Source organism: Cryobacterium sp. PH31-AA6 (assembly GCF_030063195.1).
Taxonomy (GTDB): Bacteria; Actinomycetota; Actinomycetes; order Actinomycetales; family Microbacteriaceae; genus Cryobacterium.
Window position 1 is genome coordinate 1 of sequence record NZ_JASISS010000006.1, and the last position, 113,404, is coordinate 113,404.

A 113,404-nucleotide genomic window follows, 5' to 3' on the forward strand; every position below is an offset into this window, starting at 1 on the left:
GCCGGTTCAGTCACCGGCCGCGGCGCCTCCGTCGTTAGAAGTCCCAGTCGGCGTCTTCCGTGTTCACGGCCTTGCCGATGACATAGGAGGAACCGGACCCGGAGAAGAAGTCGTGGTTCTCGTCCGCGTTCGGGGAGAGCGCCGACAGGATCGCCGGGTTCACGTCGGTGACGGCCTTGGGGAACATCGCCTCGTAGCCGAGGTTCATCAGCGCCTTGTTGGCGTTGTAGTGCAGGAACTTCTTGACGTCCTCGGTGAGGCCGACCTCGTCGTAGAGGTCCTGGGTGTACTGCACCTCGTTCTCGTACAGCTCGTAGACGAGGTTGAAGGTGTAGTCCTTCATCTCGTCGCGGCGTTCCTGGGTGGCCGCCTCGAGCCCCTTCTGGTACTTGTAGCCGATGTAGTAGCCGTGCACGGCTTCATCGCGGATGATCAGGCGGATGAGGTCGGCCGTGTTGGTGAGCTTGGCGCGGCTTGACCAGTACATCGGCAGGTAGAAGCCCGAGTAGAAGAGGAACGACTCGAGCAGGGTCGACGCGACCTTGCGCTTGAGCGGGTCGTCGCCCTGGTAGTAGTCCATGACGATGGAGGCCTTCTTCTGAAGGTTCACGTTCTCGGTCGACCAGCGGAACGCCTCGTCGATCTCCTTCGTGGAGCACAGCGTTGAGAAGATCGAGGAGTAGCTCTTCGCGTGCACGGACTCCATGAACGCGATGTTCGTGTAGACGGCCTCTTCGTGCGGGGTGATCGCATCCGGAATCAGCGAGACGGCGCCCACGGTGCCCTGGATCGTGTCGAGCAGGGTCAGCCCGGTGAACACGCGCATGGTGAGCTGCTGCTCGACCGGGGTGAGCGTGTTCCAGGACTGCACGTCGTTGGAGAGCGGGATCTTCTCCGGCAGCCAGAAGTTGTTGACGAGCCGGTTCCACACCTCGACGTCTTTTTCGTCTTCGATCTTGTTCCAGTTGATCGCGTCAACGTGGGAGACGAGCTTGAGCTTGTCAATCATGAGTTTTCTTTCCTGTCGGTAGTGCGTTCAAGTTCCGTGCCGCGTCTTCAACGCAGTACTTACAGTCAGCTTTTTCAACGTTCAGATTGGAGTGATAGCGGACGTGGGCATTTCGCGCGTTCCCCGGTCGAGGAATCCCTTCTTGTGCTGCAGACCGCTTCGCGAGCGACTCCGCGCTGGCCTTCCTGCCGAAGTTCGGATTCAATGACCCTCGACGCTGCTCCGATAGTACGGCCTTGGCTTCGGCAGACATCCTGTGGCCAAAGCTCGGGTGCTCCTCCCCAAATCTACCGAAGTTGGGATTTTCTCGACCCGAGTTCCTGCCCTTCCGCATTGCCGACCAGAGCGCCTTCTGCTCGTCGGAGTGATTCTGGCCGAAGATAGGATTGTCGGCTCCGAAGCGGGGTGGAACCGATCGACCGGTAGACCGCAGCCGTGCCGCTTCCCGCTGAACCGCAGACCACTCGATCCGCGTCGGCCCCAATCCTCCGCCCGAGAGGTTCAAGAGGCGGTCGCCCCGTGCCCGTAGTCTCCCAATCCAGTCGATTTCTGCCGCTCCCAGTTGCTCCAGCGTTGAGGTGATGACCTGAAGCGATTCGACATAGACCAAGTCTCTGGGGGCCTTACGCAACCAGTCGTAGAACGGATTGCGAACCCCCAATTCAGCGTTTTTGAAGTGCTGGCTCGTTCGCCGACGGATGCTGGTGGTCGTGAGCCCGACGTATCGGTACTCGGGGGACGATTCAAGGCGAACGCCATAAATGACGCCGATGATGTTTCCCGGAACCGACGACTTCGCCACGCCCACGACCACCCTCCCTCACGCGTTCAGAAAATCACTGTGATCTCACTCAAAGCGCGCAGGACACACAGCCCTCAACCTCGGTCCCTTCGAGGGCCATCTGGCGCAGACGGATGTAGTAAATGGTTTTGATGCCCTTGCGCCAGGCGTAGATCTGCGCCTTGTTGATGTCGCGTGTGGTCGCGGTGTCCTTGAAGAACAACGTCAACGACAAGCCCTGGTCCACGTGCTGGGTTGCAGCGGCGTAGGTGTCGATGACCTTCTCGGCGCCGATTTCGTACGCATCCTGGTAGTAGTCCAGGTTGTCGTTCGTCAGGAACGGGGCCGGGTAGTAGACGCGGCCGAGCTTGCCTTCCTTGCGGATCTCGATCTTCGACGCGATCGGGTGGATCGACGAGGTCGAGTTGTTGATGTACGAGATCGACCCGGTCGGCGGCACGGCCTGCAGGTTCTGGTTGTAGATCCCGTGCTCCATGACGGATGCCTTGAGCGCGGCCCAATCGGCCTGCGTCGGGACATCCACCTTCGAGGTCTCGAACAATTCGACGACGCGTGCGGTTGCCGGCGCCCAGACCTGGTCGGTGTACTTGTCGAAGAAGGCGCCGGACGCGTAGGTCGAGTCCGCGAACCCGTCGAACGCGTGACCGCGCTCGATGGCGAGCTTGTTCGAGGCGCGCAGGGCGTGGAACAGCACCGTGTAGAAGTAGATGTTGGTGAAGTCGATGCCCTCTTCGCTGCCGTAGTACACCCGCTCGCGGGCGAGGTAGCCGTGCAGGTTCATCTGGCCCAGGCCGATGGCGTGCGACTTGTCGTTGCCGTCTTCGATCGAGCGCACCGAGGTGATGTGGCTCTGCTCCGACACCGAGTTGAGGCCGCGGATGGCGGTCTCCACGGTCTTGCCGAAGTCGGGCGAGTCCATCGACAGGGCGATGTTCATCGACCCGAGGTTGCAGGAGATGTCCTTGCCGATCGAGTCGTAGGACAGGTCCTCGTTGTAGGTGGTCGGCGTGTTGACCTGGAGGATCTCCGAGCACAGGTTGGACATGTTGATCCGGCCCTTGATCGGGTTCGCCGCGTTGACGGTGTCCTCGAACATGATGTAGGGGTAGCCGGACTCGAACTGGATCTCGGCGAGCGTCTGGAAGAAGTCGCGCGCCTTCATCTTCGACTTCTTGATCCGCGGGTCGTCGACCATCTCGTGGTACTTCTCGCTGACGGAGATGTCCGCGAAAGGCACGCCGTAGACGCGCTCGACGTCGTAGGGCGAGAACAGGTACATGTCCTCGTCCTTCTTGGCCAGCTCGAAGGTGATGTCGGGCACGACGACGCCGAGGGACAGCGTCTTGATCCGGATCTTCTCGTCGGCGTTCTCACGCTTGGTGTCGAGGAAACGCATGATGTCGGGGTGGTGGGCGTGCAGGTAGACCGCGCCGGCACCCTGGCGGGCGCCGAGCTGGTTCGCGTAGCTGAAGGAGTCTTCGAGCAGCTTCATCACGGGGATGATGCCGCTGGACTGGTTCTCGATCTGCTTGATCGGCGCACCGGACTCCCGGATGTTGCTGAGTAGCAGGGCGACGCCGCCGCCGCGCTTGGAGAGCTGCAGCGACGAGTTGATGCCGCGGGAGATCGACTCCATGTTGTCTTCGATGCGGAGCAGGAAGCAGGAGACGAGCTCGCCGCGCTGCGCCTTGCCCGAGTTGAGGAAGGTGGGGGTGGCCGGCTGGAAACGGCCGGCGATGATCTCCTCGACGAGGGAGACCGCGAGCTGCTCGTCGCCCTGGGCGAGGCCGAGGGCGGACATCACAACGCGGTCCTCGAAACGCTCGAGGTAACGCTTGCCGTCGAACGTCTTCAATGTGTAGGAGGTGTAGTACTTGAACGCGCCGAGGAAGGTCTGGAAGCGGAACTTCTTCGAGTAGGCCAGGTCGTTGAGGCTGGTGATGAACTCGAACGAGTACTGGTCGAGCACGGCCTGCTCGTAGTACTCCTTCTCGACCAGGTAGTCGAGGCGCTCACGAAGGCTGTGGAAGAACACCGTGTTCTGGTTGACGTGCTGCAGGAAGAATTCCCGCGCCGCCTCCCGGTCCTTGTCGAACTGGATCTCCCCGTCCGGGCCGTACAGGTTGAGCATGGCGTTGAGCGAGTGATAGTCCATCACCTGGCCGGGGGCCGGGTGCGTCATCGTCTTCACAGCTGTTGCTTCCAAAATTCTTCCAATCCGTCGTGAACGATGCGTACATCATCCGGAGTTCCGAGTACTTCAAATCGATACATGTGGGGCACCTGGCACTTCGCGGCGATGATGTCGCCGGCGATGCAGAAGGCCGTGCCGAAGTTCGTGTTGCCCGCGCCGATGACCCCGCGGATGAGCGACCGGTTGTGCTCGTCGTTCAGGAACCTGATCACCTGTTTGGGCACCGCGCCCTTGGACTCGCCCCCACCGTAGGTGGGCACCACCAGAACGTAGGGTTCCTCGACGCGCAGGGGTTCGTCACGAGCGTAGAGCGGGATGCGGGCAGCCGGCCGACCGAGCTTCTCGACGAAGCGGTGCGTGTTGCCCGAGGTGCTGGAAAAATAGACGATATCGGTCATTGAACACCCCCTTCGTGTGTGAAAAACCCGTAGTGCCAAGTCATGGTGCGCCGACGTCGAGCGGTGGCTCAGGCGTCGGAGCGCGCGCCGGAAGCCGTGGCCCCGGCCCGGCCGTTACGCGAGGCGCTGCGCGAGTTCGTTGATCTTGTCGGGGCGGAAGCCCGACCAATGGTCCTCGTCGGTGATGACGACGGGAGCCTGCAGGTAACCCAGGGCCTTGACGGCCTCGAGGGCGTTCTCGTCGACCGAGAGGTCAAGGATTTCATATTCGATGCCCTTGTTGTCCAGGGCGCGATAGGTCGCCGTGCACTGCACGCAGGAGGGCTTGGTGTAGACCGTGATTGCCATGGGAGGGCCTTTCTCGTCGTTCAGGAATCAGTATTCAAACTCAGTATTCAAACTCAGTGCTCAAAATCGGTTTTCATGTGAAATCTGAAGTTCAAGGCGTGCTGTGTTGAACTTTTATACTACATGTAGTGATCGGAAATCGGAATGGCCACTACATACAGTAATTACAATTATGTAGTTATCCACCGACATTCCACCGGTTCTGCACAGCCCAACGGATGCGACAACGCCGTTTCCGCGCGGCATCCGTCTGAGTTATCCACAGGCCGGCGCTCGCCCGAAGTTGCCCCTGTGGAAACTGCCGCGGCGTGTCGCGACCCGCGCGCGCCACCTCCTCGCGGCGCGCGCTCGGCTCGCGGCGCGCGGTCGGCTCGCGGCGCGCGCTAGGGAAGCCGGCGCACGTTCCACGGCGGGCCGGGTTCTCAAACACGTGCCGCGACATCCCGCGCCTACGCCGACGCCGGAGCGGCCCGGACGCCCCAGCGGCCCGGACGCGCGCGCACGCACCGCACCGCGCCGCTCACGCCCGCGGCACGCCGCGGTCGCGCAGGAATCGGTCGAAGAGAACGGGCGAGAACGCCGTGTCCCAGTCCCAACGGTCGAAGCTGTCGGAGTGCCGGCGCAGCGCATCCTCGCGACGCTTCTCCCGCCAGACGACCTCGCCCGGATCCCGCCCGGCCAGCACCCGGCCGCGGGTGTACTTCTGCATTCCATCGAACTCGCCGATCTTGCGCACCCGACGCCAGTAGTAGTCCACCCAGTAGTCGCTCCCCTCGATGTTCCGAAAGGGAACCTGGAGCTCGGGCACCTCGAATCCGAGTTGGAAGATTCGCACCCGGCTCATTGACTCCCCGCCGTTGGCCGACAGCGCGTTCGCGAACTCGATGGCGCGGTCCGCCTGCCGGGCGCCGAACCGCGGGTTCACCGCTGCGAGTTCGGCAAACAGGTCCGCTTTCGTCAGGGCGGCCGGCAGCAGGATGCCGCGTCGTGCCGCAGCCGCCACCCGTTCCTGATCGACCCGGAGCGCATCGTCGATCATCACGACCCCGACCAGGAAGCTCGTGGCCGCGGCAACGTCGATGAGGGTTCGGGCGAGTGACGTCACCAGGACACCCGCAATGACCTGCAGCTCCGGGTCAGGACCCCCGCGATGGCTGGTCTGGTGCTGCGCCGAGCTGCCGCCGGAGGCGTCAAGGTCGAGCGTGTGAACGGTGCGCGGCCAGTGTCCGATGGTCGGCAGTCCGTGCATCGAGGCCGCGGACAGGTGCGACACCACTATCGGCCGCGCGGCCACGGCAGCGGTCGCCCGCACATAGAGGCGGTATCGCTCGTCGGGGTCGGCGGAACGCCACGTTTCGCCCTGCACGTAGAGGCCCCTGCGCGGGCGCACCAGCGAACCGTCGCGGACCAAGGCCTCGACCGCGTGCGAATTCAGGCCGCTCTCGCGGAGCGCTGCAGCCGGGATGAGCCCGCCGTGTCGCGCGCTGACGGTGTCCAGGAGATCGGCTCTGGTACTACTTCGGAGATCGGTCATCCCTCACCGTGGCGGCGCGGGCTCACGCCAGGGCCTGCGCCGGCACATCCGTGCATAACCCCGCCGGATGCCGCCCTGTGGACAAACGCGCGCGCACTCCCCCGTGAGCAGGGTGCCGCGACCGCCACGGCACCCCGAGCCCAGCAACCCACTCTCGCGGCGCACCTTTGGGAAGCGGGCGCACGTTCTACGCCGCGCCCGCTTCTCGGGCACGAGCCGCGAGCCAACGCGGCGGGGTGGGCGGGCACGGAGAAAGGGCCGGCCCCGAGGGGACCGGCCCTTTCTTCAGTGCGCTGTGAGGCTGGCTGCTACTTGGTCAGCGGCGACAGCTTCGGGTCGTTCGCGTATGCCTCGGCTGCGTTGTCCTTGGTCACGATGACCGGGGGGAGCAGGAAGGCCGGGACGATCTTCTTGCCGTTGTCGTACGACTTGGTGTCGTTGACCTCGGGGGTCTCGCCCTTCTGGAGAACCTTGGCCATGTCGATGGCCTGGGCCACGAGAACACGGGTGTCCTTGTTGATCGTGGAGTACTGCTCACCGGCCATGATCGACTTGACCGACTCCGCCTCGGAGTCCTGACCCGTCACGACGGGGATCGCCTTGCCGGCGGCCTTCACCGAGGTGATGATCGCGCGAGCGAGGGTGTCGTTCGGAGAAAGCACGCCGTCGAGGGTCTTGTCGCCGTAGGTGCTGGTCAGGAGCGAGTCCATCCGGCTCTGGGCGTTCTCGGCCTTCCAGCCGGCGGTTGCCGTCTGCTTGATGTCCGTCTGGCCCGAACCGACGACGAGGGTTCCGTCGTCGATCTTCGGCTGCAGCACGCTCATCGCGCCGTTGAAGAAGACCGGGGCGTTCGCGTCGTCCGACGAGCCGGAGAACAGCTCGATGTTGTACGGGCCGGCCGGCTTCTTCGCCGCGAGGCCGTCCAGGAGCGCCTGGCCCTGGAGTTCACCCACCTTGAAGTTGTCATAGGCGACGTAGTAGTCGACGTCCTCGGTGTTCAGGATGAGACGGTCGTACGCGATGACGATCGCACCGGCGTCATGGGCCGCCTTGACCTGGGTGCCGAGCTGGCCACCGTCGGCCGCGCCGATGATGATGACCTTGGCGCCCTTGGTGACCATGGCCGAGATCTGGTCCTGCTGGTCCTTGACCGTGGTCGAGGCGCCGGCATACTGCACGTCGCCCTTGAACCCGGCCTCCTTGAGGCCGTCTTCGAACAGCCCACCGGCGAGGACCCAGTTCTCGGAGGTCTTCGACGGGAGTGCGACGCCGATCAGCGAATCAGCGGCGAAGCCGGCAGCAGCGCTGGATCCACCACTCGTCGTGTCGGTGCGGGTCGAGCAACCCGACAGCGCCATCAAGGCGACCGCGGCAATCGCAGTGGTCGTAAGGAGTTTTCGCATTTTCAATCACTTTCTGTGGGAGAGGTGGTGCAGGGAGGGGTAAAACGACGCCCTATGGGCGGGTCAGGAGGGGTTGTCCGGCGGCCGCACGGATGCCGGCGTGCCGGAGGTGGGAACTACGGCCGGCGGCTCGGACGGAAATTCGTCCGTCTTGTTCTTGCGGGTGAGGAACCCGATCAGCGACGGCCGACCCTGGCTCTTGTTCCAGACGTCGACACCGACCGCGATCAGGAGCACGAGGCCCTTGATGATCTGCACCCGGTCGGCTCCAACGCCGAGCAACTGCAGGCCGTTGTTGAGCACGGCCATGACCAGGCCACCGATGATGGAGCCGGTCACGGTGCCGATGCCGCCCGAGACCGCCGCGCCGCCGATGAACACGGCCGCGATCGCGTCGAGTTCCCAGCTCAGACCGTCCTGGGGTCCGGATGCCACCGACCGAGCAACGAAGATCATGCCGGCCAGCGAGGCCAGGATCGACATGTTCATCATGACGAGGAAGTTGACCCGGCGGGACTTGACGCCCGACAGTTCGGCGGCGAGCTTGTTGCCGCCGACCGCGTAGACGTGCCGGCCGAAGATGGTGTTGCGGGTAATAAAGGAGTAGAAGAGCACGAGGACGCCGAGGATGATCCCCGACACCGGGAAACTCGTGCCCACCCGGCCGCCGGCGAACAGCACCGTGGCGTAAATGATTACCGCAACGAGGAGAGTGACCTTGATCACGCTGACCCAGAGCGGTGCCGGCTCGGAACCCATGATCTTCTGCACCCGGCGGGCGCGCACTTCAACCAGCACGACGGCCCCGGCAATGATGAGTCCCAGCACCAGTGTGAGGTTGTTGTAGCCCGTGTACGGGCCCACCTCAGGCAGGTAGCCGGAGCCGATCGTCGTGAAGCCGTCGGGGACCGGAACCGTGTTCGCGTTGCCGATGACCTGATTGCCACCGCGCCAGATGAGCATGCCGGCGAGCGTCACGATGAAGGCCGGCACCCCGATGTAGGCGACCCAGAAGCCCTGCCAGGCACCGATCAGACTTCCGACGGCGAGGCCGAGGAGGATGGCCAGCGGCCAGGGCAGGTTCCATTCCTGCATGGCCGTGGCCACGACGATCCCGGCGAACGCCGCGACCGACCCGACCGACAGGTCGATGTGGCCGGCGATGATCACCATCACCATCCCGATGGCCAGGATCAGAATGTAGGAGTACTGGCTGACGAGGTTGATCAGGTTCCCGGAGGAAAGGGTCAGGCCGTCGGTCAGGAACTGGAACAGCAGGATGATGGCGATCAGGCTGAACAGGATGCCGAACTGACGCAAATTGGAGCTGCCTGCCCCGAAGATCTTCTTGAGGTCCCTGAAACCGCCCCGGGGACTGGTGTCTGCGCTCATATGCTCTAAACCTTCTTCCTTGCGGAGGTCATACTTTTCATCAGGGTTTCAGGGTCGGCCGCGTCGGCCTGGATGCAGTCGGTGATCGCGCCTTCGAAGACCGTGTAGATCCGGTCGGCCAGGCCGAGCAGTTCCGGGAGCTCCGAGGAGATCAGGATGACGCCCTTGCCCTGCGCCGCGAGCTCCTGGATGATCCCGTAGATCTCGTACTTTGCGCCGACGTCGATGCCGCGGGTGGGTTCGTCGAGAATCAACAGGTCTGGGTCGGTGAACATCCACTTCGCCAGGACGACCTTCTGCTGGTTTCCGCCGGAGAGCTTGCTGACACCGGCGTCAACGCTCGGCGTCTTGATCCGGAGGCTGGTGCGATAGCTCTCCGCGATCCCGAACTCCTTCGAGTCGTTGACGACGGGACCGGCCGAGATCTTGGACAGTTTCGCCGACACGATCGACCGCTTGATGTCGTCGAGCAGGTTGAGCCCGAGCGCCTTGCGGTCCTCGCTGACGTAGGCGAGGCCGTGGTCGATCGCCTCGGCCACATTGCGCAGCTCGATCTCCTTGCCGTCCTTGAACACCTTCCCCGAGAGGAAGTTGCCGTACGACCGGCCGAAGATACTCATGGCCAATTCGGTACGGCCCGCCCCCATCAGACCGGCGATGCCGACGATCTCGCCCTTGCGCACGTTGATGCTGGAATTCTTGACCACCATGCGCTCGGCCACCTGCGGGTGCTGCACGTTCCAGTTGCGCACCTCGAAGAAGACCTCGCCGATGTGCGGGGTGCGGTCGGGGAAGCGGCTTTCCAGGCTTCGGCCGACCATTCCGCGGATGATCCGGTCCTCATCGACTCCGTCAGCGACCACATCGAGGGTCTCGATCGCCAGCCCGTCCCGAATGATCGTGATCGAGTCGGCAACCTGCTCGATCTCGTTGAGCTTGTGGGAGATCATGATCGAGCTGATGCCCTTACCCTTGAGGCCCCGGATGAGGTCCAGCAGGTGCTGGGAATCGGCTTCGTTCAGTGCCGCGGTCGGCTCGTCGAGGATCAGGACCTTGACCGACTTGTTGAGCGCCTTGGCGATCTCCACAAGCTGCTGCTTGCCGACGCCGATGTTCTTGATCTGCGTGTCCGGGTCGTCGCGGAGTCCGACCCGCGCGAGCAGGTCGAGCGCGGTCTTCTTGGCCGTGATCCAGTCGATCGCACCCCACTTCGTGGGCTCGTTGCCGAGGAAGATGTTCTCGGTGATCGACAGCTCGGGGATGAGTGCGAGTTCCTGGTGGATGATCGCGATCCCGGCGGCCTCGCTCGAGCGAATGTCCTTGAAGTGCATCACCTGGCCCTGGTAGACGATGTCACCGGAGTAGGTGCCGTAGGGGTAGACGCCGGAGAGGACCTTCATCAGGGTGGACTTGCCTGCCCCGTTCTCGCCGCAGATCGCGTGGATCTCGCCGGCCCTGACGGTGAGCGATACGTTCGACAGCGCCTTGACGCCGGGGAACTCCTTGGTGATGGAGCGCATCTCCAGGATGATCGGATCAGTCGACAACGTGGGCCTCCCCACTGCGGCCGGAGTCAGCCGTCGCGTGGCCAGCGAAGGTGACGAACGAGCGGAGTGCCGTCGGCGAAAACCTGCAGGCGGCACCGTGCCGGTGTACTAGTATTCTCACAGCTTGACCTCGATGTCATGTGATGGGATCTTCACCACGGTCCACTCATTGTGACCGATCACATTGCTCATACTTGTGCGAGAACCGAGCACTGTCAAGCGACATTTGGTCACGCTTAGGTAACGCCGGGTGGTGGCACAGGACGAACCACGCGCCGTTGATAAAGAGGGATGTTACTCCCCGGCAGCACGCGCGGCTAGCTAATACCCAACGCGTCGCTCGGTCAAGCCCATCCAGTTCGTTGCCCCGCCCCCTCACCGGCAGTGCCTGGGCCGCGCCGCCTCCGAGGTGCGGGCGTCTGTGCGGGCGCCGGGAGCGGGACGCCCCGCCGGATTCGTCGCCAGCGCGCCGACACTTGGGTCGCCGGGGGAGCCGGCGCGGTCGGGCTAGAAACTCGGCGGGGCCGTGGAATCGCGCACGATCAGCCGGGGAAGGACCGGTTCCTGGTCCGCAATGGGTTCGTTGCCGGGGAGGTTGCTGAGCAACAGCGCGACGCAGCGGCGACCGAGCTCCTCGAAGTCCTGGCGCACCGTTGTGAGGGGCGGCCAGAAGTGCGCCGCCTCAGGGATGTCGTCGAAGCCGACAATGCTGATGTCCCTCGGGATGCCCAGACCGGCATCCCGGGCCGCGTGCATGAGGCCGAGCGCCATCTGGTCATTCGACGAGAAGATCGCGGTGAAATCGGGACGGCTGAAGAGTTCCCTGCCCGCGCGGTAGCCGAAGTCCGCGGTCCAGTCGCCGAGGATCGGAGCTGTGGTGGGGACATCCATCGCCCACATCTCGTCGAGGAAGCCGCGCATCCGCGCCTCCGCCTCGATCCAGTCCTGCGGGCCGGCCAGATGGTAGATCCGCCGGTGGCCGAGGTCGATCAGGTGCCGGGTGGCCAGTCGGGCGCCCGCGATCTGGTCGACCGACAGGGCGTGGTCGTCGAGGTGACCGGTCGACTGCAGCGACACGAAGGGCACAGTGATCGACAGTTGCTCGAGCACGTCGAATACCCGCACCTGCGGGGCGATGACGACGATTCCCTCCACCGCCTGGAGCATCAGGTGCATGAGCGCAGCTTCGATCGATTCTTCGTCGACCGTAGTCAGATTCGCCGTGTTGACGTAGTAGCCGGCCTCCCGGGCCGCGTCCTGGATCGCCGCGATGCTACTGGCCGGTCCATACTCCGTGCTCTGTGCGGAGAGGATCCCGATCGTGCGGGACCGTCCGCGGGAAAGCGCCCGCGCGGCCCGGTTCGGCCGGTACTGCAAGTCGTCCATGACCTGGAGCACGCGGGCCTTGGTCGACTCACGAATGCTGGGGTGGTTGTTCAGAACGCGCGACACGGTCTGGTGGGAGACCCCGGCCAGGCGGGCCACATCCCGGATGCTGGGCGCCCGCACCTTGGGCAGATTCTCTGTCACGTAACGACCTTGTTCACATGTGCACGGTCACAAGTGTGATCGCACATCCATTATGCACACCTCGCGGTCGGTCCGAAAGATGGGTGTGACTGTCACATCCCGGCGTGTGACTGTCACATCCCAGCGTGTGACTGTCACATTTTTTCGGGGGACTGTCACATTCGGGCGAATGCCCGCACCGGGAACGTTCCGAAGCCGGCGATCCTCGGCGGCACGGCCGTGAACCGGGCGTCGCTCTCCGGGAGTGCCTCGAGGGCGGTGAGCTGCGGCGTGCAGCAGGACGGTGATCCCGGTGAGGTCGCGCCCGCGCTCATCGAATGCTTCGACGGGTATGCCGCGAGATGACGCATCCGTCGAGTGTTATACCTGTGTCGGGAGGTCCACCCGGGTGTTCGGGGAGAGGCCGGCCAGGGCCGGTAGCTCCGGAGAAAACCAGCCACTGCTAGCGGGCGGGCAGGGCCTGCTCCACGTCGTCGATCAGGTCGGTGACGTCTTCGATGCCCACCGAGAGCCGGATGATGTTGTCCGGCACCTCGAGTTCGGTGCCGCGCACCGAGGCGTGGGTCATCTCGGACGGGTAGTTCACGAGGGACTCCACCCCGCCGAGCGACTCGGCGAGCTGGAACAGGTGGGTCGACTCGGCAAACGCGCGTGCCGCCGCCGCTCCCCCGCTGAAGGCAAGGGAGAGCATCCCGCCGAAGCCGCGCATCTGCTTCTTCGCCAGGTCGTGGCCCGGGTGGCCGGGCAGGCCGGGGTAGTAGACGGTGTCGATGGCCGGGTGGCCCTGGAGGTGTTCGGCGATGGCCTGCGCGTTGCTGCAGTGGCGGTCCATCCGCACCGAGAGGGTCTTGATGCCGCGCACGGTCAGCCAGGCGTCGAGTGGGGCCGAGACCGGGCCGGCCGCGAATTGCAGGAACTTCGCCTTCTCGGCGAGCTCGTCGTCATTGATGATCAGGGCGCCGCCGAGCACGTCGGAGTGCCCGCCGAGGTACTTGGTGGTGGAGTGCACGACCACGTCGGCGCCGAAGGCCAGCGGATGCTGCAGCGCGGGCGAGGCGAACGTGTTGTCGACGATCACGGTGACGCCGAAGCGGTGGCCGAGTTCGGCGAGTGCGGAGATGTCGCTGATCTTCATCAGTGGGTTGCTCGGCGTTTCCACCCAGAGGATCTTCGTGGTGCCGGGGATGATGGCCCTCTCCACCGCGGCCAGGTCGGACATTTCCACGGTGGAATTCAGCACGCCCCAGGCTCCGTGCACCCTGTTGATCAGCCGGTGGGTGCCGCCGTAGACATCGTTGCCGAGCACAATGTGGTCGCCGGGCTGCAGCAGGGCGCGGAGGATGGTGTCCTCGGCGGCGAGGCCGCTGGCGAACGACAGCCCATGCTTGCCACCCTCGAGCGCGGCCAGCAGGGTCTCCAGCACGGTGCGGGTGGGGTTGCCGCCGCGGCTGTATTCGTAGCCGCCGCGGAGGTTACCGATGCTCTCCTGCACATAGGTGGAGGTCTGGTAGATCGGCGGAATCACGGCGCCGGTCGTCGGGTCGAATTCCTGCCCGGCGTGGATGGCGATGGTGTCGAAGTTCTGTGTGCGAGCCATGGAAGGGTCCTTACTGTCTAGGCGCTCAGGTAGGTGAGCAGATCGTGGCGGGTGATGACGCCCAACGGTTTGCCGCCGTCGGTGACGAGGAGCGCATCATGGCCGGTGAACGCCGCACGTGCGGCAGCGACGGGTTCGTTGACCCCGATCAGCGGCAGTGATTCGGCGACGAACTCTCCCACCCGATCGCCCAGCTGCGCCTCGCCGGCGAAGACCAGCTCCATCAGCCGGCGTTCGTCGATCGCGCCGACAACCTCCCCCATTACGACCGGCGGCTTGGCGGTGAGCACGAGCACCTGCGAGACGCCGGCCTCGGTCATCACGCCGATAGCGTCGCGCACCGTGGCGCTCGGGTGCACGTAAACGAAGGGCGGGAGCGAGCCGGTCTTCGAGGCGAGCAGGTCGTCGACCGTGTGACCGGCCGGCGCGTTGGTGAAACCGTAGCTGCCCATCCACCCGTCGTTGAAGATCTTGCCGAGGTAGCCGCGTCCCCCATCGGGCAGCAGCACGACGACGACATCGTCCTCGGTCAGGGACCGGGCCGCGCGCAGGGCCGCGACGACGGCCATGCCGCTCGAGCCGCCGACCAGGATCCCTTCCTCCAGGGCGAGCCGGCGGGTCATGGCGAAGGAATCGGCGTCCGAGACGGCGATCACCTCGTGCACCACGTCCGGGTCGTACGCTGCCGGCCAGAAGTCCTCGCCGACGCCCTCGACCAGGTAGGGTCGGCCGGTGCCGCCAGAGTAGACCGAGCCCTCCGGGTCCGCGCCGATGATGCGCACGGTCTCGCCGGATACCTCGCGCAGGTAGCGCCCCGTGCCGGTTATGGTGCCGCCGGTTCCCACACCGGCCACGAAATGGGTGACCGTGCCGTCGGTGTCTCGCCAGATTTCCGGGCCGGTGGTCTCGTAGTGGCTCAGCGGCCCGTTCGGGTTGGCGTACTGGTTCGGCTTGAATGCGCCGGGGATCTCGCTGGCAAGCCGGTCGGAGACGCTGTAATAGGAGTCGGGGTGCTCGGGGGCGACGGATGTCGGGGTCACCACGATCTCGGCGCCGTACGCGGTGAGCACGTTGCGCTTGTCCTCGCCGACCTTGTCCGGAAGCACGAACACGCACTTGTAGCCGCGCTGCTGGGCGACGAGCGCGAGGCCGACGCCGGTGTTGCCGGAGGTGGGCTCGACGATGGTGCCGCCGGGCAGGAGCAGACCCTCGCGTTCGGCGGCGTCGATGATCCTCACGGCGATGCGGTCCTTCGAGGAGCCGCCCGGGTTGAGGTATTCGAGCTTGACCAGCACGGTGGCGGCCACGCCCTCCGTGACCTTGTGGAGCTTGACCAGCGGGGTGTCGCCGATGAGGTCGAGAATGGTGTCAGCAATTTTCATGGGGAAGTCCTTCGTCGTCGTGTCGCGTCGTCATCCGCTCGTCGCGCGGCCGGCGGCTGCACGCGTCGGCCATGCGCAAATCGAGGGAACCGCGAGGTCGTGTGGGATTGCCGGGGTTGACTAGCGACAGCCACACCGCGGACACGACATCAGAACGAGCACATTTCCCACTCTAGCGAAGCGCGCCCGGCGTCACCAGACTGGGCATTGGCCAGGCGGGGCCGGGGTCTGGCGGGACTCGGCCCTGGTTCAGGCCGGCTGCGTAGACTCACGACCATGATGGAATCCGCCCATGCCCGTTGACGATCACTCGCCGACCGGCGCCGGCGCGCAGATCGGCGACTCTGCGACGGATGCCCCGGAATCGCCGCGCGAGCAGAATCGCCGGATCTGGAACCGCCGTTTCGGCCTCGCCCTCGGCGTGGTCGGGGCCGTCGCCGTGAGCGCGCTCCTGGTCTCGTCGGTGCTTCCGCCCTCGAGTGCGCCGGGCGAATCGGCCGGCCGCACCGGAGCGGGCTCGGCAACCTCGACTGCGACGCCGCCGACCGGGTCGGGCACACCGTCGGCCGGGACCGTGTCCCCGATCGACGGGCTGGAGACGTTCGCGAACGAGCCGAAACACGTGACAACCTCGGTGGCCTACCCGCAGACCCCGCCCGCCGGTGGACCGCACAGCCCCGTCTGGCTGAACTGCGGCGTCTACGACCGGGCCGTGCCCGATGAGAACGCGGTGCACTCGCTCGAGCACGGCGCGGTGTGGGCGACCTATGATCCGGCGCTCCCCCCAGCCGAGGTCGCGGCCCTCGTGGCCGCGTTGCCCGGCGACCAGGTGCTCGTCTCGCCCTACCCCGGCCTGGGCTCACCGATCGTGCTGACCGCGTGGAATGTGCAGCTCCGGCTCGCGTCCGCGGATGACCCGCGCATCCCCGCCTTCGCCGCCGCCTACCTGAACGGGCCGACCGCTCCCGAGCCCGGCGAATCCTGCTCGGGCGCCCTCGAGGCCCCCGGCAAGGTCGGCTGACGTCTCGCGGCCCTCGTTGCGGAAGCGGGCGCGCGGAGGAGCGTGGGCCCGCTTCTCAAACGCGGGCCACGAGCATAAACCGGGCTACTCGACGGGCTACGCGACGAGCTACTCGACGGGCTACTCGGCCGGATGCTCGGTGGAACGCAGCCCCGACGGCGACGGTTCGGTGATCTGCTCGGCGTAGAGGTGCGCGTAGACCCCGTTCGCGGCGAGCAGGCCGGCGTGGGTGCCCTTCTCTACGACGCGGCCCCCGTCGACGACGAAGATCACGTCGGCGGAGACGATGGTCGAGAGCCGGTGCGCGATGGCGATGGTGGTGCGCCCCCGGGATGCCGTGTCGAGCGCGGTCTGCACAATGCGCTCGGAGATCGAGTCGAGGGCGCTCGTCGCCTCATCGAGGATGAGCACCTCTGGGTCTTTCAACAGCACTCTGGCGATGGCGATCCGCTGCTTCTCGCCGCCGGAGAGCCGGTAGCCACGCTCCCCCACGACCGTGGCGTAGCCATCGGGGAAGGAGGCGATGGTGTCATGGATGCTCGCGGAACGCGCCGCGACCTCGAGTTCGGCGTCGGTCGCATCCGGTTTCGCGTAGCGCAGGTTCTCGGCGATCGTGGCGTGGAAGAGGTAGGTCTCCTGGCTGACGATACCGATCTGCGAGACGAGGGATTCCTGGCGCAGATCGCGCACATCAACGCCGGAGAAGAGCACGCGTCCGGCCGAGACCTCGTAGAAGCGCGGGATCAGGTAGGACACCGTGGTCTTGCCTGCCCCGGACGGTCCGACGAAGGCCGCGAACTGGCCCGGTTCGATCCTGAACGAGACGGCGTCGAGGGTCGGTCGCGAGTCGGCCCCGGCGTCCGGGTACGCGAACGTGACGGCGTCGAACTCGACCCGTCCGGTCTCCTCGCCGGCGGCCGGTACGTCGCCGGCGGCCGGAGCGTCGCTGATGGCCGGCGTGAGGTCGAGGTACTGGAAGATGCGGGCGAACAGGGCGCTGGAGGTCTGCAGGTCGAGCGCCACCCGCATCAGCCCGAGCAGCGGGAACAGCAGCCGGGACTGCACTGTGGTGAAGGCCACGATCGTACCCGGCGTGATGTCGGTCATGCCGTTTCCCATCAGCAGGCCGGCGACCAGGTAGACGATCGCGGGGATGCTGGAGAGAAAGATGCTCACCATGGCGAAGAACCACTGGCCGCTCATCTGCTGGCTGACCTGCAGTCGCACCTGGTTGTCGTTCTCGTCCGAGTAGCGGCGGATCTCCGCCGGCTGCCTGGTGAAGCTCTTGGAGAGCAGAATGCCGGACACGCTCAGGGTCTCCTGGGTGATGGCGGTCATGTCGGAGAGCGACTCCTGCGTCTTCGACGCGATCCGGGCGCGCACCTGGCCGACCCGGCGTTGGGCGATGACGAGGATGGGCATCAGGATCACGGCGACGATCGCGAGCTGCCAGTTCAGCAGGAGCATGGCCACGAGGGCGGCGATGACGGTGACCACGTTGCCGAGCAGGCTGGAGATGGTGTTGGTGAGCACGCTCGCCACACCGCCGACATCGTTCTGCAGTCGGGATTGGATGATGCCGGTCTTCGTCTTGGTGAAGAAGCTGAGTTCCATCGACTGGAGGTGGGTGAACAGGCGCACCCGAAGGGCGCCCATCACCGAGTTGCCGACCGTGGCGGTGAGCCAGGTCTGCCACACGCCGAGCAGCTGGGAGCCCAGGTAGATCCCGATCATCAGGCCGACGAGCGTGGCGAGGCGTGGCAGGTTCGGGTTGCCGCCCGGAGGAAACAGTCCCTCGTCGAACGCGCGTTGCACCAGCAGCGGCGGTACCACCGAGAGTGCCGCGCTGATGAAGACGAGTACCACGGTGATCGACAGGTCGCGGCGGTGGGGCGCGAAGAGGGACCCGATCCGGCGCAGCAGGTTCGGGATGCGCGGGGCCTGGGCGTTCTCTGCCCGTTGGGCCACGGCATCCCCGCCGCTGACCCGGCCCCGGGGTCGTCCGTACTGACCGGCCTGGCGCGGGCTGCTGCCGCCGTGCATTCCACTCATGGATTCACTCTAAGCTCCCTAGGCGGCTTAGTGATCCGGGCTCCGGGTTCGGTGCTGGCTCTTGCTGCGGGAACGGCGACAGTCACCGGCCGATACGACGATTCCCGCCCCGCTCCGCCGCGGCCGGCGAGGCGGGGCGGTGGAGCGGGACGGGAATCGGTCGTGGGCCTGGCCGGGCCTGTTACCCCTTGGTCGAGCCGGCCAGCAGGCCGCGCACGAAGTAGCGCTGGAGGCTGAAGAACACGATCAGCGGAACCAGGATCGAGATGAAGGCTCCTGCGGTGAGCAGGTGCCAGTCCTGACCGCGGCTTCCGGTGATCTCGGCCAGCAGTTTCGTCATCGGCGCGACCGCGCCGTCGGCGAAGATCAACGCCACCAGCAGGTCGTTCCAGACCCAGAGGAACTGGAAGATGGCGAAGGAGGCGATGGCCGGCATTGTCAGCGGAAGCACGATCCGGAAGAACACCTGGCCGTGGCCCGCGCCGTCAACCCGTGCGGCCTCGATCACGTCGGCCGGGATCTCCGAGACGAAGTTGTGCAGCAGGTAGATCGCCAGCGGCAGGGCGAACATGGTGTGCGCGATCCAGACCTGCGAGTAGCCGCCGGAGCTGCTGATCGCCGTGACCACCGGGAAACCGAAGATCTCGCCCTTGGAAAAGAATCGGAGCAGCGGCACGAGGGCCATCTGGATGGGCACGATCTGCAGCGCGAACACCGCGATGAACAGCACGTTCTTGCCCCGGAAGTCGATCCAGGCGAAGGCGTAGGCGGCGAGGCTGGCCACGATGAGGGGGATGAGCGTCGCAGGAAGGGTGATCGCGATGGAGTTGAAGAACGCTCCGGCCAGGTTCAGCTGGCTGTTGCCGGCCGCGAGCACGTCGGTGTAGTTGTCGAGAGTGACTCCCCAATTCGAGAAGATCGTCCACCAGCCGGTGGTCCGCACCTGCTGAGCGGGCCGGAACGACGAGACGAACAGGCCGAAGGTGGGAATCGTCCACAGCACCGCGATCACGAGGGCCGCAGCGGTGGCGCCCCTGCTGGTCAGGCGCTTCTTGGTGCGCCGCGCCGCGGCGAACTCCGCCTTTCGGCCGCCTTTACGCAGCTGCTTTTCGGTCGCCGGGTCGACGGGGAGCTCAACTGGAAGGATCGCGCTCATCGGATTCCCCTCTGCTTCTGGATCTGGCGGGCGTTGTAGACGACGATCGGCAACACGAGAAGGAACAGCACGACGGCGAAGGCCGCCGAGCGGCCCAGCTCAAAGTTCTTGAACTGGGTGTACATCTCGTTCGCGATCACGCTCGTGCTGTTGGCGCCGGCGGTCATGGTTCGCACGATGTCGAAGACCTTGAGCGAGGCGATGGAGATCGTCGTCAGAACGACGATGAGGGAACTGCGGATGCCGGGGACGGTGACGTTCGTGAACTTCTGCCAAGCGTTGGTGCCGTCCAGTTCCGCGGCCTCCAGCTGCTCGGCGGGTACGCCTTTGATGGCCGCGGACAGCACGACCATCGCGAAACCGGTCTGCACCCAGATCAGAACGACGATCAGGAAGATCGTGTTCCACGGCTCGTTGGCGATGAAGTCGACCGGCTGACCACCGAACCACACCACGACCTGGTTGAGCAGGCCGATCTGATTCTGGTCGGCCGGGCGGGCGGTGTAGACGAAACGCCAGATGATCGACGCACCGACGAAGGAGATCGCCATGGGCATGAACACCATGATCTTGAAGTACTTCTCGCCGCGGCTCTTGTCGATGAAGACCGCGTAAGCGAGCCCGGCGATGGTGGACACGAGCGGAGCGATCAGCACCCAGACGATGGTGTTGAGCACCGTGCGGATGGCCTCCGGCTGGGTGAACAGCCAGATGAAGTTGTCCAGACCGATGAAGGCGGTTCCGCGTGAGTTCATGAACGACTGCACCGTGGTCTGGATGCTCGGGATGACCAGGCCGATCGCGAGCAGCAGGATCGCCGGCGAGAGGAATCCGAACAGCTGGAAGAGGTAGCCGGCTCCGGCGCGGGAACGGTAGTCGACGATGAAGAACACCCCGCCGAGGACTGCAGCGGCGGCGGCGGCCCACCAGTAGGATCCGGCGGCCAGGAGAACGAGCAACGGAGCGGCCACGCAGACCACGAGTCGGATGACGGTGTAGATCGTGCCCGACCGCGGAGCGATCTCGACGAAGAACAGGATCGCCCCGACCAGGGCGACGAAGGCAAGAACGATGATGGGGATTTGTGCGAGGGCCGGCAATTGCCCCAGCCAGGCAAAGAACGCTGACATCTGAAACCTCTCGAGTACGACTATGGGCTCACGGTGATCGCTGGTTTGGCGGGGAAAATTTACCGCCACGCTACACCCACATGAGAGTGGGCCGCCCGGTTTTTTAGGACGAGCGGCCCACACTGATGGGTGCTGCTATTACACGTGCCGTGCTGGTCGGGGCCGAAGCCCCGGTCGTGCTACTTGGACGGCCAGCCGCCTTCGATGCTGGTCAGCACCTCGTCGGTCGGAGTGCCGTTGATCCAGTTGACCATTCCCTTCCAGAACGTTCCGGCTCCCACCGAACCCGGCATGAGGTCGGAGGCGTCGAAACGGAAGGTGGTCTTCGGGTCCTGCAGGATCTTGATGGCCTGCTGAAGGATCGGGCTCTTCGCGTTGGCGGGGTCGAGACCCTTGTTGGCGCTGATCACTCCACCGAGGCTGACCCGGCTGTTCGCCCAGTCCGCGCTGGAGAGGTAGGCCTGGACCTTCTGGGTGTCGGCGTCGTCGGAGAACGCACCGACGATTTCGCCACCACCGGTGACGGCCTGTCCGCCTGCTTCGGCGGCCGGGGTGATGAAGGCCCAGACGTCGCCGTCAGGACCGACCTTTCCGCCGGCATCCGTGATGAAGCCGTCGAAGAAGGACGCCTGGTGCGTCAGCGCGCAGGTGCCGTTGGCGATCGGAGTGGCAACGTCGCCGAAGGCGGTCGTGCCGATCGAGCGCACGTCGCCGAAGGTGGCGTTGACGTAGGCCGGGTTCAGCAGGATTTCGCCGAGGGAGTCGAACGCGGTCTTGATCGCGGGGTCGGTGAACGGGATCTCGTTCTTGACCCACTTGTCGTAGGTCTCCGGTCCGGCTTCGCGCAGAACGAGGTCTTCGACCCAGTCGGTGCCCGGCCAGCCGGTGGCGTCGCCGGAGCCGAAGCCGGCGCACCACGGTGCAGTGCCGGACTTCTCCTGGATGGTCTTGGTCACGGCGAGCAGTTCGTCCCAGGTCTTGGGAACTTCGACGCCCCACTCCTTGAACTTGGCCGGCGAGTACCAGATGAAGCCCTTGACGCTGGCCATCAGCGGTGCGCCATAGAACGTGTCGCCGACAGTGCCGTAAGCCTTCCAGTCCTTGGACCAGTTCTTGTCGACGTTGTCCTCTACGGCCTTCGGAGCCGGCTTGAGGAAGTCACGGCTGGCGAGGTCCGCGAGCAGGCCCGGCTGCGGGAAGATGGCGAGGTCGGGAGCGTTGCCACCCTGGGCGCGGATCGCGATCTGCGCTTCGAACTCCTTCGACGATTCGTACTGAATGTCGATGTTGTTCTTCTTCTCCCAGTCGGCCCAGGACTGCTCGAGCAGCTTGGCCTCGGTGTCCGCGATCGTGCCGTACAGGGTGACGACGCCATCGCCCGCGGCGCCGGCATCGGCTGTCGTGCTTCCGGGGCCACCGGAACAACCGGCCAGGGTCAAACCGGCGATCGTCGCTATCGCGACGGATGCTGTGAAACGGCGGTGCGAGAGCCGCATTAGTCCTCCTCATTGAGATGTGGCGGTGTTCGAGTGGGCTTTTCCCAGGGACACCGAAGTGCTGCAGGTGCTGGAATCGACCGTATAGGGAACCGGTTCCACACCACAAGTTACGGCACGATCCCCCTGATCCGCAAGACCGATGTGGTCACGAATTGAAAAAGATCTTCTGAGAGCGCTCTCAAGGGGCGGTGGGCGCGTTCGGGGCGACGCGCGGCGCAGATATTCATGGAACCGGTTCCAGAGTGGGGAGAATGCGGCTAGTCTGTCGTCAGCACAACCAACGACGGAGGCCGGAATGAGCGCGATCGCGGATGTCGCCCGCCTCGCCGGCGTGGCGAAGGCCACGGCGTCCCGGGCGCTCAGCGGCCGGGGCTACGTGTCGGAGGAGACCAGACTCAAGGTCGTCGCCGCGGCCAGGGCGATCGGTTACGTCGCCTCCCCCAACGCCGCCAGCCTGGTCACGGGCCGCACCAAGAGCGTCGGCGTCATCATTCCCTTCATCAGTCGCTGGTTCTTCTCCGAGGTGCTCGAGAGCATGGAGGAGACTCTTCTCGCCCAGGGCTACGACATGACCCTCTACAATCTGCCGGCCGCCTCGCCCGAGCGGGACAGCGTCTTCGAGTATTTCCTCGCCCGCAAAAGGTTCGACGGGGTGATCTCGGTCGGCGTCGCCCTCAGCGCGGGAGAGGTCGACCACCTGCACCGCCTCGGCCGCCCGCTGGTCGGCATCGGCGGTCCGATTCGGGGAGTGCCGACGATCGCGATCGACGACGTCGCCTCCGCCCGACTTGCCACGGAGCACCTGCTCAGCCTCGGGCACCGCGACATCCTGCACATCGGCGGCAACCAGGCAGATGAAATGGACTTCAAGGTGCACAGTCAGCGATTGACCGGGTTCTATGCGGCCATGGAGGAGGCCGGCTGCCGGCCCGAGGGTGCATTCCGCCCGTGCGAGTTCACCATGCCGGGCGGGTATCGGGTCGGCCTGTCCGTCTTCGGCGACCCTCGCAGCCGACCGACCGCGGTCTTCGCCGCGAGCGACGAGATCGCGATGGGCCTGATCGTCGCCGCCAGGGAGCTGGGAATCCAGGTGCCCGCGGACCTGTCCGTGATCGGCATCGACGGGCATCCGTATGCCGAGATGTTCCGCCTGACCACGCTGGAGCAGCACCCAAGGTTGCAGGGACAGCTCGCCGTGACGACGCTCCTCACCGAGCTCGAGTCCCCCACACCCCGGAACGATTCCGACCATCTGACGGTGCTGCCGACCAACCTTGTCTTCCGCTCGAGCACGAGCAGACCGCGGAGCCACGCCGGCGCCTGACCGGTCGCGGGTCAGCTCGGGCCCCGCTCAGCTGTCGCCGGCGCCGATCGCCTCCGCTTCCTCGAGTGGGTCTACCTGCCCGTTGGCGCGGGCCAGGTGCCGATGCCCGGCCAGGAGAATGGCGACTGCGACGAGCACGGCTGCCGCCGCTGCGACGAACGGGCTGGCCGGCCCGACCGAAGCCGCTAACAGCGTCGCGGCGGGCGGCGCGATGGCTCCGCCGAGAAAACGCACCCCGGAGTACGCCGAACTCGCCACGGAACGTGGCAGGTCGGTCGCCTCCATCACGCATTCCGTGAGCACGGTGTTGAGCACGCCGAGCAGCAGGCCGCCGATGACGACGCAGGCGACCAGGCCGACCGCGGATCCGATCGACCCGGCAGCGGCCAGGAGGTCCAGCGTGAGCAGCGGGAGCACGAACCAGAGTACCCGGGTGCGCGGCATCCGACGGGTCAGGATCGGTGCGACCCAGACCGAGGTGATTGCGAGCGAGAGCCCCCAGCCGAAAAAGACGAGCCCGAGGGTCACGGCGCTGCCCAGGCCCAGCGGCACGAGGGCGAACGGGGTGTAGGCCAGGAGTACGAAGAAGCCGATGTTGTAGAAGAAGGCGGCGGCGGCCAGCACGCCGAGCCCGGGGCGGGCGAGCGCCCGGAACGGGGCCGAGACGCGGATCGGCGCCGGCCTGGTCGGCTCGGACTTCAACATCACGACGATGGCCACGAAGCCGACCGCCATCAGCGTGGCGCTGCCGAAGAACGGACCGCGCCAGCTCAGGCTGCCGAGGAGGCCGCCGATCAGCGGGCCGATGGCGATGCCCAGGCCGAGCGCCGCCTCATAGAGGATGATCGCCGAGGACGTGCCGCCCGAGGCTGCGCCGACGATCGTGGCCAGGGCGGTGGAGATGAAGAGCGCGTTGCCGAGACCCCAGCCGGCCCTGAAGCCGATGATCGACTCCACGTCCTGCGACAGGCCGGCCGCCAGGGCGAAGGCGATGATCAGTGCGAGGCCGATCAGCAGGGTTCGCTTGGCGCCGATCCGGCTGGACAGCCAGCTCGTGAAGAACATGGCGATGCCCGTGATCACGAGGTAGCTGGTGAACAGCATCTCGGTCTCGGTCGGCGAGGCCGCGAGGTCGCGCGCGATGGCCGGCAGGATGGGATCGACCAGGCCGATCCCCATGAACGCGATCACGCAGGCGAAGGCGACCGCCCAGACCGCGGTCGGCTGGTGCAGGATGCTGCGGGCCGGCTCCGCCGTCACGGCCACATGCGTGGACGCACCGACGTCGATTCCCGAGGGGCTGCCTACGGCGCGGCCGGTGGCACGGCTCACCGTTCGCCGCCGAGCTCTGCGATCGGGGCGGCCAAGCCGACCGGGTCGCTCCGGTCAACCCGATCCCGGAGGATCCAGAGAGCGCGCTCGAGCACGGCGATGTCTGCGGCGGGCAGATCGGCGAACATGGGGAGCAGCGCCGTCGCGATCTCGTCCCGCCAGCCGAGCAGTGCGGCCTCCCCGGCCGGGGTGATCACCGTCTGGGAGACCCGGGCGTCGAGAGGGTCGGACAGGCGGGTCGCCCACCCGCGCAGCTCGAGATGGCTGACGAGCTTGGTGGCCGTCGGCTGGGAGACCCGGCTCCGCACGGCGAGTTCGCCGAGACGGATCGAACCTGATTCGCGCAGCGCGCTGAGCGTGCGCCAGACGGCCGGCGATTCCGGGTTCACGGCGGCGTGGGCGGCCACTCTGGTCAACCGGTGGTTGACCGAGACGAGGTCGCCGAGGATGGTGTGCAGGGTCATGGGCATCACTCCACTATACATAGCCAAGCTATATATATTCATCCGGAGTGGCATTGCCGGGTTAACGGCCGGAGGGCGTCGCATCCAGGGATGCGACGCCCTCCGGCGTGCTGGACGGCTGACGCCGTCCGACCTCACTGGACCCCCAGGGGGCCCGGTTAGTTACTTGAGGACTGCGGTGGCGCCGGCAGCTTCGAGAGCAGCCTTGCCCTTTTCAGCGGCCTCCTTGGAGACGCCTTCGAGGACGGCCTTCGGCGCGCCATCGACGACGGCCTTGGCCTCGCCAAGGCCCAGGCTGGTGAGCTCGCGCACAACCTTGATGACCTGGATCTTCTTGTCGCCGACGGCTTCGAGAACGACGTCGAACGCGCTCTGCTCTTCGACCTCTTCAACAGCAGCGGCCGGTCCGGCAGCGCCGGCAGCGGCGACCGGAGCAGCAGCGGTGACCTCGAAGGTCTCCTCGAACGCCTTGACGAACTCGCTGAGTTCGATGAGGGTCAGACCCTTGAACTGTTCGAGCAATTCTTCGGTGGAAAGCTTTGCCATGATTTTTCTCCCTATAGTTTCTTAGTTACTCACCGCCATGCCAGGCAAATGCCTAGTTCGCGGACTCCTGCTTCTCACGCAGCGCCTCGATGGTGCGAACAGCCTTCGACAGTGGTGCGTTGAACAGATATGCGGCTCCGAACAGCGAGGCCTTGAATGCGCCGGCCAGCTTGGCCAGCAGCACTTCGCGGGACTCGAGGTCGGCGAGCTTGCCTACCTCTGCGGCGGTGAGCGGGTTACCGTCGAAGTAACCACCCTTCACTACCAGGAGAGGGTTTGCCTTGGTGAAGGCACGCAGGGTCTTCGCGACGGCGACAGGGTCTCCGTGCACGAATGCGATTGCGGACGGACCGACAAGCTCGTCGTCAAACGACGTGATGCCGGCGTTGTTGGCCGCAATCTTGGTCAGCGTGTTCTTCACCACGGCGTACGTGGCGTCCGCACTGATGGAAACGCGCAGCGTCTTGAGCTGCGCAACAGTGAGACCGCGGTACTCGGTGAGCAGAACGGCGGTCGAGCTCTGGAATTTCTCCGTAAGCTCGGCGACCGTTGCTTCCTTGTTCGCCATGGCGCTCCTCTTGGTTTTCATGTGCCGGTAGCCCGGGGCGCAGACATGAAAAAAGCCCCAGCGCAAGCGCCGGAGCTGGGAGGCACTCCGCGAGGGAGTGCATGACCTACTTCGATTCCTGCGCGGGCCGTTCACGTGAATGAACCTTCGATCACCGCTCCCTGTGCAGGGGCGATGACAACCGGCGGTCTTTGGCTAAGCATCACTCTAGGTGACGCGGGCCGTGCCCGCAAATCGGGCCGGGGTCACCGGCCGGGTGCGCACTCCGGACCCGGCCATTATCCGGATCCGCTGAGGCGGAACTCCTCGCTGTCGAGCAGGTGCTGGGCGCGCTCGACCGCTCGGGAGCTGTACGAGCCGGTCGACCTCGCGTCGAGCAACGCGTCACGTTCCGCCCGTAGCACCCGGAGTCGCAGGGCCCGGTACTGCTCCTGCGGTCCGGCGGCATCCGTGTCGGGCGACTCCGACAGTGACTGCTGGCGCCGGGAGCTCGCCAGGCGCACCCGCTCCACCACCTGGGAATCGAACCGGCGGCCGTCGTCCTGGGCCACGGCGGGGTTGTCGAGCATCGCGAGGCCGACGCCCGTCATCTCCGCGACGAGGGTCGACAGTTCCGCGCGATCCGCTGCCTGGTCGCCACCGCGCATTCCCAGTGACCTGATCAGCAGCGGAAGCGTCCCGCCCTGAACGAGCAGCGAGACGATGGCGACCGTGAAGGCGATGAGCAACAGCTGTGCGCGGTACGGGGTGGCGGCCGGCAGGGAATGTGCCGCCGCCACGGTGACGACACCGCGCATGCCAGACCAGGCCAGCACGGCGCCGCCCCGCCAGCCGAGCCCCTCCGTGGTCACGAAGGCGAAATCGGCATGCCGCCGTCGCACGGTCAGTCGATCCTTCCTCGCACCTTGCCCGTCCGCGCCCGGGAGGTCTCTCCGCCATCGCCCGGCGAACGATGTGGACGGGCCCTTCTCCCTCGCTCGCCGTCCGTCGCTCCGGAGCAGGGCGAGCAACGGGACTACGAACGCGATGCGGACCAGGGTCAGCACGAGTGTGGCGAGCAGCCCCAGCGCGATCGCCTGACTGACACTGAAGTGGTCATCCTTCACCTGGTCGATCAGACCCTTCAACCCGAGGCCCATGACCAGGAATACACCGTTCTCCAGCACGAATTGGACGGTTCGCCAGTTCAGGCGCTCATTGATGCGGTCCTGCGCAGAGAAGAGTTGGGCGCTCCGGTGGCCGGTCACCATTCCGGCGACGACGACGGCGAGCACACCGGATGCCTTGATCTCGTTGGCCGGGATGAACGCCAGGAACGGAACGGCAAAGGAAATGGTCGTGTTCAGCACGACGTCGTCGAGGTGAGAACGGAGCCAGACCGTGACCTGCCCCACCACAAACCCGATCAGGATCGCCGCGACGACCGCGTAGGCGAAGTCGCCGATGACGTCGAGAAGCGCGATGGAGCCGGCCGTCGCCGCCACCGCCGAGCGCAGCAGGACCAGGGCCGAGGCGTCGTTGACGAGGCTCTCCCCGTGCAGGAGGGTGATCAGCCTCGGCGGCAGTCCGAGCCGGCGCCCGATCGCCGTCGCGGCGACGGCATCCGGGGGGCTGACGACCGCGCCGAGGGCGATGGCCGCCGGGAGGCTCAGCGCGGGCAGCAGCCAGTGGAACACCAGGCCGACGATGAACGCGCTGACCAGGACGAGCAGCACGGAGAGCCCGGTGATGGCCTTGAGGTTGCGGCGGAAGTCGACGACGGGGAGGGTGACGGCCCCCGCATAGAGCAGCGGCGGGAGCACGGCGCTGAGGATGAAACCGGGCGGAATGGCCACATCGGGGACGCCGGGGATCAGGCTTCCGGCGACGCCGGCGAGAACGAGCACCAGGGGCGCGGCCACGCCCAGCTTCGGCCCGACGACGGCCGCGCCGACGAGGAGGAGGATCCCGAACACCCCCAGGAGCGAGTAAGTCACTTCGCCATCGTAGGATCCTCGCCCCCGCGTCGGCCGGGAAAGCGCCCGCCGAACCTGACCCGGTTCTCAGAAACGCAGGTTCCCTGCGCCGCGTGCGGCGGGGCGGGTCAGCCGAGCGGCACGGCCACCCGGAAGCAGGTGCGGCCGGGGTGACTGTCCACGCTGACCTCGCCGTGGTGGGCGGTGACGACGGCGTCGACGATGGCCAGGCCGAGGCCCGTGCTGCCCGTGCCCCGGAAGCGGGAGGTGTCGCCGCGGGCGAAGCGTTCGAACAGGGTCTCCCGGAGGTTCTCGGGGATGCCTGGGCCGTCATCCGTCACGGTCACCACTGCCCGGTCGCCCGCCAGGGACAGCTCGACCTCGACGCTCGCCTCCGGCGGCGTGTGAATTCGGGCGTTGGCGAGCAGGTTGGCGAAGACCTGGTGCAGGCGCGCGGCGTCGGCGACGACCTGGACCGGTTCGTCGGGCAGTTCGAGGCCGAGGACCCGATCACGGCCGGCGGCGTGCGCGTCGCTGACGACGTCGACCAGCAGGCTGGTCAGGTCGACCGGGCCGAGTTCGAGCTCCCGGCCCTCGTCGAGCCGGGCCAGCAGGAGCAGGTCCTCGACCAGTCCGGTCATCCGGATCGATTCGGATTCGATCCGCCCGAGCGAGTGCAGGGCGTCGGGCGGGAGATCCTGGCCGGTGCGCCGGGTGAGTTCGGAGTAGCCGCGGATCGAGGCGAGCGGGGTGCGCAACTCGTGGCTGGCATCCGCGACGAACTGGCGCACCTTTCGTTCGCTGGCGTGCCGGGTCTCCAGGGCGACGTCCACGTGGTCGAGCATCCGGTTGAGCGCCGATCCCACCCGGCCGACCTCGGTCCGCGGGTCGGTGTCGGCGGCCGGAACGCGCTCGACCAGGGAGACCTCCCCGCGGTCGAGGGGCAGTTCGGCCACCCGGGCCGCGGTCTCGGTGACCCGCTGAAGCGGGCGGAGGGCAAGGCGCACGATCCACATCGCCAGGACGGCGACGACGATGATTCCGGCCAGCGAGACCACACTGATGATGATCGCGAGTTGAGCGGCGGTGCCGTTCACCCCGGACAGCGGCAGCCCGACCAGATAGAGGACTCCACTGCGATTGATGTTGGCCATGATGCGGTAGTCGCCCACGGTGCCGCCGAGGTCGATGCTCACGGCACGGGACGGTTGCATCGCCCGGGCGAGGATCTCCTTCTGGTGGGTGCTGAGCTCGGCGATGGTGCCGCTCACCGTGGAGTAACCGGAGGAGATCGTCGCACCGTCGAAGACCAGCGCGAGCGTGCCGGGCGGCTGGGCCGGTCCGTTCAGGATCATCTCGGCCGTTGGGGTGAAGAGTCCGGCCGTCCCATCGTCCGCGCCCCGACGCCCGTCGAGCGCAGCCTGGGATCGGTCGGACGCCGAGCTGAGCTGCGTGTCGAGGCCGTCGAGCAGGGATGCCCGGAGGATCGCGACGCTGACCAGCCCGATCGAGATGCTGACCAGGGCGAGCAACCCGACGACGGCGAGCACAAGCCGTCGACGGAGTGTCCACGGCGCACGGGGTCGTCGGAGCCGCTTCAGCTTCATCAGGCGGTCTTCAGCATGTAGCCGGCGCCGCGAACCGTGTGGATCATCGGCTCGCGACCGGCATCGATTTTCTTGCGCAGGTAGGATATGTAGATCTCCACGACGGAGGACTTGCCACCGAAGTCGTAGCTCCAGACCCGGTCCAGGATTTGGGCCTTGCTCAGCACCCGCCGCGGGTTTCGCATGAGGAAACGCAGCAACTCGAACTCGGTTGCGGTCAGCTCGATCGGATCGCCGCCCCGGGACACCTCATAGCTGTCCTCGTCGAGGGTGAGGTCGCCGACGGAGATTCTCGGATCGGTGGAGTCGGACACGGCCAGGGTCGACCGGCGAATGAGGCCGCGCAGCCGGGCGACGACCTCCTCGAGGCTGAACGGCTTGGTGACGTAGTCGTCGCCGCCCGCGGTCAGGCCGGCGATCCGGTCATCGAGGGAGTCCTTAGCCGTGAGGAAGAGCACCGGGGTTTCGTGGCCGTCGGCGCGCACCCGCTGCAGCACCTGGAGCCCATCGATGTCGGGCAGCATGATGTCGAGCACGATCGCATCCGGCCGAAACTCGCGAGCGATGGTGAGTGCCTGGCGGCCCTCGCCGGCGGTGCGCACCTCCCAGCCCTCGTAGCGCAGGGCCATCGAGAGCAGGTCGGTGAGGGTCGGCTCGTCATCAACGACCAGGACCCGGATCGGGCTGCCGTCCGCCTTGTGCAGTCGCGGGGCGCGGGCGGCATGGTCGGTCTCACGAGTACTCATGTTTCCAGTATCCCGAGTTATCTATGAAATGGCTATGCGCCGCCCGTGGCATTCCTGTGAGGACGCCCGGTCTCACCTCCATGGCTGATTCATAGCTTGCCGATAGCACTGCCACAGCCGACGCTCGTAGCGTCTTCTGCGGTGATGGTTCCATCGCCGGAACTGGAGAACCATGTTTATCACTTACCTGCGACGGGAGCTCGCCGGCCGCCGCAAGCAGACCGCGATCGTCGCGATCGGCATGGCACTGGCCATCGCCCTGGTCATTATCGTCAACTCCGTCTCGAGCGGCGTGCAGCTGGCCCAGGCCAAGGTTCTCGAATCCGTCTATGGCGTGGGAACGGACATCACGGTGAGCCAGACGCCCACCGCACCCGCGGCCGGCGACACCAGCGGGGCGCGACAGAAGTTCGACTTCGGCGCTGCCGACGGCACCGCGGCCGATGGAACCACCACCGTCAACACCTCGCGGTTGTCGGCCACCCGCGGCACGTCGACGTTCGACTCGACGGCCCTGGCCACGGTGGGCAACGTCGACAACGTGAGCGGAGCGGCCGCCACCCTCGCGCTGGAGAACACGACCTTCAACGGGGCCCTGCCCACGCGCACGCAGGGCTCGGCGATCGCTGACGGTGCCGCCCCCGCGGCTGGCGCCACCCCGCCCGAGGGCGGACCGGATGGCGCCGGTGGCAGCTCATTCGACGTGAACTCCTTCTCCGTTCTCGGACTCGACCCGACCAATGAAGCGGTCGGCCCCCTCTCCGCGGTGACCCTCACCGACGGCCGCTCCCTCGCCAAGACGGATGCCGGCACCAACGTCGCCGTGCTCGACTCCAGCTACGCCACCTCCGCGTCGCTCGCCACCGGCGACACCGTCTCGATCGCCGGCACCGACTTCAGCATCGTCGGCCTCGTCACCGCGACCTCCGCCGACGCCGCCACGGCCGCGAATGTCTACATTCCGCTGGACGTGGCGCAGACGCTCTCCGGGCTGACCGGGCAGGTCTCCAACATCTACGTGCAGGCGGCATCCTCCACCGACATCGGCCAGGTGCAGGCCGGCATCGAGAAGGCGCTTCCCGCCGCGACCGTCAAGACCCAGGCCGACCTCGCCTCGAGCGTGTCCGGGTCCCTCTCCAGCGCCTCCGACCTGGTCAAGAACCTCGGCCTCTGGTTGTCGCTGATCGTGCTCGCGGCCGCCTTCCTGATCGCGGTGCTCTTCACGGTCACCGGGGTCACCCGCCGCACCCGGGAGTTCGGCACCCTCAAGGCGATCGGCTGGTCGAACGGCAGGATCGTGCGACAGGTGGCAGGTGAATCCCTGGTCCAGGGGCTGATCGGCGGCGCGGCGGGCATCGCGATCGGGCTCCTCGGCATCCTCGTCGTCAACATCGTCGCCCCCACCCTGACCGCCGGAACCGCCGTCGCCGCGGCCGGGCCCGGAGCCGGAGCCGGTCCTGGCGGCGGCCGGTTCGGCGGCGCCACCCAGGCGGCCGCCACCTCGGACATCGTGCTGACGGCGCCGGTGACGGTGTCGGTGATCCTGATCGCGGTCGGTCTGGCCGTGCTCGGCGGGCTGCTCGCCGGTGCGATCGGCGGCTGGCGCGCCTCACGCCTGCGTCCGGCCGAGGCCCTGCGCAGCATCGCCTGACCGACCCAGGTCGCCGCCGACCGCCCAATCTCGAATTTCGCACCGACAACCCGAAGGACTCAGCAGATGTATGAACTGACGAATGTGACCAAGAAGTACGACCAGGGCAAACGCTCCGTGGTCGCGCTGAGCAACGTGAGCGTGTCGATCCCGGACGGCCAGATGATCGCCATCCAGGGGCCGACCGGGGGAGGCAAGTCGACCCTGCTGCAGATGCTCGGGGCACTTGACCGGCCCACCGACGGCACCGTGCAGCTCGGCGACGCCGACCTCTCCCGACTCGGTGACGGCAAGCTCGGCCGGATCAGGGCCACCCAGATCGGCTTCGTGTTCCAGGGCTTCAACCTGATCCCCACCCTCACCGCACAGGAGAACGTGGAGACCGCCCTCGCGCCCATCGGACTCGGCCACGCCGAGCGCCGGGCGCGCGCGGCCGCGGCCCTCGATTCCGTCGGCCTCGGGGACAGGGGCGGCCACCTGCCCGCCGAACTCTCCGGCGGCCAGCAGCAGCGCGTGGCGATCGCCCGCGCCCTGGTGAAGGAACCGACCGTGCTCCTCGCCGACGAGCCCACCGGAAACCTCGACGAGGAAACCCGGGACGAGATCATGGACCTGCTCGAGGGCCTCTGGCGCGACCGAGGTCTCACCCTGATCGTGGTCACCCACGATTCGGCGGTCGCCCGCCGGGCCCAGCGCCGCCTGCAGATCAAGAAGGGCGTGCTCAAGGAAGTCGCCTGACCCGCTGCCGGCGCCTGCCCTGGCGCCGGCGCCGGCATCCGCCCCCCCGGTCGCCCTGCGCGCGTCGCCGGCCGGCCGGCGTCACCTCCTCCTCGCCGCGCCCGTTTCGGCAGGCCGCGCCCGCGTCCGCGGGCGCGGGCTGCCGAAAGGGGCGCGGCCTGGCGTCGATGGGGGCCGGAGCGGGAGACAATGGGGAGGTGACCGACACCATGCTCTCTCTTTTCGAGGAGAACGAGTCATCCGTGCCGGTCGCTGCACCGTCCCCGCCACACCTGCTCCGCATTGTCGCGGACTCGACCGACCGAGTGGCCTGGTTGCGGGCGCGGGCCCAGGGGATCACCGCAACGGATGCCGCCAAACTGGCCACGCCGAAATCGGTGCAGAACGCGGCTTTCGACAAGTTCAACGGCAGCAGCTTCAGCGGGAACACCTTCACCGACCACGGCCGGGCCAGGGAACCCGAAATCGCGGCCTGGGTGCTCGGTAACTACGGGATCGAACCGAGCACGACCCTCTTCCACGCTGCGGAGCACCGCCGGCACCTGGCCACCCCGGACGGGGTCGGTACGGGACCCGGCGGGCTGGAACTCGCCGAGATCAAGACGACGAGCAAGCCGTGGCGCAGCATCCCGCGCTCCTACCTCCGCCAGGTCTGGTGGCAGCAGTACGTGCTCGGAGCCGAACGCACCCTGCTGGTCTGGGAGGAACACAAGGATTTCGTGCCCGTGAACGCCGAGCCGGAATGCCGCTGGATCGAGCGCGACGACAACCAGATTGCGATCCTGGTCGGTTACGCCAATGACCTCATCGCCCGGCTGAACACCATGAGCGCCAGGTAGCCGCAGGCAGAACGGACCGCGGCACTGAGTTCGGCCCTTGCCGCTTGGCGAAAGGCTGAACGCGGCGTCCGGCGAGAGGCCTGTCGAGCGGCGCCAGGAGAGCGAGTGCCGGAAGAAAATGACCGTGGACACGGTGCCACGGTTCCCGGCGGGACCCTCATGGCCCCCTAAAAAGAGAACCTCGGTCCCCCTTTATGAGGACAGACTATTCGTCCGCGCCACCCGACGACCAGAGTCGCCTACCCCCCAAGACGGGGGACATCGGGGATTTACACGCCCCCAATTGAGGTCACATTCGTTTGCCCCGGCGGAATCGGCCGAGACGGGCCCGATGTTCCCCGTTCCGCGCGGCGGAGCCCGTCCCCGGTGGACAATGGGGAAATGGGAAACGCCACGAAAATGCCCTTGTCCATGCGCGCACTGATGATCGATCGCCCCGGCGCCCCCGACGAGTTTCACCTCGCGGAGGCGCCCGTCCCGCTCGTTGTGCTCGACGAGCTTCTCGTTCGGGTCGTGGCGGCCGGGGTCAACCCGATCGACGCCAAGACCCGCGCCGGCAAGGGTGTCTCCGCCGCGATCTCCGCCTACCCGGCGGTGCTCGGCAACGACTTCAGTGGCGTCGTCGTCAGCTCACCCTACGACGCATTCCCGCTGCGCCCCGGCGACGAGGTGTACGGCATGGCACGGGTCCCGCGCACGTCGGGCAGCTACGCGGAGTACGTCGCCGTGTCGAGCATGAGCGTCACCCACAAGCCCAAACGGCTCAGCCACATCGAGGCCGCCGCCGTGCCGCTGGCCGCGCTCACGGCCTGGGGCATGGTCGTGGACCTGGCCGAAGCCGCACCAGGGCAGCGGATGCTGATCCATGGCGGCAGCGGTGGCGTCGGCCACTTCGCGGTGCAGTTCGCCAAGGCGTTCGGAGCCCACGTGATCGCCACCGGGTCGACCCGCAACCAGGAATTCCTCCGCCGGCTCGGCGCCGACGAGGTCATCGACTACACCGTGACCCGGTTCGACGAGGTGCTCACCGGGCTTGACTCGGTGATCGACCTGATCGGCAACGTGCACGACAACACGGGAACCCGGTCCCTCCGCGTGCTTCGGGAGGGCGGCATCCTCGTCAACGCTCCGACCGGGAGCTGGCCGACGATGGCCGCCGATGCCGCCGCCGCGGGAGTCGACGCGACCGGCTTCAAGGTCGCGGCCGACGCTCGCACCCTGGACTGGATCAGTGAGCTGATCGACGACGGCACCGTGCGCGTGCACGTCGACCGGGTGTTCGAATTGGCCGAGGGGGCCGCGGCCCACCGCGAGATCGAGCAGGGCCACACCAGGGGCAAGATCGTGCTGCGCATCTCCGACGTGCCGCTGACCGATGGGCACTCCCACGGCAGCGTGGCCGGGGACCCGGGGGCCGCCGGCCCCGGGGCGGAATCACGCGCGTGACCGGAATCGAAGAGCCGCCCGGGGACGAGACCGGAACCGGGCCGTCGATCGTCTGGTTCCGGGACGACCTTCGACTCGCCGACAACCCGGCACTGCACGCGGCCGTGGCCCGCGGACGTCCGATCGTGGCGCTCTATCTGCTTGACGAGGAATCGGCCGGGATTCGCCCGCTCGGCGGCGCGGCCCGGTGGTGGCTGCACGGGAGCCTGACCTCGCTCGCCGACTCGCTGGAGCGCCTCGGCGCCCGGCTGACGCTCCGGCGCGGACCGGCCGAGGCCGTGCTGACGGAGCTGGCGGCATCCGTCGGCGCGGGCGCCGTGTTCTGGAACCGCCGCTACGGAGCCGCCGAACGGGTCGTCGACGCGCGGCTCAAGTCCGGGCTGCGCGCGGCGGGTATCGACACCCGCAGTTTTGCCGGGTCTCTTCTGCACGAACCGTGGACGATCCGGACCGGGCAGGGTGGACCGTATTCGGTCTTCACTCCGTTCTGGCGGGCCTGCCAGGCCGGTCCGCCGCCCCGGCCGCCGCATCCGGCGCCCACGGCTCTCCCCGGCTACCGGGGGCGCCTCGACTCCGATCCGCTGGCAGACTGGGCGCTTCTGCCCACTCGGCCCGATTGGGCGGCCGGGCTGCGCGCGGCCTGGCAGCCGGGCGAGGCCGCCGCGCATCGACGGCTCGACACCTTTCTGCGGGATTCGCTGACCCGTTATGCCACCGAACGCGACGAACCGGCCCGAACCGTGACCTCCCGGCTCTCTCCGCACCTGCGCTGGGGCGAGATCAGTCCATTCCAGATTTGGCATGCGACCGAGTGGGGCCGGATCGGCCTGGCCGGCCCCGGCCAGGCGAGCGCGACACGGTTCCTCACCGAGGTGGGCTGGCGCGAATTCAGCTATCACGTGCTCTACAACGCCCCCGACCTGGCCAGCGTCAACCTGAGACCGGAGTTCGACGCCTTCCCGTGGCCGCCCCTCGACGAGCGGGCCCTCGACGCCTGGCGACGCGGGCACACCGGCTTCCCGCTGGTCGACGCGGGCATGCGCGAACTCTGGCGCACCGGCAGCATGCACAATCGGGTACGAATGGTGGCGGCGTCATTCCTGATCAAGAACCTGCTCATCGACTGGCGGATCGGGGAAGAGTGGTTCTGGGACACCCTCGTCGACGCCGATGCGGCGAGCAATCCGTTCGGCTGGCAGTGGGTGGCCGGCTCGGGCGCCGACGCTGCCCCCTACTTCCGGGTCTTCAACCCCGAGCTGCAGGCAAAGAAGTTCGACCCGGACGGAGAGTACATCCGCGAGAACGTGCCGGAGTGGGGAACGGATGAATACCCGGCACCGATCGTGGACCTCGGCGAGACGAGGCGCGCGGCCCTCGCCGCGCACGCGCAGATCACCGGGCTGAAGGAACAGTCGATCGCGGCCCGCGCCGCCCGGGCCTCGGGCGCGGAATAGGGTGCGGGCCGAGCCCTGACCCGAATTCGGCCGCGGAGTGTGCGCCGGGATCGGGTTAGAGCGCCCGCTCCAGCACGAAGTCGTCCTCGTACTGCCCACCGACGAGGAAGCGTTTCACGCCGACCTTCGCGTAGCCGTTCTTCTCGTAGAACCGGATGGCGCGCCCGTTCTCCTGGTTCACGCCGAGCCAGCTGCCGGACGCCCCGCGGGCCCTGGCCTCGTTGAGCGTGGCAGTCATCAGCGGGGCGGCGACTCCGCGTCCGTGGGTCTCCTGGCGCAGGTAGAACTTGCTGAGTTCCGCGGTGGGGAGGATTCCGATGGCGGCCCTGGCGTCGGCATCCGTCGGCTCGCCGAACACGAGCATCGTGTAGCCCTGCAGGATGCCGTCTTCCTCCGCGACGAGGAGGAGACGTTCGGGATCGGCCAGGTAGCCCGCGAAGTTGGACTCGGCGAGCATCTCCCGGAGGAAGTCCGCCACCGCCTCCGCCGTGGTGTGCGCCGGCGTGGCCAGCCAGAAGGTGGCTTCGGCCAGCTCGGCCAGCGCCGCGGCATCCGCCCCGGTCGCCCGTCGTATCGTGATCACCGCTCCACCCTACCGATCCCCCGCCCCTCCGCGAGAGTGCACTTTTCGCCCCTTCACGTTGGTCGTAAGGGCGAAAAGTGCACTCTCGCGGGAGGGGGCGGCGGGGCGGGGTGGGTTAGAGGTAGCGGGCGTAGGCGCCGACGGTGAGGAACGTCGGGAATTCGGGCTCGAGAGCGGATGCCCGGAACACCTCCAGGGCGTCGTCGAAACGGTCTCCCGGCGTGCGTTCGAGCCCGGCGAAGACCTCGGAGACCTGCTCGTTGACCCAGGTCTTGTCGATCCGGCGCCCCTCGGCGGTGACCGAGTTGTCATGGATCCACTGCCAGACCTGCGAGCGGGAGATCTCCGCCGTCGCGGCGTCCTCCATCAGGTTGTCGATGGCCGCGGCGCCAACCCCGCGCAGCCACGACTCGATGTAGCGCAGCCCGATCTTCAGGTTGTCGCGCACGCCCGACTCGGTGATCTGGCCGCCGACGGACGCCACGTCGAGCAGCTCGGCCGCCGTCACCGACACCTCGTCCCGGGTGCGGTGGACCTGGTTCGGGTTGGTGCCGAGCACCGCGTCAAACTCGGCCTGCGCCGTGGGGATGAGGTCGGGGTGGGCGACCCAGGTGCCGTCGAAGCCGTCGGTGGCCTCACGTCGCTTGTCCGCCGCGACCTGTTCGAGCGCTCGGGCGGTGACCTCCGGGTCACGCCGGTTCGGAATGAACGCGCTCATGCCGCCGATGGCATACGCGCCACGGCGGTGGCAGGTGGAGACGAGCAGCTCGGTATAGGCCCGCATGAACGGCACGGTCATCGTGATCTGCTTGCGGTCGGGGAAGACGAAACGGCGTCCCCTGGTGCGGAAGGTCTTGATGATGCTGAAGATGTAGTCCCAGCGGCCGGCGTTCAGCCCGGCGCAGTGGTCGCGCAGCTCGTAGAGGATCTCCTCCATTTCGAATGCGGCCTGGATGGTCTCGATCAGCACGGTCGCGCGGATGGTGCCGTACTCGATCCCGAGGCGCTCTTCGGAGTGACTGAAGATGTCGTCCCACAGCCGTGCCTCGTAGTGGCTTTCCAGCTTCGGGAGGTAAAAGTACGGGCCGCTGCCGTTCTGGATCAGGCGCTTAGCGTTGTGGAAGAAGTAGAGGCCGAAGTCGACCAGGCTGCCGGAGGCGCTCATTCGCCGGTTGGCCCGGTCGACGAAGATGAGGTTCTTCTCGACCAGGTGCCAGCCGCGCGGTCGCATCACGATCGTCGGGGTCTGGCCGGTCGGCCCGCCGGTCACGCTGTATTCCTTGCCCTCTGGGCTGGTGAAGCTCAGCTGTCCGCGCACGGTGTCGAACAGGCTGAGCTGGCCCTCGACGACGTTCGCCCAGGTGGGGCTGGTCGCATCCTCCTGATCGGCCAGCCAGACCTTCGCGCCCGAGTTCAACGCGTTGATGGCCATCTTGCGGTCGGTCGGTCCGGTGATTTCCACCCGGCGGTCCTCCAGACCGGGCCCGGCGCCGGCGACGCGCCAGCTCGGGTCACGACGCAGATGCGCCGTCTCGGTGAGGAAACCGGGGTCGCGCCCGTTGGCGGCGTCGACGCGCTTCCGCAACCGGGCGGCGAGCAGGTCGTGCCGGGTTCCGGCGAACCGGTCGTGCAGTTCCGCCAGGAAGACCAGGGCCTCGGGGGTGAGAATCTCCTCGTACCGGGGTCCGAGATCGCCGGTGATCTCAAGGTGCGGTTCGATGGTGGCAAAGCTCCCGGTGCTTGTCCCGGTGGTCGAGCCTGTCGAGACCCGGTTGGTCGTCGCGAGGGGCGGTGTGTTCATGATCTGGTCTCCTTCGGAAGTGATGTGGGGCCTCGGTGGAGCCGACCATGTGTCGGTGAGCTCCGCCCGGACTGGATCGGGTTAGCGTCGTTGCTTGCCTGTGCACCAACTCTGCGCCGGTACGGATGCCCCCGGGCCATTCCCGGGGACAGAAGAACACCAGTTCTTCTGCTTGCGAGAAGTTCTACCCCGTGTGACGATGAGGACATGATCAACGCCGATCCGCTCCTTCGTTCCGCTCTCTCCGCACCCGCACCCGCCGAGCACGGTCTCGACGCGCTCACCCTGGGGCGGCGCATCCGTGAGCTCCGCACGACCAGGCGGATGACTCTCGACAGCCTCGCGACGGCCATCGACCGGGCCCCCTCGCAGGTCTCGATGATCGAGAACGGCAATCGGGAGCCGCGCCTGTCGATGCTGCGCACGATCGCGACCGCCCTGGGCACCACCGTCGACGACCTCCTCAAGCCGGAGGCCCCCTCCGAGCGGGCCGCGCTGGAGATCGCCGTGGAACGCGCCCAGCGCGGTGCCGTCTTCACGGCGCTCGGGCTGGCCAAGATCCGGGTCAGCCGGGCAACCAGCGACGAGACCCTGCAGACGATCCTCACCCTGCACCATGAGATCGAGCGACTGCATCGTGAACGGGCGGCCACCCCGGAGGAGGCGAGGCGGGCCAACGCCCAGCTGCGCGCGACCATGCGCGCCAGAGACAACTACTTCCCTGAGCTCGAGGAGCAGGCGCTGGACCTCCTCACCGCGGTCGGGCACTCCGGCGGCCCGGTGTCGCACCAGGTGGTCGCGGACATGGCCACCCACCTCGGCTACTCGCTGCACTACGTCGGCGACCTGCCGCATTCCACCCGGTCGGTCACCGACAAGCGGAATGGCCGCATCTATCTGCCGACCGCCCAGTCGGCCTCGCGCGACTCACGCACCCCCATCCTCCAGGCCTTCGCGAGCCTGCTCTGCGGTCACGACGAACCCGGAAACTACGCCGATTTTCTCCGCCAGCGGGTGGAGACGAACTACCTGACCGCTGCCATCCTGTTGCCGGAGAAGGAAACCGTGCGGATGCTGACCGAGGCGAAGAATCTGCGGCGCATCTCGATGGAAGACCTGCGGGATGCGTTCTCGGTGTCATACGAGACCGCCGCGCACCGCTTCACGAACCTCGCGACGGCCCGGCTGGGTATTCCCGTGCACTTCATGAAGGTGCACGAGTCGGGCACGATCATCAAGGCCTACGAGAACGACACGGTGCGCTTTCCGAGCGATGCCCTCGGCGCGGTCGAAGGCACCACCGTCTGCCGCAACTGGACGGCACGCACCGTCTTCGACGTGCCCGACCGGTTCAGCCCCTGGTACCAGTACACCGACACCCCGACCGGGACCTTCTGGTGCACCTCCCGAATCGAGAAGGCGAAAGAGGGCGAATACTCGGTGAGCGTGGGGGTGCCGTTCGACCACGTGAAGTGGTTCCGCGGCCGGGAGACCGGCAACCGAGCGGTGTCCCGCTGCCCCGACGAGGCCTGTTGCCGCAGCGCGCCCGACGACCTGGCCACACGCTGGGCCGGGCAGTCCTGGCCGGCCGCGCGCACGCCGACGAGCCTGCTCGCCGCGCTGCCCACGGGCACCTTTCCCGGCGTCGACCAGACCGAGGTGTACAAGTTCCTCGAGGCGCACTCGCCGACCCACTGACCCGCGGATAGCGTCGCGGCACGCGTTGGGGAAGCCGGCGCACGTTCCTCGGCGCGCCGGCTTCCCCCGGACGTGCCGCGACATCCGCCGCCGCGAGCGCGAGCCGCGTCGCCGTCGCCCGCGGCGTCAGGCCTCCCGGGTGATCTCCACCGTGACGAACAACTCGGAGCCGAACGGCCCGGCGAACACGCCCCGCAACGGGGGCACGTCGTTGTAGTCCCGGCCGCGGCCGACCGACACGTGGCGGTCGCCGATCCCGATCGAGTTCGTCGGGTCGAAGCCGCGCCAGTCGCCGCAGAACCACTCGACCCAGGCGTGGGATTCGCCCGTGACGGTCTCGCCGATCCCGGCATCGGGCTTCGGATGCAGGTAGCCGGAGACGTACCGAGCGGGGATGCCGACCGAGCGCAAGGCTCCGAGCGCGATGTGGGTGATGTCCTGGCATACGCCGCGCCGGTCGTCCCACGCCTCCGCGGCGGTGGAGTGCACCCCGGTGACGCCCTGCACGTACTGAATTCGACCGCCGATCGCCGTGCAGATCTCCAGGGCGGCGTCGCAGGGGTTGTCGTGGCGGGAGACGATCTCTGCCGCGAGGTCCTGCACGTCGTCCGGCGGTTCCGTGAGCCGAGTCTGCCGGGAATGTTCCACGGTCGAGGTGCTCCGCACGGCGATTGCGGCGAGCTCGCCCCAGCCCAGCGAATGGGCCAGGTGGGTGAGCGGCCGCACCTCGACCAGGCTGGTGGCGGTGAGGGTCAGCTCGGCGTGCGGCGTGAGCACCTCGAACGAGGACACCTGGGTTCCCCAGTAGTCGACGTACTGGTGGTTGCTCGACACCGGCGAAATCTCCAGGTTGGAGTAGAGCACCAGCTGATCGGCCGAACTGACCGGCAGCATCCGCGCCTCGTTGTAGGACGCACCGACCTCGCCCTGGTAGCGATAGCCGGTGCGGTGACGGATCCGGAGCCGGTTCACGAGGCCTCTCCCGTCCAGCTCGGCACGGTGCTGGTCGGGAAGTACCGCTCGCCGATGGCCTCCGAGGCGGTGCTGGTGGCCTCCTGCACGAGGTCCATCTGGTGCGGCAGATCGTTGAGGATGTCCATGATCGGCCGATACTCCAGCTGGCTGCGGATCTGCCCGAGCACCCGCTGGGCCTGGTCGGACACGCCCACCCGGTCCAGCCGGGGCTCCATTTCGCGCAGGCACTGCTCGGCCCGGGAGATGGAGAACACGATCGACCGCGGGAACAACCGGTCCAGGAGCAGGAACTCCGCCGCATTCCTGGCCGACGGCACGCCCCGGTAGGTGCGCAGATACGATTCATAGGCGCCGCAGGAGCGCAGGATCGTGGTCCAGGACGGCCCGCTCGCCTCGGTCAACGACCGGGTCGCGAGAAGCCGGGCCGTCATATCGGCCTGCTCGAGGCTGCGGCCGAGGTTGAAGAACAGCCAGGCGTCGTCACGGCTGACCCCGGACTCCACAATCCCCACGGCGAGCGCGGCGCGTTCGCGCACCCAGCCGAAGAAATCGTGGGTCTTCTCGCTCGCGACCTTGCGCGGCATCCGGGCACTCGTGGTGTTCAGGCACTCCCACAGCTCGGTGGGCACGATCTCCCTCGCCCTCCGCGCGTTCTCCCTGGCCGCCTTGACCGAGTAGGCGATCGAGGCCGGATGCGCCCGGTCGACCGCCAGCGTCGCGAGCACGTCCTTCCGGGTGAGGGGCCGGTCGGCCGGGGCATCGCTTCCCATCAGGTGCAGGAGGGACTGGCAGGCGATGCTCTCCTCGATCCAGGGATCTTCGAGCAGGAGCTGGAGGTGAACGTCCAGGATCCGGGCGGTGCCGTCGCTACGCTCGATGTAGCGTCCGATCCAGAACAGGCTTTCCGCGATTCGGCTCAACATTCCTGGGCCTTCCTCTCCCCGACAGGCCGCGCATCCGCCTGTTGCTGTTGGTGTTGTTCGTTGTCATTGAACGGTTTGTCCTGCGGCGAGTGATCGACGGCGTGCGCCACCCCGGTCGAGTGCACGTTCGCCGCCTGGTCGGCGACCAGCCCCTGCACGGACCGGGTCATCCCATCGCCGGTGAAGTCCGGCTCGGCGCCGATCACCCAGGTGTCCTTGGACCCGCCCCCCTGGCTGGAGTTGACGACGAGTTCGCCCTCCGGCAGCGCCACCCTGGTGAGTCCGCCGGGCAGCACCCAGACGTCGGTGCCGTCGTTCACCGCGAACGGGCGCAGGTCGGCGTGCCGCGGGCGCAGGCCCTCCTCGACCAGGGTGGGGATGGTCGAGAACTGCACCACCGGTTGGGCGATCCAGCCGCGAGGGTCCTTGAGCAGCTGCTTCCGCAGGGTCTCCAACTCGGCCGCGGATGCCGCCGGCCCCACCACGAGCCCCTTACCGCCCGAACCGTCGACCGGTTTGACGACGAGTTCATCGAGCCGGTCGAGCACCTCCTCGAGGGCGAGCGGGTCCTCGAGACGCCAGGTGTCGACGTTGGGGATGATCGCCTCCTCGCCGAGGTAGTACCGGATCAGCTCCGGCAGGTAGGTGTAGACGAGCTTGTCGTCGGCGACCCCGTTGCCCACCGCGTTGGCGATGGTCACGTTGCCGAGCCTGGCCGCCATCATGATGCCGGGCGACCCGAGTTGCGAGTCCGCGCGGAACTGCAGCGGGTCCAGGAACTCGTCATCGACCCGGCGGTAGATCACGTCGACCCTGGTCGGGCCGGCGGTGGTGCGCATCCAGACCCGGCCACCGGAGCAGAACAGGTCACGACCCTCGACGAGTTCGACGCCCATCAGCCGGGCGAGCAGGGTGTGCTCGAAGTACGCGGAGTTGAAAACGCCGGGGGTGAGCACCACGACATTGGGATCGTCGATCCCGGGCGGTGCGGAGGCGCGGAGGGCCTGGAGCAGCTTGTTGGGGTAGTCGCCGACGGGGCGCACCCGCATGGATACGAACAGCTCCGGCAGGGTCTGGGCCATCACCCTCCGGTTGGAAATGACATAGCTCACGCCGCTCGGCACCCGGACGTTGTCTTCGAGCACCCGCCAGGCGCCCAGCTCGTCCCTGATCAGGTCGATCCCGGAGACCTGGATGCGCACATGGTTCGCCGGGACGATTCCGGCCGCCTGCCGGTGGAAGTGGCTCGAGGAACTGATCAGGGCGGCCGGGATGATCCCGTCGTGCACCGCCGCCTGCGGTCCGTAAATGTCGGCGAGGAAGGCTTCGAGGGCGAGGACTCGCTGTTTGATTCCCGCCTCCACGGTGACCCATTCCTGCTGTTCGATCACCCGCGGAACGGCGTCGAGGGGGAACGGTCGTTCCTCGCCTGCGAAGTCGAAGGTCACCCCCTGCGCGAGATAGGAACTGGCGAGGGCATCCGTTCGCCCCCGAAGTTCCTCCTGGGTCATCTTCGCCAGCGCGGCGAAGACGTCCTTGTAGGCCGCGCGCGCTTCGAGCGGTGTGAGCGAGGAGAGATCGGGGAACATCTCATCCCACGCGCTGGGCGCGCCCCGTTTCGCGCGCAGTGCCGCGGAAACGCCGTAGTCCGTGAACAGGTCAGCCATGGTGGGAGCGTAGTCCGGCCGTGTTGCGGGAGTGTTTCACCGACGTGTCCACGGAAACGGTCGGCACAAGCTCCCCCAGTTCGGGTCCAAACACCGAGATTCCGGGTCTCTCTTCCCCGTCTATCTCCCGGATTGAATACAGTGAAGCCATCTGAACGAGTCTCATTTTCCTGACGGCGCAGCCCGCCGGGCCATCGGCAGCCGATGGTGACCCGGCGCTGTCGCACGCCAACCCGTAGTCCCACCTGTCGCAGTCGCACCACTCGCACTCGCACCACTCGCACTCGCATTCGCATTCGCATTCGCATTCGCATTCGCATTCGCATTCGCACCAGTCGTAGTCCCACCAGAAGGAGCCGTCGTGAATTCGCTGCTGCCAGCGTGGGGACATCCGAACGACCCCCAAGATGAGTCGCGCACCGGCCCAGACCCGGTGCCCTCCCACGGTTTCCGCGCGTCGACCCTGCTCGACGTGCGCGGCCTCCGCATCTCACCGGCCGGAAGCGATTCATGGTCGAACGAGGGAATGTCGCTCTCGGTCGGGATCGGCGAGGCCCTTGGTCTGGTTGGTGACGCCGACTCCGGTCGCTCCGAACTTGCCCTGGCGATCGCCGGCAGACTCGCACCACCAGCCTCGATCCGCTCCGGGTCGATCCTCTTCGACGGGCGCGAACTCGTCGGGCAGCCCCGGCCCTGGTTCGCCAGATCGAGCGGGCCGAGGCTTCGCTCGCTGGGGCCGGTACCCCTGGGAACACGACCCAGGGGGCGCCGGGCAGCGGCGCTGCTCACCGCGGTCCGCCTGGCATCCCGGCTGACCATGGACGACCCCGAACTTCTCATCTTCGACGACCCGACGGATGGCCGGAAGCCGGAGGCGCACGCGGCCGTGCTGTCCCTGCTCAGCGGCCTGCGGGCCGGGCGCACGGTCATCATCGGCTCGTCGGACTTTTCCGTCGTGGCTTCAGTCTGCGACCGGGTGGCCGTGATCGACGCCGGCCGCATCGTCGAGCAGGGGTCGATCGCCGAGATCATGGCCGCCCCGCAGCATCCGCTGACCCGGGCGCTCGTCGGCCGAGCCTGACCCATTCGCTGAGCGCCTGTTCACCGCCTCCCAGCGGCCGAAGTGGCTGCTCAGGCGAACGCGTTCAGGCCGGTCAACGCCCGGCCGAGCACGAGCTGATGGATCTCATCCGTACCCTCGTAGGTGCGCACGGATTCGAGGTTGTTCATGTGCCGCATCACTGGGAATTCGCTCGTGATGCCGTCACCGCCGAGGATCGCGCGCGCCTCCCGGGCGATCAGGATCGCCTCGCGAACGCTGTTGAGCTTGCCGACGCTGATCTGCGCGGGAGTGAGCGTGCCGCGCTCCTTGAGCCGGCCCAGGTGCAGGGCGAGCAGCACCCCCTTCTCGTATTCGACGAACATGTCGGCGAGTTTGGCCTGGATCAGCTGGGTGGCCCCGATCGGCCTGCCGAACACCTCGCGGGTCTGCGAGCGTCCGATCGCAGCGTCGAGGCAGCTGCGGGCGGCACCCATGGCTCCCCAGACGATGCCGAAGCGGGCCTCGTTCAGGCAGCCGAACGGCCCGGACAGTCCCCGGGCGCCGGGGAGGATCGCGTCGCCGGGCACGCGTACCCCGTCGAAGCTGACGTCGCATTGGATCGACGCGCGCATCGAGAGCTTGTTGTCGATCGGCGTGGCCGTGAACCCCGGTGTTTCGGTCGGAACGAGGAAGCCGCGCACACCGTCATCCGTCATCGCCCAGACCACCGCAATGTCGGCGACGCTGGCCAGGCCGATCCAGCGCTTGGTGCCATCGAGCACCCAGCCGTCACCGTCGCGGCGGGCCGTGGTCTTCATCGCTGCCGGGTCGCTGCCCCCGGTGGGTTCGGTCAGGGCGAAGCAGCCGACGAGTTCCCCCGCGGCCATCCCGGGCAGCCACCGCTGCTTCTGCTCCTCCGAGCCGTACTTGTGAATGGCGGACATGGCCAGCGAGCCCTGCACCGACACGAAGGTGCGCCAGCCGCTGTCGGCGGCCTCGAGTTCGAGGCAGACCAGACCGTAGCTCACCGCCCCCGCGCCCGCGCAGCCGTAGCCGTCGAGGTGCATGCCGAGGAATCCGGCAGCACCGAGTTCGGCGACGAGCTCGCGGCGGAATCGTTTGTCCTCGAAGTCCTGCTCGATGGTGGGCAGGATGCGGTTGGTCGCGAACGCGCGCGCCTTCCGGGCCCAGGCGATCTCGTCGGCCTCGAGCAGGGCATCGAGGTCGAAGACGGTGTCCACGAGCGGGCTGTGGACGAGCGGGGTGGGGCGGCCTGAGGCGGTCACGGTTGTCCTTTACGAGGTCGGTGGGGCGGGTTACGCGGTCGGTGTGGCGTCGTCCGGGCGGAGCCAGTCGGCGCCGTTGTGCTCGCCGAGCCGCGGCGGCGGCCGGTGGTAGACGGGCGGCCGATTCGCCAGATGGATGGGATTGGCGACCTGGCGGCTTCCGGACACCTCGACGACCGGGGCGAGCCCCAGATCGGCGGCGAAGGTGAAGGCCTCGTCGATGGTGTTGACCAGTCCGGCCGGCACCCCGGCATCCGTCAGGGTGGCGACCCACTCGGCGGCCGGCTGCGCGCGTAGTCGGGCCTCGAGCAGCGTCTTCAGCACCGCGCGGTGCCGCACCCTGGCCGGGTTGTCCGCGAAACGGGGGTCGACCGCAAGCTCCGGGGCCCCGAGCAGCCGCACCAGGGTGCGGAATTGACGGTCGGTGCCTACCGCGATCACGAGCGGCCGGTCCTGGCCGGCGAAGAGTTCGTATGGCGCGATGCTCGGGTGCGCGTTGCCCATCCGGGCCGGCGGCAGCCCGGTGGCCAGGGTACCGGCGGCCTGGTTGGTGAGCGCGGACAGCAGGGAGCCCATCAGGTCGACCTCGACCCGCACGGATCCGGAATCGGAATCGCCGGCGGCGCGGGCCGCGTCGCGGGCACGGAGGGCGAGCAGGATGCCGCTGAGCGCGTTCAGCCCGGCCAGCACGTCGACAAGGGCCACCCCGACCTTGCTCGGCTCCCCGCCCGGCGCGCCGGTCACGCTCATCAGGCCGCCGACCGCCTGCACGAGCAGGTCGTAGCCGGGCAGCCGGGCGCCGGCCCCCCGGCCGAAACCGGTGATCGAGCAGTAGACCACCCCGGGATTCGCCGCGGCGACGGTGTCGAAGCCCAGCCCGAACCGGTCGAGCACCCCGGGCCTGAAATTCTCGACGACGACGTCCGCCGTCTCCGCCAGCCGGCGAGCAACGGCCAGGCCGGCCGGGGTGGCCAGGTCGCAGACGACGGCGCGCTTGTTCCGGTTGACCGCACCGAAGTAGGTGGACTCGCCCTGGGCGTCCACCGGCGGCAGCCAGCTCCGGGTGTCGTCACCCTGTGGGCTCTCGATCTTGATCACGTCCGCGCCGAAGTCGGCGAGCATCATGGTGGCGTACGGGCCGGCGAGGACGCGCGAGAAATCGGCGACCCGCAGTCCGGCCAACGGGCCCGCCTGCCCGTTCTTCTCCTGCAGCACTCGCCCACCTCGGTCCCGGTTCCACGACGGATCACCGGGCACCGGCAATGGTCGCACTTGATTTGATCCTATATCGCATGATTTGGTTCCCGCCACCCGGCGTCGGCTAGATTGGGCGTATGAAGGCTCAGCTGCGACCCGGCGCCCGGGAAGCGATCTTCGCGCAGCTCATCGAGGCGGGCCGCGCCGAGCAGGTTGCACGTCGCTTGACCGACGCCATCATCCTCGGCGTCCTCACCCCGGGCGAGCGCCTCCCCAGCGAGCAGGAACTCGCCCGCCGCTTCGGCGTGGCCCTGATCACCGTTCGCGAAGGCCTGGTCATCCTGCGCGACGCCGGCCTGGTCGAGACCCGCCGCGGGCGAGGCGGCGGAAGTTTCGTGATCAAGGCGGATGCCCCGCACGGCACGCTGCTCGAGGCCCGGCTGCACGGCCTCGCCCAGGTCGAGCTCTCCGACCTCGGCGTCTACTTCTCCACGATCGCGGAAGGCTGTGCCGAACGCGCCGCCCTCCGCGCCTCGGCCGCCGACGCCGAGCGGCTGGGGGCCTGGCTCCTCCACGCCGATTTCACCAGCACCGCCGGCGCCCGCACCAACGCGGGCGGCTTCTATCTCGAGCTCGCCGTGCTCAGCCAGTCCGCCCGCCTCGTGCGGGAGCAGATCCGCCTCCAGGCCGAATTCGGGCCTCTCCTCCTTCTCGGCCTCGGCGACCCGGGCACCCGTGAGCAGGTAGTCCGGCTGAACGGCGAGGTTGCCGCGGCCATCACTCACGGCGACGGCACGGCCGCGCGCACCCTCGTCGCCGACCAGGTGCTCCTGCTCGGCGAGTGGCTGCTCATCATGAAAGCCCGGATCGAACGAGGAGGACACCTCGATGACGCCATCGTCGACGACGCCTGAGACGACCAGCCACCCTCTCCGCACGCCCGGCCCGACCGGCGAGGCCACGGCCGCGAGCTGCGCGGCGGAGGTCGGCGAGATCTTCGCCCGCGTATTCGGCATCCTGTCCGAGTGGCGCGAGGCGATCGCCGGCGCGAGTGCCGACCGGGCCGACCTCGACGAGCTCGTGGAGAGCCTCGTGGTGCCCGCCCTCCTCGCCTCCGCCGAATCGCCCACGGATCTGGCCTCCGCCACGACCGAGTCGATCCTGATCGGCGCCGGGTTCATCGCTGCGCCGCAGTACGTGACCGGCCGCGACACGCACTTCGCTTGGTGGCTCGGCCCGCTCGCCTCGAACCCGCTGCTCGGCAACACGAGCGGCGCGAGCCGGCTCGACCTGGCCACCCGGGTGCACACCGAATACCTGCGCGACTTCCGGGACCTCGAGTGGTACGCCGTGCCGGAGTCCACGAATCAGACCCACGTGACCGGCCCTTACGTGGACCAGCTCTGCACCTGCGACTTCATCATCACGCTCACCATGCCCGTTCGACTGGACGAGCGGATGATCGGCGTCGTCGGCGCGGATGTCTACGTCAAGCGCCTCGAACAGGTGCTCCTGCCGCATTTCCTGGCCCTCTCCGGCCCGGTCGTCCTGATCAACCAGGTCGGCCGAGTCGTGATCTCGACCGAACCGACGCTCCCGGCCGGCGACATCCTGCCGAACCGGCGGCATCCGCTCAACAACTATGAGCTGCTGCCCTGCCCCGGCACCCCCTTCCTCGTCGCGACCCGGGCGGAGCACGATCCCGTCTCAAATTAAAGATTGCATTCCGGATGTTTTAGGGTAACGTCGAGCCCGGCGGGTCTCCTCGACTCCCGGGCGATGCGGCTGTCACTGCCGGTGCTCACCACCTCCAGAAAGGCCGGCCATGCCCATCCGCGAACTCCGCAACTTCGTCAACGGACAGTACGTCGAATCCGCGGCCACCGACCGGCTCGACATCATCGACCCGGCCACCGAAGAGGTCTACGCGCGCACCCCCATCTCGACCGAGGCTGATGTCGCGGCCGCGTATGGTGCCGCGGCCACCGCCTTCGAGACCTGGGGCGAGACAACCCCGGGCGAACGCCAGCTGGCCCTGCTGCGCTTCGCCGACGCCCTCGAGGCGCGCACGGAGGAGATCGCCGACGTTGAGAGCCAGAACACCGGAAAACCCCGGGCCGGGATCGTCGGCGACGAGATCGAGGTGATGATCGACCAGGTGCGCTTCTTCGCCGGGGCCGCCCGCGTGCTCGAGGGCAAGTCGGCCGGCGAGTACCTCAAGGACCACACCTCGATGGTGCGTCGCGAGCCGATCGGCGTGATCGGCCAGGTCACCCCGTGGAACTACCCGATGATGATGGCGATCTGGAAGATCGCGCCCGCCCTCGCGGCCGGCAACACGGTCGTGCTCAAACCCTCCGATTCGACCCCGGTGTCCACCCTGTTGCTGGCCGAGATCGCCTCCGAGTTCCTGCCCGCCGGTGCCCTCAACGTGGTCACCGGGAACCGCGACACCGGCCGCGCCCTGGTCACCGACCGCACCCCGCAGATGGTCTCGATCACCGGCTCGGTGCGCGCCGGAATGGAGGTCGCCGGCGCGGCGGCCCTCGACCTGAAACGCGTGCACCTCGAGCTGGGCGGCAAGGCCCCGGTGATCGTTTTCAACGACGCCGACATCGCCGCCGCCGTCGAGGGCATCACCGCGGCCGCGTTCTACAACGGCGGCCAGGACTGCACCGCGGCCACCCGCCTGCTCGTCCAGGAGGGCATCCACGACGAGTTCGTCGCCGCCCTGGCCGCACACGCGAAGACCAACGCCCGTACCGGCGGGCCGCGCGAGGAGGGCATCCTCTTCGGCGCGCTCTCCAGCGCCGACCATCTCGCCCGGATCGAAGGCGTGATCGACCGACTGCCCGACCACGCCGAGATCGTCCTCGGCGGCCACCGTCAGGGCAGCGTCGGCTACTTCCACGAGGCGACCATCGTCGCCAACCTGCGCCAGACCGACGAGGCCGTGCAGGAGGAGTTCTTCGGCCCCGTGATCACCGCCCAGAAGTTCACCGACGAGGCGGAGGCACTCGCCTGGGCGAACGACGTGCAGTACGGCCTGGCCTCCTCGGTCTGGACGAAGGACCACTCGACCGCCATGCGGATGGCTAAACGACTCTCCTTCGGCTGTGTCTGGATCAACACGCACATTCCGCTCGTCGCCGAGATGCCACACGGCGGGTTCAAGCACTCCGGCTACGGCAAGGATCTCTCGATGTACGGGCTCGAGGACTACACCCGGGTCAAGCACGTGATGAGCTACATCGGCTGATCCGAGTGGATGGGGGTGGACAGGATTGCCCGGTCAACGGATGATCGTGGTGGAGGACACGATGGAGATCCTGCAGGTTGCCCAGCACGCCGACGACCTCGACCGGGCATGCGCCTTCTACGAGCTCCTGCTTGGGGGCCCACCGGCGGCCCGGTTCGATCCCCCCGGCCTGCTCTTCTTCAACGTGGGCCGGTCCCGCCTGCTGCTCGAGAGGGCCGCGGCCTCCGCCCTCGTCTACCTGCAGGTAGACGACGTGCCGGCGACCGTCGAGCGACTCCGCGGGCTGAAGGTGGAGATCGTCGACCCGCCGCACATCATTTTCAGCCACACCGATGACTCGCTCGGCCCGGCCGGCACCGACGAGTGGATGGCCTTCATCCGCGACAGCGAGGGCAACACGGTCGGGCTGGTCAGCCACGAGCCACGCCACGACCCGTAGCCTGCGGTCGCTCCGGGTCTCGACAGGCTCGACCACCGCGGCGAGGCTCGACCACCGCGGCGAGGCTCGACCACCGCGGCGAAGCTCGACCACCGCGGCGAAGCTCGACCACCGCGCACGGGCGCAACACGCCGAAGAAATGAATCATTCGGTTCTATACCTTTTGACGTTCCCGGTCCAGTATGTTGATCACACACAATGAGGTGTCCGCGGTCGGGTGGGTGACCGTCAGTTCCTCCGGCTCGATCGGAAAGGTCAACACATGAACGACAACCCGTCCCCGCGCACGGGGCTCGGCGACAGCGAGCACCTCAAGGCCCTCGGCTATGAGGACTCCTTCCATCGCTCCATGGGCCTCTGGGCCAACTTCGCCCTCGGCTTCACCTACCTCTCCCCGCTGGTGGGCGTGTACTCGCTCTTCGCGCTCGCGCTCAGCACGGGCGGTCCCCCCTCGATCTTCTGGCTGGTCATCGTCGGCAGCGGACAGTTGCTGGTCGCCCTCGTCTTCGGCGAGGTCGTCTCGCAGTACCCGATCGCCGGCGGAATCTACCCCTGGACCCGCAGGCTCTGGGGCAAGCGCTACGCGTGGATGGCGGCCTGGGTCTATATCTGGGCGATGATCGTCACCATCACCGCCGTCGCCGAATTCGGCACCGGATTCCTCGCCAGCCTGATCAACGCGCCGGTCACCAACGAGGTCACCCTCGGCCTGTCCGTGCTCTTCCTCGTGGTCGCGTTCGGGTTGAACTTCTCCGGAACGAAGACGCTCGGGCGGGTCGCCAGGATCGGCCTCGCCGCCGAACTCGTCGGCGTCGTCGGCCTCGGCCTCTACCTGCTGATCTTCCAGCGCAAGCAGGAGTTCAGCGTCTTCTTCGACACCATGGGCGTGCAGGGCAACGACAGCTACGCCGCCGCGTTCCTCGGCGCGGCCCTGGCCGGACTGTTCCTGTTCTACGGGTTCGAGGCCTGCGGAGACGTGGCGGAGGAGGTGACGAACCCGGCCAGGGGCATCCCGCGCGCGATGATCATGACCATCCTCGTCGGCGGGGTCTCCGCCCTGTTCTCCTTCGGCGGCTACGTCCTGGCCGCGCCAGACCTGCAGGCCATCGTCACCGGCACGGACATCGACCCGATTCCCGCGATCCTCGACGCCTCGCTCGGCACGGTCGGCGCGAAGATCTTCCTCGTGGTCGCGCTCACGGCGTTCCTCTCCTGCGTGCTCAGCCTGCAGGCGGCCGCCAGCCGGTTGCTGTTCTCGTTCGCACGGGACGGGATGATCCCCGGCCACGCCTGGCTCTCCCGGGTGTCCCACCGCACCGCGGTGCCCGTCAACGCCCTGATCGTGGCCTGCACGATTCCCCTGCTGCTGTGCCTGCTGATCTACGTGGGCGGCAACACCCTGCTGGCCAGGATCACGGCCTTCGCGGTGATCGGGATCTATCTGGCGTTCCAGGCCGTGGTTCTCGCCGCACTGCGGCAGCGAATCAAGGGCTGGCGTCCCGCCGGACCGTTCAACCTGGGCCGTTTCGGCTTCGCGGTCAACGCGGTCGCCCTCGCCTACGGGATCTTCGCGATGGTACTGCTGGCCAGGCCGGGCACGACCGGCGTGTTCCTCGACGACTGGATCGTGCTGATCGGGCTCTTCATCGTGCTGGGCAGCGGGCTGCTCTACCTGTTCATCGCCAAGCCGCACAGCGCGTCGCACCAGCCTGAGGGTGACGCGATCGCCGTGGCCGCGATGCTGCGGGCGCACCCGGACAACGCGTCGGCGGCATCCGCCAACCGATGAGCTGAGCGTTCGTCAACGAACGAAGGGCCCGTCTCGCGACGGGCCCTTCGTGTTGGTGCGTGTGCTTAGATGCTGTTCACATCGAGCGGGATGCCGGGGCCGAACGTGGTCGACACGGCGCCCTTCATGATGTACCGGCCCTTGGAGGAGCTCGGCTTGAGGCGCACGATCTCCTCGAGCGCTGCGGCGATGTTCTCGTTCAGCTGCTCGGCGGAGAAGGAAGCCTTGCCAACGACGAACTGCACGTTTGCGTGCTTGTCGACGCGGAATTCGATCTTTCCGCCCTTGATGTCGGACACGGCCTTGGCGACGTCGGGCGTCACCGTTCCGGTCTTCGGGTTCGGCATGAGGCCACGCGGGCCCAGCACCTTTCCGAGACGGCCGACCTTGCCCATGAGCTCCGGGGTCGAGACGGCGGAGTCGAACGAGGTGTAGCCGGCGGCCACCTTCTCGATGAGCTCGTCGCCACCAACCTCGTCGGCGCCTGCTGCGATGGCAGCGTCAGCGGCCGGGCCGGTTGCGAAAACGATGACGCGGGCGGTGCGACCGGTACCGTGAGGAAGAATAACGGTTCCACGCACCATCTGGTCCGCCTTGCGCGGGTCGACGCCGAGCTTGAGGGCAACCTCAACGGTCGAGTTGAAGTTCGCCGAACCGGTCTCGCGGGCCAGCGTGACGGCCTCGACGGGGGTGTAAAGCTTGTCGGCTTCGATCTTCTCGGCCGCGGCCCGGTAGGCCTTTGACTTCTGTGCCATTTGAATCTCCTGTACAAAAAATTTGAGAGTGTGGTGCGAGCCTGGCTGGCTCTTCCACGTACTGCTGGGTGGCGGGATGCCGGGGTTTAGGCTCAGGCCTCGACCGTGATGCCCATGGAACGGGCGGTGCCGGCGATGATCTTCGACGCTGCGTCGAGGTCGTTGGCGTTGAGGTCAACCATCTTCGCTTCGGCGATCTCGCGAACCTGTGCCTTGGTGAGCTTCGCAACCTTGACGGTGTGCGGGGTGCCACTGCCCTTGGCGACGCCGGCAGCCTTCTTGATGAGCTCCGCGGCGGGCGGGGTCTTCAGGATGAAAGTGAATGAACGGTCGTCGTAGACGGTGATTTCCACCGGGATGACGTTGCCGCGCTGGGATTCCGTCTGGGCGTTGTATGCCTTGCAGAATTCCATGATGTTGACGCCGTGCTGACCAAGCGCCGGCCCGATGGGCGGTGCGGGGTTGGCGGCGCCGGCCTTGATCTGAAGCTTGATCAGACCAGTTACCTTCTTCTTCGGTGCCATTGTTCTTCCTTCTTTGTGATGACGAGCAGCCACGAGGGCCGCTCTCCCGGTGGCCCGGACGGGCCCCGGTGAACTGGAAACTTTTTAGAGCTTGGTGACCTGGTCGAAGCTGAGCTCGACCGGGGTCTCGCGCTCGAACAGCGACACCAGCACGATGAGCTTGCCGCTCTCCGCCTTGATCTCGCTGATCGATCCGGGCAGGCCCGCGAACGAGCCCTCCTTGATCGTGATGGTCTCGCCGATTTCGTAGTCGATCTCGGCCGGGAGGGCGCGGGTGGGAACCTTGCCGCCGCGTCCTGAGCCGGACTTCGCGGTGGGGACTTCCTGAATCTCGACGAGGCTCTTCAGCATGCCGAAGGCCTCTTCGAAACGGAGCGGGGTCGGGTTGTGGGCGTTGCCGACGAACCCGGTCACACCGGGGGTGTGGCGAACCACGGACCAGCTGTCCTCGTTGAGGTCCATCCGCACCAGCACGTAGCCGGGGATTCGCACTCGGGTGACCATCTTGCGCTGGCCGTTCTTGATCTCGACGACGTCTTCCATCGGAACCTCGACCTGGTAGATGAAATCTTCCATGGCCATCGACTGCTTGCGGTTCTCGATGTTCGACTTCACGCGGCGTTCGAAGCCGGCGTAGGAGTGGATGACGAACCACTTGCCCGGCTGGAAGCGCAGCTCCTTGCGGAACTCCGCGTACGGGTCCTCATCGACGGCCTCTTCGGCCTCGGTGGCTTCTTCGTCCTGCACGGCCTCGACGGACGCATCCGCTTCGTCGACGGAGTCGATGTCGAGGGCGTCGTCGACAATCGCGTCGGCCTCGGGATCAACCGATCCGGCCAGCGCGTCCAGCGCGGCGTCGAGGTTGTCTTCGACTCCGACGCTCGGGTCGAACACGTGGACGGCTGCCTGCTCGGCGGCCTCTACGGAGCCTTCTTCGGCGGCGAGGGTGTTGCCCTCCTGCGCCTCGTCGTCGTCTGAGGACTGCTCGGCGGCGGTGGCCCAGTCGACATCGTCGTGATTCGTCTCAGTCACTAAATCTCAATCCTTTTCTATTGCCTGGGCACGAAAGCGTGACCCGTTCAGCGTTGCCATGAATCCTTGCGGGAGCCGCCCGGCGGCATCCGTTCAGCCGCCTGGCGTTCCGAAAACGTATGTCACGACGAGTGCGAACACCCAGTCGAAAGCGGAAACGATTGCCATCATGATGACCACGAAGACCAGCACAACTCCCGTGTAGCTCAGGAGCTCCTTGCGGGTGGGGGTGACGACCTTGCGCAGCTCCGCCATGACCTGCTTGATGAACAGGGACATCCGAGCGAAGGGACTGCGCTTCGAATCACGCGCAATTTTCGCGTTCGCGACGATTTCCTCACTGGGTTCGTCGACAACTTTTCGGGCCACCTGATTACACCTTTCATGGGCCGACGGAATGCCACCGACTTGCAGGGCGGACAGGACTCGAACCTGCAACCTGCGGTTTTGGAGACCGCTGCTCTACCAATTGAGCCACCACCCTATGGAGAGAATCCTGAGCGCCACTCTCCTCCGCGGCTTTCCGGCGAGTCCACGGGACACACCAAAAAGGGCGCAAAAAAGCATGGCAGAATTCAACTACCTCGGTCAAGTCTAGGTCACTCCGGGACGAGAGTAAAGCTGGGGTCACTCTGGGGCGGCGGAATGCGAGATTCACGGCTCCGGACCTTCGCGGGGGCGGTACGCCGCCCTATGCTCGAAACGTGACTCACGAACTCAAGCGCATCTCTACCCGGATCGGTTCCATCGCGGAGTCGGCGACTCTCAAGGTCGACGGAAAGGCCAAGGCGCTCCAGGCTGCCGGTCGACCGGTGATCAGCTTCGCCGCCGGCGAGCCTGATTTCCCGACCCCTGAGCACATCGTTGAGGCCGCCCTTGCCGCGGTGCGGGACCCGAAGAATCACCGTTACACCCCGGCGGCCGGGCTGCCCGATCTGCGCGAGGCCATCGCGGCGAAGACGCTCAGGGACAGCGGCCTGGCCATCTCGCCCAGCCAGGTGGTCGTCACCAACGGCGGCAAGCAGGCGGTTTACCAGGCCTTCGCCACGCTGCTCGACCCGGGCGACGAGGTCATCGTGCCCACGCCGTACTGGACCACCTACCCTGAGTCGATCCGTCTGGCCGGGGGCGTGCAGGTCGACGTTTTCGCCGGAGCAGACCAGGGCTACCTGGTCACGGTCGAGCAGCTCGAGGCCGCGCGCACCCCGCGCACCAAGGTGCTCCTCTTCGTGTCACCGTCCAACCCCACCGGCGCGGTCTACTCCCCCGAACAGACTCAGGCCATCGGCGAATGGGCCGAGGAAAACGGCCTGTGGGTCATCAGCGACGAGATCTACCAGAACCTCACCTATGACGGAGTGAGAGCAGTCTCGATCGTCGAGGCCGTGCCCGCGCTGGCCGACCGCACCATCCTGGTCAACGGCGTCGCGAAAACCTATGCGATGACCGGCTGGCGCCTCGGCTGGATGGTGGGTCCGCAGGACGCCATCAAGGCCGCCGCCAATCTGCAGTCGCACCTGTCCTCCAACGTGTCGAACATCTCCCAGCGCGCCGGCATCGCCGCCCTCACCGGGCCGCAGGATGCCGCGCTCGCCATGCGGGACGCCTTCGACCGCCGACGCAAGGTCATCGTCGCCGAGCTGAACAAGATCCCCGGCATGGTGACCCCGACGCCGCAGGGCGCGTTCTACGTCTACCCCGATGTCACGGGCCTGCTCGGGCGCACCTGGGGCGGCGTCACCCCGACCACATCGCTCGAACTCGCGGACCTCATCCTCGACCAGGTCGAGGTGGCCGCGGTTCCGGGCGAGGCCTTCGGGCCGAGCGGCTACCTCCGCTTCTCCTACGCGCTCGGCGACGCCCAACTCCTCGAGGGCGTGCAGCGCCTCCAGCGCCTCTTCGCCTAACCCTCCCCGCCCCACCCCGCCCAACCTCGTCCGCGGGCCCGCGAGAGTGCACTTTTCGCCCCTTCGACTCCGCTGAGGGGGCCAAAAGTGCACTTTCGCGGTGGGGACGGCATCCGTCGATCGGTGGATGGGCGGGTCGACCGGGCGAGGCTTTCGCCCAGCGCGGCGGGGTGGGAACCTACTGGTATGGAAACCTCATCCCCGGTCGTGCGCGTGCGCGACCTGCACAAGTCCTATGGCGGGCTCGAGGCCCTCCGCGGCATCAGCTTCGACATCCGGGCCGGCGAGACCTTCGCGCTGCTCGGCCCGAACGGGGCAGGCAAGAGCACCGCGATCGAGATCCTCGAGGGCTACCGCGACCGCACTTCCGGCGACGTGAGCGTGCTCGGCGCCGACCCGCAACGCGCGGGCCGGGCCTGGAAGGCCCGCCTCGGAATCGTGCTCCAGTCCACCGGCGAGAGCGGCAACGTCACCGTCGCCGAACAGCTCAGTCACTTCGCCGGGCTCTACCCGAACCCGCGCCGGGTGTCCGAGGTGATCGACGCCGTCGGCCTTGCCTCGAAGGCGAAGACCCGCATCAGCAAGCTGTCCGGCGGACAACGCCGGCGGGTGGATGTCGCGCTCGGCATCATCGGCCGGCCGGAGCTCCTGTTCCTGGACGAACCGACCACGGGCTTCGACCCCGAGGCACGGCACCAGTTCTGGGACCTGGTGCGGCGGCTCAAGGCGGAGGGCACCACCATCCTGCTCACCACCCACTACCTCGACGAGGCCGCCCAGCTCGGCGACCGGGCCGGGGTGATCAACGACGGGCGGCTCATCGACATCGGCACCATCGACGAGATCGGCGGGTCGCAGGCGCGGGTTCCCCTGGTGCGCTGGCGGGATGCCGACGGGGCCCCGCGCGAGGTGCGCACGCAGGAGCCTGGCCGAGTGGTGGCCGGCCTCATCGCCGCGGGCGGGGAACCGGCCGGCCTCGAGGTGATCCGGCCCAGCCTGGAGGATGTCTACCTCGGCCTCGTCCGCGGCGAGCGCCGGGGCCATAACAACGAAACCGGCGCCGACAATGGCGACGAGACCACCGGCACAGCCGGTGGCGACAGCGAAGAGGAGGTGCTCGCATGAGCGCCGTCGGCACGAACACGGCAAACGGGGCCCCTGCAGCGGGCGCCCCGTCCCTCGGCGGACTGGGCGGCATCCTGCGGCTCGGTGCGTCCCGTGTGCTCTACGAGACCCGGGTCTATTTCCGCACCCCGGACACCGTGTTCTTCACGTTCCTGTTCCCGTTCGTCATGCTCGGCATCTTCACCGCGGCCTTCGGCGCGGCCGGGAACATCGGCGAGAACGCCGACGGCACCGGGGGGATCAGCGTCGGCGCCTACTACCTGCCGGCCATGCTGGCCGCGGGGATCCTGCTCTCCGGCGTGCAGAACCTCGCCATCGACATTGCCGGCGAGAAGGGTGACGGCACCCTGAAACGACTCGGCGGCACGCCGCTCTCGCCGCTCAGCTACTTCATGGGCAAGCTCGGCGGGGTGCTGGTGACCGCCCTGATCCAGGCCGCGCTGTTGATCCTGGTCGCCCGGTTCCTGCTCGGCATCGACCTGCCGACCGAGGCGGGCAGGTGGTTCACCTTCGCCTGGGTCTTCCTGCTCGGCGTGATCACCTGTGCCTTCCTCGGCATCGCGCTCTCGGCCCTCCCCCGCTCCGGCAAGAGTGCCGCAGCCGTCGTCATCCCGATCGTGCTGATTCTGCAGTTCATCTCCGGCGTCTACCTGCAGTTCTACGTTCTCCCAGAGTGGATGCAGAACCTGGCCGGCGTGTTCCCGCTCAAATGGGTGGCGCAGGGCATGCGCGGGGTGTTCCTGCCGGAGGGGTTCGCCTCCCTGGAGCAGACCGGCGAGTGGGACTTCCCGATGGTGGCCCTGAACCTGGCCGTCTGGCTCGTGATCGGGCTCGTGCTCAGCCGCGTGACGTTCCGCTGGATCCGGAAGGACGCGTGATCCGCGTGCCTGCGGCACGGATGCCCGCGGCCGGCCCGCACGTGCGGGGCAGGCTGGTGCCATGACCAGCCTGCGCTGGTGGGACACGGTCATCGCCGGATCGCTCCTGGTGATGGCCGTGATCGCGGCCCTCGACTCCGACTTCGCCGGACCGGGGCGGGCCGGCGCCCTGATCACCCTGGCCGCGATCGGCCTCTGCTATCTCGCGTTCGGGCGGCGGGGCATCCGCCGGGCCGCCGAGTGCGCGGGAGCGGCCTCCACCGGGGTCTCACCCGATGCGGTCGCCTCCGCCGGGGTCTCACCCGCGTCATGGACGTCGGCCGGACGCTCTCCTGCCGCGGTCTTGCCGGGCGGAACGCCACCAGCCGTCCCGGCCGGCGCCGGCGCGCAGACCGCGTTCCGGGTCGCCCTCATCGTCGGGTCCGGCGTGGCCGCCGCGTTCAACCCGAACCTGGCGGCCCTGCAGGCGATCAGCTTTCCACTGCTCTGGGTGCTCACCCCGGGCTTCCTCGCGTCCGTCGCCCTGAGCGCTCTGCTCGCCGTCGTAGTCGCCGCCGGTCTGACGGTGAGCCTCGGTGGCGGCCTGGGCGACCTTCTGCAAGCCGGCGCCGTCGAGGCGATCTCGTTCGTGTTCGCGGTTGCCCTCGGTGCCTGGATCACCCGAATCTCCCGTGACGGCAACACCCAGCGCCGGTTGCTCGCGGAACTGACGGCAGCCCAGGACGAGCTGGCGATCCTGCACCGGGATGCCGGCGGCGCCATCGAGCGGGAACGCCTGGCCAGGGAGATCCACGACACCATCGCGCAGAGCCTGACCAGCCTCGTCATGCTCGCCCAGCGCGCCCACACCGAGCTGGGCGCCGAATCCGCCGCGGGAGCGAGCGTCGACCTGATCGAGGACACGGCCCGTCAGGCGCTCACCGAGGCGCGCGCGCTCGTCGCCGCCATGTCACCCGTGCGAGTGAACGATTCGACCCTCGCCGAAACGGTGGGTCGCCTGGCCGAGCGCTTCGGCCGGGAAACCGGTATCCAGGTTGACGCGGAGGTCACCGTGGCCGGCCTCGACCGCGAGCTCGAGGTCGTCCTGTTGCGCTGCGCGCAGGAGGGACTCGCGAACGTGCGCAAGCACTCCCGGGCCGGCGCTGCATCCGTCTGCATCGACCAGAGCGGCGAAACCGCGACCCTGACCGTGCGCGACGACGGCCGGGGTCTCGGTGGCTATTCGGCCGAGCGGGAGAACGGATTCGGCCTGTCGGGGATGCGTGACCGGGTAGGCCTCGTCGGCGGCAGCCTCTCGATCACGAACGGAGTCCCCCGCGGCACCGTGCTGCGGGTGAGCGTGCCGCTGCGTGTCGATGCCAGGCGGAGCACCCCCGTGATCCGCGTACACGGCGTCGCCTCGCTCGCCGACGACGACCTCACCCGGAGCACCCCGTGATCCGCGTGCTGGTCGCCGACGACCATCCGATCGTGCGCGGCGGGATCGCCCTGCTACTGGGCGCGGCCGACGACATCGTCGTCGTCGGGGAGGCCGCTGACGGTGAGGAGGCGGTTACGCTGGCCGCCGCGCTGCGCCCCGACGTCGTGCTGATGGACCTGCGGATGCCGCGCGTCGACGGCGTCGAAGCCACCCAGCGCATCCTCGCCGCACACGACGCCACCCGGGTGCTGATCCTGACGACCTACGAGAGCGACGACCAGATCCTCGGCGCCATCGCCGCCGGCGCGAGCGGCTACCTGCTCAAGGCAGCACCCCAGGCCGAGATCATCGAGGGCGTGCGCGCGGTGGCCGGCGGCCAGACCGTACTCGCCCCGACCATCGCGGCCAGGCTGGTTCACCGGGTGCGGGCGGATACAGCGCCGTCGCCACGTCTGTCCGCCCGGGAACTCGACGTGCTGCGGCTGGTCTCGGCCGGCCAGAGCAACCCCCAAATCGGACGTTCACTCTTCATCAGCGAGGCCACGGTCAAGACGCATCTGCTGCACACCTTCGAGAAGCTCGCGGTGAGCGACCGCACCAGGGCCGTCACCCGGGCGATGGAACTCGGGCTGCTGTAGCGCGGCATCCGTCGGCGACCGCCGGCCGGCCCGGTCCGGGGCCCGCCATTGTCGACTCGGCGGAGCGCGGGCACACTGTGAGCATGACTGACTCAGCGCAGCAGGGCTCGGGCCGGGCCGGGCCGACACCGGCCGCGCCTCCGCCGACGTCCGGCGCCCCGGGGAGCGGCGACCGTTTCTTCGACTGGAATCGGTCTACCGGTATCGTGCGTGGCAGCGACCGGTGGTTCGCCGGGGTGTGCGGCGGGATCGCCCGCCGTGCGGGACTGAACCCGCTCCTGGTGCGGGTCATTGCGATCGTGCTGGCCGTTCTCGGCGGGCCGGTGCTGTTCGTTTACGTGGTCGGCTGGGCACTGCTCCCGGACGCGCAGGGTCGCATCCACGCCGAACAGGCGCTGCGCGGGGTCTTCGAACCGGTGATGATCGTGATCGTGGCGGTGCTGGCGATCAGCTTCGTGTCCTACTCGCGCGACCTGTGGTGGCAGAACCCGCAGGCTGCGCTGGGGCTGCCGGTCTGGCTGTCCACGACGCTCGCGGTCGGCTGGAGCATCGGGGTCACGATCGGGATCATCTGGCTCGTCGTGTTCCTGGTGCGGCGCACCTCGGCCCCACCCGGCACTTACCAGCGGCACGGCGCCGTCGACTATCCGGCCGGCTTCGCAGACGAGGGGGCGAATGCCCGGCGCGGCGCGGCAGCCGGCCAGGCGGGGCGAGGGACCTGGCGGGACCGACGTCAAGGAGCCGGCTTCTCAGCGATCGTGCTCGGGCTCGCGCTGACCGGGGGTGCCGTCACGGCGGGGCTGTGGTCGGCCGGAACCTGGTCGACGGCTGCCTTGATCGTCGGCCTGGCCGTCACGGTCGGCGTTCTCGCCCTCGGTGTCATCATCTCCGGGATCCGCGGCCGCGAGGGCGGCGCCATGGGCGGCCTGGCCTTCCTCGCCGCCGCCGCGCTCGTGCTGCTCGGCGTCTTCCCTGGCGGAACAGCGTTCTTCCCCGTCGGCGCTCCGGTCTGGACGGTCAGTCCGGTCGCGGCGGGTGCACCTCCCGGTTACGTCGTGCTGGCCGGAAAGTCCACCATCGACCTGTCGCGCTTGGACGAGCCGGGCGGCTCGGACGAACGCACCATCGACATCTGGATGGGCATGGGCGTCACGGAGCTGATCCTGCCGACGGACCGGGCGGTGCAGGTCGAGGCCGGCGCTTTCATCGGCGGCATCAACTACTCCGCAGACCCGTCGAGCCAGGGTCTGGGCGGCCTCTTCTTCCACGACCAGCGTGCCTTCAATGACGACGGCACCCGGGCCATGCCCCGGATCCGCGTCTGGACCTTCCTCGGCCAGGTCACCATCGCCAATGACAACGGCAGCCCCTCGACCAGCCAGGAGAACCGATGACCGAGAAGGATGCGGCAACCACCACCGCCGCCACCGAAGCACCGGGGCCCGTCGGCCCCTCGTATTCGAACTCGGCCGGCTCCCTCCCCGCGGAGGACGCAGACCTGGCCGCCGTGCGGGCTCCCGCGCGCCCTCCCGGGCCGCAGGAATCCCAGGAATCACCGGAAGCACCGGAAGCACCGGAAGCACCGGAAGCGCGACCTGCCACCGCCGTGCCGGTCGAACCAACGGCCGTCACGCGGGTGCCCGCCGTACCGGTGCCCATCGAACCGGTGCCCGTCGCATCCGCCAACGTCGCGCCTGATCCGCTCCCGACGGCGACACCGCAGGCCGCCTCTCCCCCGCACCTTGCCGCCCCGGCCGGCCGACCCCGCCGGCCATTGTTCGGCACGATCCTCTGGGGCGTCATCCTGCTCACGTTCGCGGCCTACATGCTCTTATCGACCCTGTTGCCCCGCCCGGTCGAACCTACCCTGTGGCTACTCGGCGGGGTCATCGCCGTCGGCGTCCTGCTCGTCGTCGCCGGAATCGCGGCCTCACTGCGTCGGGCCGGCTAGCGCTCCCCAGCGAGCCGGCGTGCACGAGCCCGACCGGCGGCGCTCGCGGCACGTGTCCCGGAACCCGGCGTGTGGAGCAACGTGCGCCGAGTTCCATTGGACGGGCCGCGAGCGACAATGCGCCCGGGACGGCCCGGGAGGGGCCGCGCCCTGCCGGGCGCGGCTAGAGGGTCACGCCGACGAGCAGGGGCTCCGGTTGCAGGATCACGCCGAACTCCGATTGCACCCGGCCCTGCACGAAGCGGGCGAGTTGGCCGATCTCGTCGGCGGTCGCCCCGCCGACGTTGGTCAACGCGAGGCTGTGCTTGCTCGAGATCGCCGCGCGCGACCCGGGCAACCTGAAGCCACGCGATATCCCGGAATTCTCGATCAGCCAGGCGGCGCTGAGCTTCACGAGCGGCACCGGTGTCGCGTCTTCGACCGGGCCGACCCCGTAGTACTCCTCGATCGGGATGACCCGGTCGGGCGGGTCGGGGTCGGTCAGCGGCCAGCGCGGCGCCGACGCCGGCATTGTGCGGGAGAAGGCCAGCGACACGATCGGGTTGGTGAAGAACGAGCCGGCACTGTTCGTGTCGGGGTCGCCGGCATCGAGAACCATCCCCTTGGCGCCGCGCAGGGCGAGCACGGATGCCCGCAATGCGCCGAGCGGAACCCGGTCGCCGACCTGCACCCCGAGCGCCCCGGCCAGCTGCGGGTAGGCGACCGGCGTGCTGAGTGCGCTGCCGAGCACGGATGCCTCGGCCCGGGTGTCGTGCAGTTCCAGTTCGACCGCGAGCACGAGGCCTCGGAGCCCCTGCTTGAGCGCCGAGGTGCGGTAGCCGAGCTGGAGTTCGGCCGCGTCGATCCGGCGGAGCACGCCGGTCTCGTAGTCGAGGAAGTCGATCGCGACCAGGCTGTCCGAGAGCTCCTGGCCGTAGGCGCCGATGTTCTGCACCGGGGCGGCCCCGGTCGAACCGGGGATGCCGGAGAGCGCTTCGAGGCCGGACCAGCCCTCTGCGACCGTGCGGGCGACGAGCTCGTCCCACGGTTCGCCGGCCTGCACGCGCAGTCGCACCCGGTCCGATGCGCTCGCCTCGGCGTCGGCGGCGGCACCGGTCGCCAACACCGCCACGCCACGGGTGAGCACTCGAATCACGGTGCCGTCGAAACCCTCGTCGGAGACGACCATGTTGGAGCCGCCGCCGAGCAGCATCCACTCCTCACCTGATCCCCACACCGTGCGGGCGGCGTCGACGAGCTCCAGCTCGGTCGCCGGAGAGAGCAGCCGCGCCGGTTGGCCACCGACACGCATGGTGGTCAGGTCGGCGAACCTCGGGAGCGGCCCGGAGCCGGTTCTCGGCACGGCCTCAGGCCCCGGTGCGTGGGCGGTCGGCCAGGCTGACGCGTGCCTGCGCCTTGCCGAGCACGGTCACCTCGTTGAACGACACGGTGAGGTCGATGCGCACGATGCCGGCATCCGCGTCGATCGAGCCGACCTTGGCGACGACCGTGACGACGGCGCCGGCGGCCGGGTCGACGAGCACGGGGCGGGTGAAGCGCACCTGGTAGTCGAGGATGCGGCCCGGGTCACCCGCCCAGTCGATGACGGGCTGCACCGCCAGGCCCATGGTCAGCATGCCGTGCGCGAGCACGCCGGGCAGCCCCACGGACACGGCCACGTCGTCGCGGTAATGAATGGGGTTGAAGTCTCCGGAGGCCCCGGCATACCGCACGAGGGAACCCCGGGTCAGCGGGAAGGTCGCTTCGGCGACGACGGCGCCGACGACCAGGTCGCCCAGTCGTGGGGTGGTGCTGATGATGCTCATTCGTCTCCCCTGACGACAAGGGTGGAGGTCGCGGTCACGACGTGGGCGCCGGATGCGTCGACGACTCGGGACTCGGCCGTCACCATGGAGTGTCCGCCCAGGCTCTTCACGCTCGCCACGGTCAGCGTCGCCGTGAGCTCGTCACCGGCGACGATGGGGCGGCTGAAGCTGAACCGTTGGTCGCCGTGCACGACCCGGCTGAAGTCGATGCCGGCGTCCGGCTCGGCCAGCAGCTGGGCCAGGGTGGCTTCCTGCACGACCACCGCGAAGGTGGGCGGGGCGACGACGTCGGCGTAGCCCGCTGCGCGCGCGGCATCCGGGTCGTGGTTGATCGGGTTGGTCGCGAAGACGGCGCGCGCAAATTCACGCACCTTCTCCCGGCCGACGAGATAGGGGGCGACCGGCGGGAAGACCCGGCCCTGCAGTTCGGGGTTGACAGACACAGGAGGAGTTTACCGGTCGCGATCGAACGCGCGCCGATCAGGCAGACTAGGGGATGTGAAAATCGCCCGCGTACGCCTGACCGACCCCGAAGTGGCCCCACTTCTCACCGATCTCGGTCGCGAGTACGAGGAACGCTACGGCGGAGGCGGGGCCGACACGGTGCACGACGTCGAAGCGGGCGCCTTCGACCCGCCTACCGGTGGTTTCATCGTGCTGCTCGACGGCGCGAACACAGTCGCCGGCGGCGGCATCCGCCAGCTGGACGAGCGCACTTGCGAGGTCAAGCGGATGTGGACCAACCCGGCCTACCGTCGGGCCGGCCACGCGTCCACCGTGCTCACCGCCCTCGAGGAGCTCGCCCGCGAACTCGGCTACCGGATGGTGCGCCTGGAGACCGGCTACGCCCAGCCGGAGGCGCTCGCCATGTACCGCCGCCTCGGCTATCGGGAGATCGGCAACTACGGTATCTACGACCGGGCGACCGGGTTCGAGCGCACGATTCCGGTCGACGATGACGCCAGCTGAACCACGATCGGCCCCTGGGGGAAACCCGGCATTGGCCTGCACCCCGCGCGCTTGCTAGTTTTGGCAGTGCCATGCCTAACAAATTAGATCTACACCCCGACCTTCCCATCGACCTGCCCACGGCGGAGCGCATCCACGCCGCCGTCCTGCACTATGGCGAACAAACGGTGATCGACAACTCCATCGCCCTCCTCCGTGCCAAGAACGCCGGCAAGGACTTCCTGCTCTACGCCGGCGGACGCCACGCCCTGGGCATCCTCGAAGGCGCTCCCGCCCTCTACTGGCCCGAGCTGTGGGGTGCCCGCGCCCTGCTCTACGTCTGGAGCGAGGCAGCCGCGCCGTACGTCGTGGTCGGACTGAACAACCAGGCCTGGCGGGTGCGCGAAATGTGCGCGCGGGTCATCCTGCTCCGCGACCTCCAGGTTGCCCCGAAGCTCGTGCGCCTGACCACCGACGAGGTGCCGCGGGTGCGCGCCGCCGCCCTGCACGCGCTCGCCGCCCAGGGCACCGCCGACCACCTCGCCACGATCGTGCAGCGCCTGCGCGACCCCGACAAAGAGGTTCGCCGCGCGGCCCAGCAGGCCAGGGACGTGCTCTCCGGCCGCTGGAACCTCCCGAAGGACCCGAGCCAGGGCGTCGAACAGACCCACGGCACACGGCACACCCACGACGAGAGCGAGTAGCATCGCCCCTGCCCGGATGCCTGTTCGGGCACTCGCAGGGTGAGGGGATCCTGATGTTCCAGCGCTACGTCGCCATTGGTGACAGTTTCACCGAGGGTGTCGGCGACGACCTGCCGGACGGACGGCTTCGCGGCTGGGCGGACCTGGTCGCGCTCGGCATCGCCGAGGCATCCGCCACCCGGGTCTCGTACGCGAACCTCGCCGTGCGCGGGCGCCTGCTCGGTCCGATCGTCGCCGAGCAACTGGAACCGGCCCTCGCCCAGGCCCCCGATCTTTTGTCACTCTGCGGCGGCGGCAACGACCTCATGCGGCCGCGGGTCGAGATCTCCTATGTCATCGATCTGATGGGCAAGGTCGTCGATCGCGCGCTCGAGCGCGGCACGCACATGCTGGTGCTCAGCGGCGGGAACCCGTCGCGGCACCTACCGATGGGTGCGGTCATGCAACGGCGCGGCGACCGGCTGGCCGAGGCCGCCCGCGATGCGTTCGTGCGGCCGGGTGTCACCCTGGTCGACAACTGGGGCGACCCTCTGCTCGCCGAGGGACAGTTCTGGTCGGTCGACAAATTGCACCTCAACGCCCTCGGGCACACGCGGGTCGCGTCCAACGTGCTCGAGGCGCTCGGCGTGCCGGTGCCCGCCGAATGGGCCGGCCTCGAGGCCGCCGCCGCTGGTCGGGTCCCCGGTACCGCGGCCTACTACCGCGAATACGTGCTGCCATGGATCGGGCGCCGGCTCACCGGACGCTCGTCCGGCGATGGACGACCGCCCAAACGTCCCCTCCTCGAGCCCGTCGACGCCTGAGTCGACTGAGCTGCCGACGAGATCGACGCCGGGTCTGACGCCGGGTCTGCACCTGGGCCGCCGTCTCACGCCACAGGCTCCGATGATCCGGTTTCTCCCGGGTGGCGCCCGGCGTCAGACGACGGGCGGCACCCGGAGCAGGGCACCCTCTTCGCGGCAGGTGGCGGCCGCGATGCGCATGGCGGCGGCCAGGAGACGCTGCCAGCCCGGGGCATCCGTCGGAACGCCCGTGGCCAGGATGGTCTGCACACTGGAGGCCAGGGTCGCGTCGCCGGCGCCCATCGTGTCGACCACGGCGCCGGGCAACGCACTGATCGGCTCGCTCACGAGCAGCCCGTCGTCGGTCTCGATCGTCGCCCCGTCGCGCCCGGCGGTCGCCAGCACGTGGTGTGCTCCGGCGGAAAGGAGCCGGGCGCGCAGCTCAGGCAGGGTGCTGCCGTAGAGCAGCTCCGCGTCTTCGTCTCCGACCTTGGTCAGCAGGCTGCGGGCCGCGACACGTTCGAAGTTGCGCACGAAGGCCTCACGGTCGGCGAGCATGCCGGCGCGCGGGTTGGGGTCGATCACCAGGCGCTGTTGCGGATCGGTGACCGCCGCGAGGAAGGCGTCGGTCTGGGCCCCGTCGTCGAAGGGGAAGCAGCTCACGACGACCAGGCGCGCGGCGTCGAGTGCGGCGCGCTCGGCATCGCCGAATTCGATCCGGCGCTTCTTCGCGGCCTCGTTGAAGGCATAGCGCGGCTCGCCGTCGGTGCGGTCCGAGGTGGCCCGGGAACTGCCGTGCGGGCCTGGTGTGGCGATCAGGGCCACGTCGTGCGCGGCGAGGAAGTCCCGCAGCGCCGCGCCATCGGGGTCGTCGCCAACCATGGCGATGAGGGTCGTCGGAACTCCGAGCACGGCGAGGCCAACGGCCACGTTCAGCGCCGCGCCGCCCGGAAACTCGCGCAGGGACTCCGCGTCACGGAGTTCGTCGATGAGTGCGTCACCGACGACGACGACGCGGTTGGTTTCAGTCATGCGGTCTGTCTCCCCTGCTCGGCGAGCGATCAGCCCGATAGGCCCAGTTTAGGTAGTCCCGATAGCGGTCGCGAGGAGACCGTGCGAACGCCCGGAGAACGGGACTGCCTACCGCCAACAGCACGGACCGCCCGGCAGCCCGGCAGTCGGGCGGGCGGTCGGGCGGTCGGGCGGTCGGGCGGTCCGTGCGTGCTGCGACCCCCAGTGAGGCCGCTTAGGTGCGGCGGCCCGAGATCGATCGGGCCAGGAACATGATCACGGCGATGACGAGGAGAACAACCCCGACCCAGAGCAGGAACTGCAGGGACTGCACGAACCCGCCTGTGAGGAGAAGCACGACGGCCACGATTGCGACGATGACCAATAAAAGGTTCATGATTGCCGACCTCACTGTGTTCTATTGCCGAGGGAATTCCCCGGCAATCGGCAGCTTATTTCCAACCCGGCGATTCCGGTAGCTTTTTTCCTTTCGGGAAGTCTCCCGGGGAATCCGTCACCGCTGGGCGACGCGCGCCGGGGTCAGCCGCGACCGTGACGAGTGCGACCGTGGCGACCGGGATTCGAGCTTCCTGACCGGTTAGTATGCTCATCTCATGGCACGAGATTCCCAGGACCGTCTCGGGCCCGACGGCCGGGGCATGACCGACACCACCGGACCACCCTGGATCTCCGGGGCGGAGATCTTCCGCCGGGTCGGATTCCGTGCCGCCGCGCGCGCGATCGATGACGCCCTCCGTGGCGGGCTCGACCCGGCGGCGGACTTCGACCGCGGCATCCTCGAGCTCGAGCGCGGGCAGCTGCTGCTGATGCCCGCCCAGGCCGCGGAGTTCGCCGGCGTCAAGGTTGCCACCGTCGCCCCGGGAAACCCCGCCATCGGCCGGGAGAGGATCCAGGGCGTCTACCTGCTGCTGGACGCGGTGACACTCGGTCCGGTCGCCCTGCTCGACGGCGCCGCACTCACGACCCTGCGCACCCCGGCCGTCTCAGCCGCGGCCGCCGACCATCTCGCCCCCGCACGGATCGAGCGGATGGTCGTGTTCGGCTCCGGACCGCAGGCCTGGGGTCACATCGAGGCGATGCGCGGTATCCGGGAGATCGGCGAGGTCACCATCGTCGCCAGGCACTCCGGCCGGGCCGCGGACCTGGCTGCTCGAATCCGGCAGTCCGGCCAGGCCGCGAGCGTCGGGGCCTCCGCCGATGTGCGGAGCGCCCAGCTGATCGTCTGCGCGACGACGGCACGCACCCCGCTCTTCGATGGCAGCCTCGTGCCGGCCGACTCCTGCACCGTCGCCGTCGGGTCACACGAACCTGGCGCCCGCGAGCTGCCCTCCACCCTCGTCGGCCGGGCTCAGGTCGTCGTCGAGGACCTGGCCGTGGCACTGCGCGAGGGCGGAGACGTGCTCATCCCGATCGAGGAGGGCGTCATCGCAGCCGACGCGCTCGTGCCGCTCCGCTCCATCGCGACCGGGGCCACGGCGGTCGACCTGGATCGGCCGCGCGTGTTCACGAGCTCCGGCATGTCCTGGGAAGACCTGGTCGTGGCCACGGCGGTGCACCGCGCCCGGTGACCCGACCGCGGATAGTCCGCCCGGCGTCGGACGAGACTACCGACCGCCGGTAACCTGGTCAGCCGCCCCCGCGGCTGGGGCCCCGGCAGCCGAGTCGAGATCGAGCGCCTGGAGTAGCTCACCAATCTGGCGGTGGCGCTCCAGGGGATGCCGGAGGGGAAGTTCCGGGAAGAGCTGATAGTGATTGCGGCGACCGTCGCGTTGCCGGCTGAGATAGCCGGCGGCGACCAGTTCGGCGATGATGCGCTGGGCGGCACGTTCGGTGATGCCCACCTCGGCCGCGATGTCCCTGAGCCGCATGCCAGGGTCCTTGGCGACGCACAGCAGGATATGCGCGTGATTCGTCAGAAAAGTCCATTCAGCCACCTCAACATCCTAGTTGACACACGTTTCGGAAAACGCGCTAAGTTATTCATGTATTGTAAAGCGCGTAATTGACGTGAAATCGAATGGGGCACCTGCTACGTGATTGATCCGGTAATCCTCTTCTTCGTCCTGGGCGCTGTCGCCGGGCTCCTGCGTTCTGAATTGCGGCTCCCCGCAGCGATCTACGAGTTCGTCACGATCGTGTTGCTGCTCGCCATCGGGCTCAAGGGCGGCGTCGAACTCGCGAGGCAGCCGTTCGGCGCCCTGGCGCCCCAGTTGCTTGCCGTGGTGGCGATGGGGCTGCTACTCCCCCTGATCGCATTCCCGGTGCTGCGTTACCTGGGTCGTCTCCCCCGAGCGGATGCGGCGTCGATCGCGGCCCACTACGGCTCGGTGAGCGTCGGTACATTCGCCGTGGCGGTCGCGTACCTGGGAAGTCGACAGATCGACTTCGAAGAGTACATGCCCGTGCTTCTGGTCGCGCTGGAAGTGCCGGCAATTCTGGTCGGAATCGTGCTGGCCCGCGGCCTCTCCCGGCAGACGCAGTGGAAATCGGTCGGGCACGAGGTCTTCCTGGGCAAGGGCATTGTGCTCCTCCTGGGCGGCCTGCTCATCGGCTGGATCGCGGGGCCCGATGGACTGGCGTCGATCGAACCGTTGTTCGTCGACCTGTTCAAGGGCTTCCTCGCACTCTTCCTGCTGGAAATGGGCTTGATCACGGCGGCGCAAGTGGGAGGCCTCCGCCGCCACGGCCCGTTCCTCGTGATCTTCGGCATCGCGATGCCGCTCTTCTCCGCGCTCGTCGGGACCGGACTGGGCCTGTCCCTGGGGCTCTCGGTCGGCGGGATCACCATCCTGGCAACGCTGGCGGCGAGCGCCTCCTACATCGCAGTCCCGGCCGCCATGCGCATCTCCGTGCCGGAGGCCAATCCGACTCTGTCCCTGGCGGCCGCGCTCGGGATCACCTTCCCCTTCAACGTGCTGCTGGGGATTCCGATTTACCACGCCCTCGCCGTATGGGCAGACGCATTCCTGAAAGGATGAGACCGGTGGAAAACAACAAGCGAAAGCTCCTGACCGTCGTCACCGAGGCAGCCCTCGAGGCGACCCTTATCAAGGACCTGGACCGACTCAATGCGCACGGGTACACCATCAGCGACGTCCGCGGCAAGGGCAGTCGCGGCGTTCGGCATGCCGACTGGGATCTGAACGCCAGCATCCGCGTAGAAGTGGTGTGTGATGCGGCGACGGCGGAAACGATCGCGACCCACCTGCAAACGCACTACTACGACAACTACGCGATGATCATGTTCACCAGCGACATCTTCGTGGTGCGGCCGGAGAAGTTCTAGGCCCGCGGCATCCTCTCAACGCGGGGGACGAGCCACGAGAATGGGGCACGCCGCATGCCGCACGCATTGCTCGCTCACCGAGCCGAGCAACATGCCCGCGAGACCGCCCAGCCCGCGGGAGCCCACAACAAGCATCCGGGCATCACGAGACGCGTCGATCAGGCTCTTCGCCGGCCCGGCATGCACCGCGCGAAAGCTGATCGGAACCGTGCCATGTCTCTCGGCCGCGGCGCGGGTGTCCCGCACGAGCTCGCCCTGAACCGCCGCCGCATATTCAGCGAACGACGACACGTAGCCGAATTCCCAATTGGCGGGCTTGGGGGCCGTCGCGATCGACCAGGCCCGGACGACCACGACGGGCGCCGTCAATTGCTCGGCGAAGTCCAGCGCGGTGGCCAGCGCGTAGTCCGCGTCGCTCGATCCGTCATGGCCGACCACGATGCTGCCGGCCGGAGCCTGCGGAACGTTTTCACTCCCGATTCCATCACTCATGGCCGGTCCTCCTCAGCGGGTGACAGCGGCATCCTGTGGGCACATGCCGCACTTAATATGAATCCAGATTACCGAATTTGAATTCACCCGTCCAGCACCTGTGCTCCTGTCGCACTCGATGGTGTGGTGGCCCGGTGCGGTTCGACAGCGGGCACCTGACGCGCCCTCCAGCGGTCCCTCCGTTCGTGCTCGACGAGTTCGGTGGCCTCCAGCATGGGTCCCGATACGAGGTGAGTCTCGTCTGTGGCCGGCGCGGGAGCCAGCCGCAGGGACGGCACGTGCTCACCGGACTCTTGTGGGCTGGGTTCGCGGATCAGTGCGGTGAGCCAGTCGATGAGGAATTGGCTGGAGCCGGAGTGCATCCCCGGCATGTCGTGTTGTTGTGCGTGCCATCTTTTCACCTCAGCGGAGGCGTTGGCTTCGTTGATGAATCGAGTGAGCGGGCAGCGGTCGAGTTCCAGCGGGTGCGGTGCGGCCAGTCGGGCGAACTTCATGTGATAGGCCAGAGCGCCGAGCGGAGTCTGGATCAGCGACAGGTGGGATCCGAGGGTCAGGGAATCAGACCACCGAAGGCAGTCTTCCGGCGGCATCGGCTTGGCAAAGTAATAGCCCTGGCCCAGCGGTGAACCGAGGACGGTAGCGGCTTCGGTCAGGCTTTCGTTCTCCAGCCCTTCGATAACGACGTTCATGCCCAGGTCCCGGCCTAATTGAATGAGGGTTGCCAGGACGCTGAGCGTTTCCCAGGGTCTGTTCTGGACGTGGAGAAGTAATCCGCGATCGAGCTTGATGCTGCTGAACGGAAACGATGAGAGCCTTTGCAAACTGCTGTAGCCGGATCCGAGATCATCCATGGCTAGGCCCACTCCCAAGTCGACGAGCTCCCGCAACGCTGTCCGCTGCGCGTCGAGGCTGATGACCTGGGATTCCAGCAGTTCCAATCCCAACCGCCCCGGTTGGATTCCATGGGCGTCGAGGAGCTTGTGGACGAGCGCCGGTGTCGACCCGTCGAGCAGGATTGCCGGCGGCAGGTTCACTGACACGTCGTGACGGACGCCCTCTCGATCCCACGCCGCCAGGATTTTCAACGCCCGATCGAGGACGCCGACGAACAAGACGCGCAGATCCTCAGTCCCGAAGTGGGGCAGGAACTCATCGGGGTACGCGACACGTCCTCCGGGTAGCTTCAGGCGCGCCAGGGCCTCGAACAGGTGCACGGTCCCATCGCGAAGATCCACCACGGGCTGGAGGTGAACAATGATGTTTCCGCTCGTCACAGCGTCTCGATAAGCTTCCGGACTCCGTTCTTCTCCCGTGCCGGAGCTCCCGTCGGTGCTGCCACCGTGGCCGTTGTCTTGTGAGCGGATGCCGGCGTGCTCCGCGGTTTCCCACCAGATACTCCGGTTGTTTCGCCGCTCCTTGGCTACATAGAGCGCCTCATCGGCGCTGCGCAGAATGGACCGGCTATCGGTGCCGTCCTCGGGAACCAGCGCGATCCCCAAACTCATTCCGATTCGGACCTGCTGGCCGTCAACGGTGAAGGGCTCCTCGACTGCCTCATGGACCCGATGGAGCATTCCGGGTAAGTCCTCGTTTGCGGTGCGACGGGTGATGTTTTTGAGGATCAGGATGAATTCATCCCCGCCCATCCGGGCCAGCACATCGCCTTCACCCAGACGCGAGAGCACACGAGCCGCCCACTGCCGCAACACTGCATCACCGGCGGCATGACCCAGGGCGTTGTTGACGAGACGGAAATCGTCCAGATCAATCAAGCCGACCGCCACCGTCATTTCCCGGTGAACGGCGCGTTTGGCCACTTCCTCCACCGCCCGTTCGGCCGCCGTCCGGTTCGGCAGCCCTGTCACGGCGTCGTGCAGCGCCTGGTTCTGCAACTGATTCAGCAAGGCCACGTGGTTGCTGATATCGCGTTGGATACTCACATAGTGGGTGATCGCGGTGTTGGCGCCCACCCGCATCGGGATGATCTTCAGCGCTGTCCAGAACGCCGAACCGTTCTTACGGTAATTGAGGATTTCGCCTTCGAAGACTTCCCCCGACGCGATGACTTCCCTCATGATGCGTCTCGTAGTGGAATCGGTGCCCGGTCCCTGCAGGACACGACAGTTCCGGCCGATCAATTCAGCCTTCTGATAACCCGTCATGGCGGTGAAAGAAGCAGAAACATACAGAACGGCCTGCGCCGAGTCGGTTATCAACGCAATATCAGAGGTCGCCCCTCTGGCAGCCGCGAGCACCGAGGCGAGGCCATTATCCTCGTCCATGTTTCCAGTCGTCCCCGGGGGCATAGTTTCCTTCAGTGAGACCGAACAAACAAATACTGTGACCATGAGCCTACAATCGAAAAATCGCTGGTTCGGCCTCGAAGACCACCTCCTCGCCGGCGCACGCACGATCGGCAATCGCATCAGTGACTTCACCACGCCACGGCGGCCGCGGATTCACGACGACCAGTCAATCGTGCTGATCCTCCGGCTCGGACATCGTCGCGAGATATGCGAATCCCGACAAGTGACCTCTGGGGACGATCTCGAACCTCGTGCGGTGCCCGGTCGCGCTGGCGATCCCGCAGCCGTCGACGTACAACGAACGGGGCACGGATGCCGAGCCGTTCCCCCAGTTAGGGGCGATCGCATCGGATAGACCATTCCTCTTACTGATCTGCCTCAACGGGCCGGTAGATTATGGGCAGATCTGGGGGGGGCTATGTTCACGACGCGGTGTGCGTGCGTTGGCGGTGACGCGACTGTCGCCCGTGCCGTAAGTGTCACCTTGGGGTTGTGGGTGATGAGACCATGATGCGTGTGCGGCTTGATTCCGTTCTGGTCTGGACGATGGGCCTGGTTGCGGCGGCCTACCTGGGCGGAGTGATCTGGCAGGGCGGCGTATCTCATCCGGCCGTGGATCTCTGGCTGTCGTTATCGACGTCCTGGTTGCCCGCGGTGGTGTGCTGGCTTGCGGTCGCACGGGTGGGGTCCCGGCGCACGGAAGTCCTGCTCGCAGCCCTGGCGATGACCTTCCTGGCAGTCGGGGACACCTACTACGCCCCGTTGACCGGCGACTGGTCACCCCCGTTCCCCAACCCGGGTGACCTCGGCTACATGGTGTTCTACCTGCTGATGTTGGTCATGTTGGTCATGCTGGTGCGCCTCGACGTTCGCGGGCAGTCGCGGTCGGTATGGCTGGATTGTGCCGTGGGCTCGCTCGGGGCGGCTGCGGTGTTGGCAGTTGTGCTCAACCCCGTGATGGCCTCAGCCTTGGCGGGTTCCTGGTCGTTGGCCACGGCTGTGGCGGTCGCCTACCCGCTGATGGACATGTTGCTGGTGGCAGCCGTCACGGGGATAGTGGTCGTGCGGGGTCTCCGTGGGGGCGATCGGCTGGTCGTGCTGATCCTGGGACTGATGATGTACGCACTGGCGGACGTCGTCTACGCGTTGCAGGTGACCACAGACAGCTACGTGCTCGGAACTCCACTCGACGCCCTCTGGGCGATCGGGATCGCCCTCATCGCGCTGTATGTGCACGGTTCGGCGCGCCGAACCGTGCCGAGAGTCCCAGATCTGCCCACCCCGAACCGTGCGGCGTCCCTGATCATGTCGGGGCTCGCCACCCTCGCTGGGCTCGGGGTGCTGGTGATGGGCACTCGGACTCATGTGTCTTCTCTGGCCGTTGCGTTGGCCGGGGCCACGGTGTTGGCGGCGGCAGCTCGCACGCAGGTGGCCTTTCGTCAGATCCTGCGGATGGCGGACCTGCGCCGTCAGGCTACTAGCGACCATCTAACCGGTCTGCCGAACCGGCGGGCGCTGTATGCTCAAGCGGGCGCTCGGATGGGGGACCCGGTTCGTGAGCGCCACGCTTTGCTGTTGATGGACCTGGACAGGTTCAAGGAGGTCAACGACAGCCTGGGCCACCAGGCCGGAGACAGACTGCTCATCCAGGTGGGTGGCCGCCTCAGCGAGCAGCTGCGGGCGGGAGACCTCCTCGTGCGTCTGGGCGGTGACGAGTTCGCGCTCCTGCTCGACGGCGCGGGCGCCGAGCAGGCCACCGCGGTGGCAGCCAAGCTCTGCGCGGCCCTGGCCGAGCCGTTCGCCCTGGATGACGTCGCGGTTCACAGCACCGTGAGCATCGGCTTCGCCCTATTCCCCGATGACGGCCATGACCTTGACACCCTGCTGCGCAAAGCCGACGTGGCGATGTACAAGGCCAAGGCCTCCGGCGACGGATATCACGCGTACGGCAACGGCGACGACACCGACTTCACCACCCAGCTGCGCACGGTCGATGAGCTGCGAGCCGCCCTGACCAGCGACCAGTTCGTCCTGCACTACCAGCCCAAGATCAACCTGCCCGCCGGCGACGTCCACGATGTGGAAGCCCTGGTGCGCTGGAACCACCCGACCCGCGGCCTGCTCTACCCGGACGCCTTCCTGAACCTGGTCGAAGAAGCCGGACTCATGCGAACCCTGACCCGGGTGGTGCTCCACATCGCCCTGGACCAGGCCGAGCTCTGGGAAGCGGAGGGCCGAGACCTGACGGTCGCCGTCAACCTCTCGGCCAGCTCCATGATCGACACCGACCTGCCCGACGAGGTGGCCGCCATGCTGACCGACCGCGACCTCGGACCAGGCGCATTGAAGTTGGAGATCACCGAGGAATTCCTCATGGCCGACCGCGACCGGGCCCGGGACATCCTGACGCGGCTCCGCCTGCACGGTATTCAGATCTCCATCGACGACTTCGGTACCGGGTACAGTTCGTTGTCTTACCTGCGGGACCTGCCCATTGACGAGCTCAAGCTGGACCGCTCTTTCGTGGCGCCCATGGTCGACGATGCCCGCGCCGCAGCCCTGGTCGCCTCCACCATCGGGCTGGCCCACAGCCTGGGCCTGCGCATGGTCGCCGAAGGCGTCGAGAGTGCGGACGCATACGACGAGCTCGTCGCCCTCGGCTGCGACCAGGCCCAGGGCTATCACATGTCCAGGCCAGTGCCCGCCGACGAGTTGAACGTCTGGCTCAACGCCCGGGGCACCATCGGCGAACTCACCGCCCCCGCCCGCTTCTTATACGTCCCCGACTTCGACTAAGCAGCGAAAGACGATCGAGGCCGGTGTCCACGCCCGGCGGTTACTCGTCGCTCCGCAAGCCGGATCTGTAGGACACAGATTCGGCGCCACCTCGCCGAGAACTCGCAATGGCGCTGTGCCCGAAGCTCAGACCTGGACCGCAGTCTCGCGCGGAGCCGGGTGGTCTCCGATAAAAAGAAAAAGGCCCCGCGACCAAGAGATTTCCTGATCAAAGGGCCTTTATGTGTAGCGGGAGCGGGAATTGAACCCGCGACACCACGATTATGAGCCGTGTGCTCTAACCAACTGAGCTACCCCGCCACGGCCTGTCGGCTGCAAGAGCTTCCAAGCCTGAGCCCCCTGTGGGAATCGGACCCACTACCTCTTCCTTACCAAGGAAGTGCTCTACCAATGAGCTAAGGGGGCAGAGCTTCCAACGGGCAGAAGCTGAGCCTTTGTTTTTCGGCAACCGGTAAAGATTATCACCAACTTCGCCTCTCCGTTGACCGCGGTCAGCCGACGGGCACTCCGACTCCCGGAAGCGCCCACGCAGTGAACGACGGGCCGGCTGCCGTCACACGGATGCCGCCGTCCTCCACGAGCAGCCCGCCGTCGCCGAAGAGCCGCGTGGCGGCCTCTGCTCCCGCCACCGCCCAGCCGGGGATCGCGGCCTCGCCTGCCGCGCGCGCGGCCACCAACAGCACCGCTTCGGTCGCGCTCTCGCGCAGGTAGACGAGCACATCGTCGCCGACATGCAGCCAGCGCATGCCGCCCTCGCTGAGCGCGGGGTGGGCGGTGCGGAGGTGGATCAGCGCGGAGTAGAGATCGATGGTGTCCGCGACGAGCGGCTCGTCCACGCTCCCCCAGGGAATCGGGGTGCGGGACTGCTCCCCGTCGACGCCGACCAGGCCGAACTCGTCGCCGGCGAAGATCATCGGGATGCCGGGCAGTGTCACCGACATCCCGAACGCCACGGGCACCCCGCCGTCGATCGCGTGGGTGCGGAACCGGGGCGTGTCGTGAGTGTCGAGGGCGTTCATCGTGGCCAGGCGGGTGCGCCAGGGGAACCCGGCGACGAAGCGCAGGTGGGTGGCGACGAACTGGTGCCCGGTGTACTGCGGGATCGTGGCGTAGGGCAGGCCGAAGAACGACGACGACGGGCTGTCCGGCCCGGACAGCCAGCTCCAGAGCGGCCGGGTGAAGTTCGTGTAGGTCATCGCCCCGTGCCAGCCGTCACCCTGGAAATCGGCCGAGGCGTCGTTGGTTGACTCCCCGAGCAGGAGCGTGTCGGGGTTGACCTCGATCATGGTGCGGCGGATGGTCTGTCGCACCTCGGCGTTCAGGTCCTCCCGCTCGAGCCGGCCGGTCATGTTGGCCACGTCGATCCGCCAGCCGTCGAGGTGATACGGCGCCTGCAACCATTTCGCGACCACGGATCCCGCCCCCTCGATGAAGCGGGTGCGGAGCGCAGCGGATGCCCAGTTGAACTTGGGCAGCGTCGGCACACCGAACCACGAGGTGTACGTGCGGTGCTCGGGGTCGAGCCAGTAGTAGAAGGAGCTCTCGGCGGCATCCGGATTGAGGTGCGCCGCCCGGAACCATTCGTGCCGATCACCGGAGTGGTTGGAGGTGAGGTCGCCGATCACCTTGAAGCCGCGCTCGTGCGCGGCCTCGACGAGGCGCACGAGCGCGGCGTCGCCGCCGAGCGCCTCGTCGACCTCGCCGAAGCTGGACGCGTCGTAGCGGTGGTTCGACCCGGCGGGGAAGATCGGCGTCAGGTAGAGCAGGGTGACGCCGATCCGCTCGAGGTGGTCGAGGTGCAGGATGATGCCGTCGAGGTCGCCGCCGTAGTACTGGTGCGAGCGGCCGGGACGGACCAGGTCGACCTCGTCGTGCCACTCGGCGGGGATGCCCCACTCCGGCGTGGCCCTGGCGTCGGCGGCCGGGGAGCGCCCGAACCGGTCGGGGAAGATTTGGTAGATCACGCTGGAGGCGGCCCAGTCGGGCGCGGCCGGGTGAGCGAGCAGCTTGAAGTCTTCCGTGTCGAGGGTCTCGATGCCGGACAGGCCGGTGGCATTCAGCCACCAGTGGCTTCCGTCGTCCAGGTCGATCAGGAACCGGTAGCCGTGCACCGGGTTCTCGACCGTGATGACCGCTTCCCACCACTGCCAGCCGTCCACCGTGCCGAGGAGCCTGGCCGGGTCGAACCGCGGTTCCCGGTCGGGGTTGGACCGGGCATACACGGTCACGACGGCTCCGAATGCCGCCGGGATGCGCACCCGCACGGCGACGCTCTCGCCCAGGTCGGGGTTGGGCGTGGAGACGTAGAGCTGCGAGCCGTCGTGGTGGGGCGTCAGGACGGTGCGGTACAGCTGATCCGGCACGCGGCCTACTTCACGGAACCGGCGGTCAAGCCGCCGACGATGTACTTCTGCAGCCAGAGGAACAGGGCCATCACCGGCAGGGCGGCGAGCACGGCGCCGGCCGCGAAGACCGAGTAGTTGCTCGAGAATTCCTGCGAGACGAACTGGTAGAGCCCCACCGCGAGGGTCTGCTTCTCCGGCGTGATCAGCACGATGCTGGCGATGACGAACTCGTTGGTCGTGCCGACGAAGGAGAGCAGGCCCACCACGGCGAGGATGGGTGCGACCAGGCGCAGGATGATCGTGAAGAAGATCCGGGCGTGGCCGGCCCCGTCGATCTTCGCGGCCTCATCGATCGAGGCGGGAACCGTGTTGAAGAAGCCGTACATCAGGTAGGTGTTCACGCCGAGGGCGCCGCCGAGGTAGACCATGATCAGGCCCACCTGCGAGTCGAGCCCGATCATCGGGAAGATGTCGGAGATGCCGTTGAGCAGCAGGAAGATGGCCACCACGGCCAGCAGCTGGGGGAACATCTGCACCAGAACGAGCATCAGCAGGCCGGGGCGGCGGCCGATGAAACGCATCCGGGAGAACGAGTACGCCGCGAGCGCGCCGAGGAACACGGTGCAGATCGAGGTGATGCCGCCGATCAGCAGGGTGTTGCCGTACCAGGCCGCGTAGGGCTGCTGGGGCAGGTTGAACAGGGTCTGATAGCTGCCCAGGTCGACCTCGCTGAACAGGCCGTTTGCCGTGATCAGGGTGCCACCGGGGTGCAGCGACGCGGAGAGAACGTAGAGCAGCGGGAAGGACGCGAAGACGACCATGATCGCGCCGATCAGGTGGCGCCAGCCGGTGCGGGAGAACCACCGGCCGAAGTTGAACGGTCGTTTCGTCGGAATGTACAGGTCGCTGGTTTCTGGGGCTGCAATCCGCATGTCAGTTCAACTCCTCTAGCGCCTTGGTCTGTTTGAAGCTGATGACCGACACGAGCGCCACCAGCAGGAAGATGATGATCGAGAACGCGCTGGCGAGCCCGTAGTCGCGGTTGGCGCCGACGAAGGCGACCTTGTAGACCATCGAGATGAGGATGTCGGTGGCTCCGACGTTCACCCCGGCCGTCACGTCCCTGGGGCCACCGTTGGTCAGCATGTAGATCAGGTTGAAGTTGTTGAAGTTGAACGCGAACGAGGAGATCAGCAGCGGGGCGACGGAGACGAGCAACAGCGGCAGCTTGATCAGCCGGAAGACCTGGAACGGCCTGGCCCCGTCGACCGTGGCGGCCTCCTGGATCTCGTCCGGGATCGACTGGAGCGCCCCCGTGCAGACGAGGAACATGTACGGGAAGCCGAGCCAGAGGTTGACGAAGATGATGCTGAACTTGGCCAGCCATTCATTGGTCAGCCACGGGATGTCGGCGCCGCCGAAGAGCACCTGGTTGACGAAGCCGAACTGCGGGTTGAGCATCCCGGCCCAGACGAGAGCGGAGAGGAAGGCGGGGAACGCGTAGGGCAGGATCAGGATCACCCGGTAGACGTTGCGGCCACGCATCCGCATGTCGTTGAACACGATCGCGAGGAACAGACCGAGACCGAACGTGGTCAGCACGGAGAGGAACGCGAAGGTGAAGGTCCACAGGGTCACGCTGATCAGCGGACCGCGGATCGACTCGGAGCCGAACGCCTTGGCGAAGTTGGCGAGACCGACCTCCACCTTCCAGCCGGGCAGCAGCTCGGCGCCGTCGGCGGCGACGAACGAGCCGGTCTTGCCGTTATCGACATAGACCGTGTTCGTCGAGGTGTTGGTCATCGTGCCGGCGGCCTCGTCGTAGACGAGGTCGGACAGGTAGAGGTAGGCCTTCGAGCCGTCCGGGGTGCGCAGGGTCCCGTCGTTCGGGTCGCTCGAGAGCGGCACGGACAGGGCGGCGATCTTCTGCTGGTTCGCGACGATGTCGGTGAACTTGAGGCTCGTGTAACCGGGGAGCGCGACGGCCTTGTCGGCGTCGTTTAATGTGGCGTCGGTGACCCGGCGGAGCGGGGCATCCGTGCTGCCGATGCTGACCCGACCCTTGGGGTCGGTGACGAGGAAGCTGTAGTTGCCGAGTTGTTCGACCACGGTGAGTTCATAGGTGGGCGAGTCGGGCACGCGTTGCTGGGACGAGACGATGAGGGCGTTGACGGCGTCCTGCTTCGTGCTGTTGTGGCCGGTGCCGTAGTTGGTGAACGCGATGTAGCCGGAGTAGCCGACCACGAAGATCTGGAAGATCAGCAGGAAGATCAGCCCGGGGGTGAGGTATTTGGCGGGCAGCTTCTGCTTACTGAAGTAGATCCAGTTGACGATGAGGGTGACCAGGAGCACTGCGCCGAAGACGACCCAGTCCGATCGAAGCAGAAGCACGAAAAGCGCGTAGACGCTGATCGCGTCGACGATGGCGAGCAGGAAGATCTTGACCAGGAGGACCTTGACGCCGGCGGATGCCGCTTCGGCGATGCGGGCGGCCTGACGTGACCGCCTGGACGCTCTGACCTGCGCCTCGCCCTGCTCGGTGCTGGGGTTAGTCATCTTCGTCCGCTCTCTGCCGCTCTGCACTGTGAGTCACTGCGCCTGCCGACCTGATGCGGCAGGGGAAATACGGGGCCGTGCCGGGCCTCTCGGCGCGGCGCAGCGGGGTGTCGCGCCACGCTGCCCCGGCCTGTTCAGAGGCCGGGGCAGCCCGATCGGCGGGTGGAGCGACTACTGGATGGCGGCCTGGATGTCGGCCGTCATCTTCTGCCACAGTGCGGCGGGGTCACCCTGACCGCTGATGATCGCGGCCTCGGTGACGCCCCAGAACTGCCAGACCTTACCCATCTGAGGAATGCTGGGCATGGGAACGGCGGTGGACGCCACCTCGCCGAAACCGGCGGTGATCGGGTCGGCGCTGGCCGCCTCGAACGCGGAGGTGAGGGCCGGTGCGCGGCCGCCGACCTTGTACAGCTCGGTCTGGACCTTTTCGCTGCCGATGTAGTTCACCAGGAACTCGTTCGCCGCGATGGCGTTCTTGGACTTGGCGGAGACAACGAAGCCCTGCACGCCGACGAACGGCTGGGCGACGGAGCCGCCGGCCGAGGGGATCGGGTCGATGGCCACGTCAATGCCGGCCTTCTGGGCGTCCGGCACGTTCCACGGGCCGGTGATCAGGAACGGTGAGGCACCGGCGAGGAACTTCTCCTTGGCGATGTCGCCGGTGACGTTCACGCTCAGGTGTCCGGCAGCGCCCTCCTTGGCCAGCCAGGCCGCGTAGGCCTCGCCACCGGCGTTGCCGATGGTCAGGTCGCCGGCGTTGTAGCTGCCGTCGGCGTTGGTGCCGAAGACGGGGGCGCCGAACGAGGTCTGGAACGGGTACAGGTGGTACGGGTCGGACTCCGGGCCGACCTGCACGAGGAACGGGAACTCGGTTCCGGCTGCTGTGCCTTCCGCGATCATGTCGTCGTAGGTGGCGGGTGCGGTCGGCGCGAGGGCCGTGTTGCGCAGCAGGGCGATGTTCTCGACCGAGTACGGCACGCCGTAGGTCTGGCCCTCGACGCTCATGGCGGTGACCGCGACCTGCTGGAAGTCCGCGGCCGTGTCGCCGAGTTCAACCGGCTGCACGACGCCGTTGCCGACGAAGTTGCCGAGCCAGTCGTGCGCCGCGATGGTCACGTCCGGGCCTTTGCCGGTCGGGACCTGGGCGATGAACTGCTCCTGGATCGTCCCGAAGTCTTTCTGGACCAGCTTGACCTTGACTCCGGATTCCTTCGTGAAGGCCGCCGCAGCGTCCTTCAGGACGGCCGCGCGGTCGGCATCGACCCAGACCGTCAGTGTGCTGGACGCATCGGCGGTACCACCGCTGTCCGTGGTCGATCCGCCGGAGCATCCGGCCAGAGCGAGGGACGCGGCGACGGCGACTGCGCCGGCGGCCAGCAGGCCTTTCTTATTCACCATCATTGGTGTGTGCCTTTCGTAAGGACATTGACAATTGTGCAAGCGTTTACATGTATAGCTTCTCGCAGATCGATTGGCAATTCAAGTGGATGCAGCGAAAGACTTTTTGTTCGGTTCGTTTAATGGCAGCGCCATGTAAGCGCTTCCACTCTGTCGATAATGCCGTAATGTTTTCTTTCATGACAGGCACTGAGTGGTGGCGAACCGCAGTTATTTACCAGATCTATCCCCGTTCCTTCGCGGATGCCAATGGTGACGGGATGGGTGATCTGGCCGGTATCACGGGGCGTCTGCCCGCCCTCCGTGACCTCGGAATCGACGCCATCTGGCTGTCCCCGTTCTATACCTCCCCGCAGAACGATGCCGGCTATGACGTCGCCGACTACTGCGACGTTGACCCGATCTTCGGCACCCTCGCCGACTTCGACATGCTGCAGCGAACGGCGCACGAGCTGGACATCCGGGTGATCGTCGACCTCGTGCCGAACCATTCCTCGAGCGAGCACCCGTGGTTCCAGGCGGCACTCGCCGCCAGTGAGGGCAGCGACGAGCGAGCGCATTACATCTTCCGGGAGGGCAAGGGCGAGAACGGCGAGCTTGCCCCGAACAACTGGGAATCCGTCTTCGGCGGCAACGCCTGGACCCGGATCACGAACGCCGACGGCACGCCGGGCCAGTGGTACCTGCACCTCTTCGACACGACCCAGCCGGACTTCGACTGGGACAACCCGTGGGTGCGCGCCCAGTTCCGGGACGTGCTTCGCTTCTGGCTCGACCGCGGCGCCGACGGATTCCGAGTGGATGTCGCCCACGGCATGATCAAGGCGGACGGCCTGCCCGACTACACGCCTCCCGTCGAGGGCGGCAGCATGGGTGGAGCCTCGGCGCTCGAGCCCGGCCTCATCGCCGAATGGGCCGAGACGGCCCCGTACTGGGCGCAGAACGGCGTGCACGAGATCTACCGGGACTGGCGCCTGGTGCTCGACGAATACCCGGGAGACCGCATCCTCGCCGCCGAGGCCTGGGTGGACCCGCTGAGCCGGGTCGCCGAATGGGTGCGTCCGGACGAGATGCACCAGGCCTTCAACTTCGCCTACCTGGAGACGCCGTGGGGCGGCCCGGCCTTGCGCCGGGTGATCGACGATTCCCTCGCGGCGTTCAGCGCCGTCGGAGCCCCGAGCACCTGGGTGCTTTCCAACCACGACGTCGTGCGTCACTCCTCGCGCCTCGCCCTGACCGCGGAGAACCTGCAGGGTCACGGCATCGGCCCGAAGACGGTCGGCCTCCCCGACCCCGTTGTCGGCCTGCAGCGCGCGAGGGCCGCCACGGCCCTCATGCTCGCCCTGCCCGGCTCCAGCTACCTCTACCAGGGCGAGGAACTCGGACTTCCCGAGGTCATCGACCTGCCGGACGCCTCCCGCGAGGACCCGACCTGGTTCCGCACCAACGGAGAGCGTTACGGGCGCGACGGATGCCGCGTGCCGCTCCCGTGGGAAGGCTCCCTGCCGTCGTACGGGTTCGGCCCGACCTCGGCCAGCTGGCTGCCGCAGCCCGCGGAGTGGGCCACCCTCGCCCGCGCCGAACAGGACGGTGTCGCAGGGTCGACCCTCGAGCTGTACAAGCTCGCCTTGCGCCTGCGGCGTGAACACGCCCTGGGCCTCGGCTCGGTGGAGTGGTTCGAAGGCCTCGGCGACCCGATCGTGCACTTCAGGAACGGCGGGGTCGTGGTCGTCGCCAACACGGGCACCGACCCGATCGAGCTGCCCGCCGGTGAGCTGTTGCTGGCCAGCGAACCGCTCGCCGGGCGCACCCTGCCCGGCGACACGACGGCCTGGCTCTGCGCCTAGCCTGCGCCGGGCGTGCGGGTGCCCGGCGTCGGCGCCCGCGAATGCAGGATGCCACGCAGGCGCAGGCCCCATAGGGCCCCGCCGCGCCGCGGCATCCTGCATTCACCCCGCGGTCGGCCTGACCCGGGTCGCGCGCCAGCGGTGCTCGTCGCGGCGCACGAGCTCCAGGATGCCGCCCTGAACCCGCGGCCAGTCCCTGATGATCATGCGATAGGTGATCCGCACCACGAGGTAGCCCTGCTGCACGAGCTCGAAGTCTCGGCGACGATCCTCCTCGAAGGCCAGCCCGGTGTGGAACTCCTCGCCGTCGAGCTCGAGCACGAGCCGGTCGCCGACCAGCAGATCGACCCGGCCCACCCCGGGCACCCTCACCTGGCAGCGCACCCTGATCCGCTGCCGAACCAGGAACAAGCGCACCAGTGTCTCCAACCCGGACTGGCTCCGGCCGTCGCAGAGCGCCAGTGCCGCGCGGCGATGCGGAACCGTGGCGGCGACCAGGTCGCCCAGCTGGTGCGGTGCCAGTTCGCCCAGGTTGAGCGCGGAGTCCACGGCAATCACGGCAGCATCGCCCCGGTCGCAGGCGAACATCTCGGCCAGGGCACGCAGTAGGGGGTCCCGGGCCTCGCCGGCGCCGGGCGCCCGGCTGTAGTGCACGCAGACGCCGTGCCGCGCCGGGTCGAGCCTGGTCGCCCGGTCCTCCGGCGACGCCAGCCGGCTCGCCGTGGGTGCCACACGCACGTGCAGCAAGGGGTCGGCCAGCAGCCACAGTCCGTGCAGACGGGCGACGGATGCCCCCGTGAGGCTCCCGCCGACCCGCACCGCCCGTGCGACGTCACTCGGGGTTCCCGGCACCGCGAACCAGCCATTCCGCACCCGCCAGATGCTTCCGGAGCGGAGCGCGCACAGGGTCTGGGCGCGAGTGACCCCCGCCGAGGCCAACTGCCGGTAGTTCGCGACGCCGCCGCGCCGGGTGATCGCTGCCGCAGCATCCGTCATCGTCACAGGATGCCGCGGCGCACGGCGCCCACACCGGCCGTCAGCGAATCTGTGCACAATTCCCGACCCCGGTCGCCGTTCGGTCGGGCGCCATCCCGCCGGGAGCGTGCACGTCGGGAGCCGTCCCGCCGGGCGCCGTGCGCGTCGGGAGCCGTCCCGCCGGCGCACGGGTGCCCACCAGGGTGCCGTATGCAGGATTACACGCGGGAACCTGCCTCCTCCGGCCTCAGCCGCCACGCGCATCCTGCATTCGCGGCAGGAATCCTTGGCGCGACGGGCAGCGGCGACTGCCTCGCACGGGCTCCTCGTGCCGGATGTTTCGGACCCCGTTTGCAGGATGCCGCACGCATGGCGGGCCCAACCGGCCTCGGCGACCGACCGCATCCTGCATTCGCGTCCGGATGCCGGGGCCTGAGGCGGCGAAGCTCGGACGGCGCACGACGCGGGACACGGCGCACGGCGCAGCCACCCAGCCGACGCGGGACAGGGCGCAGCCACCCAGCCGACGCGGCGCACGGCGCAGCCACCCAGCCGACGCGGGACGCGGCGCCGTCACCCGGACGGTGGAGCGCGGGCGCGCCGCTCACTTGCCAGCCGACCCGCAACCCCGAGTGGGAGAATCGACGGGTGCGTCGGAAGTTCGAGTGCACAGGAGGAGTCAACGTGGGCGTCAGTAGCATCGACAAGGGGATCGACACCGCCAGGATCACTGCGGAGCGCCGAGAACTTAAGACCGAGCTGACCCGTTTCATGATGTCCTACAAGTTCGCGACCGACGAGATGATGACCAAGATCAACATCCTCAAGGAAGAGTTCAGTGCGATCCACGACTACAGCCCGATCGAGCACGTCAACTTTCGGCTGAAGTCACCGGAGGGCATCCTCAGGAAGGCCATCCGCAAGGGGTGCCCGCTCGTGCTCGAGGACATTCGCGATCAGATCCAGGACATCGCCGGCATCCGGATCACCTGCAGCTTCATCTCCGACACCTATCGCATCCTCGACATGCTCACGAGCCAGCAAGACATCACCGTGCTCGAGGTCAAGGACTACATTGCCGGCCCGAAGTCCAACGGCTACAAGAGCCTGCACCTGATCGCCACGATCCCGGTGTTCATGTCCGACCGGGTCGCGCCGGTCACGGTCGAGATCCAGATCCGCACCGTTGCGATGGACTTCTGGGCCAGCCTCGAACACAAGATCTTCTACAAGTACCAGGGTGAGGTTCCGGTCGATCTGGTGCACGACCTCAAGCAGGCAGCGGATGTCGCGAATCGCCTCGACGTGAAGATGGAACGTCTGCACGACCAGGTGGTCGCGCTCCGGCCGGGCGAACGGGCGGAGACCGACATCTTCAGCAACGCCGGGCTGTCGCGGTTCGATCTGCCGGAGGACTTCCTCACGGCCATCAGCCTCGGGCGCGACGCCGAGGACGAACCCGAACGCAACCGGGCCTGAAACCGGGCCTGCACCTGAATCGGGCGGGCGTGAGGGCGACATCCGCGACGAGCGGCCCGCGCGCCCCGGCCGGACGCTAGTTCGTGTTGGCGCGCAACCAGACGAGCGGGTCGACCTTGGTGCCGTCCTTGCCGCCGAGGCGGATATCAAGGTGTAGGTGCGGCCCGGTCGACATCCCGGTGTTGCCGACCTTGCCGATGACCTGTCCGACCTTGACCACGTCGCCGGTCTTGAACAGCATGGAGCCGTGGGTCATGTGCGCGTAGAGGCTCGACACGACCTTGCCGTCGATCACGTGATCGATGATCATGTACACGCCGTAGCTGCCTTCGCCGTCTTCGGCGTAGCTCACGACACCGTCGGCGATCGCCTGGATCGGAGCGCCATCTCCCGGGTTGAAGTCCTGGCCACCATGGTTGGACGAGCAACCGGCGCAGTTGCGGTAGCCGAACCGGTCGCCGATGTGCACGCCGACGGCGAACGGCCACTGGATCGTGCCGTTCGGGTTGTTGGTGAACGTGGCTTCCAAGCGGATGCCGCTGGCCGCGGCGACCTCGGCGATGGTCTTGGATTCATAGCCGTCGCGCTGCACCGAGATGACGTCGGTTCCGCCGCTCATGGTGAGCGTCTGCGCGGGCTCGGAATTGGGTGTCTGCAGGGAGGCGCGGGCCGCGGCCTGCACGTCGGCCGAGGAGAGCAATGCTTCGGCCGGGAGAGAGGTGGACACGGCCATCAGTGCCACGAATGCCATTGCCACGAACGAGAACCCGGTCGTCGCAAGCCGCCGCCCCAGTCCGTTGGCCGGCTTGGCGTTCTGGGCGAACTTCGGTGCGGCCGCGGGCGCTGCGGTGGCGATCGCTCGGGGCCGCGGCAGGTCGGGCAGCGACGCAGAGCGAAGCGGGGATTCCGGAAGCGACGCCGCGGGCTGCTCGGAGAGGGACGCGGCCTGCCTGGCCCGGGCCTGGGCGCGAGTCGGGAACTGAATCGGCGTCGAGGTCGTGACCGGGGAGACGTCCGTCTGGAGTTGTTCGAGGTCGGAAACCGGAGCCTCAGATGCCGCGGGCGCCGCGACGAGGCGGTCCGTGTCGGGAATCGTCTGGATCTCCGGTTCCGGCAGATCCAATTCCGGCAGATCCGATTCCGGCAGATCCAGTTCCGCCAGGTGCAGTTCCGGCAGATCCAGTTCCGGCAGGTGCAGATCCGCGGCGGCTAGGGCCTGGGCGAGCGGCATGAACACCGACGCCGGCTCGAGCGACTCGGCCTCGGCCGGCGCGACCGGCGGAAGAGCGATCGGCGCAGCCTCGACGGTCACGGGCGCCTCAGCGACCGGGGCGATTACGCCGGAATCGTGGTGCGTCGTGTGGCGTGCGTCGGCGGCCGCGACGGGTGCGCGCGCGGCCCGCTCGCGCTCGCGCAGCTCGCGGCGCGTAAGCGGCACGCCCGTTGACGACTGTCCTGCCGGGTCACTCGAATCGGGCGCAGAGGCAGCCGATGTGGAGGAGTGAGAGGGCAAAAGAAGAAACTTTCCGTTCGTCGGACAGGGTGCCAGGAATGTCATCTTGGCCGGTGCCAAAGTAACGAATCAGTACAGGCTAACCCGGAATGGCTTGATTTCCCATTCGGCGGACCGGAATGACACCCGAAAACGGGGGTACCGCGACCCCGCGACGGCGGCAACCGACGGCCTCGCCGAGGCGCCGACTCGCCCGGGATTCCGGGGATCTGACGACCCGGCGGCGTTACCGCTCGCCCTCGTCCATGAATCGATCGAAAAGGTCGGCGAGGATCGGCTCGAACACCTCGTAGAGGTCGGGCGCACCCGCAATGAGCAGGTCGGTCCCCTCCCGGCCGTCGCCGAAGGCACCCACCTTCGCCCCGGCCTCCCGCGCGATCAACGATCCGGCGGCCAGGTCCCAGGGGTTCAGGCCGCGCTCGTAGTAGAGGTTCAGCCGACCGGCGGCCACCGAACACAGGTCGAGGGCCGCCGACCCGATCCGGCGGATGTCCCGCACCTGGCCCACCAGACCGCGCACGACGTCGGCCTGGCGTTCCCGGCGGGCCGCCTGGTAGGAGAACCCGGTGCCGAGCAGCGCGAGTGACAGCGGCACCTCGGTAGGGACGTGCAGCTGCCGTTTCCCGAGGAACGCACCACGCCCGGCCGCGGCGGTGAAGAGTTCGCCGGCGACGGGGTTCCGCACTGCCCCGGCCAGGGTCCGCCAGGTCGCCGGGTCCGGGTCGCCCTCGACGACCGCGATGCTGACGCCCCAGGCCGGGATCCCGTAGAGGTAGTTGACGGTTCCGTCGATCGGGTCGACCACCCAGGTCAGTCCGGAGGTGCCGCCTGTGGCCTCCGATTCCTCGCCGAAGAAGCCGTCATGGGGTCTGGCCTCGGCCAGGCGGCGACGGATGAGCGCCTCGGTTTCGCGGTCGGCATCCGTGACCACGTCTTCGGGCGACGACTTGGAGGCCGCGACGTGCACGCCCTCCGCCCGCCGCGTCAGCGCCAGCTCACCGGCTTCGAGGGCGATGTCCTGGGCGAGACGGAGCAATTCGGTCGAAGCGGGAACGGTCATCCTTCAACGCTACGGGACGGCTGCGGGCCACTCGTCGGCCTCACCCGAACGAAAGACCGAAAAAGCCCCGGAAACAGAGTGTTTCCGGGGCTTGTGCTGGTGGCAAGTGAGGGATTCGAACCCCCGAAGTCTAAGACGGCTGATTTACAGTCAGATCCCTTTGGCCACTTGGGTAACTTGCCAATACGCACCCGACCAGATGAGAACAGGTGACCGGAGACGCTCAGACAGAATACAAGGGTTTTGGGCCCAGTGAGAAATCAGGGCCTGCGATCGGCACGCTTCCGCCGGTCGATATGATCGAAGAAGGCCCAAATTCACCGCCGTTAGGAACCCCATGGTCGGCATCGACGAGGTCGCCCGCCATGCGGGCGTCTCCACCGCAACGGTTTCGCGCGCCCTGAGCGGCAACGGCCACGTCTCCCCCGCCACCCGGCTGAAGGTGGAGGCATCCGCCGATGAGTTGGGCTACGTCGTGTCCTCGACGGCGTCAAGCCTGGCGTCCGGACGGATGAAGAACATCGGTGTCGTCGTTCCGTTCCTCGACCGGTGGTTCTTCTCGAGCGTGGTCGAAGGGGCGCAGAAGTCCCTGCTGAAGAACGGCTACGACCTCACCCTCTACAGCCTGACCGACGGCGGCGCCGAACGCCGGAGCGTGTTCGACCATTTCCTGCTGCGCCAGCGAGTGGATGCCGTGATCGCGATTTCGCTCGAGTTGACCGCAACCGAGGTGACCAGCCTGCACGCGCTCGGTAAGCCCCTCGTCGGTGTCGGTGGCCCGATCGAGGGAGTGCGCACCCTCATGATCGACGACGTCGCCGTGGCCAGGCTCGCCACCGAGCACCTGCTCGCGCTCGGCCACACCCGGATCGCGCACATCGGCGGCAACAAGGACCTCGACCTGGACTTCCACCTGCCGACCAACCGTCGGGTCGGCTACGAGAACGCGCTGTCCACGGCCGGGATCGAGCCGGCAGCCGAACTGTTCATGACGGCCGACTTCACCATGCGCGGCGGCTACCAGGCCGCGAAACAGCTCCTCGGCAATCCGCACGACCGGCCGACCGCCATCTTTGCCGCCTCGGACGAGATGGCGATCGGCGCCATCCTTGCGGCCAGGGACCTCGGTCTCGTCGTGCCTCGGGATGTCTCCGTGATCGGCGTCGACGACCACGAGCTGGCCGATTTCTTCGGGCTGAGCACCATCGCCCAGTTCCCCCAGGGCCAGGGGGCCAAGGCGGTCGAAATTCTGCTCGACCAGTTGAGCCCGGGCAAGCACCTCACCCCCAACCTCAATACCCCGATGCCGTTCGAACTCATCGTGCGGTCCAGCACCGCGGCGCCCGGCGACTGACCACCCACGCGGGCGCCCGGCGCGAGCCCGCAGACCCTGGACTGTCGTGATGACGCGTCCCACTCGATAACATTGCAGGCATGGCAGACTCAACGTTCGACATCGTCAGCAAGGTTGACCCGATGGAGGTCGACAACGCCCTCAACCAGGCCCACAAGGAAGTCGCCCAACGCTACGACTTCAAGAACGTCGGCGCCTCGATCGAGATGAGCGGCGAGAAGGTGCTCATGAAGGCAAACTCGGAGGAACGCGTCAAGGCGATTCTCGAGGTGTTCGAGTCGAAGCTGATCAAGCGCGGCATTTCCTTGCGCAGCCTCGACGCCGGCGACCCGTTCGCCTCCGGCAAGGAGTACCGGATCGAGGCCTCGATGAAGGCCGGCATCGACCAGGAGAACGCGAAGAAGATCAACAAGATCATCCGCGACGAGGGTCCCAAGGGCGTCAAGAGCCAGATCCAGGGTGATGAACTGCGGGTGAGCTCGAAGAGTCGTGACGATCTGCAGGCCACGATGTCCCTGCTCAAGGGCAAAGACCTCGACGTCGCGCTGCAGTTCGTGAACTTCCGCTGACCCGAAGACCCGCCAACCGTCGCCTCCGCCGCTAGGCTCACAGCACATCCGTGAGTCTTAGCGAGGAGTGCCATGATCGACCGTGACCGGTTAGCCCAACTGCAACAGCGCGAGCTGGGCACCTTTGCCGAGCGCAATCCGAAGTCCGCCGCCGCGTATGAGAACGCGACGCACCTCTTCGGCAAGGTGCCGATGACGTGGATGAATAAGAAGGCCGGCGGGTTCCCGCTCTACCTTGCCACCGCCCGCGGCAACCGCGTCACCGACCTGGACGGTCACGAATATCTTGACTTCGCCCTCGGTGACACCGGCGCGATGGCCGGGCACTCCCCCGCCGCCGTGGTCGACGCCATCGGGCGCCGCATCTACGAGCAGGGCGGGCTGACGACGATGCTGCCCACCGAGGATGCGGAGTGGGTCGGCGGCGAACTGACCCGCCGGTTCGGGGTCGACCGCTGGAGCTTCGCCCTCACCGCCACCGACGCGAACCGGTGGGCCATCCGCCTGGTGCGGGCGCTCACCGACCGACCGAAGATCCTCTTCCACAGCTACTGCTATCACGGCAGCGTCGACGAGTCCCTGATCGTCGTCGGCCCCGACGGGGAAGGGATGAGCAGGCCGGGGAACGTCGGCGCCCCCGTCGACGTCACCGAGACCAGCCGGGTCGCCGAGTTCAACGACCTCGAGGGTCTCGAACGCCAGCTCAGGCACGGCGACGTCGCCGCGGTATTGATCGAGCCGGCCCTGACCAACATCGGCATCGTCCTGCCGGAGGACGGCTACCACGAGGGCGTGCGCGCCCTCACCCGGCAGTACGGCACCCTCCTCATCATCGACGAGACGCACACCTTCTCGGCCGGGCCGGGCGGTGCGACCCAGGCCTGGGGCCTTGACCCGGACGTCGTGGTGATCGGAAAAGCCATCGGCGGAGGCATTCCCAGTGGGGCATATGGGCTGTCGGCCGAGCTCGCCGACCGGGCACTCAGCCGCACCGACCTCGATCTGGTCGACATGGGCGGGGTCGGCGGCACCCTCGCCGGGAGCCCGCTGTCCGTGGCCGCCATGCGGGCGACGCTCGAGAATGTGCTCACGGATGCCGCATTCGAGGGGATGATCGCGACCGCGACCGTGTACACGACCGGCATCCAACGCATCATCGACGAGCACGATCTGCCCTGGTCGATCACCCAGCTCGGTGCGCGCGCGGAGTACCGCTTCGTCACACCGTCCCCGCGGAACGGCACGGAGTCCAACGCGGCCGCCGACGGCGACCTCGAGGACTTCCTGCACCTCTACCTGGCGAACCGGGGCATCCTGCTCACACCGTTCCACAACATGGCACTGATGAGCCCCGAGACGACGAATGACGACGTCCAGGCGCACCTCGACGTGTTCGAGGCCGCCGTGACCGAGCTGATGCACGGCTGAGCAGACCGGAGCGTCGTGCGGGCCGGGCCGCGTCCCGGCCCGGCCCGCCGGGCTACTCCGTCGGTACGGTCGCCGGCTCCCGGCGGGATACGGCGATCATGTCCTCGCGGGGAACAACCTTGATCCGGGTTCGCCCTTCGGCAGCGCCCAGAGCGAGCTCGTGCTGGTCGAGGTGATGCCAGCCCTCGAGGTTGGTGTATTCGATGCCGCGCGCGTCGAGCATCGCCAGGACGCTCTCCTCCGAGGGCTCATCCGGGTGCCACCAGTTGCCGAGGTCGTTGATGAGGTGCCGCACGGTCTCCATCGCGTCGGACTTGGTGTGGCCGATCAGGCCGACGGGGCCGCGCTTGATCCAGCCGGTCGCATAGACGCCGTAGAGCTGCTGGTTGGCGCTGGCCGACCCGGAGTCCGGTTCGCCCTTCCAGAGCACCTGGCCCTCGCGGTTAGGGATGACGCCGCGCTTCTTGTCGAAGGGAACGCCGGGCAGCGGGGAGCCGAAGTATCCGACGGCGCGGTACACGGCCTGGATCGGAAGTTCACGGATCTCGCCCGTGCCGACGACACCGCCGTACCCGTCCGGCTTGGTGCGCTCATACCGGATGGCGCCGACCCGACCGGTGCCGTCGTCGACGATTTCCACCGGCTTGGCGAAGAAGTGCAGGTGCAGCCGGCGGCTGGCGGTGCCGGCCGGGCGATCGCGCCACTTGCCCAGCACCTTGTCGATGACGAAGACCTGCTTGTTGCTGGCCACGGCGTCTCGTGCGGCGTCGTCGTAGTCGAAGTCCTCGTCGTAAACGACGATGTCCACGTCGGGCAGCTCGCCGAGTTCGCGCAGCTCGAGCGGCGTGAACTTGACCGAGGTCGGGCCTCTGCGCCCGAACACGTGCACGTCGGTCACGGCGGATGCCTTGAGCCCGTCGTAGACGTTGGCCGGAATCTCGGTCGAGAGCAGGTCGTCCGCGTGTTTGGCGAGAATGCGCGAGACGTCGAGGGCGACGTTCCCGTTGCCGATGACCGCCACCTGCCTGGCGTCGAGCGGCCAGGTGCGCGGGTAGTCGGGGTGCCCGTCGAACCAGCTGACGAACCGGGCGGCTCCGTAGGAGCCCTCGAGGTCGATTCCGGGAATCTTGAGGTCGGCGTCGCGCACCGCACCGGTGGCGAAGATGACCGCGTTGTAGTGCGTCTTCAGGTCGTCCATCGTGATGTCGACCCCGAAGCGCACGTTGCCGAAGACCCGGATATCGCCACGGTCGAGCACGTCGCGCAGCGCCGTGATGATGCCCTTGATCCGGGGGTGGTCCGGTGCGACGCCGTAGCGCACGAGTCCGTAGGGAGCAGGAAGGTGGTCGAACAGGTCGATCGACACCTCGAAATTTCGTTCGGCCTTGAGCAGGATGTCGGCGGCGTAGATGCCCGCAGGACCCGCACCGACAATGGCCAATCGCAACTTGGTCATGGGAGCCTTTCTAACTGGATCGCTCGACGATCGTGTCGGCGAAGCGGGTGAGCGCCTTCTTCACGGATCCGTCGGGCAGGGGGGAGAGCGCGGCAACGGCGGCGTGCGCCCAGCCGTGCGCCTCGGTGAGGGTCTGGGCGGTCACGTCGTGCTCGCGGAGGGCGGCGATCGCCGAGTCTGCGGCCTCGCCGGTGGCGCCGCCGCCGGTCATCACGTCGCGTTCGAGCCGGGCCAGCAGCGCCGCGGCGCCGATGTCGTGCGGGGCGCGCTCCCGGAGTCGAAGCACCGGCAGGGTGGCAACGCCGGCCCGAAGGTCCGTGCCGGCGATCTTTCCGGTTTCCTGCGGCTGGGGTGACAGGTCGAGTACGTCGTCGATGAGCTGGAAGGCGACGCCGATCTTCTCGCCGAACTGCACGACCGGCAGCTCATAGTCGTCGGACGCGTCGGAAAAGATGACGCCGGCCTGGGCGGCGGACGCGATGAGCGAACCGGTCTTATCGGACAGCACCTGGATGTAGTGCTCCACCGGGTCCTCGCCGTCGTGCGGGCCCACGGTCTCGTGCAGCTGGCCGAGGACGAGACGCTCGAAGGTATCGGCCTGCAGGCGGATCGCACGCTCGCCGAGTCTGGCCATCAACTGGCTGGCTCGGGCGAACAGGAGGTCCCCGGTGAGGATCGCAATCGAGTTGCCCCACACGGTCTGGGCGCTGGGCACCCCGCGGCGTTGGTGCGCGTCGTCCATCACGTCGTCGTGGTAGAGCGAAGCCAGATGGGTGATCTCGATCGCGGTTGCCGCGGTGACCACGTCGTCGAGCACCCCGCTGCCCAGGTGGGCGGTCAGGAGGGCGAGCATGGGACGCACCCGTTTGCCGCCCGCGTTGAGCAGGTAGCGACTGGTGACGTTCGCGATCTCGTCGGCGAAGGTGACCTCGCCGAGCAGGCTGGCCTCGACCTGCTCGAGGCCGACGTCGATGCCGGAAGCCAGGCCGCGGTCGTCCTTGGACGAGAAAATGCGATCGCTGAGGCCGAGCTGGCTCGTCACGGAAGAGCCGCGGCGGAACAGGGGCACACTCGGTTTCACTCGGTCAGCCTATCGATCGGAACTGGGAGGGCTCAGGATGTGGTGTCCGCTGTGCTCGTGTCCGCTTCGTCCGCGGGTTTCACTCCGCGATGCAGGGCCACGATGCCCAGAGACAGGTTGCGGTAGGCCACGGCCTCGTAGCCGGCAGCGCGCAGCCAGGCGCTGAGGGTGGACTGGTTCGGCCAGGCCGCGATCGATTCGCCCAGGTAGTCGTAGGCCTCGGCGTTCGAGGAGGCGAGCTTCACGACCATCGGCATGACGTGGTTGAGGTAGGCGAAGTAGGCGGCCCGGATCGGCGTGAACGGCGGGGTGGAGAACTCGCAGATCACGACTCGTCCGCCGGGCCTGGTCACCCGGTAGAACTCGGCGAGGGCCTTCCTGGGCTCGACCACGTTGCGCAGGCCGAAGGAGATGGTCACGGCGTCGAATTCGTTGTCGGCGAAGGGCAGCGCGGTGGCGTCGGCCTGCACGAACTCGATCAACGGGTTGCCGGCGTGACGTTCCCGGCCGACCTGGATCATGCCCGCGGAGAAGTCGGCGGCGACGACGTGCGCGCCGGTCCGGGTCAGCGCGGCGCTCGAGGTGCCGGTGCCGGCCGCGATGTCGAGGATGCGGTCGCCCGACTGCGGGGCGACGGCGCGTGTCGCGGCCATCCGCCAGAGCGCCGCGTTTCCGACCGACAACACCGCGTTGGTGCGGTCGTAATGGGTCGAGACCTGGTCGAACATGGCAGCAACCTGCTCGGGCTGCTTGTTCAGGTCTGCTCTGCTCACTCCCCTAGTCTAGATTGCCAAAGGACAAGCCTGGCATCCACCCCGCTGGCATAGGCTGGGCGAGTGAATGCGCAGGCCCTGACGGTCGAAACCACTGCTATCGCCGACGTCCGCCAACTTGTCCTCCTGCTCGACAGCCGCGAACCGCTGCTGTGGATGCGCCGCAACCAGGGCCTGGCCGGCATCGGCACCGCGCTGCGGCTGGAGTTCTCCGGTCCCACCCGGCTGACGGATGCCGCGGCCGCCTGGCGCGACGTCGCCGCCGCCGCGACCGTGACCGATCCACTCGGTCGCACCGGCACCGGGCTGCTTGCCTTCGGGGCATTCGCCTTCGACGCGTCCTCGACCCAGTCCAGTGTGCTGATCGTGCCCCAGGTCATCGTCGGCCGCGAGGACGGCCAGTGCTGGGTCACCCGCATCTGGCCCACGGGGGGAACGAAGCCGGAGTTGCCGCTCGCCCTGCGCCCACTCGGCCACGAATACCGCATCTCGCTTCTGCCCGGGGCGCTCCCCGCCGACGGTTACCGCACCGCGGTGGGCGAAGCCGTCGGCCGAATCGCCGCCGCCCAACTCAACAAGGTCGTGCTGGCACGCGACCTCGTCGGGCACCTGCCCGCCGAGTCCGACCTGCGCCGGGCCGTGAGCGAACTCGCCCTCGGTTACCCGGACTGCTGGACCTACGCGGTCGACGGACTCGTCGGGTCGAGCCCGGAGACCCTGATCCGCGCCGACCACGGTGAGGTCAACGCCCGGGTGCTGGCCGGCACGATGTCCCGCGGGGCCGACGCTGCGGCGGACCTTGAGGCCGCCCTTCACCTCGCCACCTCGTCCAAGGACGGCGACGAGCACGCGTTCGCCGTGCAGAGCGTGCTGGCGTCGCTGCGTCCACACACCTCGCACCTGACCACCAGCGAGATCCCCTTCACCGTGAAGCTGCCCAATCTCTGGCACCTCGCGACGGATGTCGAGGGCACCCTCAGCGACGGGTCGACCTCGCTCGACCTCATTGCGGCGATGCATCCGACCGCCGCGGTGGCCGGCACCCCGACCGAGTCCGCGCTCGCCCTGATCCGTGAGCTGGAGCCGTTCGATCGCGGCCGGTACGCCGGCCCGGTCGGCTGGGTCGGCGCCGACGGGGACGGAGAGTGGGCGATCGCGCTGCGCTGCGCGCAGGTCACCCCGACCGGTGACGTGACGGCCTATGCCGGTTGCGGCATCGTGCTGGACTCGGAGCCTGACCGGGAACTGGCCGAGACCCGGATGAAGTTCCGCCCGATCGTCGAGGCGTTCGGCTGACCCGACCAGGGTTCACCGGTCCCGTCAGGTGGCGGCCAGGCGGGCCTTCTCGGCGGCCACGTCGAAGTCGGCGGCCGGCCAGTCGAGCTGAAGGCGCTCGAGGGCATCGATGAGCAGGTGCTGCACGGCGAGGCGCGCGTACCATTTCTTCTCGGCCGGCACGACGAACCAGGGCGCCATCGGCGTGGACGTGCGCTCCAGGGCAAGCTGGTAGGCCTCCTGGTATTCGTCCCAGCGCAGTCGCTCGTCGACGTCGCCCGGGTTGTACTTCCAGTGCTTGTCCGGCCGGTCCAGGCGCTCCATCAGGCGTTCCTTCTGGTCGTCGGAACCGATCTGCAGCATCACCTTGACGATCGTGGTTCCCTCGTCGGCGAGGGCCTGCTCGAAGTCGCGGATCTGGCCGTAGCGGGCCTCCAACTCGTCCGGCGGGGCGAGTCGGCGCACCCGGGCGATCAACACGTCCTCGTAGTGGGAGCGATCGAACACCCCGATCAGACCGGCATCCGGTAGCCGCTTGCGCACCCGCCAGAGGAAGTCGTGCGAGCGCTCCTCCTCAGTGGGGGCCTTGAACGCGTAGAGCCGGATGCCCTGGGGGTCGACAGCGCCAACGACGTGCCGCACGATCCCGCCCTTGCCGGCCGTGTCCATTGCCTGCAGAACGAGCAGCACCCGGCGGGTGTCGCCGAACTTGCTGCGCGCGAAAAGCTTCTCCTGAAGGGTGGACAGCACCTCGGCCCCCTCGGCGAGGGCCTCGTCCGCATTCTTCTTGTCGACGCCGTCGAAGCCGGGGGTCGAACCGGGGTCGACGTCGGCAAGCCGGAACCCCGCACCGACGCCCAGCCGCACGCTTGGGTCGTCCGTCCAGAATTTCTTGGTGAGATCGTTCACGGTGCACCCTTCGTCACGCTGCAGCCCAGCCGCCGCTGATTGGCCGGTGCACGCCATTCTGGCGCAGCGGCACCTCGCCGCGCCAGTGCGCCCGGCCGGCGGGACCGCCCGCCGGCTATCGGTCGAGCGGGACCTCGAGGATGCTCGGCCCGGCCGGCGGCATGGTCAGGGCCTGTTCGAGTTCGCTCCGGGTGGCCGCGCGACGGTACTCCCAGCCGTAGGCGGCCGCGAGTTGCGCGAATTCCATCCGCTGCGGGGTGTAGAGCACCCGGCTGATCGATTCCGGCGGAGCGGATGCCGCGACCTCGAGGCCGTCGAAGATCGTGCCGCCGCCGTCATTACCGACGATGACCTGCAGCCGCGGGCGCGCTTCGCCCGGCGTGAGCAGCAGCGAGCCGGCGTCGTGCAACAGGGCCAGGTCGCCGAGCAGCAGCCGGGTGGTCCCGGCCCCGCGCGGTTCGGGCCCGGCCTGGCTGGCCAGGGCGATGCCGACCGCGGTGGCCACCGTTCCGTCGATTCCGGCGAGGCCCCGGTTGGAATGCACCGGGATCTTCTTGCCCGACACGAGCCGGTCGGCCTCCCGGATCAAGCGCGAGGCGCCGAACACGAGCCGGTCATGCGGCCAGGACGCCCGCCACACGGCGTCCACGAGCATCGGCCGGGTCACCGGGGCGCGCAGGGCGGCGAGCTCGGCCCGGCTCATGCCGCGGGCGTTGATCGGCGGCGTAGCCAGATCAGCCGAGCCGTCCAGCAGCTGGCGACTGGTCATCACCCAACGGCCGAGCCATTCCCGTGCCTCGCGGGTGCCGGCAGCGGCGACGGCCGTCTCGTCCGCGACGACGGACCGGGCGAAGACGCGCACCCGGTGTCCGGGGTTGAACCATTCGGTGCCGGTCGCGGCCACCACGATGATGTCGACCCCATCGCGCTGGAGGAGTTCCGGAACTTCCCGGCTGAGCGTGGGATGCCCGAACACGACGGCGCGCTCCACCCGGCCGCCGAACTCGTCGGCGCGCAGGAGCTCCCGGTAGGCAGCCACCAGGTTCGGGCCGAAGCGCGCACCGCTGCTCACCTCCGCGAGCAGCGGCCAGCCGCCGGCCCTGGCGAAGGCCTCCGCCTGGGGCCCGGAGCCGGTTCCGGCGATGACCACGGTGCCTGGTCCGGCCGCCACGGTCACCGGTGCTTTCGGTTCCGGCGCCGTCCGCACCGGGGCGGGATCCTCGAATGCCGGGAGAGCCAGGTTCGACAGGTCTACCGCCGCGGAGAGTGGCTCCCTGAAGGCGAGGTTGAGCTGCACGGGGCCCGGTGCTGCCGAGTCCCGGCCGGTGGCGGCATCCCTCGCCTGCCGGGCCAGTTCCGTGGCGGCTTCGGTCTCCTCCGGCCGCCCGGCAGGAGCGGGAACGTCGACACAGAGCCGCGTGGCCGGGCCGAACAACCCGGGTTGCACCGTCGTCTGGTTCGAGCGGATGCCGCGCATCTCGTCGGGTCGGTCGGCCGTGAGCAGGATCAGTGGCACCCCCGAGTGGTGTGCCTCGAGCACGGCCGGGTGCAGATTGGCCACGGCGGTTCCGGAGGTGCAGACCGTCAGGACCGGGCGCCCGGACTCCACGGCCAGGCCGATGGCCAGGAATCCGGCGCTGCGCTCGTCGATGCGCACGTGCAGCCGGATCCGGCCGAGCCGCTCGAGTTCCGCGGCGACGAGGGCGAGGGCCTGGGACCGGGCGCCGGGGCTGAGCACCACGTCGCGCACGCCGAGGCGAACGAACTCACCGAGCAGCGCGACGCTGAAATCGGTGGCCGGGCTGCCGCTGCCTGACGCCTCAGGCATCCCGTCGGCCGGGCAGTTCGCCGTCGCCCGGATCTGCCTGGTCGGGGTCGAAACCGGCCTTGCCGGTCGACCCGGATTTGCCCGTCGTTCCCGACTTGTCGGTCGTTGGGGACTTGTCGGTCGTCCCGGTCGTCCCGGTCGAGCCTGCGGAGCCGGTGCGCGGATCGGGCTTGTCGAGGTCGGCCAGTTCCTGTTCAAGGGCGCGGATGCGCTCCTCGTCGGTTTTCTGCCGGTCGAGGCCCTTGAGGAAATCGAGGTCGTCGTCGGGGGCCATCGAACGGGCGACGCCCGCGCCGCGGCGGCCGCGGCCCACGATCAGCCAGAGCAGGGGGCCGACGACCGGAACCAGGAAAATGACGAAGAGCCAGACCCAGCGCGGAAGTCCCCGCACCCGGTTATGGGCGGTGGTCGCGCAGTCGACCAGGGAGTAGACGGTCAGAATGATGACCGCTAGCCCGACGACAATCCACACCTTCACCATCTGGTCATTCTAGGGTGCCCAGCCGGGAGATCGGTGTGTGGTGCGGGGAGGGCGACCTAAGCTGGAAACATGAAAGCTGTTCCCGCCTGGTTGTCCTACTCGATCTACCGCGTGCTCATGTTCGCGGTGCCGCTCACGCTTCTGCTCGCCATGCAGATCACCTGGTGGATCGCCGCCCTCGTCGCCGCCCTGATCGGCGTGTGCCTGTCGTACCTCTTCCTGCGGAAGCCGCGCGAGAAGGTCGCTCTCGGTCTCTACCAGGCCCGCCACCCCAGCCAGGCGACGGTTCACCCGGATGCCGACGCCGAGGACGCCTCGATCGACCGGGCCGCCGACGAGTCGCTACAGCGCGAACGCCAGAGCGAGTAACACGCCGTAGGCCAGTGCGGCAAGGCTGGTCAGCTTGAGCGCCAGCACGAGTTCCTTCGACGTCTTCGCGGTGACCGTGATCAGGGCCGCCGGAGCGGCGAGGAACAACACGAAGAACGTGAGCCACGCCAGCGGGTAGAAGAGCCCGAAGAAGCCCGCGATCAGGAACGGCGCGAGCAGGAAGACGCAGAACACGACCCGCGACGCCGTACCGCCGATGAGCACGGCGAGGGTTCGCTTGCCTGAGGCCCGGTCGGGCTCGATGTCGCGCAGGTTGTTCACCATCAACACCGCGCAGGCGATCAGGCCGATCCCGATGCCGCTCAACCAGCTCTCGGTGTTGACGGTGCCGACCTGCACATAGGTGGTCCCCCCGGTGGCGACGAGCCCGAAGAACACGAACACGAACACCTCGCCGAGGCCGAAGTAGCCGTACGGGCGTCGACCGCCGGTGTAGAACCAGGCGGCGACGATGGCCGCGGCCCCGACGAGCAGCAACCACCACTGGCCGGTCAGCACCACGAGGGTGAGGCCGGCGAGCGCGGCGAGCGCGAAGAAGGCCAGGGCGACGGAGAGGACAGCCTTCGGCCGGGCCGCGCCGCCCCCGGTCAGCCTGGCCGGGCCGATCCGGTTGGCATCGGTGCCGCGGATGCCGTCGGAGTAGTCGTTCGCGTAGTTCACACCGATCTGCAGGCAGAGCGCCACCATCAACGCGAGCAGTGCGCGCACCCAGTGATAGCTGCCCGGTTCGGTGGCGACGATGGCTGCCCCGGTTCCGAGCGCCACGGGTGCGATCGCGAGCGGCAGGGTGCGCAGGCGCGCCCCGGATACCCAGTCGGCCGCCGTCGCGGGCCGCCCCGACACCAACCCGGGCCTCCGCGGGGCGTTCCGCTTGGCGGGGTTGCCCGATTTACCCGGTCCCGCCGTCCGGCCTGACCCGGACTTCGAGCCGGTGGATGTCGAGGGGGTCAAACGCTGCATTTTGGGCCTCGTCGGCCGCGCTGGTTGTGCCACGCCTTCATGCTACTTCTTGGCGGCCGCTGCCAGTCGCGCGAGCCGCTTTCGATCCGGTTTGCCGGAGGCGAGCAGCGGGATCGCTGCCACGTAGACGAGGCGGGCCGGCCTGGCCGCCGGTCCGAGCGCGGCGGCCGTGGCCATCCTCGCCGCGTCGAGCGGATCCGGCGCCGTGGCCGAGAGGGGACGCCACGTCGAGCCGGGCTCGGTGGGGACCACGATCACGGGCACCTGGCCCCAGCGGTCATCGTCTGCCGCGACCGCGACGGCCTCGGCCAGCCCGGGCAGTGCACGCACGACCCGTTCGACGGCGTCGAGCGACACCTTCTCCCCGCCGGAGATGATCACGTTGTCCTGGCGTCCGAGAACCCTGACCAGGCCGTTGCCGGGGGTGACCTCGCCCAGGTCGCCGGTGCGATACCAGCGCACTCCGTGCTCCCGCCCGAAGCGTTCCGCGGTTCGGTCGGCGTCGCCGAGATACCCCACGGCGAGTACCGACCCCGAGATCTCGAGCAGCCCGTCCACGGCGCGCACCACGGTGTCACCGATCGCATGCCCGTTGTAGACGCAACCGCCGGACGTTTCGGACGAACCGTAGGTGCGCAGCACGCGCAGATCGAGTTCCTCAGCCCTGGCCAGAAGCCCGGCGGAGGTCGATTGTCCGCCGACGAGGATGCCGGTGAACCGCCTCATGACCGCGAGCAGACGCCGGTCGTCGGCTGCCGCGGCCACGAGCCTCTCCAGCTGGGCCGGCACGAGGGAGGTGAATCGCAGCGGTTCGCTCAGCCGCTCCGCCTCGGCCCGGAAGGCGGCGGGCTCGAAATGGCCGCCGGCCAGCACGAGCGGGGTGGTTTCGGCCGCGATCGACCGAACGAGCACCTGCACGCCCGCGATGTAGTGCGCGGGAAGTGCGAGCAGCCACTGGCCGGCCCCACCGAGGGCGACCGTCGTGGCGGCGGCACTGCTGAGCAGGGCATCGGTGCCGAGCATGACTCGCTTGGGAGCGTCGGTCGACCCGGAGGTCTCGATCACCACGGCGACCCGGCGTGGCACTGTGGCCGTCGGGAGCCGCTGCGCGGTTCCGCCGGGCACGGGCAGCAGGGCCGGACCGGCGCCGGCGAGCGCCTCCCGGAGGAGGAGCAGGAGCTCGAGCGGCGCGTCGGACGCAACCGTGCGAAGCTCGCGGGGCACGGCTAGAACTGCCAGTCGTATGGGCCCCAGTCGGGGTCACGCTTCTCGAGGAACGCGTCGCGCCCCTCGACGGCCTCGTCGGTGCCGTAGGCGAGGCGGGTGGCCTCCCCCGCGAAGACCTGCTGACCGACGAGGCCGTCGTCGACCGCGTTGAAGGCGAATTTGAGCATCCGGATGGCGGTGGGCGACTTGGTCAGAATGGTGCGCGCCCAGTCCAGTGCCTCCACCTCGAGCCGGGCGTGCGGCACGACCGCGTTCACGGCGCCCATCTCGAGGGCGCGCTGGGCCGAGTACTCGCGGGCGAGGAAGAACACCTCGCGGGCTGCCTTCTGGCCGACCTGGCGGGCGAAGTAGGCGCTGCCGTAGCCGGCGTCGAAGGAGCCGACATCGGCATCCGTCTGCTTGAACCTGCCGTGCTCCGCGCTGGCGATGCTGAGGTCGCAGACCACGTGCAGGGAGTGGCCGCCGCCCGCCGCCCAGCCGGGGATGACCGCGATGACGACCTTGGGCATGAAGCGGATCAGGCGTTGCACCTCGAGGATGTGCAACCGGCCGCCACGGGCCTTGTCGATGCCGGTAGCGGTCTCGCCGTCGGCGTACTTGTAGCCGTCGCGGCCACGAATGCGCTGGTCACCGCCCGAGCAGAACGCCCAGCCGCCGTCCTTCCGGCTCGGCCCGTTGCCGGTGAGCAGCACCACGCCGATCCGGGGGTTGATCCTCGCGTCTTCCAACGCCGCGTGCAGCTCGTCTACGGTGTGCGGGCGGAACGCGTTCCGCACCTCCGGCCGATTGAAGGCGACCCGCGCGATCCGGCCGGTCAGGTCGTGGTGGTAGGTCACGTCGGTGAGGCCGTCGAACCCGTCGACCTCCCGCCACTGGCTCGGATCGAAGATTTCGGACACCTGTTCGGTCATCCCGCCAGCCTACGCGGGACGGAGAAAGTGCGGTGCCGGGCCGACACGCCGTGTGCGTAGTTTAGTACTCCTTTGGGGGATGACAAGTCAACCCCCTTGAGGGGCACGTTTTCACCATGTGTACTGGGGTTCTGAGGTCACCCGAGATCGACCGAGAGGTAGTCATGACTGGAAATGACGCAGCGGCAGCACTCCACCAGGAGGTGTCCGCGACCAGCGTGGACCGCACTGAGGATGGCGGCCAGGGCGTAGACATCGTTGAGATTTCACCGGAGGAATGGTGCGTGAGGGACAAAGCGGTTCCCGCGGACGATCCACGGGCGGTGCTCGGTTTCATCCAACGCCTCGACGGCGCGTTCGAGGTGACGAACCTGCGGCGGTTGCGTGAGCGTTCCTACTTCTCCAGGTTCGCCCCGGCCGCAGCGAGTCTCGCCTTGCGGTCGTCTCTGGTCGGGGCGGTTCGCTGATGAGCGCCCTGGTGCAGACCCCGCTGTCGGCCCCCCCGATGCAGCACGCGCCGGCGCCGGCATCCTCTCCCAACAGGAGCACCGGCGGCTCGTCGGTCTCCCGGTACAGCCGGGCATCCACGGATGCCTTCGGCGACTACCTGCGCCGGATCGGAAAGGGCCCGCTCCTCACCGCCCTCGACGAGGTCGAGCTGGCCCGACGGATCGAGGTGGGCCTGTTCGCCGGCGAGCGTCTGGCCAAAGGAGTCTCCGACCCGGCCACCGCCCGCGAGCTCGCCTGGCTTGCCCACGATGGCAGCCGGGCGAAGAACCACTTCATCGAGGCGAACCTCCGCCTCGTGGTGAGCATCGCCAAACACTATTCCGGCCGCGGCGTCCCGATCATGGATCTCGTGCAGGACGGCAACATCGGGCTGGTTCGCGCGGTCGAAAAGTACGACTTCATGACCGGCTACAAGTTCTCCACCTATGCAACCTGGTGGATCCGTCAGGCCATCCACCGCGGCATGGCCGACAAGTCCCGGATGATCCGCATTCCCGTGCACACCGCGGAGAAGCTGAACAAGATCAAGCGCATCCGCCGTGACCTCACCAGCACCCTGGACCGCGACCCGACCCCGCGCGAGCTCTCCGACGCGGCGCAGATCCCGATCAGGGACGTCGCCCGGCTGCTGCAGTACGACAACGAGCCGATTTCCCTGCACTCTCCGGTCGGTGACGGCATCGGGGACATCTCCGAGTTGATCATCGACGACGACCTGCCGCAGCCCGACGAGTACGCCACCATCACGCTTCGGGCGGCCGACATCGGATTCTATCTGGACGCGCTGCCACCCAGGGAACGGGCCATCCTGGTGGCCCGATTCGGACTGGACGGCGACGAGCCGCACACGCTCGACCAGATCGCGGTGATCCAGGGCGTCACCCGGGAACGGGTGCGCCAGATCGAGAAGCGCGCACTCGCCCTCCTGCACGTGCCGCGGCTCGAACGGTACCTGCGCGATTAATACCGAGCGCCCCCGAACTGGCAGTAGCCCGCTGCACGGGTTCCCGCGTAGTGTCGTCAGTAACTCAACGGGGGTGTTGTGATGGGCAAGCTGACCTACAACTCGACCTTGTCGGCTGACTTCGATGATCGGGTCCTCGCGCATATCCAGGTGGTGATCGGAGCGAAGCTGCGTCGCGGCGAGTGCTTCTACTTCACCTGGCGCGACGATCCACAGGGCGGGGACGGCCGGAGCACAATCTGGCTGCACCCGGCCATCCCCCTGACCTACAAGTACTTCGGCGGTCGCTCGCCGAGCCTCAACCGCGAGTGGATTGAGGCTCTGATGCTCACCGCGAACTCGTCCGGGGGCCTGCAGCTGGTCCCGGAACCACACCGAACCGCAACCATCGTGAATGCGAAGGATGAACCATGAGGCGCGTCGACATCGTCTATGGGGGCCAGCAATACTCACTCGCCGGGCGCACGATCGAGTCGATCCAGGCCGAGGTCCTCAAGGCGTTCACGGACGGAACACCCTATTGGCTGCGGGTGAACAGTGGCGGCGGCCGGTTCGAAGACGCCTACCTGCTCATCGCCCCCGGCATCCCCTTCGCGGTCCTCAATGTGAAGCCGGAGATCGGTGACGACATCGATCTCGATCTCGACGTGGACGTGGTGTTAGGCCAGGGCGAACTCTGACCAAGCCGGACTCCCGGCTACGGGCGCCGCGCCCGATCTCGTCAGCCAGGGCGTCAGCGGTGCTCGCCGCCTGCTGGCACACTGGGAACATGCTGCCTTCACTGGACGAACTGCTCGGAACGGCCCGCGTCGTCGCGTTGCCGTTGGTCACACGATTTCGCGGCATCGACAGCCGTGAGGCTCTGCTGCTGCACGGACCGGAGGGGTGGGCCGAGTTCTCCCCATTCGCCGAATACGACGATGAGGAGGCCGCGGCCTGGCTCCGCGCCGCCATCGATTTCGGCTGGGAAAAGACCCCCGCCCCGCTCCGCGACCGCATCCCGGTCAACGCGACGGTTCCGGCCGTCGATGCCGCCGAGGTGGCCGCTGTGCTCGCCCGCTTCCCCGGCTGTCGCACCGCGAAGGTGAAGGTCGCGGCCCCCGGCCAGACCCTCGCGGATGACGTCGCCCGGGTGCGGGCCGTGCGCGACGCGCTCGGGCCGGAGGGACGCATCCGGGTCGACGCGAACGGTCTCTGGAACGTGGACGAGGCCGAGCACGCGATCCACGCGCTGAACGAGTTCGACCTCGAGTATGTCGAGCAGCCGTGCGCGAGCATCGAGGAACTCGCCGAGATCCGGCGCCGCACCGCATACCTGGATGTCGGTGTCGCCGCCGACGAGAGCGTGCGCCGCGCGGACGACCCGCTGCTCGTGGCCCGCACCGACTCGGCGGACATCCTCGTGATCAAGGCCGGGCCGCTCGGCGGTATCCACGCCGCGCTGGCCCTGATCGCGCAGGCCGGCCTGCCGGTCGTCGTCTCCAGCGCCCTCGACACCTCGATCGGCATCGCGATGGGGGCGCACCTGGCCGCCGCGATCCCGGGCCTCGATTTCGATTGCGGGCTCGGCACCGCGTCCCTGCTCGCGGGCGACGTCACCGGCGACCCGATCCTGCCGGTCGACGGGAGCATCCCGGTGCGCCGGGTCACGCCCGACCCCGACCTGCTCGACCGCTACCAGGCATCCGCCGAGCGCACCGCCTGGTGGCTGGCCCGCCTGTCCCGCTGCCACGCCCTCCTCCCCTGACCCGCGAAAGTGCACTTTCCGCCCTTCTCGCGGTGCCGAAGGGGCGAAAAGTGCACTTTCGCGGAAGGGAGTGCCGGAGTTTGCTCGGCTTAGAGGCCGGAGTAGGAGTGCAGGCCCTTGAAGAACACGTTGACGATGCCGAAGTTGAACATGACCGCGCTGAAACCAACGATCGCCAGCCACGCCGACCGGGAGCCGCGCCAGCCGCGGGTGGCCCTGGCGTGGATGTATCCGGCGTAGATGGTCCAGATGATGAACGTCCAGACCTCCTTGGTGTCCCAGCCCCAGTAACGGCCCCAGGCCTTCTCTGCCCAGATCGACCCGGCCATCAGGGTGAAGGTCCAGAGGATGAAGCCGATGATGTTGACCCGGTAGGCAAGGTTTTCCAGGGTTGCCGCCGAGGGCAGGGTAGCGAGGAAGCGGAGCGGATTCTTCCACGCCGACGCCGTGTCGGCCGGCACGGGACCCGGAGCACCGACCGCTGAAACCGCCGCTTCGCGCTTGAACTGGAGCAGTTGCACGCCGGAGAGCGCGAAGCCGAGGGCGAAGAAGCCCGTCCCCAGGGACGCGACGAACACGTGAATGACGAGCCAGGCCGACTGCAGTGCGGGCGGGAGCGGTGCGACCTCGACGTAGAAGCGCAGGGCGGCGATGCCGAGCAGCACGAGCACCATGCCGGTGATGAAGGTGCCGAGGAAGCGCAGGTCGGCCCGGGTCAGCACGATCAGGAACACCGTCACGATCAGGAGGGTTCCGGTCATCGCGAACTCGTACATGTTCGCCCACGGCACCCGGCCGGCGGCGAGGCCCCTGAGCACGTCGGCGGCGAGGTGGATCAGCCAGGCGAGCACGGTGAGGGAGACGCCCACGCGCAGGCTCGGAGAACGGCCGTACGGCGTGGCCGCGTCGTTGACGATCCGCGCGCTGATCCGGGTGAGCGTGGCGGTGCCGCCGGATGCGCCCGCGGACCTCACGGCCTCGGCCGCAGTCGAGCGGAGCTCCTCACCCTGGGCCTGATTCACCGCGGCCGAACGCTTGGCCAGGTCGAAGGAGAAGGCAATGAAGGCCAGGGCGTAGACGGCCATGGCCGAGTACAGGCTCAGGATCGAGAGCTCGTTGAGATTCACTGTGTCAGCCTAAGTGTGTTCGGGCGCCGGAGCGGCCAATTGGGAGGATATGAGCAGGTCCGAATGCTTGTCGGCCAGGGCGGACACGACCGACTCGAGCGCGGGGTCTTCTCCGCGCGCCAGCCCGGCGTACTCCAGTCGGAGCGAACCGTCCGCCTCCTCGGTGGCCTTCACCCAGACCCGGCGCCGCGGCACGAACAGGCTGGTCAGCAGGCCGAGCAGGGCGAGCACGGCGAACGAGAGCACCCAGACCTGGGTGGGATCGTGGTGGATGTCGAACGAGGCGAACCGGAGCACCGAACCGGAGAAATCACCGGTCTTCGCCCCGGGGTGCGCGTCATCGAAGGTGACCGAGCCGAGACCGTTCGGCAGCTGCTGCGTCTCTCCGGGTTTCAGCTCGATCGATTTCGCGCCGGTCTTGCCTCCGGTGAGCTGGGTCATCTTGTCGGTGTCGAGGGAGTAGACCGAGGTCGGCACGCCCGCATCGAGACCGAGGTCGCCGGCATAGACATTGAGCGTGAGCAGCGGGTACTGCAGGTCGGGGAACGTGGAATAGAACGCGCCCGTGGTGGCCTCCGCCTGGGTCGGGTAGAAGAAGCCGATCATTCCGAGTTGTTTCGCCAAACCGTCGGGGACCTTGATCACCCCGAGGGAGGTGAGGTTGGCGTCCTGGGGCAGGAAGGGCACGGCGTCAGTGAAGACGACCACTCCGGCCGGGTTCTTCACCGTGACCGTCGGGGCGTAGCCGTTTCCGAGCAGGTACACATCGGTGCCGCCCGTGCGTATCGGCCCGTTGACCTTGACCTCGGCCGGCTCGGCGGCCTGCCCCCGGCGGGTGACGCTCACCCCGGCCGTGAAGTCGATCGGCTGGCCGTAGGCCTTGAGGTTCTGGGTCTCATAGGTGACGGAGAAGTCGTTGAGGGTGAGCTTGTACGGGTCGAGGCTCTCGTCGTTGAAGAAGCGGCCGGGATTGAACGAGTCGTAGGCGAGGAGGGTGTTCACGAAGGTCTGGCCCTCGACGAGTACCCGCTGCCCGCTGAACCCGAATCCGCTGCCGAATCCGACCGTGATCAGGATGCCGACGAGGGCGAAGTGGAAGAGCAGGTTGCCGGTCTCGCGCAGGTAGCCGCGTTCGGCCGAGACCGAAAACTCCCGGCCGGTGTCGTAGAGGGCAACCCGGTAACCGCCGGCCTTGAGTAGCCCGCGGGCGGAGTCCACCGCGGCGGCGGCATCCGTGCCGGCCGGGACGGTGCGCGTCGTGAAGCCGGCCAGGCGGGCCAGGCGGGCCGGGGTGCGCGGAGGCCGGGCCCGCAGCGCCAGGTAGTGGTGCTTCGTGCGCGGGATGACGCAGCCGATCAGGGAGATGAACAGCAGGAGGTAGATCGCCGAGAACCAGGCGGAGGAGTACACGTCGAAGGCCTGGATCTTGTCGAGCGCCGGGGCCAGGTCGGGGTTGTCCGTGAAGTACTGGGTGACCCCGTTCGGGTCGGAGCTGCGCTGCGGCACCAGGGAACCCGGTACGGCGGCTACGGCGAGCAGCAGCAGGAGGAAGAGCGCCGTACGCATATTCGTCAGCTGACGCCAGACCCAGCGCAGCCAGCCGACCAGGCCGAGGGTCGGCTGGGTGATGGCGCCATCGCTGTGCGGTGCCGGGGAATCGTAATGGTCAGATGGGCGTGACAAAGCTGCCGATCACTCCTTGCAGGTCGAGGAGCCAGACATTCCAGACCCCGGTCACCATGAGCGTACCGATGAGAATGAGGAGCACGCCTCCCAACAGGTTGATCACGCGGACGTGCCGTTTCAGGAACGAGACGGCACCGGTCATCCAGTTGAGGCCGAGCGCGATCAGCAGGAACGGGATGCCGAGCCCGAGCGCGTAGAACAACGCGAGCAGGCCGCCCAGCCAGGGTGACCCCGTGGTCAGGCTGAGCGAATTGATCGCGGTCAGCGTGGGCCCGGTGCACGGCGTCCAGCCGACGGCGAAGACGGCTCCCAGCAGGGGCGCCCCGGCGAGGCCCATCCGGGGACGCCACGATGACTTGACACTGCGCTGCGCGAACCTGAACTGGCCGACGAACACCAGACCCAAGAGGATGACGACGACCCCGGCAATCCGGGTGACCAGGTCGCGGTACTGGTTGAGCCAGAAACCGGCGAAGCCGAAGACGACACCGGTGAGCACGAAGACGACCGTGAAACCCAGCACAAACAGGCCCACGCCCACCAGCAGCCGACTCTGTCCACGCCGGTCGCCGCGGCGGGCGGTCGAGCGACCGTCGGTGAAGCCGCCGATGTAGGCCAGGTAACCGGGCACGAGCGGCAGTATGCACGGCGAGGCGAATGAGACGAGGCCGGCGAGCACGGCAATCGGGATGGCAAACAGAAGCTGGCCGCTGAAGACGATCTCACCGAACGGATTGCCCACGCCTAAGGCCGCTCGGCGATCGTATCGGAGACGATGGTGCGCAGGATCGACTGCGACGTCAGCGCGCCCAGGATCCGTGCGGCGACCCGCCCGGACTTGTCGAGCACCAGTGTCGTGGGCACGGCGTTGGGCGGGATGCTGCCGCTGAAGGCGAGCTGCATGGCCCCGGTGTCGACATCCATCACCGACGGATAGGTGATGCCGTAACTGTTTTCGAACGCGTTGGCGTTCGCCGCCTGGTCGCGCACATTGACCCCCAGCCAGACGGCGCCCTTGCCGGTGAAGTCCTCGCTCAGCTGGCGTAGCGCGGGTGCCTCCGCCCGGCATGGCGCGCAGCTGGCGTACCAGAAGTTCACCACGACGACCTGACCCGTGTAGTCGGCACTGGAAAGAACCTTCCCACTCCCCGTGGTACCTGACCAGACAACCGGGACGCCGCGTTCCTCGGCCGCGATTTCGGTCACGCTTCCGTCGCCGGCGATGTAACCCTTGTTGCTGCCCTCGCGGTACTGGGCGGCGAGCTGGTCGGTGCTGCAGCCGGCGAGCAGTGTGGCGACCAGCACGGTCCCGGCGAGGACCGCGAGCCGTCGGCGCCTCATACCGCCCCCACGTCGGTGGCGCCGGCCTGCAGATGAGCGGCCGGGTTCGCGTAGCCGACCTCGACGGGGGCGTCTCCGCGCCAGGCCAAGGTCGTGATGCTCGAGAGGTCGCACCGGCGTTTGCGCGGGTCGTGGGCGAGGCGTTCGCCGCCGACCGCGCGGTGCACCATCCAGATCGGCAGCTGGTGGCTGACCAGGATGACGTCGCCGCCGTCGACGGAGTGGTACGCGTCGTCGATCGCGGCGAGCATCCGTTCCGCGATGGAGCGGAACGGCTCGCCCCAGCTGGGCCGGAAGGGATTGGCCAGGGCCATCCAGTTGCGGGGGTCGCGGAGGGCGCCATCCGGGCCGCGCAGTCGTTTGCCCTCGAAGAAGTTGGCCGGTTCGATCAGGCGCGGTTCGATGTCGACGGGCAGGCCGAGGGCCGCGGCGATCGGTGCGGCGGATTCGCGGGTGCGCTGAAGTGGCGAGGCGATGATGCGCGAGACGGGGCGGGCCCGGGCGACC

The 113,404-nt window shown here is 67.8% G+C and carries 104 protein-coding genes and 4 tRNA genes (1 of these 108 cut by a window edge); 40 read left to right on the plus strand and 68 right to left on the minus strand.

The window, feature by feature from the left end; all coding sequences use genetic code 11:
* Positions 1–34: 34 nt before the first annotated feature.
* From nrdF to QMG61_RS06460, 13 genes are all read right to left on the minus strand, one after another.
* Positions 35–1,009 carry a class 1b ribonucleoside-diphosphate reductase subunit beta gene (gene nrdF / locus QMG61_RS06400; RefSeq protein WP_134566645.1) on the minus strand — a complete coding sequence of 325 codons (975 nt, stop codon included), beginning with the start codon at positions 1,007–1,009 and terminating at the stop codon, positions 35–37.
* Positions 1,002–1,817 (minus strand): NUMOD3 domain-containing DNA-binding protein, encoded by an 816-nt coding sequence (locus QMG61_RS06405; RefSeq protein WP_283493511.1) that lies wholly within the window; start codon positions 1,815–1,817, stop codon positions 1,002–1,004. The genes nrdF and QMG61_RS06405 overlap by 8 nt, the downstream gene beginning before the upstream one ends.
* A gap of 43 nt (positions 1,818–1,860) precedes the next feature.
* Positions 1,861–3,993 carry a class 1b ribonucleoside-diphosphate reductase subunit alpha gene (gene nrdE / locus QMG61_RS06410; RefSeq protein WP_283493640.1) on the minus strand — a complete coding sequence of 711 codons (2,133 nt, stop codon included), beginning with the start codon at positions 3,991–3,993 and terminating at the stop codon, positions 1,861–1,863.
* A gap of 5 nt (positions 3,994–3,998) precedes the next feature.
* Complete coding sequence (nrdI, locus tag QMG61_RS06415; protein ID WP_283493512.1) at positions 3,999–4,403, minus strand: class Ib ribonucleoside-diphosphate reductase assembly flavoprotein NrdI; 405 nt, start codon at positions 4,401–4,403, stop codon at positions 3,999–4,001.
* A 114-nt stretch (positions 4,404–4,517) separates the two neighbouring features.
* Positions 4,518–4,751, minus strand: a complete 234-nt coding sequence (gene nrdH / locus QMG61_RS06420; protein WP_134363478.1) for a glutaredoxin-like protein NrdH — start codon at positions 4,749–4,751, stop codon at positions 4,518–4,520.
* A gap of 520 nt (positions 4,752–5,271) precedes the next feature.
* Positions 5,272–6,285, minus strand: coding sequence for a type IV toxin-antitoxin system AbiEi family antitoxin domain-containing protein (locus QMG61_RS06425; RefSeq protein ID WP_283493513.1), 1,014 nt, complete (start codon positions 6,283–6,285; stop codon positions 5,272–5,274).
* A gap of 308 nt (positions 6,286–6,593) precedes the next feature.
* On the minus strand, positions 6,594–7,688 hold the full coding sequence (locus QMG61_RS06430; protein ID WP_283493514.1) for a substrate-binding domain-containing protein: 1,095 nt from the start codon (positions 7,686–7,688) through the stop codon (positions 6,594–6,596).
* Between the two features lie 63 nt (positions 7,689–7,751).
* A complete protein-coding gene (gene mmsB / locus QMG61_RS06435; protein ID WP_283493515.1) occupies positions 7,752–9,080 on the minus strand; it encodes a multiple monosaccharide ABC transporter permease in 1,329 nt (442 codons plus the stop codon).
* A gap of 5 nt (positions 9,081–9,085) precedes the next feature.
* Positions 9,086–10,600, minus strand: coding sequence for a multiple monosaccharide ABC transporter ATP-binding protein (gene mmsA, locus QMG61_RS06440; protein ID WP_283493641.1), 1,515 nt, complete (start codon positions 10,598–10,600; stop codon positions 9,086–9,088).
* 534 nt (positions 10,601–11,134) lie between these two features.
* Complete coding sequence (locus QMG61_RS06445) at positions 11,135–12,157, minus strand: LacI family DNA-binding transcriptional regulator (protein ID WP_283493516.1); 1,023 nt, start codon at positions 12,155–12,157, stop codon at positions 11,135–11,137.
* A 155-nt stretch (positions 12,158–12,312) separates the two neighbouring features.
* Complete coding sequence (locus QMG61_RS06450; RefSeq protein ID WP_283493517.1) at positions 12,313–12,507, minus strand: hypothetical protein; 195 nt, start codon at positions 12,505–12,507, stop codon at positions 12,313–12,315.
* A gap of 92 nt (positions 12,508–12,599) precedes the next feature.
* The gene (locus QMG61_RS06455; protein ID WP_283493518.1) at positions 12,600–13,754 is read right to left on the minus strand and encodes a cystathionine gamma-synthase; all 1,155 of its coding nucleotides are present in this window, start codon (positions 13,752–13,754) and stop codon (positions 12,600–12,602) included.
* A 17-nt stretch (positions 13,755–13,771) separates the two neighbouring features.
* The gene (locus QMG61_RS06460; RefSeq protein ID WP_283493519.1) at positions 13,772–15,136 is read right to left on the minus strand and encodes a cystathionine beta-synthase; all 1,365 of its coding nucleotides are present in this window, start codon (positions 15,134–15,136) and stop codon (positions 13,772–13,774) included.
* Positions 15,137–15,428: 292 nt separating this feature from the next.
* On the opposite strand from QMG61_RS06460, the gene QMG61_RS06465 reads away from it, so the two are divergent.
* Complete coding sequence (locus QMG61_RS06465) at positions 15,429–16,157, plus strand: thioredoxin-like domain-containing protein (RefSeq protein WP_283493520.1); 729 nt, start codon at positions 15,429–15,431, stop codon at positions 16,155–16,157.
* Positions 16,158–16,277: 120 nt separating this feature from the next.
* Here QMG61_RS06465 and QMG61_RS06470 read toward each other — a convergent pair whose 3' ends face one another.
* The 4 genes from QMG61_RS06470 to QMG61_RS06485 form a co-directional block, all read right to left on the minus strand.
* Positions 16,278–18,209: an ABC transporter ATP-binding protein gene (locus tag QMG61_RS06470; protein WP_283493521.1), complete on the minus strand. Its 1,932-nt coding sequence runs from the start codon at positions 18,207–18,209 to the stop codon at positions 16,278–16,280.
* A 181-nt stretch (positions 18,210–18,390) separates the two neighbouring features.
* On the minus strand, positions 18,391–19,365 hold the full coding sequence (locus QMG61_RS06475; RefSeq protein WP_283493522.1) for a carbohydrate ABC transporter permease: 975 nt from the start codon (positions 19,363–19,365) through the stop codon (positions 18,391–18,393).
* The gene (locus QMG61_RS06480; protein ID WP_283493523.1) at positions 19,362–20,495 is read right to left on the minus strand and encodes a carbohydrate ABC transporter permease; all 1,134 of its coding nucleotides are present in this window, start codon (positions 20,493–20,495) and stop codon (positions 19,362–19,364) included. The genes QMG61_RS06475 and QMG61_RS06480 overlap by 4 nt, the downstream gene beginning before the upstream one ends.
* Positions 20,496–20,674: 179 nt before the next feature.
* Positions 20,675–21,991, minus strand: coding sequence for an ABC transporter substrate-binding protein (locus QMG61_RS06485; RefSeq protein ID WP_283493524.1), 1,317 nt, complete (start codon positions 21,989–21,991; stop codon positions 20,675–20,677).
* 298 nt (positions 21,992–22,289) lie between these two features.
* Here QMG61_RS06485 and QMG61_RS06490 point away from each other — a divergent pair, with 298 nt between their 5' ends.
* Positions 22,290–23,318, plus strand: a complete 1,029-nt coding sequence (locus QMG61_RS06490) for a LacI family DNA-binding transcriptional regulator (RefSeq protein ID WP_283493525.1) — start codon at positions 22,290–22,292, stop codon at positions 23,316–23,318.
* Between the two features lie 27 nt (positions 23,319–23,345).
* Here the strand turns inward: QMG61_RS06490 and QMG61_RS06495 are convergent, their stop codons facing one another.
* From QMG61_RS06495 to QMG61_RS06525, 7 genes are all read right to left on the minus strand, one after another.
* Positions 23,346–24,578: an MFS transporter gene (locus tag QMG61_RS06495; RefSeq protein ID WP_283493642.1), complete on the minus strand. Its 1,233-nt coding sequence runs from the start codon at positions 24,576–24,578 to the stop codon at positions 23,346–23,348.
* Between the two features lie 68 nt (positions 24,579–24,646).
* On the minus strand, positions 24,647–25,120 hold the full coding sequence (locus tag QMG61_RS06500; protein ID WP_283493526.1) for a MarR family winged helix-turn-helix transcriptional regulator: 474 nt from the start codon (positions 25,118–25,120) through the stop codon (positions 24,647–24,649).
* A gap of 156 nt (positions 25,121–25,276) precedes the next feature.
* Positions 25,277–25,660 carry a 50S ribosomal protein L7/L12 gene (gene rplL, locus QMG61_RS06505; protein ID WP_283493527.1) on the minus strand — a complete coding sequence of 128 codons (384 nt, stop codon included), beginning with the start codon at positions 25,658–25,660 and terminating at the stop codon, positions 25,277–25,279.
* A gap of 52 nt (positions 25,661–25,712) precedes the next feature.
* Positions 25,713–26,228, minus strand: coding sequence for a 50S ribosomal protein L10 (rplJ, locus tag QMG61_RS06510; RefSeq protein ID WP_134365673.1), 516 nt, complete (start codon positions 26,226–26,228; stop codon positions 25,713–25,715).
* A 278-nt stretch (positions 26,229–26,506) separates the two neighbouring features.
* Entirely contained in the window at positions 26,507–28,204 is a 1,698-nt protein-coding gene (locus QMG61_RS06515) for a cation:proton antiporter (protein WP_283493528.1), read from the minus strand.
* 107 nt (positions 28,205–28,311) lie between these two features.
* Entirely contained in the window at positions 28,312–29,790 is a 1,479-nt protein-coding gene (locus tag QMG61_RS06520; protein WP_283493529.1) for a sensor histidine kinase, read from the minus strand.
* The gene (locus tag QMG61_RS06525) at positions 29,790–30,536 is read right to left on the minus strand and encodes a response regulator transcription factor (RefSeq protein WP_283493530.1); all 747 of its coding nucleotides are present in this window, start codon (positions 30,534–30,536) and stop codon (positions 29,790–29,792) included. Before QMG61_RS06525 ends, QMG61_RS06520 begins: the two co-directional genes overlap by 1 nt.
* 172 nt (positions 30,537–30,708) lie before the next feature.
* Here QMG61_RS06525 and QMG61_RS06530 point away from each other — a divergent pair, with 172 nt between their 5' ends.
* The 5 genes from QMG61_RS06530 (at position 30,709) to QMG61_RS06550 (ending at position 36,664) form a co-directional block, all read left to right on the plus strand.
* Positions 30,709–32,187, plus strand: a complete 1,479-nt coding sequence (locus QMG61_RS06530) for an ABC transporter permease (RefSeq protein ID WP_283493531.1) — start codon at positions 30,709–30,711, stop codon at positions 32,185–32,187.
* 66 nt (positions 32,188–32,253) lie between these two features.
* Positions 32,254–32,925, plus strand: a complete 672-nt coding sequence (locus tag QMG61_RS06535) for an ABC transporter ATP-binding protein (RefSeq protein ID WP_283493532.1) — start codon at positions 32,254–32,256, stop codon at positions 32,923–32,925.
* Positions 32,926–33,134: 209 nt separating this feature from the next.
* Positions 33,135–33,764: a YqaJ viral recombinase family protein gene (locus QMG61_RS06540; RefSeq protein ID WP_283493643.1), complete on the plus strand. Its 630-nt coding sequence runs from the start codon at positions 33,135–33,137 to the stop codon at positions 33,762–33,764.
* A 381-nt stretch (positions 33,765–34,145) separates the two neighbouring features.
* Positions 34,146–35,210, plus strand: coding sequence for an NADP-dependent oxidoreductase (locus tag QMG61_RS06545; RefSeq protein WP_283493533.1), 1,065 nt, complete (start codon positions 34,146–34,148; stop codon positions 35,208–35,210).
* Complete coding sequence (locus QMG61_RS06550; protein WP_283493534.1) at positions 35,207–36,664, plus strand: cryptochrome/photolyase family protein; 1,458 nt, start codon at positions 35,207–35,209, stop codon at positions 36,662–36,664. Before QMG61_RS06545 ends, QMG61_RS06550 begins: the two co-directional genes overlap by 4 nt.
* 55 nt (positions 36,665–36,719) lie before the next feature.
* Here the strand turns inward: QMG61_RS06550 and QMG61_RS06555 are convergent, their stop codons facing one another.
* Both QMG61_RS06555 and aceB read right to left on the minus strand, forming a co-directional pair.
* Positions 36,720–37,247: a GNAT family N-acetyltransferase gene (locus QMG61_RS06555; protein ID WP_283493535.1), complete on the minus strand. Its 528-nt coding sequence runs from the start codon at positions 37,245–37,247 to the stop codon at positions 36,720–36,722.
* A 115-nt stretch (positions 37,248–37,362) separates the two neighbouring features.
* Positions 37,363–39,048: a malate synthase A gene (aceB, locus tag QMG61_RS06560; protein WP_283493536.1), complete on the minus strand. Its 1,686-nt coding sequence runs from the start codon at positions 39,046–39,048 to the stop codon at positions 37,363–37,365.
* 207 nt (positions 39,049–39,255) lie between these two features.
* On the opposite strand from aceB, the gene QMG61_RS06565 reads away from it, so the two are divergent.
* Entirely contained in the window at positions 39,256–40,746 is a 1,491-nt protein-coding gene (locus tag QMG61_RS06565) for a helix-turn-helix domain-containing protein (protein ID WP_283493537.1), read from the plus strand.
* 126 nt (positions 40,747–40,872) lie between these two features.
* Here the strand turns inward: QMG61_RS06565 and QMG61_RS06570 are convergent, their stop codons facing one another.
* From QMG61_RS06570 to QMG61_RS06580, 3 genes are read right to left on the minus strand one after another with little or no spacing between them, the layout of a single operon-like run.
* Positions 40,873–41,718 (minus strand): transglutaminase family protein, encoded by an 846-nt coding sequence (locus QMG61_RS06570; protein ID WP_283493538.1) that lies wholly within the window; start codon positions 41,716–41,718, stop codon positions 40,873–40,875.
* Positions 41,715–42,644, minus strand: a complete 930-nt coding sequence (locus QMG61_RS06575) for an alpha-E domain-containing protein (RefSeq protein WP_283493539.1) — start codon at positions 42,642–42,644, stop codon at positions 41,715–41,717. Before QMG61_RS06575 ends, QMG61_RS06570 begins: the two co-directional genes overlap by 4 nt.
* Entirely contained in the window at positions 42,638–44,311 is a 1,674-nt protein-coding gene (locus QMG61_RS06580; protein ID WP_283493540.1) for a circularly permuted type 2 ATP-grasp protein, read from the minus strand. Before QMG61_RS06580 ends, QMG61_RS06575 begins: the two co-directional genes overlap by 7 nt.
* A 361-nt stretch (positions 44,312–44,672) precedes the next feature.
* Between QMG61_RS06580 and QMG61_RS06585 the strand changes: the two genes are divergently transcribed.
* Positions 44,673–45,392 carry an ABC transporter ATP-binding protein gene (locus QMG61_RS06585; RefSeq protein WP_283493541.1) on the plus strand — a complete coding sequence of 240 codons (720 nt, stop codon included), beginning with the start codon at positions 44,673–44,675 and terminating at the stop codon, positions 45,390–45,392.
* Between the two features lie 50 nt (positions 45,393–45,442).
* On the opposite strand, the gene QMG61_RS06590 is transcribed toward QMG61_RS06585, so the two are convergent.
* Together QMG61_RS06590 and QMG61_RS06595 are read right to left on the minus strand one after the other, a co-directional pair.
* A complete protein-coding gene (locus QMG61_RS06590; RefSeq protein ID WP_283493644.1) occupies positions 45,443–46,594 on the minus strand; it encodes an acyl-CoA dehydrogenase family protein in 1,152 nt (383 codons plus the stop codon).
* A gap of 75 nt (positions 46,595–46,669) precedes the next feature.
* Positions 46,670–47,854 carry a CaiB/BaiF CoA transferase family protein gene (locus tag QMG61_RS06595; protein WP_283493645.1) on the minus strand — a complete coding sequence of 395 codons (1,185 nt, stop codon included), beginning with the start codon at positions 47,852–47,854 and terminating at the stop codon, positions 46,670–46,672.
* Between the two features lie 119 nt (positions 47,855–47,973).
* On the opposite strand from QMG61_RS06595, the gene QMG61_RS06600 reads away from it, so the two are divergent.
* The 5 genes from QMG61_RS06600 (at position 47,974) to QMG61_RS06620 (ending at position 53,323) form a co-directional block, all read left to right on the plus strand.
* Positions 47,974–48,750, plus strand: coding sequence for a GntR family transcriptional regulator (locus QMG61_RS06600; protein WP_283493542.1), 777 nt, complete (start codon positions 47,974–47,976; stop codon positions 48,748–48,750).
* On the plus strand, positions 48,725–49,552 hold the full coding sequence (locus tag QMG61_RS06605; RefSeq protein ID WP_283493543.1) for a cache domain-containing protein: 828 nt from the start codon (positions 48,725–48,727) through the stop codon (positions 49,550–49,552). The genes QMG61_RS06600 and QMG61_RS06605 overlap by 26 nt, the downstream gene beginning before the upstream one ends.
* A 109-nt stretch (positions 49,553–49,661) precedes the next feature.
* Positions 49,662–51,095 carry an aminobutyraldehyde dehydrogenase gene (locus QMG61_RS06610; RefSeq protein WP_283493544.1) on the plus strand — a complete coding sequence of 478 codons (1,434 nt, stop codon included), beginning with the start codon at positions 49,662–49,664 and terminating at the stop codon, positions 51,093–51,095.
* A gap of 61 nt (positions 51,096–51,156) precedes the next feature.
* Positions 51,157–51,534 (plus strand): VOC family protein, encoded by a 378-nt coding sequence (locus QMG61_RS06615; RefSeq protein WP_283493646.1) that lies wholly within the window; start codon positions 51,157–51,159, stop codon positions 51,532–51,534.
* Positions 51,535–51,796: 262 nt separating this feature from the next.
* The gene (locus QMG61_RS06620) at positions 51,797–53,323 is read left to right on the plus strand and encodes an APC family permease (protein WP_283493545.1); all 1,527 of its coding nucleotides are present in this window, start codon (positions 51,797–51,799) and stop codon (positions 53,321–53,323) included.
* Between the two features lie 65 nt (positions 53,324–53,388).
* Here QMG61_RS06620 and rplA read toward each other — a convergent pair whose 3' ends face one another.
* From rplA to QMG61_RS06645, 5 genes are all read right to left on the minus strand, one after another.
* Complete coding sequence (gene rplA, locus QMG61_RS06625) at positions 53,389–54,078, minus strand: 50S ribosomal protein L1 (protein WP_283493546.1); 690 nt, start codon at positions 54,076–54,078, stop codon at positions 53,389–53,391.
* A 92-nt stretch (positions 54,079–54,170) separates the two neighbouring features.
* Complete coding sequence (gene rplK, locus QMG61_RS06630) at positions 54,171–54,602, minus strand: 50S ribosomal protein L11 (RefSeq protein ID WP_134424703.1); 432 nt, start codon at positions 54,600–54,602, stop codon at positions 54,171–54,173.
* A gap of 84 nt (positions 54,603–54,686) precedes the next feature.
* The gene (gene nusG / locus QMG61_RS06635) at positions 54,687–55,634 is read right to left on the minus strand and encodes a transcription termination/antitermination protein NusG (RefSeq protein WP_283493547.1); all 948 of its coding nucleotides are present in this window, start codon (positions 55,632–55,634) and stop codon (positions 54,687–54,689) included.
* A gap of 93 nt (positions 55,635–55,727) precedes the next feature.
* On the minus strand, positions 55,728–56,003 hold the full coding sequence (gene secE / locus QMG61_RS06640; protein WP_283493548.1) for a preprotein translocase subunit SecE: 276 nt from the start codon (positions 56,001–56,003) through the stop codon (positions 55,728–55,730).
* Positions 56,004–56,045: 42 nt separating this feature from the next.
* Positions 56,046–56,118 (minus strand) — tRNA-Trp (locus QMG61_RS06645).
* Between the two features lie 220 nt (positions 56,119–56,338).
* Between QMG61_RS06645 and QMG61_RS06650 the strand changes: the two genes are divergently transcribed.
* The 7 genes from QMG61_RS06650 (at position 56,339) to QMG61_RS06680 (ending at position 63,553) form a co-directional block, all read left to right on the plus strand.
* Complete coding sequence (locus QMG61_RS06650) at positions 56,339–57,541, plus strand: pyridoxal phosphate-dependent aminotransferase (RefSeq protein ID WP_283493549.1); 1,203 nt, start codon at positions 56,339–56,341, stop codon at positions 57,539–57,541.
* Positions 57,542–57,727: 186 nt separating this feature from the next.
* Positions 57,728–58,666 carry an ABC transporter ATP-binding protein gene (locus tag QMG61_RS06655; protein WP_283493550.1) on the plus strand — a complete coding sequence of 313 codons (939 nt, stop codon included), beginning with the start codon at positions 57,728–57,730 and terminating at the stop codon, positions 58,664–58,666.
* Positions 58,663–59,544, plus strand: a complete 882-nt coding sequence (locus tag QMG61_RS06660) for an ABC transporter permease (protein ID WP_283493551.1) — start codon at positions 58,663–58,665, stop codon at positions 59,542–59,544. Before QMG61_RS06655 ends, QMG61_RS06660 begins: the two co-directional genes overlap by 4 nt.
* A 61-nt stretch (positions 59,545–59,605) precedes the next feature.
* Positions 59,606–60,982 carry a histidine kinase gene (locus QMG61_RS06665; RefSeq protein ID WP_283493552.1) on the plus strand — a complete coding sequence of 459 codons (1,377 nt, stop codon included), beginning with the start codon at positions 59,606–59,608 and terminating at the stop codon, positions 60,980–60,982.
* On the plus strand, positions 60,979–61,602 hold the full coding sequence (locus QMG61_RS06670) for a response regulator (protein WP_283493553.1): 624 nt from the start codon (positions 60,979–60,981) through the stop codon (positions 61,600–61,602). The genes QMG61_RS06665 and QMG61_RS06670 overlap by 4 nt, the downstream gene beginning before the upstream one ends.
* An 83-nt stretch (positions 61,603–61,685) precedes the next feature.
* Positions 61,686–62,996, plus strand: a complete 1,311-nt coding sequence (locus tag QMG61_RS06675) for a PspC domain-containing protein (RefSeq protein WP_283493554.1) — start codon at positions 61,686–61,688, stop codon at positions 62,994–62,996.
* Entirely contained in the window at positions 62,993–63,553 is a 561-nt protein-coding gene (locus tag QMG61_RS06680) for a hypothetical protein (protein WP_283493555.1), read from the plus strand. The genes QMG61_RS06675 and QMG61_RS06680 overlap by 4 nt, the downstream gene beginning before the upstream one ends.
* Before the next feature lie 163 nt (positions 63,554–63,716).
* Here the strand turns inward: QMG61_RS06680 and QMG61_RS06685 are convergent, their stop codons facing one another.
* From QMG61_RS06685 to QMG61_RS06695, 3 genes are read right to left on the minus strand one after another with little or no spacing between them, the layout of a single operon-like run.
* Positions 63,717–64,895 carry a UDP-N-acetylmuramate dehydrogenase gene (locus QMG61_RS06685; RefSeq protein WP_283493556.1) on the minus strand — a complete coding sequence of 393 codons (1,179 nt, stop codon included), beginning with the start codon at positions 64,893–64,895 and terminating at the stop codon, positions 63,717–63,719.
* A 4-nt stretch (positions 64,896–64,899) separates the two neighbouring features.
* Entirely contained in the window at positions 64,900–65,358 is a 459-nt protein-coding gene (locus QMG61_RS06690; RefSeq protein ID WP_283493557.1) for a MaoC family dehydratase, read from the minus strand.
* Positions 65,355–65,801: an FAS1-like dehydratase domain-containing protein gene (locus tag QMG61_RS06695; protein WP_283493558.1), complete on the minus strand. Its 447-nt coding sequence runs from the start codon at positions 65,799–65,801 to the stop codon at positions 65,355–65,357. The genes QMG61_RS06690 and QMG61_RS06695 overlap by 4 nt, the downstream gene beginning before the upstream one ends.
* A gap of 55 nt (positions 65,802–65,856) precedes the next feature.
* Here QMG61_RS06695 and QMG61_RS06700 point away from each other — a divergent pair, with 55 nt between their 5' ends.
* The 3 genes from QMG61_RS06700 (at position 65,857) to QMG61_RS06710 (ending at position 67,813) form a co-directional block, all read left to right on the plus strand.
* Positions 65,857–66,327 carry a GNAT family N-acetyltransferase gene (locus tag QMG61_RS06700; RefSeq protein ID WP_283493559.1) on the plus strand — a complete coding sequence of 157 codons (471 nt, stop codon included), beginning with the start codon at positions 65,857–65,859 and terminating at the stop codon, positions 66,325–66,327.
* Positions 66,328–66,398: 71 nt separating this feature from the next.
* Entirely contained in the window at positions 66,399–67,010 is a 612-nt protein-coding gene (locus QMG61_RS06705; protein ID WP_283493560.1) for a HEAT repeat domain-containing protein, read from the plus strand.
* Between the two features lie 53 nt (positions 67,011–67,063).
* Complete coding sequence (locus QMG61_RS06710) at positions 67,064–67,813, plus strand: SGNH/GDSL hydrolase family protein (RefSeq protein ID WP_283493561.1); 750 nt, start codon at positions 67,064–67,066, stop codon at positions 67,811–67,813.
* A gap of 114 nt (positions 67,814–67,927) precedes the next feature.
* Here the strand turns inward: QMG61_RS06710 and QMG61_RS06715 are convergent, their stop codons facing one another.
* Entirely contained in the window at positions 67,928–68,824 is an 897-nt protein-coding gene (locus tag QMG61_RS06715; RefSeq protein WP_283493562.1) for a carbohydrate kinase family protein, read from the minus strand.
* Between the two features lie 214 nt (positions 68,825–69,038).
* The gene (locus QMG61_RS06720) at positions 69,039–69,200 is read right to left on the minus strand and encodes a hypothetical protein (protein WP_283493563.1); all 162 of its coding nucleotides are present in this window, start codon (positions 69,198–69,200) and stop codon (positions 69,039–69,041) included.
* Between the two features lie 217 nt (positions 69,201–69,417).
* Between QMG61_RS06720 and QMG61_RS06725 the strand changes: the two genes are divergently transcribed.
* Positions 69,418–70,392, plus strand: a complete 975-nt coding sequence (locus QMG61_RS06725) for an ornithine cyclodeaminase family protein (protein WP_283493564.1) — start codon at positions 69,418–69,420, stop codon at positions 70,390–70,392.
* Between the two features lie 36 nt (positions 70,393–70,428).
* On the opposite strand, the gene QMG61_RS06730 is transcribed toward QMG61_RS06725, so the two are convergent.
* Entirely contained in the window at positions 70,429–70,758 is a 330-nt protein-coding gene (locus QMG61_RS06730) for a helix-turn-helix transcriptional regulator (protein ID WP_283493565.1), read from the minus strand.
* A gap of 99 nt (positions 70,759–70,857) precedes the next feature.
* On the opposite strand from QMG61_RS06730, the gene QMG61_RS06735 reads away from it, so the two are divergent.
* The gene (locus QMG61_RS06735; RefSeq protein ID WP_283493566.1) at positions 70,858–71,802 is read left to right on the plus strand and encodes a sodium-dependent bicarbonate transport family permease; all 945 of its coding nucleotides are present in this window, start codon (positions 70,858–70,860) and stop codon (positions 71,800–71,802) included.
* Positions 71,799–72,110: a P-II family nitrogen regulator gene (locus QMG61_RS06740; RefSeq protein WP_283493567.1), complete on the plus strand. Its 312-nt coding sequence runs from the start codon at positions 71,799–71,801 to the stop codon at positions 72,108–72,110. Before QMG61_RS06735 ends, QMG61_RS06740 begins: the two co-directional genes overlap by 4 nt.
* A gap of 15 nt (positions 72,111–72,125) precedes the next feature.
* On the opposite strand, the gene QMG61_RS06745 is transcribed toward QMG61_RS06740, so the two are convergent.
* Together QMG61_RS06745 and QMG61_RS06750 are read right to left on the minus strand one after the other, a co-directional pair.
* Positions 72,126–72,602, minus strand: a complete 477-nt coding sequence (locus QMG61_RS06745) for a universal stress protein (RefSeq protein WP_283493568.1) — start codon at positions 72,600–72,602, stop codon at positions 72,126–72,128.
* Positions 72,603–72,685: 83 nt separating this feature from the next.
* Positions 72,686–74,884 carry a putative bifunctional diguanylate cyclase/phosphodiesterase gene (locus tag QMG61_RS06750; RefSeq protein ID WP_283493569.1) on the minus strand — a complete coding sequence of 733 codons (2,199 nt, stop codon included), beginning with the start codon at positions 74,882–74,884 and terminating at the stop codon, positions 72,686–72,688.
* A gap of 540 nt (positions 74,885–75,424) precedes the next feature.
* Here QMG61_RS06750 and QMG61_RS06755 point away from each other — a divergent pair.
* A complete protein-coding gene (locus QMG61_RS06755; RefSeq protein WP_283493570.1) occupies positions 75,425–77,704 on the plus strand; it encodes a putative bifunctional diguanylate cyclase/phosphodiesterase in 2,280 nt (759 codons plus the stop codon).
* A gap of 226 nt (positions 77,705–77,930) precedes the next feature.
* Here the strand turns inward: QMG61_RS06755 and QMG61_RS06760 are convergent.
* The 6 genes from QMG61_RS06760 to QMG61_RS06785 form a co-directional block, all read right to left on the minus strand.
* A tRNA-Met gene (locus tag QMG61_RS06760) sits at positions 77,931–78,004 on the minus strand.
* A 33-nt stretch (positions 78,005–78,037) separates the two neighbouring features.
* Positions 78,038–78,109: transfer RNA gene (locus QMG61_RS06765), tRNA-Thr, on the minus strand.
* 86 nt (positions 78,110–78,195) lie between these two features.
* Complete coding sequence (locus tag QMG61_RS06770) at positions 78,196–80,067, minus strand: glycoside hydrolase family 13 protein (protein ID WP_283493571.1); 1,872 nt, start codon at positions 80,065–80,067, stop codon at positions 78,196–78,198.
* Between the two features lie 5 nt (positions 80,068–80,072).
* Positions 80,073–80,981 (minus strand): sugar ABC transporter permease, encoded by a 909-nt coding sequence (locus QMG61_RS06775; RefSeq protein ID WP_283493572.1) that lies wholly within the window; start codon positions 80,979–80,981, stop codon positions 80,073–80,075.
* Between the two features lies 1 nt (position 80,982).
* Positions 80,983–82,605 (minus strand): ABC transporter permease subunit, encoded by a 1,623-nt coding sequence (locus QMG61_RS06780; RefSeq protein WP_283493573.1) that lies wholly within the window; start codon positions 82,603–82,605, stop codon positions 80,983–80,985.
* A 171-nt stretch (positions 82,606–82,776) separates the two neighbouring features.
* Complete coding sequence (locus QMG61_RS06785) at positions 82,777–84,009, minus strand: sugar ABC transporter substrate-binding protein (protein WP_283493574.1); 1,233 nt, start codon at positions 84,007–84,009, stop codon at positions 82,777–82,779.
* A 176-nt stretch (positions 84,010–84,185) separates the two neighbouring features.
* Here QMG61_RS06785 and QMG61_RS06790 point away from each other — a divergent pair, with 176 nt between their 5' ends.
* Positions 84,186–85,853 carry a glycoside hydrolase family 13 protein gene (locus tag QMG61_RS06790; protein ID WP_283493575.1) on the plus strand — a complete coding sequence of 556 codons (1,668 nt, stop codon included), beginning with the start codon at positions 84,186–84,188 and terminating at the stop codon, positions 85,851–85,853.
* A 102-nt stretch (positions 85,854–85,955) separates the two neighbouring features.
* On the opposite strand, the gene QMG61_RS06795 is transcribed toward QMG61_RS06790, so the two are convergent.
* Positions 85,956–86,849, minus strand: a complete 894-nt coding sequence (locus QMG61_RS06795; RefSeq protein ID WP_283493576.1) for an endonuclease domain-containing protein — start codon at positions 86,847–86,849, stop codon at positions 85,956–85,958.
* A 663-nt stretch (positions 86,850–87,512) separates the two neighbouring features.
* On the opposite strand from QMG61_RS06795, the gene QMG61_RS06800 reads away from it, so the two are divergent.
* Positions 87,513–88,307: a GTP pyrophosphokinase gene (locus QMG61_RS06800; protein ID WP_283493577.1), complete on the plus strand. Its 795-nt coding sequence runs from the start codon at positions 87,513–87,515 to the stop codon at positions 88,305–88,307.
* Positions 88,308–88,383: 76 nt separating this feature from the next.
* Here QMG61_RS06800 and QMG61_RS06805 read toward each other — a convergent pair whose 3' ends face one another.
* The 3 genes from QMG61_RS06805 to QMG61_RS06815 form a co-directional block, all read right to left on the minus strand.
* On the minus strand, positions 88,384–89,745 hold the full coding sequence (locus tag QMG61_RS06805; RefSeq protein WP_283493578.1) for a M23 family metallopeptidase: 1,362 nt from the start codon (positions 89,743–89,745) through the stop codon (positions 88,384–88,386).
* 301 nt (positions 89,746–90,046) lie between these two features.
* Positions 90,047–90,880 carry an inositol monophosphatase family protein gene (locus QMG61_RS06810; RefSeq protein WP_283493579.1) on the minus strand — a complete coding sequence of 278 codons (834 nt, stop codon included), beginning with the start codon at positions 90,878–90,880 and terminating at the stop codon, positions 90,047–90,049.
* Positions 90,881–90,977: 97 nt separating this feature from the next.
* A tRNA-Tyr gene (locus QMG61_RS06815) sits at positions 90,978–91,062 on the minus strand.
* A 155-nt stretch (positions 91,063–91,217) separates the two neighbouring features.
* Here QMG61_RS06815 and QMG61_RS06820 point away from each other — a divergent pair.
* The 3 genes from QMG61_RS06820 to QMG61_RS06830 all read left to right on the plus strand — a co-directional run bounded on the left by QMG61_RS06820 (position 91,218) and on the right by QMG61_RS06830 (position 94,231).
* Positions 91,218–92,234: a LacI family DNA-binding transcriptional regulator gene (locus tag QMG61_RS06820; RefSeq protein ID WP_283493580.1), complete on the plus strand. Its 1,017-nt coding sequence runs from the start codon at positions 91,218–91,220 to the stop codon at positions 92,232–92,234.
* 80 nt (positions 92,235–92,314) lie between these two features.
* Positions 92,315–92,803 (plus strand): YajQ family cyclic di-GMP-binding protein, encoded by a 489-nt coding sequence (locus tag QMG61_RS06825; RefSeq protein WP_283493581.1) that lies wholly within the window; start codon positions 92,315–92,317, stop codon positions 92,801–92,803.
* Between the two features lie 72 nt (positions 92,804–92,875).
* The gene (locus QMG61_RS06830; protein WP_283493582.1) at positions 92,876–94,231 is read left to right on the plus strand and encodes a transaminase; all 1,356 of its coding nucleotides are present in this window, start codon (positions 92,876–92,878) and stop codon (positions 94,229–94,231) included.
* Positions 94,232–94,283: 52 nt separating this feature from the next.
* Here the strand turns inward: QMG61_RS06830 and QMG61_RS06835 are convergent, their stop codons facing one another.
* Genes QMG61_RS06835 through ubiE form a run of 3 tightly spaced genes read right to left on the minus strand, consistent with a single transcriptional unit; the run spans position 94,284 to position 97,541 of the window.
* Complete coding sequence (locus tag QMG61_RS06835; RefSeq protein ID WP_283493583.1) at positions 94,284–95,687, minus strand: FAD-dependent oxidoreductase; 1,404 nt, start codon at positions 95,685–95,687, stop codon at positions 94,284–94,286.
* Positions 95,688–95,697: 10 nt separating this feature from the next.
* Entirely contained in the window at positions 95,698–96,768 is a 1,071-nt protein-coding gene (locus tag QMG61_RS06840; RefSeq protein WP_283493584.1) for a polyprenyl synthetase family protein, read from the minus strand.
* Positions 96,769–96,800: 32 nt separating this feature from the next.
* Positions 96,801–97,541 carry a bifunctional demethylmenaquinone methyltransferase/2-methoxy-6-polyprenyl-1,4-benzoquinol methylase UbiE gene (gene ubiE, locus QMG61_RS06845; protein ID WP_283493585.1) on the minus strand — a complete coding sequence of 247 codons (741 nt, stop codon included), beginning with the start codon at positions 97,539–97,541 and terminating at the stop codon, positions 96,801–96,803.
* A gap of 63 nt (positions 97,542–97,604) precedes the next feature.
* Between ubiE and QMG61_RS06850 the strand changes: the two genes are divergently transcribed.
* Positions 97,605–98,837 carry an isochorismate synthase gene (locus tag QMG61_RS06850; protein ID WP_283493586.1) on the plus strand — a complete coding sequence of 411 codons (1,233 nt, stop codon included), beginning with the start codon at positions 97,605–97,607 and terminating at the stop codon, positions 98,835–98,837.
* Between the two features lie 24 nt (positions 98,838–98,861).
* On the opposite strand, the gene QMG61_RS06855 is transcribed toward QMG61_RS06850, so the two are convergent.
* From QMG61_RS06855 to QMG61_RS06865, 3 genes are all read right to left on the minus strand, one after another.
* Complete coding sequence (locus QMG61_RS06855; protein ID WP_283493587.1) at positions 98,862–99,725, minus strand: PPK2 family polyphosphate kinase; 864 nt, start codon at positions 99,723–99,725, stop codon at positions 98,862–98,864.
* A 115-nt stretch (positions 99,726–99,840) separates the two neighbouring features.
* The gene (menD, locus tag QMG61_RS06860; RefSeq protein WP_283493588.1) at positions 99,841–101,553 is read right to left on the minus strand and encodes a 2-succinyl-5-enolpyruvyl-6-hydroxy-3-cyclohexene-1-carboxylic-acid synthase; all 1,713 of its coding nucleotides are present in this window, start codon (positions 101,551–101,553) and stop codon (positions 99,841–99,843) included.
* Positions 101,546–102,034 (minus strand): PLDc N-terminal domain-containing protein, encoded by a 489-nt coding sequence (locus tag QMG61_RS06865; protein ID WP_283493589.1) that lies wholly within the window; start codon positions 102,032–102,034, stop codon positions 101,546–101,548. Before QMG61_RS06865 ends, menD begins: the two co-directional genes overlap by 8 nt.
* Before the next feature lie 69 nt (positions 102,035–102,103).
* Between QMG61_RS06865 and QMG61_RS06870 the strand changes: the two genes are divergently transcribed.
* Positions 102,104–102,403 carry a DUF4229 domain-containing protein gene (locus QMG61_RS06870; protein WP_283493590.1) on the plus strand — a complete coding sequence of 100 codons (300 nt, stop codon included), beginning with the start codon at positions 102,104–102,106 and terminating at the stop codon, positions 102,401–102,403.
* Here QMG61_RS06870 and QMG61_RS06875 read toward each other — a convergent pair.
* The 3 genes from QMG61_RS06875 to QMG61_RS06885 are packed head-to-tail and all read right to left on the minus strand — an operon-like array spanning position 102,377 to position 105,522.
* A complete protein-coding gene (locus QMG61_RS06875; protein ID WP_283493591.1) occupies positions 102,377–103,384 on the minus strand; it encodes a 1,4-dihydroxy-2-naphthoate polyprenyltransferase in 1,008 nt (335 codons plus the stop codon). The two genes, QMG61_RS06870 and QMG61_RS06875, sit on opposite strands and share 27 nt — an antisense overlap.
* Before the next feature lie 42 nt (positions 103,385–103,426).
* On the minus strand, positions 103,427–104,608 hold the full coding sequence (locus QMG61_RS06880; RefSeq protein ID WP_283493592.1) for an AMP-binding protein: 1,182 nt from the start codon (positions 104,606–104,608) through the stop codon (positions 103,427–103,429).
* Positions 104,609–104,610: 2 nt separating this feature from the next.
* Positions 104,611–105,522 carry a 1,4-dihydroxy-2-naphthoyl-CoA synthase gene (locus QMG61_RS06885; protein WP_283493593.1) on the minus strand — a complete coding sequence of 304 codons (912 nt, stop codon included), beginning with the start codon at positions 105,520–105,522 and terminating at the stop codon, positions 104,611–104,613.
* A gap of 164 nt (positions 105,523–105,686) precedes the next feature.
* On the opposite strand from QMG61_RS06885, the gene QMG61_RS06890 reads away from it, so the two are divergent.
* The 5 genes from QMG61_RS06890 to QMG61_RS06910 all read left to right on the plus strand — a co-directional run bounded on the left by QMG61_RS06890 (position 105,687) and on the right by QMG61_RS06910 (position 108,743).
* Positions 105,687–105,989 (plus strand): hypothetical protein, encoded by a 303-nt coding sequence (locus tag QMG61_RS06890; protein WP_283493594.1) that lies wholly within the window; start codon positions 105,687–105,689, stop codon positions 105,987–105,989.
* The gene (locus QMG61_RS06895; protein WP_283493595.1) at positions 105,989–106,996 is read left to right on the plus strand and encodes a sigma-70 family RNA polymerase sigma factor; all 1,008 of its coding nucleotides are present in this window, start codon (positions 105,989–105,991) and stop codon (positions 106,994–106,996) included. The genes QMG61_RS06890 and QMG61_RS06895 overlap by 1 nt, the downstream gene beginning before the upstream one ends.
* An 81-nt stretch (positions 106,997–107,077) precedes the next feature.
* Positions 107,078–107,410 (plus strand): DUF7882 family protein, encoded by a 333-nt coding sequence (locus QMG61_RS06900; RefSeq protein ID WP_283493596.1) that lies wholly within the window; start codon positions 107,078–107,080, stop codon positions 107,408–107,410.
* On the plus strand, positions 107,407–107,676 hold the full coding sequence (locus QMG61_RS06905) for a hypothetical protein (RefSeq protein ID WP_283493597.1): 270 nt from the start codon (positions 107,407–107,409) through the stop codon (positions 107,674–107,676). Before QMG61_RS06900 ends, QMG61_RS06905 begins: the two co-directional genes overlap by 4 nt.
* Before the next feature lie 89 nt (positions 107,677–107,765).
* Positions 107,766–108,743, plus strand: a complete 978-nt coding sequence (locus QMG61_RS06910; RefSeq protein WP_283493598.1) for an o-succinylbenzoate synthase — start codon at positions 107,766–107,768, stop codon at positions 108,741–108,743.
* An 89-nt stretch (positions 108,744–108,832) separates the two neighbouring features.
* Here the strand turns inward: QMG61_RS06910 and ccsB are convergent, their stop codons facing one another.
* The 5 genes in view from ccsB to QMG61_RS06935 are tightly spaced (at most 51 nt apart) and all read right to left on the minus strand, a layout consistent with a single transcriptional unit that may run on beyond the window.
* On the minus strand, positions 108,833–109,828 hold the full coding sequence (gene ccsB, locus QMG61_RS06915) for a c-type cytochrome biogenesis protein CcsB (protein WP_283493647.1): 996 nt from the start codon (positions 109,826–109,828) through the stop codon (positions 108,833–108,835).
* Positions 109,829–109,879: 51 nt separating this feature from the next.
* The gene (gene resB, locus QMG61_RS06920) at positions 109,880–111,553 is read right to left on the minus strand and encodes a cytochrome c biogenesis protein ResB (protein WP_283493599.1); all 1,674 of its coding nucleotides are present in this window, start codon (positions 111,551–111,553) and stop codon (positions 109,880–109,882) included.
* Positions 111,537–112,298 carry a cytochrome c biogenesis CcdA family protein gene (locus QMG61_RS06925; protein WP_283493600.1) on the minus strand — a complete coding sequence of 254 codons (762 nt, stop codon included), beginning with the start codon at positions 112,296–112,298 and terminating at the stop codon, positions 111,537–111,539. The genes resB and QMG61_RS06925 overlap by 17 nt, the downstream gene beginning before the upstream one ends.
* Before the next feature lie 2 nt (positions 112,299–112,300).
* On the minus strand, positions 112,301–112,897 hold the full coding sequence (locus tag QMG61_RS06930; RefSeq protein WP_283493601.1) for a TlpA family protein disulfide reductase: 597 nt from the start codon (positions 112,895–112,897) through the stop codon (positions 112,301–112,303).
* Positions 112,894–113,404 carry the 3' portion of a histidine phosphatase family protein gene (locus QMG61_RS06935; RefSeq protein WP_283493602.1) on the minus strand. The gene runs 134 nt beyond the window's last position, so 511 of the gene's 645 nt are visible here — the last part of the coding sequence; the start codon falls outside the window, past its right edge — the gene reads right to left on this strand; the stop codon is at positions 112,894–112,896. Before QMG61_RS06935 ends, QMG61_RS06930 begins: the two co-directional genes overlap by 4 nt.

Bases quoted from the DNA above. Each gene is read 5' to 3' on its own strand.
- nrdF (WP_134566645.1), bottom strand. From the start codon at position 1,009: ATGATTGACAAGCTCAAGCTCGTCTCCCACGTTGACGCGATCAACTGG.
- nrdE (WP_283493640.1), bottom strand. From the start codon at position 3,993: ATGACGCACCCGGCCCCCGGCCAGGTGATGGACTATCACTCGCTCAAC.
- nrdI (WP_283493512.1), bottom strand. From the start codon at position 4,403: ATGACCGATATCGTCTATTTTTCCAGCACCTCGGGCAACACGCACCGC.
- nrdH (WP_134363478.1), bottom strand. From the start codon at position 4,751: ATGGCAATCACGGTCTACACCAAGCCCTCCTGCGTGCAGTGCACGGCG.
- QMG61_RS06425 (WP_283493513.1), bottom strand. From the start codon at position 6,285: ATGACCGATCTCCGAAGTAGTACCAGAGCCGATCTCCTGGACACCGTC.
- QMG61_RS06430 (WP_283493514.1), bottom strand. From the start codon at position 7,688: ATGCGAAAACTCCTTACGACCACTGCGATTGCCGCGGTCGCCTTGATG.
- mmsB (WP_283493515.1), bottom strand. From the start codon at position 9,080: ATGAGCGCAGACACCAGTCCCCGGGGCGGTTTCAGGGACCTCAAGAAG.
- mmsA (WP_283493641.1), bottom strand. From the start codon at position 10,600: ATGCGCTCCATCACCAAGGAGTTCCCCGGCGTCAAGGCGCTGTCGAAC.
- QMG61_RS06450 (WP_283493517.1), bottom strand. From the start codon at position 12,507: ATGCGTCATCTCGCGGCATACCCGTCGAAGCATTCGATGAGCGCGGGC.
- QMG61_RS06455 (WP_283493518.1), bottom strand. From the start codon at position 13,754: ATGGCTCGCACACAGAACTTCGACACCATCGCCATCCACGCCGGGCAG.
- QMG61_RS06460 (WP_283493519.1), bottom strand. From the start codon at position 15,136: ATGAAAATTGCTGACACCATTCTCGACCTCATCGGCGACACCCCGCTG.
- QMG61_RS06465 (WP_283493520.1), top strand. From the start codon at position 15,429: ATGCCCGTTGACGATCACTCGCCGACCGGCGCCGGCGCGCAGATCGGC.
- QMG61_RS06470 (WP_283493521.1), bottom strand. From the start codon at position 18,209: ATGAGTGGAATGCACGGCGGCAGCAGCCCGCGCCAGGCCGGTCAGTAC.
- QMG61_RS06475 (WP_283493522.1), bottom strand. From the start codon at position 19,365: ATGAGCGCGATCCTTCCAGTTGAGCTCCCCGTCGACCCGGCGACCGAA.
- QMG61_RS06480 (WP_283493523.1), bottom strand. From the start codon at position 20,495: ATGTCAGCGTTCTTTGCCTGGCTGGGGCAATTGCCGGCCCTCGCACAA.
- QMG61_RS06485 (WP_283493524.1), bottom strand. From the start codon at position 21,991: ATGCGGCTCTCGCACCGCCGTTTCACAGCATCCGTCGCGATAGCGACG.
- QMG61_RS06490 (WP_283493525.1), top strand. From the start codon at position 22,290: ATGAGCGCGATCGCGGATGTCGCCCGCCTCGCCGGCGTGGCGAAGGCC.
- QMG61_RS06500 (WP_283493526.1), bottom strand. From the start codon at position 25,120: ATGCCCATGACCCTGCACACCATCCTCGGCGACCTCGTCTCGGTCAAC.
- rplL (WP_283493527.1), bottom strand. From the start codon at position 25,660: ATGGCAAAGCTTTCCACCGAAGAATTGCTCGAACAGTTCAAGGGTCTG.
- rplJ (WP_134365673.1), bottom strand. From the start codon at position 26,228: ATGGCGAACAAGGAAGCAACGGTCGCCGAGCTTACGGAGAAATTCCAG.
- QMG61_RS06520 (WP_283493529.1), bottom strand. From the start codon at position 29,790: ATGAAGCTGAAGCGGCTCCGACGACCCCGTGCGCCGTGGACACTCCGT.
- QMG61_RS06525 (WP_283493530.1), bottom strand. From the start codon at position 30,536: ATGAGTACTCGTGAGACCGACCATGCCGCCCGCGCCCCGCGACTGCAC.
- QMG61_RS06530 (WP_283493531.1), top strand. From the start codon at position 30,709: ATGTTTATCACTTACCTGCGACGGGAGCTCGCCGGCCGCCGCAAGCAG.
- QMG61_RS06535 (WP_283493532.1), top strand. From the start codon at position 32,254: ATGTATGAACTGACGAATGTGACCAAGAAGTACGACCAGGGCAAACGC.
- QMG61_RS06540 (WP_283493643.1), top strand. From the start codon at position 33,135: ATGCTCTCTCTTTTCGAGGAGAACGAGTCATCCGTGCCGGTCGCTGCA.
- QMG61_RS06545 (WP_283493533.1), top strand. From the start codon at position 34,146: ATGGGAAACGCCACGAAAATGCCCTTGTCCATGCGCGCACTGATGATC.
- aceB (WP_283493536.1), bottom strand. From the start codon at position 39,048: ATGAACACACCGCCCCTCGCGACGACCAACCGGGTCTCGACAGGCTCG.
- QMG61_RS06565 (WP_283493537.1), top strand. From the start codon at position 39,256: ATGATCAACGCCGATCCGCTCCTTCGTTCCGCTCTCTCCGCACCCGCA.
- QMG61_RS06575 (WP_283493539.1), bottom strand. From the start codon at position 42,644: ATGTTGAGCCGAATCGCGGAAAGCCTGTTCTGGATCGGACGCTACATC.
- QMG61_RS06580 (WP_283493540.1), bottom strand. From the start codon at position 44,311: ATGGCTGACCTGTTCACGGACTACGGCGTTTCCGCGGCACTGCGCGCG.
- QMG61_RS06600 (WP_283493542.1), top strand. From the start codon at position 47,974: ATGAAGGCTCAGCTGCGACCCGGCGCCCGGGAAGCGATCTTCGCGCAG.
- QMG61_RS06605 (WP_283493543.1), top strand. From the start codon at position 48,725: ATGACGCCATCGTCGACGACGCCTGAGACGACCAGCCACCCTCTCCGC.
- QMG61_RS06610 (WP_283493544.1), top strand. From the start codon at position 49,662: ATGCCCATCCGCGAACTCCGCAACTTCGTCAACGGACAGTACGTCGAA.
- QMG61_RS06615 (WP_283493646.1), top strand. From the start codon at position 51,157: ATGGAGATCCTGCAGGTTGCCCAGCACGCCGACGACCTCGACCGGGCA.
- QMG61_RS06620 (WP_283493545.1), top strand. From the start codon at position 51,797: ATGAACGACAACCCGTCCCCGCGCACGGGGCTCGGCGACAGCGAGCAC.
- rplA (WP_283493546.1), bottom strand. From the start codon at position 54,078: ATGGCACAGAAGTCAAAGGCCTACCGGGCCGCGGCCGAGAAGATCGAA.
- rplK (WP_134424703.1), bottom strand. From the start codon at position 54,602: ATGGCACCGAAGAAGAAGGTAACTGGTCTGATCAAGCTTCAGATCAAG.
- QMG61_RS06655 (WP_283493550.1), top strand. From the start codon at position 57,728: ATGGAAACCTCATCCCCGGTCGTGCGCGTGCGCGACCTGCACAAGTCC.
- QMG61_RS06660 (WP_283493551.1), top strand. From the start codon at position 58,663: ATGAGCGCCGTCGGCACGAACACGGCAAACGGGGCCCCTGCAGCGGGC.
- QMG61_RS06665 (WP_283493552.1), top strand. From the start codon at position 59,606: ATGACCAGCCTGCGCTGGTGGGACACGGTCATCGCCGGATCGCTCCTG.
- QMG61_RS06675 (WP_283493554.1), top strand. From the start codon at position 61,686: ATGACTGACTCAGCGCAGCAGGGCTCGGGCCGGGCCGGGCCGACACCG.
- QMG61_RS06680 (WP_283493555.1), top strand. From the start codon at position 62,993: ATGACCGAGAAGGATGCGGCAACCACCACCGCCGCCACCGAAGCACCG.
- QMG61_RS06690 (WP_283493557.1), bottom strand. From the start codon at position 65,358: ATGAGCATCATCAGCACCACCCCACGACTGGGCGACCTGGTCGTCGGC.
- QMG61_RS06705 (WP_283493560.1), top strand. From the start codon at position 66,399: ATGCCTAACAAATTAGATCTACACCCCGACCTTCCCATCGACCTGCCC.
- QMG61_RS06710 (WP_283493561.1), top strand. From the start codon at position 67,064: ATGTTCCAGCGCTACGTCGCCATTGGTGACAGTTTCACCGAGGGTGTC.
- QMG61_RS06715 (WP_283493562.1), bottom strand. From the start codon at position 68,824: ATGACTGAAACCAACCGCGTCGTCGTCGTCGGTGACGCACTCATCGAC.
- QMG61_RS06720 (WP_283493563.1), bottom strand. From the start codon at position 69,200: ATGAACCTTTTATTGGTCATCGTCGCAATCGTGGCCGTCGTGCTTCTC.
- QMG61_RS06725 (WP_283493564.1), top strand. From the start codon at position 69,418: ATGGCACGAGATTCCCAGGACCGTCTCGGGCCCGACGGCCGGGGCATG.
- QMG61_RS06740 (WP_283493567.1), top strand. From the start codon at position 71,799: ATGAGACCGGTGGAAAACAACAAGCGAAAGCTCCTGACCGTCGTCACC.
- QMG61_RS06745 (WP_283493568.1), bottom strand. From the start codon at position 72,602: ATGAGTGATGGAATCGGGAGTGAAAACGTTCCGCAGGCTCCGGCCGGC.
- QMG61_RS06750 (WP_283493569.1), bottom strand. From the start codon at position 74,884: ATGGACGAGGATAATGGCCTCGCCTCGGTGCTCGCGGCTGCCAGAGGG.
- QMG61_RS06775 (WP_283493572.1), bottom strand. From the start codon at position 80,981: ATGCGGATTGCAGCCCCAGAAACCAGCGACCTGTACATTCCGACGAAA.
- QMG61_RS06780 (WP_283493573.1), bottom strand. From the start codon at position 82,605: ATGACTAACCCCAGCACCGAGCAGGGCGAGGCGCAGGTCAGAGCGTCC.
- QMG61_RS06785 (WP_283493574.1), bottom strand. From the start codon at position 84,009: ATGATGGTGAATAAGAAAGGCCTGCTGGCCGCCGGCGCAGTCGCCGTC.
- QMG61_RS06790 (WP_283493575.1), top strand. From the start codon at position 84,186: ATGACAGGCACTGAGTGGTGGCGAACCGCAGTTATTTACCAGATCTAT.
- QMG61_RS06795 (WP_283493576.1), bottom strand. From the start codon at position 86,849: ATGACGGATGCTGCGGCAGCGATCACCCGGCGCGGCGGCGTCGCGAAC.
- QMG61_RS06810 (WP_283493579.1), bottom strand. From the start codon at position 90,880: ATGACCGTTCCCGCTTCGACCGAATTGCTCCGTCTCGCCCAGGACATC.
- QMG61_RS06820 (WP_283493580.1), top strand. From the start codon at position 91,218: ATGGTCGGCATCGACGAGGTCGCCCGCCATGCGGGCGTCTCCACCGCA.
- QMG61_RS06825 (WP_283493581.1), top strand. From the start codon at position 92,315: ATGGCAGACTCAACGTTCGACATCGTCAGCAAGGTTGACCCGATGGAG.
- QMG61_RS06830 (WP_283493582.1), top strand. From the start codon at position 92,876: ATGATCGACCGTGACCGGTTAGCCCAACTGCAACAGCGCGAGCTGGGC.
- QMG61_RS06835 (WP_283493583.1), bottom strand. From the start codon at position 95,687: ATGACCAAGTTGCGATTGGCCATTGTCGGTGCGGGTCCTGCGGGCATC.
- menD (WP_283493588.1), bottom strand. From the start codon at position 101,553: ATGCCTGAGGCGTCAGGCAGCGGCAGCCCGGCCACCGATTTCAGCGTC.
- QMG61_RS06865 (WP_283493589.1), bottom strand. From the start codon at position 102,034: ATGGTGAAGGTGTGGATTGTCGTCGGGCTAGCGGTCATCATTCTGACC.
- QMG61_RS06870 (WP_283493590.1), top strand. From the start codon at position 102,104: ATGAAAGCTGTTCCCGCCTGGTTGTCCTACTCGATCTACCGCGTGCTC.
- QMG61_RS06875 (WP_283493591.1), bottom strand. From the start codon at position 103,384: ATGCAGCGTTTGACCCCCTCGACATCCACCGGCTCGAAGTCCGGGTCA.
- QMG61_RS06885 (WP_283493593.1), bottom strand. From the start codon at position 105,522: ATGACCGAACAGGTGTCCGAAATCTTCGATCCGAGCCAGTGGCGGGAG.
- QMG61_RS06890 (WP_283493594.1), top strand. From the start codon at position 105,687: ATGACTGGAAATGACGCAGCGGCAGCACTCCACCAGGAGGTGTCCGCG.
- QMG61_RS06895 (WP_283493595.1), top strand. From the start codon at position 105,989: ATGAGCGCCCTGGTGCAGACCCCGCTGTCGGCCCCCCCGATGCAGCAC.
- QMG61_RS06900 (WP_283493596.1), top strand. From the start codon at position 107,078: ATGGGCAAGCTGACCTACAACTCGACCTTGTCGGCTGACTTCGATGAT.
- QMG61_RS06905 (WP_283493597.1), top strand. From the start codon at position 107,407: ATGAGGCGCGTCGACATCGTCTATGGGGGCCAGCAATACTCACTCGCC.
- QMG61_RS06910 (WP_283493598.1), top strand. From the start codon at position 107,766: ATGCTGCCTTCACTGGACGAACTGCTCGGAACGGCCCGCGTCGTCGCG.
- ccsB (WP_283493647.1), bottom strand. From the start codon at position 109,828: ATGGCCGTCTACGCCCTGGCCTTCATTGCCTTCTCCTTCGACCTGGCC.
- QMG61_RS06930 (WP_283493601.1), bottom strand. From the start codon at position 112,897: ATGAGGCGCCGACGGCTCGCGGTCCTCGCCGGGACCGTGCTGGTCGCC.